This is a genomic window from Streptomyces cynarae (assembly GCF_025642135.1).
GTDB classification, from domain to species: domain Bacteria; phylum Actinomycetota; class Actinomycetes; order Streptomycetales; family Streptomycetaceae; genus Streptomyces; species Streptomyces cynarae.
This window is the reverse complement of record NZ_CP106793.1, coordinates 4172524-4286052: the sequence shown is the minus strand read 5'-3', so window position 1 is coordinate 4286052 and position 113529 is coordinate 4172524. Positions and strand designations below refer to the sequence as shown.

103 protein-coding genes, 3 rRNA genes and 3 pseudogenes (2 of these 109 cut by a window edge) are annotated in these 113529 nt (G+C 70.2%); 58 read left to right on the top strand and 51 right to left on the bottom strand.

The genetic code is table 11. The features are described 5' to 3' along the window. Both lhgO and N8I84_RS19620 read right to left on the bottom strand, forming a co-directional pair. On the bottom strand, positions 1-288 hold the 5' end (the start) of the coding sequence (lhgO, locus tag N8I84_RS19625; protein ID WP_390898923.1) for an L-2-hydroxyglutarate oxidase. Its footprint begins 951 nt before the window's first position; 288 of the gene's 1239 nt are visible here — the first part of the coding sequence; the start codon lies at positions 286-288; the stop codon falls past the left edge of the window. Positions 289-340: 52 nt separating this feature from the next. Further along, entirely contained in the window at positions 341-1768 is a 1428-nt protein-coding gene (locus tag N8I84_RS19620; RefSeq protein WP_263230743.1) for an MFS transporter, read from the bottom strand. A 681-nt stretch (positions 1769-2449) separates the two neighbouring features. Between N8I84_RS19620 and N8I84_RS19615 the strand changes: the two are divergent. Both N8I84_RS19615 and N8I84_RS19610 read left to right on the top strand, forming a co-directional pair. Next, positions 2450-4533 (top strand): annotated as a pseudogene (locus N8I84_RS19615) (asparagine synthase-related protein). A gap of 112 nt (positions 4534-4645) precedes the next feature. Further along, the gene (locus N8I84_RS19610) at positions 4646-8044 is read left to right on the top strand and encodes an AfsR/SARP family transcriptional regulator (protein ID WP_263230742.1); all 3399 of its coding nucleotides are present in this window, start codon (positions 4646-4648) and stop codon (positions 8042-8044) included. Positions 8045-8195: 151 nt separating this feature from the next. Here the strand turns inward: N8I84_RS19610 and N8I84_RS19605 are convergent, their stop codons facing one another. Continuing rightward, entirely contained in the window at positions 8196-8963 is a 768-nt protein-coding gene (locus tag N8I84_RS19605; protein ID WP_263230741.1) for a TetR/AcrR family transcriptional regulator, read from the bottom strand. 382 nt (positions 8964-9345) lie between these two features. Between N8I84_RS19605 and N8I84_RS19600 the strand changes: the two genes are divergently transcribed. Together N8I84_RS19600 and N8I84_RS19595 are read left to right on the top strand one after the other, a co-directional pair. After that, complete coding sequence (locus N8I84_RS19600) at positions 9346-10743, top strand: NAD(P)/FAD-dependent oxidoreductase (RefSeq protein WP_390898922.1); 1398 nt, start codon at positions 9346-9348, stop codon at positions 10741-10743. Between the two features lie 207 nt (positions 10744-10950). Then, positions 10951-12600 (top strand): ATP-binding SpoIIE family protein phosphatase, encoded by a 1650-nt coding sequence (locus N8I84_RS19595; protein ID WP_263230740.1) that lies wholly within the window; start codon positions 10951-10953, stop codon positions 12598-12600. Between the two features lie 18 nt (positions 12601-12618). On the opposite strand, the gene N8I84_RS19590 is transcribed toward N8I84_RS19595, so the two are convergent. Continuing rightward, a complete protein-coding gene (locus N8I84_RS19590; RefSeq protein ID WP_263234818.1) occupies positions 12619-13893 on the bottom strand; it encodes an MFS transporter in 1275 nt (424 codons plus the stop codon). Positions 13894-14053: 160 nt separating this feature from the next. Between N8I84_RS19590 and N8I84_RS19585 the strand changes: the two genes are divergently transcribed. The 5 genes from N8I84_RS19585 (at position 14054) to N8I84_RS19565 (ending at position 21098) form a co-directional block, all read left to right on the top strand. Further along, the gene (locus N8I84_RS19585) at positions 14054-14602 is read left to right on the top strand and encodes a MarR family winged helix-turn-helix transcriptional regulator (RefSeq protein ID WP_263230739.1); all 549 of its coding nucleotides are present in this window, start codon (positions 14054-14056) and stop codon (positions 14600-14602) included. 665 nt (positions 14603-15267) lie between these two features. After that, a 16S ribosomal RNA gene (locus N8I84_RS19580) occupies positions 15268-16793 on the top strand. 305 nt (positions 16794-17098) lie between these two features. Beyond that, positions 17099-20222, top strand: a 23S ribosomal RNA gene (locus N8I84_RS19575). A gap of 88 nt (positions 20223-20310) precedes the next feature. Next, positions 20311-20427, top strand: a 5S ribosomal RNA gene (rrf, locus tag N8I84_RS19570). The 16S, 23S and 5S rRNA genes sit together here, the layout of an rRNA operon. 101 nt (positions 20428-20528) lie before the next feature. Beyond that, positions 20529-21098, top strand: a complete 570-nt coding sequence (locus N8I84_RS19565; protein ID WP_263230738.1) for a GNAT family N-acetyltransferase — start codon at positions 20529-20531, stop codon at positions 21096-21098. Positions 21099-21118: 20 nt separating this feature from the next. On the opposite strand, the gene N8I84_RS19560 is transcribed toward N8I84_RS19565, so the two are convergent. The 7 genes from N8I84_RS19560 to N8I84_RS19530 form a co-directional block, all read right to left on the bottom strand. Continuing rightward, positions 21119-22786, bottom strand: a complete 1668-nt coding sequence (locus N8I84_RS19560) for a type IV secretory system conjugative DNA transfer family protein (RefSeq protein ID WP_263230737.1) — start codon at positions 22784-22786, stop codon at positions 21119-21121. 33 nt (positions 22787-22819) lie between these two features. Further along, on the bottom strand, positions 22820-24244 hold the full coding sequence (locus N8I84_RS19555; RefSeq protein WP_263230736.1) for an ATP-binding protein: 1425 nt from the start codon (positions 24242-24244) through the stop codon (positions 22820-22822). Positions 24245-24251: 7 nt separating this feature from the next. Next, the gene (locus N8I84_RS19550; protein WP_263230735.1) at positions 24252-25811 is read right to left on the bottom strand and encodes an SCO6880 family protein; all 1560 of its coding nucleotides are present in this window, start codon (positions 25809-25811) and stop codon (positions 24252-24254) included. Next, positions 25808-27130 (bottom strand): hypothetical protein, encoded by a 1323-nt coding sequence (locus tag N8I84_RS19545; protein WP_263230734.1) that lies wholly within the window; start codon positions 27128-27130, stop codon positions 25808-25810. The genes N8I84_RS19550 and N8I84_RS19545 overlap by 4 nt, the downstream gene beginning before the upstream one ends. After that, positions 27120-27956, bottom strand: a complete 837-nt coding sequence (locus N8I84_RS19540; RefSeq protein WP_263230733.1) for a hypothetical protein — start codon at positions 27954-27956, stop codon at positions 27120-27122. Before N8I84_RS19540 ends, N8I84_RS19545 begins: the two co-directional genes overlap by 11 nt. 219 nt (positions 27957-28175) lie before the next feature. After that, the gene (locus N8I84_RS19535; protein ID WP_043441655.1) at positions 28176-28484 is read right to left on the bottom strand and encodes a hypothetical protein; all 309 of its coding nucleotides are present in this window, start codon (positions 28482-28484) and stop codon (positions 28176-28178) included. Between the two features lie 566 nt (positions 28485-29050). After that, positions 29051-30406, bottom strand: a complete 1356-nt coding sequence (locus N8I84_RS19530; RefSeq protein WP_263230732.1) for a S53 family peptidase — start codon at positions 30404-30406, stop codon at positions 29051-29053. Positions 30407-30861: 455 nt separating this feature from the next. On the opposite strand from N8I84_RS19530, the gene N8I84_RS19525 reads away from it, so the two are divergent. The 3 genes from N8I84_RS19525 (at position 30862) to N8I84_RS19515 (ending at position 34363) form a co-directional block, all read left to right on the top strand. Beyond that, positions 30862-31617 carry a trypsin-like serine peptidase gene (locus N8I84_RS19525; RefSeq protein ID WP_263230731.1) on the top strand — a complete coding sequence of 252 codons (756 nt, stop codon included), beginning with the start codon at positions 30862-30864 and terminating at the stop codon, positions 31615-31617. Positions 31618-32372: 755 nt separating this feature from the next. Beyond that, positions 32373-33380, top strand: a complete 1008-nt coding sequence (locus tag N8I84_RS19520; protein WP_263230730.1) for a C40 family peptidase — start codon at positions 32373-32375, stop codon at positions 33378-33380. A gap of 281 nt (positions 33381-33661) precedes the next feature. Further along, the gene (locus tag N8I84_RS19515) at positions 33662-34363 is read left to right on the top strand and encodes a phosphatase PAP2 family protein (RefSeq protein WP_263230729.1); all 702 of its coding nucleotides are present in this window, start codon (positions 33662-33664) and stop codon (positions 34361-34363) included. 23 nt (positions 34364-34386) lie between these two features. On the opposite strand, the gene N8I84_RS19510 is transcribed toward N8I84_RS19515, so the two are convergent. Together N8I84_RS19510 and N8I84_RS19505 are read right to left on the bottom strand one after the other, a co-directional pair. Beyond that, positions 34387-35919, bottom strand: a complete 1533-nt coding sequence (locus tag N8I84_RS19510; RefSeq protein ID WP_263230728.1) for an FAD-binding oxidoreductase — start codon at positions 35917-35919, stop codon at positions 34387-34389. Between the two features lie 140 nt (positions 35920-36059). Continuing rightward, positions 36060-36221: a hypothetical protein gene (locus N8I84_RS19505; protein ID WP_263235062.1), complete on the bottom strand. Its 162-nt coding sequence runs from the start codon at positions 36219-36221 to the stop codon at positions 36060-36062. 120 nt (positions 36222-36341) lie between these two features. Between N8I84_RS19505 and N8I84_RS19500 the strand changes: the two genes are divergently transcribed. Both N8I84_RS19500 and N8I84_RS19495 read left to right on the top strand, forming a co-directional pair. After that, positions 36342-37184 (top strand): hypothetical protein, encoded by an 843-nt coding sequence (locus N8I84_RS19500; RefSeq protein WP_263230727.1) that lies wholly within the window; start codon positions 36342-36344, stop codon positions 37182-37184. Between the two features lie 156 nt (positions 37185-37340). After that, positions 37341-37517, top strand: a complete 177-nt coding sequence (locus N8I84_RS19495; protein WP_263230726.1) for a hypothetical protein — start codon at positions 37341-37343, stop codon at positions 37515-37517. Between the two features lie 10 nt (positions 37518-37527). On the opposite strand, the gene N8I84_RS19490 is transcribed toward N8I84_RS19495, so the two are convergent. Further along, positions 37528-37884: a metal-sensitive transcriptional regulator gene (locus N8I84_RS19490; protein ID WP_263230725.1), complete on the bottom strand. Its 357-nt coding sequence runs from the start codon at positions 37882-37884 to the stop codon at positions 37528-37530. A gap of 223 nt (positions 37885-38107) precedes the next feature. On the opposite strand from N8I84_RS19490, the gene N8I84_RS19485 reads away from it, so the two are divergent. From N8I84_RS19485 to N8I84_RS19475, 3 genes are all read left to right on the top strand, one after another. Continuing rightward, complete coding sequence (locus N8I84_RS19485; RefSeq protein WP_055490603.1) at positions 38108-38728, top strand: DUF47 domain-containing protein; 621 nt, start codon at positions 38108-38110, stop codon at positions 38726-38728. A 7-nt stretch (positions 38729-38735) separates the two neighbouring features. After that, on the top strand, positions 38736-39734 hold the full coding sequence (locus tag N8I84_RS19480) for an inorganic phosphate transporter (protein ID WP_263230724.1): 999 nt from the start codon (positions 38736-38738) through the stop codon (positions 39732-39734). A 76-nt stretch (positions 39735-39810) separates the two neighbouring features. Continuing rightward, positions 39811-40011 carry a DUF5988 family protein gene (locus N8I84_RS19475; RefSeq protein WP_200421057.1) on the top strand — a complete coding sequence of 67 codons (201 nt, stop codon included), beginning with the start codon at positions 39811-39813 and terminating at the stop codon, positions 40009-40011. Between the two features lie 111 nt (positions 40012-40122). On the opposite strand, the gene pstB is transcribed toward N8I84_RS19475, so the two are convergent. The 8 genes from pstB to mshD form a co-directional block, all read right to left on the bottom strand. Beyond that, positions 40123-40899 (bottom strand): phosphate ABC transporter ATP-binding protein PstB, encoded by a 777-nt coding sequence (pstB, locus tag N8I84_RS19470; RefSeq protein ID WP_200421056.1) that lies wholly within the window; start codon positions 40897-40899, stop codon positions 40123-40125. A 107-nt stretch (positions 40900-41006) separates the two neighbouring features. Further along, positions 41007-42059 carry a phosphate ABC transporter permease PstA gene (gene pstA, locus N8I84_RS19465; RefSeq protein ID WP_263230723.1) on the bottom strand — a complete coding sequence of 351 codons (1053 nt, stop codon included), beginning with the start codon at positions 42057-42059 and terminating at the stop codon, positions 41007-41009. Continuing rightward, positions 42056-43063 (bottom strand): phosphate ABC transporter permease subunit PstC, encoded by a 1008-nt coding sequence (pstC, locus tag N8I84_RS19460; protein ID WP_263230722.1) that lies wholly within the window; start codon positions 43061-43063, stop codon positions 42056-42058. Before pstC ends, pstA begins: the two co-directional genes overlap by 4 nt. Positions 43064-43164: 101 nt before the next feature. Continuing rightward, positions 43165-44307 (bottom strand): phosphate ABC transporter substrate-binding protein PstS, encoded by a 1143-nt coding sequence (pstS, locus tag N8I84_RS19455; RefSeq protein WP_263230721.1) that lies wholly within the window; start codon positions 44305-44307, stop codon positions 43165-43167. A gap of 295 nt (positions 44308-44602) precedes the next feature. Continuing rightward, positions 44603-45040 (bottom strand): NUDIX hydrolase, encoded by a 438-nt coding sequence (locus N8I84_RS19450; protein WP_263230720.1) that lies wholly within the window; start codon positions 45038-45040, stop codon positions 44603-44605. Between the two features lie 68 nt (positions 45041-45108). Further along, a complete protein-coding gene (locus tag N8I84_RS19445) occupies positions 45109-46212 on the bottom strand; it encodes a CHAD domain-containing protein (RefSeq protein ID WP_263230719.1) in 1104 nt (367 codons plus the stop codon). Continuing rightward, positions 46193-48598 carry an RNA degradosome polyphosphate kinase gene (locus N8I84_RS19440; RefSeq protein ID WP_390898921.1) on the bottom strand — a complete coding sequence of 802 codons (2406 nt, stop codon included), beginning with the start codon at positions 48596-48598 and terminating at the stop codon, positions 46193-46195. Before N8I84_RS19440 ends, N8I84_RS19445 begins: the two co-directional genes overlap by 20 nt. A gap of 567 nt (positions 48599-49165) precedes the next feature. Next, positions 49166-50092, bottom strand: coding sequence for a mycothiol synthase (gene mshD, locus N8I84_RS19435; protein WP_263230717.1), 927 nt, complete (start codon positions 50090-50092; stop codon positions 49166-49168). 148 nt (positions 50093-50240) lie between these two features. On the opposite strand from mshD, the gene N8I84_RS19430 reads away from it, so the two are divergent. Beyond that, positions 50241-52031, top strand: a complete 1791-nt coding sequence (locus tag N8I84_RS19430; RefSeq protein ID WP_263230716.1) for a bifunctional metallophosphatase/5'-nucleotidase — start codon at positions 50241-50243, stop codon at positions 52029-52031. Positions 52032-52103: 72 nt separating this feature from the next. Here N8I84_RS19430 and N8I84_RS19425 read toward each other — a convergent pair. The 7 genes and pseudogenes from N8I84_RS19425 to N8I84_RS19395 form a co-directional block, all read right to left on the bottom strand. Then, positions 52104-53183: pseudogene (locus N8I84_RS19425) on the bottom strand (pectinesterase family protein); the annotation flags it as partial. A gap of 134 nt (positions 53184-53317) precedes the next feature. Continuing rightward, a complete protein-coding gene (locus tag N8I84_RS19420) occupies positions 53318-54778 on the bottom strand; it encodes a sensor histidine kinase (protein ID WP_263230715.1) in 1461 nt (486 codons plus the stop codon). Beyond that, the gene (locus tag N8I84_RS19415; protein WP_263230714.1) at positions 54775-55509 is read right to left on the bottom strand and encodes a response regulator transcription factor; all 735 of its coding nucleotides are present in this window, start codon (positions 55507-55509) and stop codon (positions 54775-54777) included. Before N8I84_RS19415 ends, N8I84_RS19420 begins: the two co-directional genes overlap by 4 nt. Positions 55510-55670: 161 nt before the next feature. Further along, the gene (locus tag N8I84_RS19410; protein WP_263230713.1) at positions 55671-55946 is read right to left on the bottom strand and encodes a hypothetical protein; all 276 of its coding nucleotides are present in this window, start codon (positions 55944-55946) and stop codon (positions 55671-55673) included. A 37-nt stretch (positions 55947-55983) separates the two neighbouring features. After that, entirely contained in the window at positions 55984-57084 is a 1101-nt protein-coding gene (locus N8I84_RS19405; RefSeq protein ID WP_263230712.1) for a S1C family serine protease, read from the bottom strand. A 155-nt stretch (positions 57085-57239) separates the two neighbouring features. Then, complete coding sequence (locus N8I84_RS19400) at positions 57240-58262, bottom strand: LacI family DNA-binding transcriptional regulator (RefSeq protein WP_263230711.1); 1023 nt, start codon at positions 58260-58262, stop codon at positions 57240-57242. A gap of 106 nt (positions 58263-58368) precedes the next feature. Continuing rightward, on the bottom strand, positions 58369-59148 hold the full coding sequence (locus N8I84_RS19395; protein WP_263230710.1) for a winged helix-turn-helix transcriptional regulator: 780 nt from the start codon (positions 59146-59148) through the stop codon (positions 58369-58371). A gap of 171 nt (positions 59149-59319) precedes the next feature. On the opposite strand from N8I84_RS19395, the gene N8I84_RS19390 reads away from it, so the two are divergent. The 8 genes and pseudogenes from N8I84_RS19390 (at position 59320) to N8I84_RS19360 (ending at position 64471) form a co-directional block, all read left to right on the top strand. Further along, entirely contained in the window at positions 59320-60174 is an 855-nt protein-coding gene (locus tag N8I84_RS19390; RefSeq protein ID WP_263230709.1) for an alpha/beta hydrolase, read from the top strand. A 38-nt stretch (positions 60175-60212) separates the two neighbouring features. Continuing rightward, positions 60213-60467 (top strand): MoaD/ThiS family protein, encoded by a 255-nt coding sequence (locus tag N8I84_RS19385; RefSeq protein ID WP_200421040.1) that lies wholly within the window; start codon positions 60213-60215, stop codon positions 60465-60467. Positions 60468-60470: 3 nt separating this feature from the next. Further along, positions 60471-61552 (top strand): annotated as a pseudogene (locus N8I84_RS19380) (hypothetical protein). A gap of 139 nt (positions 61553-61691) precedes the next feature. After that, the gene (locus N8I84_RS19375; RefSeq protein WP_263230708.1) at positions 61692-62435 is read left to right on the top strand and encodes an LmeA family phospholipid-binding protein; all 744 of its coding nucleotides are present in this window, start codon (positions 61692-61694) and stop codon (positions 62433-62435) included. Positions 62436-62735: 300 nt separating this feature from the next. After that, positions 62736-62816 carry a putative leader peptide gene (locus tag N8I84_RS43165; protein ID WP_355139345.1) on the top strand — a complete coding sequence of 27 codons (81 nt, stop codon included), beginning with the start codon at positions 62736-62738 and terminating at the stop codon, positions 62814-62816. Positions 62817-62959: 143 nt separating this feature from the next. Further along, a complete protein-coding gene (locus N8I84_RS19370) occupies positions 62960-63805 on the top strand; it encodes a sulfurtransferase (RefSeq protein WP_263230707.1) in 846 nt (281 codons plus the stop codon). A 31-nt stretch (positions 63806-63836) separates the two neighbouring features. Then, positions 63837-64124, top strand: coding sequence for a DUF1416 domain-containing protein (locus N8I84_RS19365; protein WP_103844331.1), 288 nt, complete (start codon positions 63837-63839; stop codon positions 64122-64124). A gap of 89 nt (positions 64125-64213) precedes the next feature. Then, positions 64214-64471, top strand: a complete 258-nt coding sequence (locus tag N8I84_RS19360; protein ID WP_103844332.1) for a DUF3099 domain-containing protein — start codon at positions 64214-64216, stop codon at positions 64469-64471. A gap of 27 nt (positions 64472-64498) precedes the next feature. Here N8I84_RS19360 and N8I84_RS19355 read toward each other — a convergent pair whose 3' ends face one another. From N8I84_RS19355 to N8I84_RS19345, 3 genes are all read right to left on the bottom strand, one after another. Continuing rightward, entirely contained in the window at positions 64499-66190 is a 1692-nt protein-coding gene (locus tag N8I84_RS19355; RefSeq protein ID WP_263230706.1) for a SpoIIE family protein phosphatase, read from the bottom strand. 67 nt (positions 66191-66257) lie between these two features. Continuing rightward, entirely contained in the window at positions 66258-66620 is a 363-nt protein-coding gene (locus tag N8I84_RS19350) for a DsrE family protein (RefSeq protein WP_263230705.1), read from the bottom strand. Between the two features lie 42 nt (positions 66621-66662). Then, a complete protein-coding gene (locus N8I84_RS19345) occupies positions 66663-67031 on the bottom strand; it encodes a hypothetical protein (RefSeq protein WP_263230704.1) in 369 nt (122 codons plus the stop codon). A gap of 178 nt (positions 67032-67209) precedes the next feature. On the opposite strand from N8I84_RS19345, the gene N8I84_RS19340 reads away from it, so the two are divergent. From N8I84_RS19340 to N8I84_RS19315, 6 genes are all read left to right on the top strand, one after another. Beyond that, positions 67210-68052, top strand: coding sequence for a helix-turn-helix domain-containing protein (locus N8I84_RS19340; protein WP_263234817.1), 843 nt, complete (start codon positions 67210-67212; stop codon positions 68050-68052). Further along, the gene (locus N8I84_RS19335) at positions 68034-68237 is read left to right on the top strand and encodes a DUF397 domain-containing protein (RefSeq protein ID WP_263230703.1); all 204 of its coding nucleotides are present in this window, start codon (positions 68034-68036) and stop codon (positions 68235-68237) included. Before N8I84_RS19340 ends, N8I84_RS19335 begins: the two co-directional genes overlap by 19 nt. 89 nt (positions 68238-68326) lie before the next feature. After that, positions 68327-69091, top strand: a complete 765-nt coding sequence (locus tag N8I84_RS19330) for a hypothetical protein (protein WP_313884268.1) — start codon at positions 68327-68329, stop codon at positions 69089-69091. Beyond that, complete coding sequence (locus tag N8I84_RS19325) at positions 69088-69891, top strand: hypothetical protein (protein WP_263230702.1); 804 nt, start codon at positions 69088-69090, stop codon at positions 69889-69891. Before N8I84_RS19330 ends, N8I84_RS19325 begins: the two co-directional genes overlap by 4 nt. Further along, the gene (locus N8I84_RS19320; protein ID WP_263230701.1) at positions 69888-70739 is read left to right on the top strand and encodes a hypothetical protein; all 852 of its coding nucleotides are present in this window, start codon (positions 69888-69890) and stop codon (positions 70737-70739) included. The genes N8I84_RS19325 and N8I84_RS19320 overlap by 4 nt, the downstream gene beginning before the upstream one ends. 219 nt (positions 70740-70958) lie before the next feature. Next, complete coding sequence (locus N8I84_RS19315; RefSeq protein ID WP_263230700.1) at positions 70959-71534, top strand: FABP family protein; 576 nt, start codon at positions 70959-70961, stop codon at positions 71532-71534. A 6-nt stretch (positions 71535-71540) separates the two neighbouring features. Here the strand turns inward: N8I84_RS19315 and N8I84_RS19310 are convergent, their stop codons facing one another. Further along, complete coding sequence (locus N8I84_RS19310) at positions 71541-71804, bottom strand: hypothetical protein (RefSeq protein WP_263230699.1); 264 nt, start codon at positions 71802-71804, stop codon at positions 71541-71543. Further along, a complete protein-coding gene (locus N8I84_RS19305) occupies positions 71801-72151 on the bottom strand; it encodes a DUF6247 family protein (protein ID WP_313884267.1) in 351 nt (116 codons plus the stop codon). The genes N8I84_RS19310 and N8I84_RS19305 overlap by 4 nt, the downstream gene beginning before the upstream one ends. Positions 72152-72395: 244 nt before the next feature. Between N8I84_RS19305 and N8I84_RS19300 the strand changes: the two genes are divergently transcribed. Both N8I84_RS19300 and ygfZ read left to right on the top strand, forming a co-directional pair. Next, complete coding sequence (locus tag N8I84_RS19300; protein WP_200421030.1) at positions 72396-72833, top strand: Fur family transcriptional regulator; 438 nt, start codon at positions 72396-72398, stop codon at positions 72831-72833. Between the two features lie 10 nt (positions 72834-72843). Then, on the top strand, positions 72844-73809 hold the full coding sequence (ygfZ, locus tag N8I84_RS19295; protein ID WP_263230698.1) for a CAF17-like 4Fe-4S cluster assembly/insertion protein YgfZ: 966 nt from the start codon (positions 72844-72846) through the stop codon (positions 73807-73809). A gap of 20 nt (positions 73810-73829) precedes the next feature. Here ygfZ and dtd read toward each other — a convergent pair whose 3' ends face one another. After that, on the bottom strand, positions 73830-74255 hold the full coding sequence (gene dtd, locus N8I84_RS19290) for a D-aminoacyl-tRNA deacylase (protein WP_263230697.1): 426 nt from the start codon (positions 74253-74255) through the stop codon (positions 73830-73832). 192 nt (positions 74256-74447) lie between these two features. On the opposite strand from dtd, the gene N8I84_RS19285 reads away from it, so the two are divergent. The 4 genes from N8I84_RS19285 (at position 74448) to N8I84_RS19270 (ending at position 79212) form a co-directional block, all read left to right on the top strand. Then, positions 74448-75068, top strand: coding sequence for an RsiG family protein (locus N8I84_RS19285; protein ID WP_263230696.1), 621 nt, complete (start codon positions 74448-74450; stop codon positions 75066-75068). 108 nt (positions 75069-75176) lie between these two features. After that, the gene (locus tag N8I84_RS19280; RefSeq protein ID WP_263230695.1) at positions 75177-76157 is read left to right on the top strand and encodes an asparaginase; all 981 of its coding nucleotides are present in this window, start codon (positions 75177-75179) and stop codon (positions 76155-76157) included. Between the two features lie 610 nt (positions 76158-76767). After that, positions 76768-78024: a GNAT family N-acetyltransferase gene (locus N8I84_RS19275; protein ID WP_263230694.1), complete on the top strand. Its 1257-nt coding sequence runs from the start codon at positions 76768-76770 to the stop codon at positions 78022-78024. 270 nt (positions 78025-78294) lie between these two features. Further along, positions 78295-79212, top strand: a complete 918-nt coding sequence (locus N8I84_RS19270; protein ID WP_263234814.1) for a GntR family transcriptional regulator — start codon at positions 78295-78297, stop codon at positions 79210-79212. A gap of 5 nt (positions 79213-79217) precedes the next feature. Here N8I84_RS19270 and N8I84_RS19265 read toward each other — a convergent pair whose 3' ends face one another. Continuing rightward, on the bottom strand, positions 79218-79406 hold the full coding sequence (locus tag N8I84_RS19265) for a hypothetical protein (RefSeq protein WP_103844350.1): 189 nt from the start codon (positions 79404-79406) through the stop codon (positions 79218-79220). 226 nt (positions 79407-79632) lie between these two features. Here N8I84_RS19265 and N8I84_RS19260 point away from each other — a divergent pair, with 226 nt between their 5' ends. Together N8I84_RS19260 and N8I84_RS19255 are read left to right on the top strand one after the other, a co-directional pair. After that, positions 79633-80514, top strand: coding sequence for a GntR family transcriptional regulator (locus N8I84_RS19260; protein ID WP_200421024.1), 882 nt, complete (start codon positions 79633-79635; stop codon positions 80512-80514). Then, on the top strand, positions 80463-81251 hold the full coding sequence (locus N8I84_RS19255; protein ID WP_390898920.1) for an HAD family hydrolase: 789 nt from the start codon (positions 80463-80465) through the stop codon (positions 81249-81251). The genes N8I84_RS19260 and N8I84_RS19255 overlap by 52 nt, the downstream gene beginning before the upstream one ends. On the opposite strand, the gene N8I84_RS19250 is transcribed toward N8I84_RS19255, so the two are convergent. Continuing rightward, on the bottom strand, positions 81242-81424 hold the full coding sequence (locus N8I84_RS19250; protein WP_200421022.1) for a hypothetical protein: 183 nt from the start codon (positions 81422-81424) through the stop codon (positions 81242-81244). The genes N8I84_RS19255 and N8I84_RS19250 overlap by 10 nt on opposite strands. 196 nt (positions 81425-81620) lie before the next feature. On the opposite strand from N8I84_RS19250, the gene N8I84_RS19245 reads away from it, so the two are divergent. Then, entirely contained in the window at positions 81621-82514 is an 894-nt protein-coding gene (locus N8I84_RS19245) for a GntR family transcriptional regulator (protein ID WP_263230692.1), read from the top strand. Between the two features lie 306 nt (positions 82515-82820). Beyond that, positions 82821-84917: a phosphotransferase family protein gene (locus N8I84_RS19240; protein WP_263234813.1), complete on the top strand. Its 2097-nt coding sequence runs from the start codon at positions 82821-82823 to the stop codon at positions 84915-84917. 329 nt (positions 84918-85246) lie between these two features. Here the strand turns inward: N8I84_RS19240 and N8I84_RS19235 are convergent, their stop codons facing one another. Next, on the bottom strand, positions 85247-86086 hold the full coding sequence (locus N8I84_RS19235; protein ID WP_263230691.1) for a nitroreductase/quinone reductase family protein: 840 nt from the start codon (positions 86084-86086) through the stop codon (positions 85247-85249). 387 nt (positions 86087-86473) lie between these two features. Between N8I84_RS19235 and N8I84_RS19230 the strand changes: the two genes are divergently transcribed. The 3 genes from N8I84_RS19230 to N8I84_RS19220 all read left to right on the top strand — a co-directional run bounded on the left by N8I84_RS19230 (position 86474) and on the right by N8I84_RS19220 (position 88269). Next, the gene (locus tag N8I84_RS19230) at positions 86474-86998 is read left to right on the top strand and encodes a helix-turn-helix domain-containing protein (RefSeq protein WP_263230690.1); all 525 of its coding nucleotides are present in this window, start codon (positions 86474-86476) and stop codon (positions 86996-86998) included. Between the two features lie 117 nt (positions 86999-87115). Then, on the top strand, positions 87116-87769 hold the full coding sequence (locus N8I84_RS19225; protein WP_263230689.1) for a hypothetical protein: 654 nt from the start codon (positions 87116-87118) through the stop codon (positions 87767-87769). Between the two features lie 158 nt (positions 87770-87927). Continuing rightward, a complete protein-coding gene (locus N8I84_RS19220; protein WP_200421102.1) occupies positions 87928-88269 on the top strand; it encodes a DUF2516 family protein in 342 nt (113 codons plus the stop codon). A gap of 138 nt (positions 88270-88407) precedes the next feature. Here the strand turns inward: N8I84_RS19220 and N8I84_RS19215 are convergent, their stop codons facing one another. The 3 genes from N8I84_RS19215 to N8I84_RS19205 all read right to left on the bottom strand — a co-directional run bounded on the left by N8I84_RS19215 (position 88408) and on the right by N8I84_RS19205 (position 92206). Further along, a complete protein-coding gene (locus N8I84_RS19215) occupies positions 88408-89748 on the bottom strand; it encodes a PP2C family protein-serine/threonine phosphatase (protein WP_263230688.1) in 1341 nt (446 codons plus the stop codon). Positions 89749-90036: 288 nt separating this feature from the next. Then, positions 90037-91158: a C40 family peptidase gene (locus N8I84_RS19210; protein WP_263230687.1), complete on the bottom strand. Its 1122-nt coding sequence runs from the start codon at positions 91156-91158 to the stop codon at positions 90037-90039. A 229-nt stretch (positions 91159-91387) separates the two neighbouring features. Beyond that, positions 91388-92206: a class I SAM-dependent methyltransferase gene (locus N8I84_RS19205; protein WP_263230686.1), complete on the bottom strand. Its 819-nt coding sequence runs from the start codon at positions 92204-92206 to the stop codon at positions 91388-91390. Positions 92207-92392: 186 nt separating this feature from the next. On the opposite strand from N8I84_RS19205, the gene N8I84_RS19200 reads away from it, so the two are divergent. Both N8I84_RS19200 and N8I84_RS19195 read left to right on the top strand, forming a co-directional pair. After that, a complete protein-coding gene (locus N8I84_RS19200) occupies positions 92393-93766 on the top strand; it encodes a S53 family peptidase (RefSeq protein WP_263230685.1) in 1374 nt (457 codons plus the stop codon). A gap of 345 nt (positions 93767-94111) precedes the next feature. Beyond that, a complete protein-coding gene (locus tag N8I84_RS19195) occupies positions 94112-94342 on the top strand; it encodes a hypothetical protein (protein WP_263230684.1) in 231 nt (76 codons plus the stop codon). A gap of 138 nt (positions 94343-94480) precedes the next feature. On the opposite strand, the gene N8I84_RS19190 is transcribed toward N8I84_RS19195, so the two are convergent. Both N8I84_RS19190 and sigJ read right to left on the bottom strand, forming a co-directional pair. Further along, on the bottom strand, positions 94481-95197 hold the full coding sequence (locus N8I84_RS19190) for an ASCH domain-containing protein (protein WP_263230683.1): 717 nt from the start codon (positions 95195-95197) through the stop codon (positions 94481-94483). A gap of 104 nt (positions 95198-95301) precedes the next feature. Further along, positions 95302-96183, bottom strand: a complete 882-nt coding sequence (gene sigJ / locus N8I84_RS19185) for an RNA polymerase sigma factor SigJ (protein ID WP_263234812.1) — start codon at positions 96181-96183, stop codon at positions 95302-95304. A 198-nt stretch (positions 96184-96381) separates the two neighbouring features. On the opposite strand from sigJ, the gene N8I84_RS19180 reads away from it, so the two are divergent. Both N8I84_RS19180 and N8I84_RS19175 read left to right on the top strand, forming a co-directional pair. After that, positions 96382-96837, top strand: a complete 456-nt coding sequence (locus tag N8I84_RS19180) for a nuclear transport factor 2 family protein (RefSeq protein WP_263230682.1) — start codon at positions 96382-96384, stop codon at positions 96835-96837. Between the two features lie 63 nt (positions 96838-96900). Further along, the gene (locus tag N8I84_RS19175) at positions 96901-97476 is read left to right on the top strand and encodes an NADPH-dependent FMN reductase (RefSeq protein WP_263230681.1); all 576 of its coding nucleotides are present in this window, start codon (positions 96901-96903) and stop codon (positions 97474-97476) included. A 143-nt stretch (positions 97477-97619) separates the two neighbouring features. Here N8I84_RS19175 and N8I84_RS19170 read toward each other — a convergent pair whose 3' ends face one another. Continuing rightward, positions 97620-98381 (bottom strand): phosphoglyceromutase, encoded by a 762-nt coding sequence (locus tag N8I84_RS19170; protein WP_263230680.1) that lies wholly within the window; start codon positions 98379-98381, stop codon positions 97620-97622. A gap of 196 nt (positions 98382-98577) precedes the next feature. On the opposite strand from N8I84_RS19170, the gene N8I84_RS19165 reads away from it, so the two are divergent. After that, positions 98578-99834: an MDR family MFS transporter gene (locus tag N8I84_RS19165; protein WP_263230679.1), complete on the top strand. Its 1257-nt coding sequence runs from the start codon at positions 98578-98580 to the stop codon at positions 99832-99834. A gap of 122 nt (positions 99835-99956) precedes the next feature. Here N8I84_RS19165 and N8I84_RS19160 read toward each other — a convergent pair whose 3' ends face one another. The 6 genes from N8I84_RS19160 to phoU all read right to left on the bottom strand — a co-directional run bounded on the left by N8I84_RS19160 (position 99957) and on the right by phoU (position 105271). Then, the gene (locus tag N8I84_RS19160; RefSeq protein WP_263230678.1) at positions 99957-101624 is read right to left on the bottom strand and encodes a glycoside hydrolase family 55 protein; all 1668 of its coding nucleotides are present in this window, start codon (positions 101622-101624) and stop codon (positions 99957-99959) included. A gap of 142 nt (positions 101625-101766) precedes the next feature. Beyond that, positions 101767-102267, bottom strand: a complete 501-nt coding sequence (locus N8I84_RS19155; RefSeq protein ID WP_200421000.1) for a type III secretion system chaperone family protein — start codon at positions 102265-102267, stop codon at positions 101767-101769. Between the two features lie 22 nt (positions 102268-102289). Next, entirely contained in the window at positions 102290-103630 is a 1341-nt protein-coding gene (gene mshA / locus N8I84_RS19150) for a D-inositol-3-phosphate glycosyltransferase (RefSeq protein WP_263230677.1), read from the bottom strand. Between the two features lie 206 nt (positions 103631-103836). Continuing rightward, positions 103837-104085: an SCO4226 family nickel-binding protein gene (locus N8I84_RS19145; RefSeq protein ID WP_263230676.1), complete on the bottom strand. Its 249-nt coding sequence runs from the start codon at positions 104083-104085 to the stop codon at positions 103837-103839. A 211-nt stretch (positions 104086-104296) separates the two neighbouring features. After that, the gene (locus tag N8I84_RS19140; RefSeq protein WP_263230675.1) at positions 104297-104449 is read right to left on the bottom strand and encodes a hypothetical protein; all 153 of its coding nucleotides are present in this window, start codon (positions 104447-104449) and stop codon (positions 104297-104299) included. A 132-nt stretch (positions 104450-104581) separates the two neighbouring features. Continuing rightward, positions 104582-105271 (bottom strand): phosphate signaling complex protein PhoU, encoded by a 690-nt coding sequence (phoU, locus tag N8I84_RS19135; RefSeq protein WP_263230674.1) that lies wholly within the window; start codon positions 105269-105271, stop codon positions 104582-104584. Between the two features lie 272 nt (positions 105272-105543). On the opposite strand from phoU, the gene N8I84_RS19130 reads away from it, so the two are divergent. Continuing rightward, positions 105544-106866, top strand: a complete 1323-nt coding sequence (locus N8I84_RS19130; protein ID WP_263230673.1) for a sensor histidine kinase — start codon at positions 105544-105546, stop codon at positions 106864-106866. After that, a complete protein-coding gene (locus N8I84_RS19125) occupies positions 106863-107543 on the top strand; it encodes a response regulator transcription factor (protein WP_015659563.1) in 681 nt (226 codons plus the stop codon). Before N8I84_RS19130 ends, N8I84_RS19125 begins: the two co-directional genes overlap by 4 nt. Positions 107544-107812: 269 nt before the next feature. Here the strand turns inward: N8I84_RS19125 and N8I84_RS19120 are convergent, their stop codons facing one another. Then, positions 107813-108478: a copper chaperone PCu(A)C gene (locus tag N8I84_RS19120; RefSeq protein ID WP_263230672.1), complete on the bottom strand. Its 666-nt coding sequence runs from the start codon at positions 108476-108478 to the stop codon at positions 107813-107815. A gap of 678 nt (positions 108479-109156) precedes the next feature. Here N8I84_RS19120 and N8I84_RS19115 point away from each other — a divergent pair. The 6 genes from N8I84_RS19115 to rlmB all read left to right on the top strand — a co-directional run. Further along, positions 109157-109639: a CarD family transcriptional regulator gene (locus N8I84_RS19115; RefSeq protein ID WP_003953493.1), complete on the top strand. Its 483-nt coding sequence runs from the start codon at positions 109157-109159 to the stop codon at positions 109637-109639. Positions 109640-109998: 359 nt separating this feature from the next. Beyond that, positions 109999-110760, top strand: a complete 762-nt coding sequence (gene ispD / locus N8I84_RS19110) for a 2-C-methyl-D-erythritol 4-phosphate cytidylyltransferase (RefSeq protein WP_263230671.1) — start codon at positions 109999-110001, stop codon at positions 110758-110760. After that, complete coding sequence (gene ispF / locus N8I84_RS19105; protein WP_263230670.1) at positions 110750-111268, top strand: 2-C-methyl-D-erythritol 2,4-cyclodiphosphate synthase; 519 nt, start codon at positions 110750-110752, stop codon at positions 111266-111268. Before ispD ends, ispF begins: the two co-directional genes overlap by 11 nt. Positions 111269-111471: 203 nt before the next feature. Then, the gene (locus N8I84_RS19100) at positions 111472-111879 is read left to right on the top strand and encodes a PPOX class F420-dependent oxidoreductase (RefSeq protein ID WP_263230669.1); all 408 of its coding nucleotides are present in this window, start codon (positions 111472-111474) and stop codon (positions 111877-111879) included. Positions 111880-111973: 94 nt separating this feature from the next. Next, positions 111974-113374 (top strand): cysteine--tRNA ligase, encoded by a 1401-nt coding sequence (gene cysS / locus N8I84_RS19095; RefSeq protein WP_263230668.1) that lies wholly within the window; start codon positions 111974-111976, stop codon positions 113372-113374. Between the two features lie 114 nt (positions 113375-113488). Beyond that, positions 113489-113529: the 5' portion of a 23S rRNA (guanosine(2251)-2'-O)-methyltransferase RlmB gene (rlmB, locus tag N8I84_RS19090; RefSeq protein WP_263230667.1), read on the top strand. Its footprint extends 898 nt past the window's final position; only the first 41 of its 939 coding nucleotides appear in the window; it begins with the start codon at positions 113489-113491; the stop codon falls past the right edge of the window.

The window sequence follows — 113529 nt, the reverse complement described above, 5'->3', positions numbered from 1 at the left end:
GTACTCCGCGCAGAACTTGACCATCTCGGCGGCGCCCCCGACCGCGTACCGCGCCTTCAGGGAGCCGGGTCGGTAGTAGATCCCGCTGTGGATGACCCCGCTGTTGCGCCCCGTCTGGTGGCGGGCCGGGCCGGCCTCCTTCTCCAGGACGGTCACCCGCGTGCCCGGCGCGGCACGCGTGATCGCATACGCCGTCGACAGGCCGACTATTCCGCCACCGATCACCAGCACGTCGCAGTCGTAGGCGATCTCCCGCACCTGCTCCACCTCCCGGTTTCGATAGTGCACTGCGCCACTGACAATGCCTTCAAACCCCGGGCGGCGCCCTGCGGCCGCGCTGTCAGACCGGAGCCATCAAAAGCGGCCGCGCCCGCTCCCGCAGCTCCGCCACGCGCGGTTCGTCGCCGTACGGCTCCAGCCGGTGCAGCAGGTCCCGTACGTACTCGGTCGTGCGCGCCGACGATATGCGCCCGGCGATCTCCACCGCTCGCACGCCCTGCTCGCAGGCCGCGTCCAGGTTGCCCGACTCCAGCTCGGCGACCGCGGACACCACCAGGCGCAGGCCGTGCGAGCGCACGTACTCCTCGCCTGGCCGCGACAGCGCCTGTTCGGTGAAGCGGCGGACCTGGCGTGGGGCCTTGAGGTCGCGGTAGCACTCGGCGGCGTCGGCGGCGAAGCGGTCGTAGGAGTAGAAGCCGAGCCAGGTCGGGTCGTTGTCGCCGTCGCGGGCCCGCTCCAGCCAGCCCTCGGCGGCCTTCAGGGCCGTGCCGGCCGCCTGGGCGTCACCCGCGCGCGCGCGCGCGCGTGCGTGCTCGACCAGGCGGAAGAAGCTCATGGTGCGGGCGGTGGCCAGGCCGCGGTTGCGCTCCAGGGCGGCCTGGGCGAGGTCGACGCCCTCGTCGCCGAAGCCGCGGTAGGTCGCCTGCAGCGACATGGAGGCCAGGACGTAGCCCCCGAGGGGCACGTCGGCCGCCGCGCGCGCGAGGCGCAGTGCCTGGATGTAGTAGCGCTGGGCGGCCTCCTGCTGACCGGTGTCGAAGGCCATCCAGCCCGCCAGCCGGGTGAGTTCGGCGGCCGCGCCGAACAGCGCCCTGCCGACCTCGTCGGAGTACGACCCGAGCAGCAGCGGCGCCGCCTCCACCCTCAGGCACTCCGGCACCATCGACGACCGCCAGTCGCCGCCCCCGTACTTGGAGTCCCAGCGCCTCGCGTCCTCCGCGGCCTCGCGGAGCTTCCGGACATCGCTGTGGCCGACCTTGATCGGCGCCCCGGACCCCTCGCCCGGGACGGGGTCGCGGGCCACCGAGCTGTCGGCTGGTGTTATCAGCCAGCGGGAGGCAGGGGTCGCGTAAGCGCTCACTGCGAACGATCCGGCCAGCGACTGCCAGATGCCGCCGCTGCCGGCCCGGCGCCCGGCGAGGTCGAGACGGTAGAGCTCCGTCGCCGATCTCACCGCCTGTCCTACGTCCCGGGGGAAGGCGAGGCCCACTTCCGGTGCGGGATCCGCGTCCGCCAGACCGATCTCGTGGAGCGGTACGGGGCGGCCGAGCTTCTGGCCGATGGCCGCGGCGATCAGGTGCGGCGCGGCGCCCTGCGGCACCATGCCCTTCGACACCCAGCGCGCCACCGAGGTCTTGTCGTAGCGAAGTGTCAACCCGCGCTGGGCGCCAAGATCGTTGACGCGCCGGGCGAGTCCTGCGTTGCTGATTCCCGCGAGGGCGAGAACGGCGCCGAGCTTTTCGTTCGGCCCGCGTTGCTCCCTGGACATGCGCCACCCCTCGACACAGACGGCTGCCGCGGCGGTGGCATAACCGCGCGGCATTCGTAAACCCAGCGTAGTTCGCCGCATCCCATGCGTTAAGGGGCGTAAATCCGGTTGGCGGGATTGTGGTCCGTACTTATGTACGGAGTGTCGCCATGTGCTCCCGCTGTGTGGCCGTGCGCCCGTCCGTGCGCTCTTCTCCGGCCACCTCGGGGGCGGTTCCATGGGCCGTGCGTGGGTCGGCCCGCTGTACTGGATCCAGTGGGCTGGGGGACACCGCCGCCTTCATCCCCGCGGGCGGCGGACCGGTCCGGGGGGCGAACTCCGTCTCCCGGACCGTGCGTTGCCCAGGCCTGTACGGAGCGTGCCCAAGCCTGGCCGCCCGCCGCCGATTTGGCCGAAAACCGATGGTGGATTTCGACCGCTGCCAAGGCCCCGACCACGACTCTTGAGGGCGCGAACGGCGATTTCGGGGAGCATAACGGGGGCGCATTCACGTCGCTGTTTCCTTCCCCGTGTCTCCGACGGCCGTGGGACGCACGGAAGTTCACCGGCTCGAGGATCGCTCCCCACGGGCGCGTTACGGGGCGCACGAGCTGTGGCTTGCACCCTCCGGGGCCCGTTCTTCGTGGCAGCATGGAGCCGTTCGTACGGTGCACTGGTTGTCCACAGCCTGTGGAGGCGTCGATGCGGTGGTTGGTGGGATGGAGCAGCACCGCCGCGGGAGCCGTCGGGCCCGGCTCGGCCGGCGCCACCGGTTTCGACGGCGAGACCGTGCACCCGGTCGGCTCCCAACTCCTGTGGGGCGACCCCGATCCGCTGTGGGCGGTCGGCGACTGGCGTCCCGACGAGGTGCGCGTCGTGAAGGCCGACGCGCGGACCCGGATCGCGGTCCTGGGCACCTGCGGCGCATCCGACGAGCAGCTGCGCGTCGCCCTGTTCGCCGCCCGGGGCGGGGCACTGCGCCATCTGACGGCCTGGTCCGGCAGCTACACGGCCGTCGTCCAGGTCGGCCGCAGGATCACTGTGTGCGGCGACCTCGCGGGCGCCCGGCCGGTTTTCTACACCCCGTGGGCCGGCGGCACGGCCTACGCGACCGCCGCGCTCCCGCTCGCCGACCTCATCGAGGCCAACCTGGACTTCGGGCACCTGGCGGCCCTGCTCGCCGCCCCCGACGTACCGGCAGCGCTGCACCACTCCACCCCGTACGACGGCGTACGACGCATCCCGCCGGGGCACGCGCTGATCCTGCGCGCGGGGGCCCGGGAGATCGCCGGGTACGAACCGGTCGCCTCCTCGCGGTCGCGGCGCCCCCGGCGGACCCCGCCGACGCGGTGGACGCGGTGCGCGACGCCCTGATCGACGCCGTACGAGCGCGTCTGTCGGCACCCCGGCACGTCCCGAGCGCCGACCTCGACCCCGGGCCGGTGCCCGGCATGGGACCCGCGGAACGCCGTGCCGCGCGCGGAATGCCCGTACCCGGCATCGGAGCCGACCTCTCCGGCGGCCCCGCATCCGGCACCCTGGCCCTCCTCGCGGCCGGGCTGCCGGGCATGCCCGGCACGATCCTCGGCCACGGCACCGGCGCCGGCGAACGCCTGCTCGCCGTCACCTTCAACGACCTCGCCGTCAGGGGCCGCGAGGCCGAACTGGAGCGGGCCGGCACGCTCGCGGCCAACCCCCGGCTGCACCACGTGGTGGTCACCGGCGGAGAGGAAGTGCTCCCTTATGCCGACCTGGAGGGCCCACTGACGGACGAACCGGGACCCTCCCTGGTGACCGCGGCCCGGCACCGCGCCCGTCTCGCGTCGGGCAGCGCGGACCACTTCACCGGCTACGGCGCCCGGCAGGTCCTGGACGCGCACCCGGCCCGACTCGCCGACCTGCTGATGGACCGCAAGCGCCGCCACCTGGTGCGACCCATGGCCGCGCTCGCGAAGGCGGACGGCTCGGTGATGGTCCCCGCGCGCGTGTACAGCGCGGCCCGCAAGCTGTCCCGCACGCCGTACCGGACCGGCGTCGACGCACTCGCCGACCGGCTGATGCGGCGGCGGTTCGAGGAGCCCGGGGGCGCCGTGGGCGCGTCGCTCGCCGCGCTCACCTGGGCGAGACCCGGGCCGGCGGCCCGCTGGCTGACCGGTGAGGCGCTGGCTGAAGTATCGGTTCGCCTCCAGGGGGCCGCGGGCCGGCCGGACGTCGGCCCCGGGCAGCGTCCGGGCGACCACCGCGCGCGTGCCGCACTGGCGAGGCACGCCACCGACCTCCGCGTCCTGGAACAGGCCGCGGAGATCCGCTCCCAGCGGCTGCACGCCCCGTTCCTGGACAACCAGGTCGTCCGCGCCTGCCGCGCGCTTCCCGAGACCCTGCGGGTGCAGCCGGGGGCACGGGCGGCGATCCTGCGCACGGTCTTGGAGGGCGCGGGCGTCGGCAGCCTGCCGCCCGGCTGGGGCGCCCCCTCCCACGGCTCCTCGGCAGCCGCGACCCGCGCGGGCCTCAGGCTCGCCGCGAACTCCCTCGTCGACCTCTTCGCCGCCCCCCTGCTGGCGGAGGCGGGCCTGGTGGAGGCCAGAGTGGTCCGCAAGGCGGTACGCGCGGCGGCCGACGGCGCCCCGCTCCCCCTGGACGGCCTGGCAGACCTGGTCTCCCTGGAACTCTGGCTCCGCCGCCTCCTGTCCCGCCGAGGCACCTGCTGGACGGGAACCCCGGCAAGGGCACGCGCGGTGCCGGCGGGGATCTCGGCCCGGGGAAGGGCGTTGGGGGCGGGGGCGTAGGTGCACGGCGCGCCTGCGGGCACGCGACGGCGGGCACCCGATCACGGCATCCGCAGCCCAGGGACACCGCAAACCCCGTGCCCCACCTCCCACCCCCCGCGACAATGACCCGGTGCGGTACAAAATCCTGGGCACGGCCCAAGCAGAGGACGACCAAGGAACCCCCGTCCCCCTCGGCGGCCCCCGCCTCCGCGCCCTCCTCACCGCCCTGGCCCTCCGCCCGGGCCGCACCACCACCCCTCAGACCCTCATCGACGAGATCTGGCCGGACGACCCCCCGCTCGACGCCCCCGCCGCGCTCCAGGCCCTCGTCGCCCGCCTGCGGCGCACCCTCGGCCGGACCGCCGTCGCCTCCGCCCCCGGTGGCTACCGTCTCGACGCCGGCCGCGACTCCGTCGACCTCTTCGTCTTCGAGGATCTCGTCCAGCGCGGCACCTCCGCCCTCGCCGACGGCGACCCGCACACCGCCGCCCGCGATCTGCGCACGGCGCTCGCCCTGTGGCACGGCCCCGCCCTCGCCGACCTGCCCGACCGCACCGCCGCCGCCCGCCCCGAGGCCCTGCGCCTGACGGCGACCCGCGCCCGCATCGAGGCCGACGTGCGCCTGGGCCGCACCTCGGCCGTCGTACCGGAGCTGACGGAGCTGACGACGGCGCACCCGTACGACGAACCCCTCCACGCCCTCCTCATCCGCGCGCTGCGCGCCACGGGCCGCGGCGCCGACGCCCTCGCGGCGTACGAACGCGCCCGCCGGGCCCTGGCGGACGGCCTGGGCACCGACCCCGGCCCCGAACTCCAGTCCCTGCACGCCGAGCTGCTGTCCCCGCAGATCTCCCCGCAGGCATCCGCTCAGACCTCCGCGCCGCCCGCCCCCCGGACCCTCGGGCCGAGCTCCCCGCAGCCCCCCGCCCCGCTCAAGCCACCGACGGCCCCACGCACCGGCAACCTCCGCCCCCGCCTGAACTCCTTCGTCGGCCGGGAACTCGAACTCGAGGCGATCCGTTCGGACTTGCACAGGGCCCGCCTTGTCACCCTCACCGGGCCGGGCGGCTCCGGGAAGACCCGTCTCGCCGAGGAAGCCGCCGCCGGGCTGCCGCAGGCGTGGCTGGCCGAGCTGGCCCCGCTGGACCGGCCGGAAGCGGTCCCCGCCGCGGTGGTGAGCGCCCTCGGGCTGCGCGAGACGGTGCTGATCACCAACGAGCTGGTGATGCCGCAGGACGATCCGGTCGCCCTGCTGATCGAGTACTGCGCCCCGCGAAGCGAACTCCTGATCTTCGACAATTGCGAACATGTGATCGGCGCGGCGGCCGAGCTGGCCGAGACGCTGCTCACGCACTGCCCGGGCCTCACGATCCTCGCCACCAGCCGTGAACCCCTGGGTGTACCCGGGGAGTCGGTCCGTCCGGTGGAGCCCCTGCCGCCCGATCCCGCGCACCGCCTCTTCCTCGAGCGTGCGGCGGCCGTGCGCCCCGACCCGCACGCCGTTCACGACCCGGAGGCCGTCGACGAGATCTGCCGCCGTCTCGACGGCCTGCCCCTGGCCATCGAGCTGGCCGCCGCCCGCCTGCGGCTGCTGACCTCCCGGCAGATCGCCGACCGTCTCGACGACCGCTTCCGCCTCCTCACCTCCGGGAGCCGCACGGTGCTGCCCCGCCAGCAGACCCTGCGCGCGGTCGTCGACTGGTCCTGGGACCTGCTCGACGAGCGGGAGCGCACGGTGCTGTGCGAGGTCTCCGTCTTCGCCGGCGGCTGGGACCTAGCCGCCGCCGAGGCGGTGTGCACCGGCCCGGTCGCCGACCTGATCGGGGCGCTCGTCGACAAGTCCCTGGTCGTCGCGGGCCCGGGCGACGGGGACGGCGGTACGGGCATGCGCTACCGCATGCTGGAGACGATCCACGAGTACGCCACCGAGCGCGCCGCCGAGGCCCCCGAGCTCCGCGCCGCCGCCGAGCGCCGGCACCGGGCGTGGGTGCGGGCACTCGTCGAGGAGGCCGAACCGAAGCTGCGCTCCGCGGGGCAGCTGCCGTGGATCCGCCGCCTGGAGACGGAACTCGACAACATCCGGGCCGCGCTGTACCGGGCGATCGCCGCCGGTGACGAGGAGGAGGCCGGCGCCATCGTGCTGGCCACGGGCTGGTTCTGGTGGCTGCGCAACTTCCGGCGGGAGGGCACCGAATGGACGGAGCGGGTGCTGCGCCTCGGAGCGGCTCTGGATGCCGGCGTCACGGCGGGCTCCCGGTCGTGGTCGGCGTCGGCGGCAGCGGCGACCAGGCGTCCCTCCACCGACGTCCTCGAGGAACTCGCCGCGATCGACCACGTCGACGCCTTCCTCGCCCGGCCGGCCGCCGAGGAGCGGCACCCCCTGCACTCGCTGCGGATGAGTCTGCGGATGCTGCACCTGTTCTTCGTCGCGGAATCACGGCCGTCGGAGTCGATGCGGGACGAACGGACCCGGCGGTACACCGCCCGGGTCCGGGCGGCCTTCGAGCGGGGCGGCCCGGACGCGGCCCGGTTTCCCGGCATGCTCTGGGCGCTGACCGTGTTCCACATGGGCGAGCCGTACGACGTCCGGCACGCCATGGACGCCATCCTCGCCAACTGCCGCCGCTACGGCGGTGACTGGGAGATCGGCGTGGCCCTCATGTTCCGCGCGCACATGCTCGTCGACTCCCCGGGCGGACTGCACCACGTGGACGGCGACCTGACCGAGCTGCGCACGCTCAGCCGTCGCGTCGGCGACCGCTGGATGCGCGCCCAGGTGTCCAGCGCGGTCGGGGAGGCGGCGATGGGGCGCGGCTCCTTCGAGGAGGCGAAGGGCGAGTACGAGGAGGCACTGCGGCTCGCCCACGAGGTGGGGGCGTACGCGGAGTCCCCGTTCCTGCTCGCCCGGCTCGGCGAGATCGCCTACCGGGAGGGCAAGCGGGCGGACGCGCAGGCGGCGCTGGACGAGGCGAGCGACGCCGCCGACCGGTACGGGGTGCACGACGCCCGCGGGTACGTGAGCCTGCTGCGCGCGCAGATGGCGCTGGACGACGGGGAGACCCTCCGGGCGCGCGCCTTGTGCGAGAACGCGCGGGTGGAGACCGTCCGGAACACGCCGCCGCCGCAGTTCATCGCCGCGCTGAACGGCATCGACGCGCTCGTCACCATCGCCGAGTCCGGGCCCTGCCACGGGCTGCCCAAGCTCGCCGATGCGCTGCGCCATGCGGTGGAGAACAGGTGCGCGGAGTCGGTGACGGCGGGGCTCGTGGACATCGCGGCGAACGCCCTGGCTGCCCTGGGCGAGCACGCCCGCGCGGTCCGGCTGCTCGCGGCGGCCGACCGGTGGCGCCTGCCGAACGCCGTACGACCCGAGCCGGATCGCGTCGAGGCGGAGCGGACCGAGGCGGCGGCGCTGAAGGCGCTCGGGCGGGCCCGGTTCGACGTGGAGCGGGCGAGGGGCACGGAGTTCACCCCGGACGACGTGCTGGGAGAGCTGGCGGGGGCGTCCGCGGACCACCCTGCCCGGTGAGCCGGCGGACCACCCCCGGTGAGTCGGGAGGTCGGAGGCCGCGTCGGCGGGTGAACCGCACCTCCGCGCGGTCCGCGAGCGCCGCCGGGTCCCTCGGGCCCGGCGGCGCGCCGCGGCGGTCCTCCCTGGGCGGCGCGGCGGCCGGCCCGGCTCACACCGGACGGGACCGCAGGCCCTCCAGGAGGATGTCCAGCAGCCGCGCCGAGGCCGCCGCCTGGTGGGCGGCGTCCGGCAGTGAGGGTGCCGCCGTGGCGATCACCAGCAGCACGTCCGACACGGTGACGTCCGGCCGCAGTTCACCCGCCGCCCGTGCCCGCTCCACGAGCTGCCCGACGACCTCCAGCAGCGTCGCCGCTCCGGCGTCGTCGGGCTCCGGCGCGGACCGCTGCTCCACGAGCCGCAGCTCGGTGGACGACTCCGACCGCTGCTGCGGCACCCGGGCCCCGTCCACCGACCCCGCGTCGGACCCCTCCGTGCCCTCCTCGGCGACCCCCACCCGCAGCACGTGCGGCGGCAGCAGCCGTCCCGCGCCCGACGCCACCGATGTGCGCAGGAAGCGCGAGAGCGCCGACCACGGTTCGTCCTCCTGACCGAGCGCAGCCCTGGCCTGCTCGGTCAGCCGGGAGGTCTCCTCCTCGGCTATCCGCCGCACCAGGACGTCCTTGCTCGGGAAGCGCCGGTACACGGTGCCGACGCCGACCCGCGCGCGTCGCGCCACGTCCTCCATCGGCGCGCCGTACCCCAGCTCGCCGAAGACCTCGCGTGCCGCGCGCAGTACGTGCTCCAGATTGCGCTGTGCGTCCACACGCAGCGGCGTCGTCCGCGCACCCTCCCCGCGTCCGTTCTCCGCCGCCGCGCTCACCGTGCCCGCCGCCGCTACGGCGGACGCGGACGACCAATGAGAGTCCTGAATGTGCATAAGTGTTCCCCCGGTCCTGACGTCTCCCCCCGGAGACTCTCCCCGCTGCTGAAAACCGGAGCGTACGGAACAGGCGTCGTACGTGACCGGGCCCGCCCGTCGCGGACCCCCGAGCGCATCCCCCTACACCCCGTCAAGGCACGAACATAGTTGAGCGGGAGTCAATTCAGAAGGGGCGCGTTCCGGGCGGGTCGCCCCCCGATCGGAGTACCGGCCGGATTCGCCCCTTTCGTACCCCCCGTAGTAACCGCTCACACCCACGCTGACCTGCAGAGATTCCTCGCACGCCGGTGATTCGGCCAACCCTGCCCCAGGCGTCCGTCCCGTCACACAATTTGCCGGGCCTGTGGACAAATTCGGGCGCCGGGTGCCTCATGGGAAGGTGACGGCTGCATTCCACCGGGCGACACCCCCCGAACCCCCGAAGTGTGTGCGCATCCTCATCGTCGGCGGCGGCTACGTCGGCCTGTACACGGCGCTGCGCCTGCAACGGAAGCTGAAGGCGGAACTCCGCCGCGGCGAGGCGGAGATCGTGGTGGTCTCGCCCGACCCCTACATGACCTATCAGCCGTTCCTGCCGGAGGCGGCTGCCGGCGCCATCTCGCCGCGCCACGTGGTCGTCCCGCTGCGCCTCGTCCTGCCGGACTGCCACGTCCTCATCGGCGAGGCCACGGCCGTCGACCACGCCAAGCGGATCGCCACCGTCTCCACGCTCTCCAGCGAGGAGACCGGACAGACGGAACAGATCGCGTACGACGAACTCGTCCTCGCACCCGGTTCCATCTCGCGCACCCTCCCCATCCCCGGTCTCGCCGACCACGGCATCGGCTTCAAGACCGTCGAGGAGGCCATCGGCCTGCGCAACCACGTCATCGAACAGATGGACATCGCCTCCTCCACCCGCGACCCCGCGATCCGCGACGCGGCCCTCACCTTCGTCTTCGTGGGCGGCGGCTTCGCCGGCGTGGAGGCGCTCGGCGAGCTGGAGGACATGGCCCGCTACGCCGCCCGCTACTACCACAACGTCAAGCCCGAGGACATGCGGTGGATCCTCGTGGAGGCCTCCGACCGCATCCTCCCCGAGGTCGGCGAGGAGATGGGCCGCTACACCGTCACCGAGCTGCGCCGCCGCAACATCGACGTGCGCCTCGAGACCCGCCTGGAGTCCTGCGCCGACCGGGTCGCCGTCCTCTCCGACGGCTCCCGCTTCCCGACCCGTACGGTCGTGTGGACCGCCGGTGTGAAACCGCACCCGATCCTCGCCGCGACCGACCTGCCGCTGAACGAGCGCGGGCGCCTGAAGTGCACGCCGCAGCTGACCGTGGACGGCGTCACGCACGCGTGGGGCGCGGGAGACGCGGCCGCCGTCCCCGACGTCACCGCCGAGGAGCCCGGCAGGGAGACGGCACCCAACGCCCAGCACGCGCTGCGCCAGGCCAGGGTGCTCGGCGACAACATCGTGCACGCGCTGCGCGACGAACCCCTGGAGACGTACGCGCACAAGTACGTCGGTTCGGTGGCGTCCCTGGGGCTGCACAAGGGGGTCGCCCACGTCTACGGGCGCAAGCTCAAGGGCTGGCCCGCGTGGTTCATGCACCGCACGTACCACCTCAGCAGGGTGCCCACCTTCAACCGCAAGGCGCGCGTACTGGCCGAATGGACGCTGGCAGGCCTCTTCAAGAGGGAGATCGTGTCGCTCGGTTCACTCGAACATCCCCGTGCGGAGTTCGAACTGGCCGCCGGTGGAAAGCATTCTTCAGACCCGAAGGGGTCGAACTGAGCGGACCCAGGAACTCCGCCGGAAACACCGACGTCTGACGGATGTCGGTCCGGTCGGCCAGACTGGTCCACGACCTGGGCGGGCCGACCCTCGCCCTGACGCACCCATCAGGCTTTCCCCACAGCGCCGTACCCCCGGGGACTGGCCCCCGGACCCCCGCCCGGATCCGGAGCCGGCCGGAGACGACAACGACGAGGCAAGGAATCGGTGAACTTCACGCGCTGGAGCGCCCGGCTCCCCGGAACGCAGCGCCGCGCCGCAGCGCGGACCGACCATGCGGTCTCACCGGACCGGCGGGACGGCTCCGTGCCCGTGGCCCGTGCCGAGCGGCTCACCGACGACACGCCGAGCGTGCCCGCCCTCGACGAACTGCCGGCGCGGGAGGTCCTCGACCGCATCCCCGCCCTCGTCGCCCTGGTGCACGGCCCCGACCACCGCGTCGCCTACGTGAACGACGCCTACACGGCGGCCTTCGGCGCCCGCCCGGTCGGCGAACCCGCGCGCGCGGCACTGCCCGAGCTGGAGGCACTGGGCCTCCTCCCGCTCCTCGACCAGGTGCTGCGCAGCTCCAAGCCGCGCACGGTCAAGTCCCGCAAGGCGCCCGGCGGCCGTTCGTACACCTTCACCTGCACACCGGTGGACGCGCCCGACGACAAGTCCCGGGGCGTGCTCGTCTTCGCGGCCGACGTCACCGACCACGCCGACGCCGCCGAACGGCTGCGCGCCAGCGAGCGCGAGCAGCGCAGGACCGCGGTGACCCTCCAGCGCTCCCTGCTGCCCCAGGAACTCGAACAACCCGACGATCTGCGCATCGCCGCCACCTACCAGCCCGGCGGCACCGAGGCCGCGGTCGGCGGCGACTGGTACGACGTGATCACCCTCGGCGGCGGCCGCACCGCGCTGGTGATCGGTGACGTCATGGGCAGGGGCGTCCGCGCGGCGGCGGTGATGGGCCAGCTGCGCACCGCGGTGCGGGCGTACGCCCGCCTGGACCTGCCCCCGCACGAGGTCCTCCAGCTCCTGGACGGCCTCGCCACGGAGATCGACGCCAACCAGATCGCGACCTGCGTCTACGCCGTCCACGACCCGAACGAGGGCCGGCTGGTGTACGCCTCGGCCGGCCACCTCCCGATCCTGGTCCGCGACGAGAGCGGCAACGTCCTGCGCGCGGACGAACCCACCGGCCCACCCCTCGGCACCGGCGGCTGGATGCACTCCTCCGGCTCGGTACCGCTGACACCGGGATCCACGGCCGTCCTCTACACCGACGGCCTGGTGGAACGCCGCGACGCCGACCTGGACGAAGGCATCGCGGCTCTCGCGGGTGCGCTCGCCGGCGCCACGGGCACACCCCAGGTGATCTGCGACCGCCTGCTCCGTTCGGCGGGCGTCACGGCGGGCCACGACGACGACGTGGCGGTCCTGGTCCTCCAGCACCCGGCCCGGACGGGACCGGACGGCGAGCTGTTCCGCAACGCCGCACTGGAGTTGCTGGGCGGGGTGGAGGCGGCGCCACGCGCGCGTGCGTTCGCCTCCGGTGTGCTGACGAGCTGGCGGTTCCCGGCGGACCTGCACGATCACGGGGTCCTGGCGGCGAGCGAACTGGTCGCCAACTCGCTGCAGCACGGCACACCGCCCATGCGGCTGCGCCTGCGCCGCACGGACCGCCGTCTGATCATCGAGGTCACGGACGGCGACGACCACCTCCCGAGGCGCCGCCGCGCGGAACCCGCGGACGAAGCGGGCCGGGGCATCGCCATCGTGGCGGCGATCGCGTCGAGCTGGGGGTCACGGAGGACGCCCGGGGGCGGTAAGGCGGTGTGGTGCGAGTTCGCCCTGCCGAAGGCCGACGGTTGAGTTCCCGGGGCGGGGTGCTCAGGTGCGCGCCGATGCCGGCTCCGCCGACGTACCCCCCTGGGCCACCACCCGGCTCCTGCCCAGCGACGGCCGGTTCTGCGCCGGCGTCAGCAGCCGCCCGAGCCGCACCGCCAGCACCGTGATGCCCAGCGAGCACAGCAGGAAGGTCACGACGTAGGGCCCCGGCAGGGCCGCCGCGAGGGGACCACCCACCGCGGGCCCCACCGCCAGCGCCAACTGCTTCACCAGGGCGAACACCGAGTTGTACTGCCCCGCCATCCCCGTCGGCGCCAAGTCCGCCACCAGCGGCGCGACCGTCGGCGACAGCATCGCCTCACCCAGTCCGAACAGCGCGTACGTCGACACGAACGCGGCCGTCGCCATCTCCCGGCTGCCGTGACCCAGGCCTGCGTATCCCGCGACAGCCCACGCCACGGCCCAGATCAGCCCCACCGCCGCGATGACCCGCGTCCGCCTGCGCCGCTCCACGAACTTCAGCACCGCGAACTGCGCCACCACGATCGTCGCCGTGTTCGCCGCCAGCGCCGTACCCAGGGCGGACGTCGAGATCCCGGCCGCCTCCACGCCGTACGCGCTCAGCCCCGACTCGAACTGTCCGTAGCACGCGAAGAACAGCACGAAGCCCAGCACACAGAGCTGCACCATGGCACGGTTCCCCAGCAGCTGCCTCCAGCTCGCCCCGCCGCCCCGCGGCGCCGTCTCCTCGATCCTCGGCGCCCGCGGTATCCGCACCGTCGCCATGACCACGACCAGCAGGAGGAACATCGCCGCCTCGATCGCGAACAACAGCGTGAAGGAAGCCGCCCGCGACACGTCGACGAGGTGCCCGCCGATCAGCCCACCGACCCCGAGCCCCAGGTTCTGCAGGAAGAACTGCACCGCGAAGGCGCGCGACCGCGTCTCCGCGACCGAGCAGTCCACGATCATCGTGGCCAGCGCCGGCTGCATCACCGCCTGCCCGGCCCCGAGCAGCGCCGCCGACAGCAGCACGCTCACCGCGCCGGCCGCGACACCCAGGCTCAGCGAGCCCGCCGCGGCCATGACGAGGGCGGCGAGCAGCACCGGAAGCGGGCCGCGCCGGACGATGGCCCGCCCGGCGAACGGCAGCACGACCAGCGCGGCCACAGCGAAGACGGCGAGTACGAGACCCGCCGTCACAGCACCGAGATCCCGCACCTGCGCCACATAGACGTACAGATAGGGGACGGTGAAGCCGAGGCCGAACGCGCTGAGTGCGTTACCCACGTGGATCCGGCGCATCGCTGCGCCCATCGCCCTGGTCACTTTCACCTTCCTTGAGAAGCGGGCCGCCGAGAGCCGAGGTCTTACCTCTGAAGCGGTTAACCCTGAAGACTTCGAAGCTAAATTTCGAGGCTGAACAGTACACCTTGAAGGAGTTCAACGCCAAGCGGCCGCGTGTCATACTGCGGCCATGGGTGACACCCCCGGCGTGAGCGAGCCGACCCTCGACGAACAGATCGCCGCCTACCAGCGCGAGTTCCAGGACCTGGACCCGCAGGTGGAGAAGATCGTCTCGGCGCTGTCCCGGCTCAACCGCCGGATGAACGTCGCCTACGGCCGCCAGACCGCCGGGCTCGGTATCAGCAACACCGACTGGGAAGTCCTCAAGGCCCTCGTCCTCTCCGGCGCCCCCTACCGCATGGGCCCCAGCGACCTGGCCAAGCGGCTCGGTCTGACGCCGGCCGCGATGACCCACCGCATCGACCGCATGGTCGGCGAAGGGCTGGTCACCCGGGAGCGCGACGAGGCCAACCGCGTCCGCGTCATCGTCGAGCTGACCGACGAAGGTCGTGAGAAGTGGCTGGAGGCGATGCGCCTTGCCTCCGGATTCGAGGAGGACCTCCTCCAGGACCTCTCGCCCGAGGAACGCACGGTGCTGGGCGACGTGCTGACGCGCCTGCTGCGCCGCGTGGAGGATGCGCAGCCGGACGCCGGCGGTCGCCTCAGCGACCTGGACTGACGCCGCCCGCAGGTTTGACGCGGTGCCAGGTTGGGGAGGCTTGACAGTCCACCCCCCGATCCGTAAAGTTCTTCGGGTTGCCACGGGGCCGTAACGGTTCTGCGGCAGCACCTCCCGCCGCATCAGCGGCAACAAACCACTCAGCACGATCTCCCAACCGGGTCGATTTCGGCGTGCCCGAAATTGGATTTGATTGGGTACGGCGACCCCGATCCGCTCGATTGGGAATCGCCGGAGAGATCCGCTAGAGTCGGAGACGTCGGAACGGCCCAAAAGCCGCGAGGACAAGCCCGGTTGACTGGGCGTCGGACCCCGAAGGGAACTGAGGGATCTGATAGAGTCGACAAAGCCGGAAGGCCGAAAGGCCGGAAAGCACCGAGGAAATCGGATCGGAAAGATCTGATAGAGTCGGAAACACCGAAGGGAAGCGCCCGGAGGAAAGCCGAGAGAGCAAGTCTCTCCGGTGAGTACAAAGGAAGCGTCCGTTCCTTGAGAACTCAACAGCGTGCCAAAAGTCAACGCCAGATATGTTGATACCCCGTCTACCGGATCCTTCCGGTGACGAGGTTCCTTTGAAATAACACAGCGAGGACGCTGTGAACCGAGGGGATTATTCCTCCTCTTAGTTCCGCTCTCGTGGTGTTCATCCCGATCACGGGAAAACATTCACGGAGAGTTTGATCCTGGCTCAGGACGAACGCTGGCGGCGTGCTTAACACATGCAAGTCGAACGATGAAGCCCTTCGGGGTGGATTAGTGGCGAACGGGTGAGTAACACGTGGGCAATCTGCCCTGCACTCTGGGACAAGCCCTGGAAACGGGGTCTAATACCGGATACGACACGCTCAGGCATCTGATGCGTGTGGAAAGCTCCGGCGGTGCAGGATGAGCCCGCGGCCTATCAGCTTGTTGGTGAGGTAACGGCTCACCAAGGCGACGACGGGTAGCCGGCCTGAGAGGGCGACCGGCCACACTGGGACTGAGACACGGCCCAGACTCCTACGGGAGGCAGCAGTGGGGAATATTGCACAATGGGCGAAAGCCTGATGCAGCGACGCCGCGTGAGGGATGACGGCCTTCGGGTTGTAAACCTCTTTCAGCAGGGAAGAAGCGCAAGTGACGGTACCTGCAGAAGAAGCGCCGGCTAACTACGTGCCAGCAGCCGCGGTAATACGTAGGGCGCAAGCGTTGTCCGGAATTATTGGGCGTAAAGAGCTCGTAGGCGGCTTGTCACGTCGGGTGTGAAAGCCCGGGGCTTAACCCCGGGTCTGCATTCGATACGGGCTAGCTAGAGTTCGGTAGGGGAGATCGGAATTCCTGGTGTAGCGGTGAAATGCGCAGATATCAGGAGGAACACCGGTGGCGAAGGCGGATCTCTGGGCCGATACTGACGCTGAGGAGCGAAAGCGTGGGGAGCGAACAGGATTAGATACCCTGGTAGTCCACGCCGTAAACGGTGGGCACTAGGTGTGGGCGACATTCCACGTCGTCCGTGCCGCAGCTAACGCATTAAGTGCCCCGCCTGGGGAGTACGGCCGCAAGGCTAAAACTCAAAGGAATTGACGGGGGCCCGCACAAGCGGCGGAGCATGTGGCTTAATTCGACGCAACGCGAAGAACCTTACCAAGGCTTGACATACACCGGAAAGCATTAGAGATAGTGCCCCCCTTGTGGTCGGTGTACAGGTGGTGCATGGCTGTCGTCAGCTCGTGTCGTGAGATGTTGGGTTAAGTCCCGCAACGAGCGCAACCCTTGTCCCGTGTTGCCAGCAGGCCCTTGTGGTGCTGGGGACTCACGGGAGACCGCCGGGGTCAACTCGGAGGAAGGTGGGGACGACGTCAAGTCATCATGCCCCTTATGTCTTGGGCTGCACACGTGCTACAATGGCCGGTACAAAGAGCTGCGATACCGTGAGGTGGAGCGAATCTCAAAAAGCCGGTCTCAGTTCGGATTGGGGTCTGCAACTCGACCCCATGAAGTCGGAGTCGCTAGTAATCGCAGATCAGCAGTGCTGCGGTGAATACGTTCCCGGGCCTTGTACACACCGCCCGTCACGTCACGAAAGTCGGTAACACCCGAAGCCGGTGGCCCAACCCCTTGTGGGAGGGAGCTGTCGAAGGTGGGACTGGCGATTGGGACGAAGTCGTAACAAGGTAGCCGTACCGGAAGGTGCGGCTGGATCACCTCCTTTCTAAGGAGCACTTCTCACCAGCTTCGGCTGGTCAGAGGCCAGTACATCGGCGAACGTCTGATGCTGGTTGCTCATGGGTGGAACGTTGACTACTCGGCCTGTTCGGGGTCACTGGACTGTTAGTACTGCTTCGGCGTGGAACACAGCATCGGTGGACTGGACTGGTCGGGCACGCTGTTGGGTGTCTGAGGGTGCGGCCGTTTGGTCGTCCTTCGATGCCGGCCCCAGTGAACTTGCTGTTTTTCGGCAGGGTGATGGGTGGTTGGTCGTTGTTTGAGAACTGCACAGTGGACGCGAGCATCTGTGGCCAAGTTTTTAAGGGCGCACGGTGGATGCCTTGGCACCAGGAACCGATGAAGGACGTGGGAGGCCGCGATAGTCCCCGGGGAGTCGTCAACCAGGCTTTGATCCGGGGGTTTCCGAATGGGGAAACCCGGCAGTCGTCATGGGCTGTCACCCACTGCTGAACACATAGGCAGTGTGGAGGGAACGCGGGGAAGTGAAACATCTCAGTACCCGCAGGAAGAGAAAACAACCGTGATTCCGGGAGTAGTGGCGAGCGAAACTGGATGAGGCTAAACCTCAAGCGTGTGAGACCCGGCAGGGGTTGCGTTTGGGGGGTTGTGGGATCTCTCTTCTACGGTCTGCCGGCCGTAGGGCGAGTCAGAAACCGTTGATGTAGACGAAGGACATGCGAAAGGTCCGGCGTAGAGGGTAAGACCCCCGTAGTCGAAATGTCAGCGGCTTGCTTGAGAGACACCCAAGTAGCACGGGGCCCGAGAAATCCCGTGTGAATCTGGCGGGACCACCCGCTAAGCCTAAATATTCCCTGGTGACCGATAGCGGATAGTACCGTGAGGGAATGGTGAAAAGTACCCCGGGAGGGGAGTGAAATAGTACCTGAAACCGTGTGCCTACAAGCCGTGGGAGCGTCGGACATCAGCTTGCTGGTGTCTCGTGACTGCGTGCCTTTTGAAGAATGAGCCTGCGAGTTTGCGGTGTGTTGCGAGGTTAACCCGTGTGGGGTAGCCGTAGCGAAAGCGAGTCCGAATAGGGCGTTGGAGTAGCACGCTCAAGACCCGAAGCGGAGTGATCTAGCCATGGGCAGGTTGAAGCGGAGGTAAGACTTCGTGGAGGACCGAACCCACCAGGGTTGAAAACCTGGGGGATGACCTGTGGTTAGGGGTGAAAGGCCAATCAAACTCCGTGATAGCTGGTTCTCCCCGAAATGCATTTAGGTGCAGCGTCGTGTGTTTCTTGCCGGAGGTAGAGCACTGGATAGGCGATGGGCCCTACCGGGTTACTGACCTTAGCCAAACTCCGAATGCCGGTAAGTGAGAGCGCGGCAGTGAGACTGTGGGGGATAAGCTCCATGGTCGAGAGGGAAACAGCCCAGAGCATCGACTAAGGCCCCTAAGCGTACGCTAAGTGGGAAAGGATGTGGAGTCGCACAGACAACCAGGAGGTTGGCTTAGAAGCAGCCACCCTTGAAAGAGTGCGTAATAGCTCACTGGTCTAGTGATTCCGCGCCGACAATGTAGCGGGGCTCAAGCGTACCGCCGAAGTCGTGTCATTGCAGCATGTACTCCCAACGGAGGCTGTGATGGGTAGGGGAGCGTCGTCTGCCGGGTGAAGCAGCGCCGGAAGGTAGTTGTGGACGGTTGACGAGTGAGAATGCAGGCATGAGTAGCGATTCACACGTGAGAAACGTGTGCGCCGATTGACTAAGGGTTCCTGGGTCAAGCTGATCTGCCCAGGGTAAGTCGGGACCTAAGGCGAGGCCGACAGGCGTAGTCGATGGATAACCGGTTGATATTCCGGTACCCGCTGTGAAGCGTCAAACATCGAATCCAGTGATGCTAAGCCCGTGAAGCCGCCTGCCACCGTCTTTGACGTTGGTGGGAGTGGTGGAGCCGGTGACCCGAGCTGGTAGTAGGTGAGTGATGGGGTGACGCAGGAAGGTAGTCCATCCCGGGCGGTGGTTGTCCCGGGGTAAGGGTGTAGGCCGGTGTGTAGGCAAATCCGCACACCTTGTGGCTGAGACCTGATGCCGAGCCGATTGTGGTGAAGTGGATGATCCTATGCTGTCGAGAAAAGCCTCTAGCGAGTTTCATGGCGGCCCGTACCCTAAACCGACTCAGGTGGTCAGGTAGAGAATACCGAGGCGTTCGGGTGAACTATGGTTAAGGAATTCGGCAAAATGCCCCCGTAACTTCGGGAGAAGGGGGGCCACGTCTGGTGAGGGAACTTGCTTCCTGAGCTGGGGGTGGCCGCAGAGACCAGCGAGAAGCGACTGTTTACTAAAAACACAGGTCCGTGCGAAGCCGTAAGGCGATGTATACGGACTGACGCCTGCCCGGTGCTGGAACGTTAAGGGGACCGGTTAGCTCACTTTCGGGTGGGCGAAGCTGAGAACTTAAGCGCCAGTAAACGGCGGTGGTAACTATAACCATCCTAAGGTAGCGAAATTCCTTGTCGGGTAAGTTCCGACCTGCACGAATGGCGTAACGACTTCTCGACTGTCTCAACCATAGGCCCGGTGAAATTGCACTACGAGTAAAGATGCTCGTTTCGCGCAGCAGGACGGAAAGACCCCGGGACCTTTACTACAGTTTGATATTGGTGTTCGGTTCGGCTTGTGTAGGATAGCTGGGAGACTGTGAAGCCTGGACGCCAGTTCGGGTGGAGTCGTCGTTGAAATACCAGTCTGGTCGTGCTGGATGTCTAACCCGGGTCCGTGATCCGGATCGGGGACAGTGTCTGATGGGTAGTTTAACTGGGGCGGTTGCCTCCTAAAGGGTAACGGAGGCGCCCAAAGGTTCCCTCAGCCTGGTTGGCAATCAGGTGTTGAGTGTAAGTGCACAAGGGAGCTTGACTGTGAGACCGACGGGTCGAGCAGGGACGAAAGTCGGGACTAGTGATCCGGCGGTGGCTTGTGGAAGCGCCGTCGCTCAACGGATAAAAGGTACCCCGGGGATAACAGGCTGATCTTCCCCAAGAGTCCATATCGACGGGATGGTTTGGCACCTCGATGTCGGCTCGTCGCATCCTGGGGCTGGAGTCGGTCCCAAGGGTTGGGCTGTTCGCCCATTAAAGCGGTACGCGAGCTGGGTTTAGAACGTCGTGAGACAGTTCGGTCCCTATCCGCTGTGCGCGTAGGAGTCTTGAGAAGGGCTGTCCCTAGTACGAGAGGACCGGGACGGACGAACCTCTGGTGTGCCAGTTGTTCTGCCAAGGGCATGGCTGGTTGGCTACGTTCGGGAGGGATAACCGCTGAAAGCATCTAAGCGGGAAGCCTGCTTCGAGATGAGGACTCCCACCCACTTGATGGGGTAAGGCTCCCAGTAGACGACTGGGTTGATAGGCCAGGTCTGGAAGCCCGGTAACGGGTGGAGGTGACTGGTACTAATAGGCCGAGGGCTTGTCCTCAGTTGCTCGCGTCCACTGTGTTGGTTCTGAAACCACGAACAACCCCGCCGTGATTGTCACGGCGGCCGGGTTGTCAGTTTCATAGTGTTTCGGTGGTCATAGCGTGAGGGAAACGCCCGGTTACATTCCGAACCCGGAAGCTAAGCCTTACAGCGCCGATGGTACTGCAGGGGGGACCCTGTGGGAGAGTAGGACACCGCCGAACAATTCTTGAGAAAGAGCCCCAACTCCCGGGTGAGCCCGGTGAGTTGGGGCTTTTTCGCGTCCCGTGACGGGGCCGGCGACGGGTGACGTACGGTTGCCTCCATGAGCAGTCCCGAGATCGCTGAGACATATGTCGTTCGTGGAATACGTGCCGAGGAGTGGCCTGCTGTGAAGGCACTGCGGCTCCTCGCGCTCCAGGACCCCGTGGCACACCTCGCCTTCCTGGAAACGTACGACGAGGCCCTGGCCAAGCCAGACTCCTTCTGGCAGGAGCGAGCAGCCGGCGCTGCCGAGGGGGCGTCCGGCGTCCACCAGATCGTCGCGCAGGGCCCGGACGGCGAGTGGGTCGGCACCGTCACCGTGCTGCTGGAGGAGGCCGGCACCAAGGACTGGGCCGGGTTTCCGGTCGACCGGCGGCAGGGGCATGTCGTCGGCGTGTACGTGCGGCCCGAGCACCGCGGGTGCGGGCTGACCGAGGTGTTGTTCGACGAGGCCCTGGAGTGGGCCTGGAGCCGTGGCGTTGAGCGTGTGCGGCTGATCGTGCACGAGGACAACGGTCGCGCCCAGGCGTTCTATCGGAAGGCGGGGTTCACGCCGACCGGGGTCACCGTGCCGGTGTCCGCGGTCGGTGGCGAGGAGCAGGAACTGGAAATGGCGATCGAGCGGCCGTAGGCGGGGCCGGCCGGGGACGGCTACACGGGCAGTTCGTACTGGGGCCAGCGGCTGCGGGCCTGTTCCCTGGAGCGGAGGAGGGCGAGGGTCGGCAGGCCCTGGTCCGCTCCCGCCGTCAGGAGATCCGGGAGCCGGGGCAGTGGTGCCACCGCTGCCACGTCGTCCAGGACCAGGGTGAGTGGTGGGTCGAGGCGACCGGAGGATGACCGTTCGGCCATGCGGCGGCCGCGCTCGACCACGCTGGAGGCGAGGGCCGTCAGCAGCGGCATCGCGCCGGGGTGCTGGCGGGGATCCTCGATGGATTCACCGACCACATAAAGTGTGCCCCCTTCGTTGACGAAGGAATCCAAGGCGAGGCTGTCATTTCGGTTGGGTGTGCATGCCTCGCGGATATTGACCGTGAAGAGAGAGGACAGTGCGCGGGCAGTCAGTTCCTGCGCCATGTCCCTGCGTTCGGGGTGCGAGGTGAGCGCGGCCTCCAGTTCGCCGGCCGCGCCGGACGACGCCTTGGGGTTCGTCCGCAGGGCGCGTACGGCCTCCTGCACCTGTGTGCCCTGGGCCCAGCGGTGGATGTGCCGGATGGTGCGGCCCTCTATGGCGGCGGCGTGCAGATAGCTCCGCAGGAGCGTTTCCGCCACATCGGCCACCGCCTGGTCGATGCGGGCCGTGGGGCGGACGGGGGCGAGCAGCGCCACAGCGCGTGCGGCGGCGGTCGCCTTGTCCTCGCAGCCGGCGGACGGCGACCAGTGCAGCCGTGCCGGGGTGTCGCACAGGTGGGAGGGGTCGTAGAGGAGGACGGGCCCCAGTTTGGCGCGGGCGTCCTTGGTCTCGGACCACAGGGCGGGGCTGGAGGTGATGACGAGCGCCGGTCCCTCCGCGTCGCGCACGGCCTGGGCGGCGACGGGATGACGGACGTCGGGGCCGCCGAGGACGACGGAGGGCGCCCTCCGGCTGTCAGGGACGGGAGCAGGGGTGCCGGGGGCCGCGAGCGCGGGGGTCACGGGCAGGGCCTGTTCGACACCTGTCGTGGAGGGAGCCGGGCCGGTGGCCGGCGTCGGCGGTCTAGTACCGAGGTGCTCGGATAGGGGTGCGGCGGCCGGGGCCGCGGCGGGGTAGGGGGCCGACGAGTCCGGGGCAGCGGCGGTGAGCGAACCGGCCGCCAGATCGGGCACCGCCCCCTGCGGTCTCCAGGCCGTCTCTCCGCGCGGTCCCACGGCGACGTCCCCGTGCGGTCGTACGGCGACGTCCACGCGTGGTCCTACTGCCACGTCCCCGTGCCGCCCGCCGGCCGCCGCCTCCGCCTTCCTCCGGACCCGTACGGCTCTCCACCGTGCCACCGTGCCGATCGCGAAGACCGTCAGCACGAACAGCACCATCAGTTCGCCTATGAACAGGCCCCAGAACAGCCCGTATCCGGAGAGCTGGTCCGGTGGTGTGTCCGGCCACGCGCCCGTGATGTCGTGGGGTTCGGTGATCAGGTGGCGCATGGCCACCGGGGTGCTGCTGATCCGTACGCCGTGCGGCCACGCGCCCCGGGCGAACCAGCCCGCGAGGCCCGTGGCCGACCACACCATCAGCGTCACGCCGAGCAGGAAGGCGAGCAGGCCCACCAACAGCCCGTCGGGCACACCGCCCTGGCCGTCCTGCCGCCGCGCCTGCCGCTCCTGCCGCTCCGTGCCTGGTCTCATCGGGACTCCAAGAACCCCATGTCGTCCATGTCCCTACGCCACCGTGGTCTCGGACGAGCCGTCCAGATCGCTCAGTCGTTGTTCGACGAATGCCGCCGCGCGTTCCTCCGCCTCGAGCTCCGCGGCGCGCAGCGCGTCGTCCCGCAGACGGTCGCTCGACGACTCCGTCATCGCGCGGTCGGTGAAGACCAGCGGCCGTTCCATCTCCGTGACGAGGTGTTTGACGACCTGTACGTTGCCGTTGACGTCCCACACCGCGATACCAGGGGTGAGCGTCGGGATGATCTCCACCGCCCAGCGCGGCAGGCCGAGGACCCGGCCCGTCGCTCGTGCCTCGTCGGCCTTCTGGGCGTAGATGGTCCTGGTCGACGCCATTTTCAGGATCGCCGCCGCTTCCTTGGCCGCCGCTCCGTCCACCACGTCGCTCAGGTGGTGGACCACGGCCACGAAGGACAGGCCGAGGCGCCGGCCGAACTTCAGCAGTCGCTGGAACAGCTGGGCGACGAACGGGCTGTTGATGATGTGCCAGGCCTCCTCGACCAGGAAGATGCGCTTCTTCCGGTCGGGGCGGATCCAGGTGTGCTCCAGCCACACACCGACGATCGCCATCAGGATCGGCATGGCGATGGAGTTGCGGTCGATGTGGGACAGGTCGAACACGATGAGCGGGGCGTCGAGGTCGATGCCGACCGTGGTCGGGCCGTCGAACATGCCGCGGAGGTCGCCGTCGACCAGGCGGTCCAGGACGAGGGCCACATCCAGCCCCCAGGCCCGTACGTCGTCCAGGGCGACGTTCATCGCCTCCGCCGACTCGGGCTCGGGGTGCCGTAGCTGCTCGACGATGTCGGTGAGCACGGGCTGGCGTTCGACGATCGTCTCGTTGACGTACGCGTGCGCGACCTTCAGGGCGAAGCCGGACCGTTCGTCCAGGCCGTGGCCCATGGCGACCTCGATGATCGTGCGGAGCAGGGCCAGCTGTCCGGTCGTGGTGATCGCGGGGTCGAGCGGGTTGAGCCGGATGCCGTGGTCGAGGGCGGCCATCGGGTCGAGCCGGATGGGTGTTATCCCCAGCTCCTCGGCGATGAGGTTCCACTCGCCGACGCCGTCCTCGCCCTGCGCGTCCAGGACCACGACCTGCCGGTCGCGGAACCTGAGCTGGCGCAGGACGTACGTCTTCTCCAGCGCCGACTTGCCGTTGCCGGACTCGCCGAGGACGAGCCAGTGCGGAGCCGGGAGCTGCTGGCCGTACAGCTGGAAGGGGTCGTAGATGTATCCCTTCCCGGAGTAGACCTCGCGGCCGATGATGACGCCGGAGTCGCCGAGGCCGGGTGCGGCCGTCGGCAGGTAGACGGCCTGGGCCTGGCCCGTGGAGGTGCGGACGGGCAGCCGGGTCGTCTCGACCTTGCCGAAGAGGAAGGACGTGAAGGCGTCGGTCAGGACGGACAGCGGATCCCGCATCAGGGCCTTACCTCCGAATGCCGGTGGCGAAGGGGAGCGTGTTCACGAAGGCCCGGTGGTGCTCGCGGTCGCACCACTCCAGCTTCAGATACGACTTGCCTGCCGAGGCACGGATGGTCCGCTTGTCGCGGGCCAGGGCTTCCGGGGAACGGGATGAGACGGTGATGTACCCGACCAGGTTGACGCCCGCGGCGCCGCTCGCGAGGTCCTCGCCGCGCTGGTCGAGGCGGGAGTGGGCGGCGATGTCGCGGGGGTCGACGGTGCGGTTCATCTTGGCGGCGCGGCTCGCCTCCGCCTCGTCGTTGGTCTTCTCGGTGAGCATGCGCTCGATGGCGATCTCGGTGGGTTCGAGGTCCATCGTGACGGCGACGGTGCGGATGACGTCCGGGGTGTGGACGAGGAGGGGCGCGAGGAAGTTCACGCCGACCGGGGTCATCGGCCACTCCTTGACCCAGGCGGTGGCATGGCACCAGGGCGCGCGGGTGGAGGACTCGCGGGTCTTGGCCTGGAGGTAGGTGGGCTCCGTGGCGTCGAGCTCGGCGGGCCAGGCGTTGCGCTTGGTCATCGCCTGGATGTGGTCGATGGGGTGGTCCGGGTCGTACATGGAGTGGATGAGGGAGGCGAGCCGTCCCTGTCCCAGCGGCTGCCGGACACGGATGTCGGCCTCCTGGAGCCGGGAGCAGATGTCGGTCAGCTCGCGGGCCATCACCACCGCGAGCCCGGCGTCACGGTCGACCTTCTTGCCGCTCTGCGGCCTGGCGGCGCGCGCCATGGCCTGCGCCTCGGCGGCCAGCTCACGGGTGTAGTGCATGCAGGCGACGAGGTAGGCGCGGTGCTGCTCGCTGCTGGTGGACACCATGGACAGCAGTTGGTCGTAGGACTGCCGCAGCCAGGTCGGCGAGCGCTCGTCGCCGCGCTGGGAGACGTCCTTGGCGTGCGCGTCCGGGTCGGCGGGCAGGGTGCGGGCCAGCATCTGGAGGCGGGTGACGAAGCCGTCGCCGTTCGCGACGTGCTTCAGCAGGGTGCCGAAGCGGTCGACGAGGGCCTCCTGGTCCTCGCTGTCGCGCAGGCCGACGCCGGGGCCCTCGATCTCGATCGCGGCGGTGACCGTCCTGCGGTCGGCGTGCAGGAGGACGGCGATCTCGTCGGGTCCGAAGGGGGCGGCGAGCCAGGAGATGCGGCCGATGCCCGGGGGCGGCCCGATCTCGACCTCGCGCCCGTCGAGCCCGGTGCCGGCCTCCATGGCCGTGGACCGGTACGTCGCGCCCTGGCGCAGGGTGCGCTTGTAACTGCGGTTGATCTCGAACCACTTGTAGAACGTGCGGTGCTTGTACGGCACGTACACGGCGGCCAGCGCGAGCAGCGGGAAGCCCATCAGCAGCACGATGCGCAGGGACAGGACGGGGACGAGGAGCCCGCACATCATGCCGAGGAACGCGCCCGCGATGATCAGCGCGATCTCACCGGTCTCGCGGTTGCGGCCGATGATCGCGTTCGGCCGGGCGCGGCCGATCAGATATGTACGGCGGGGCGTGACCGGATGGGACACGTGGGACTCGGTCGTCAACGCCCTTCACCTCCCGTGCGGTTGGTACTGCTGTTGCGGGTGCTGCCGGCGTGCGGTGACTGGGCGGGGCTGGTCCGTGGCGGGGGCGCGGAGGGGACGGCTCCGCCGCCTGGGGTGCGGGTGCTGTGCGCGGCCACACCGCCGGAGGCCGGGTTGGCGGGGCGGGGCGGCTGGGTCGCGCCCGCGGACGCGCCGCCGTTGCTGTCGGCACGGGTGCTGTGGGTCTTGATGCCCTGGGCGACGAGGGTCGCCGGGGAGCTGATGACGGCGGCGGCCTTGCGCTCGGCGCCCTGCATGATGCGGTTGTTGCGGGAGTTGGCGATCTCGTCGCCGAAACCGGGCACGAACCGGTAGATCATGGCGCTCGAGAAGATGGCGAGCAGGATGATGGCGAGACCGGAGACCACGGCGGCGAGCGAGTCCGGGCCGCCCTCGCCGGCGAGGGCGCCGGCGAGGCCGAGCACGATGACGATGACCGGCTTGACCAGGATGACCGCGATCATGATGCCCGCCCAGCGGCGGACGTGGCCCCAGAGGTTCTTGTCGACGAGTCCGGAGTAGACGACGACGCCGAGCAGGGCGCCGACGTAGAGGAGGACGGCCCGCAGGAACAGCTCGAGGTAGAGGACGCCGGCGGCGAGGATCGACACCAGCGAGACGATGATCAGCATGATCGGGCCGCCGCCGATGTCGGTGCCCTTGCTGAGCGCGCCGGAGAAGGTGCCGAAGAACGTGGTCGTCTGGTCGCCGGTGGCCTTGGCCAGGACGTCACTGACGGCGTCGGTCGCCGAGACGACGGTGTACAGGATCAGCGGGGTGAAGGCGGAGGCCAGCACCGTGAGCCAGAGGAAGCCGACGGCTTCGCTGATGGCGGTGCCCAGGGGCACACCGCGCACGGCCCGCTTGGCCACGGCCAGCAGCCACAGGACGAGGGTGAGGATGGCGGAGGCCGCGAAGACGATGGCGTACTGCTGGAGGAACTTCTGATTCGTGAAGTCGACGCTCGCGGTCTCCTTCACGGCCTCACTGAGCTTGTCGATGGTCCAGGAGGCGGCTTTGGCACAGCCCTTTGCGAGGGAGGAGAGGGGGTCGAGGGGGTTGCTGTCCGGGACGATGGATGGACCGCCCCCGGAGTTCGAGCCGTTGTCTTGCTCGCAGCGGCTCCTGGCGGGTCCGACGATGAGGTCGCACGTGTTCTGCGATGGGGACGGAGAAGGGGAGGGCGCTGCAGCGGCTCGGGAGGCCAACAGGACGGCAGAGGTCTGCAGGGCTGTGAGCGCTGCAGTGATCTTGAGGGTGCGGCGCGGGCTACCGGGCATAGGTGAAGCCTCCGAACTCCTCGACGGCCTTCGAGATCTCCTCGGACGTTGAGACCTTGTTGTCGCCGTTGACCGGCGCAGGCCCTTCCTTCTGGGAGAAGCTGTCGACCTTCCAGTCGCCGCCGGACCAGCGCATCTGGAGCGTCATGGTGAAGTAGTCGTTGCTGACCGGGTTGGTCGAGGTGTCGCCCGTCGTGCCGAAGACGCCCGTGCACCAGACCTCGACGGTCGCGGCGGTGTCCGAGTACTGCGTGGTCTTGGTGCCGATGGGCATGGTGCGCGAGACGTACGTGTGGCCCCCGATGGGGTTGCCGTTCTCATCCAGGCCGAGCTTGTTCAGGAAATCCTTGCTGTACACCTTGGTGAATTTGGCCTCGAGCGTGGAAACCTGGCTGGGGACGAACACCTGTTGCAGGATCTGGCTGCGCCGCGCCGGCTTGAGGATGTCGGCAGAAACCAGCGCCACCGCATAGTTGGCCGCAGCCGACTCCGCCCCCTGCTGATCACGCGCGAAGCCCGAAGGGATCCCCCCGGTCTTCGACTGCACCGGTCGTGCCCCCGAAGCCGCCGTAGGGGCCGCGCCCGCTTTGGTCTCGTTGCCGTCCGCAGATGTCGAACCCCCGTCCCCGCGGTTCGCGAAGGCGATCGCTGCGATCAGGAGGACGACCACGCCGACCACCGTGACCAGGCTCCGGGACGAGGACCGGCCCCGCCGGGCACCCCCGTACACGTCACCGCTCCGGCCGCCCGGCAGCCGGGTGCGGGTCTGCCCGACTCCGCCGTACTCCGTGTCGCCCCCGCCGGAGGCACCGTCACCGAGACTCACGCCGCGCACGCCCCCTTCAGCTGTTGGCCGCTTCGAACCGCGTAGTACGACGGTAGTCGTGCTGGTTGCCGCGCGGGCGCGGTGTGGTGACTCGACATCAGGGAAACGCAACCTCAGCCGGTGGGCGCGACGACGGACGAATGGGTCGGAGGGGCTACCGGGCGCGCCCGGCCGGGGACTGACGGTGCGCCAGCTGGGCCCGGCGGTCCGGGGCCGGGCCTAGACGGCCATGCCGTACACGATCGTGAACAGCGTGCCCAGGGAGCCGATGATGAAGACCCCGGTCAGACCCGCGATGATGAGGCCCTTGCCCTGCTCGGCGCTGAACGTGTCGCGCAGGGCCGTCGCGCCGATGCGCTGTTTGGCCGCGCCCCAGATCGCGATCGCCAGGCAGAGCAGGATGGCGACGGCCATCACCACCTCGACCATCACGCGAGCCTCGTTGCCCAGGCTGCCGAACGGTCCCCAGTCTGGGGCGATACCGCCGATGATCGTGTTGATGTCGCCTTTTGCGGCCGCGAGATGCATGTAAGTCACCGCCCCTGTTGGGTTGTTCCGTACCCCCTGCCACCGTCGCAGGGGTCAGGGCCATTCTCGCCGACAATGCCGCTGTCGTATGTCGACTTGGCGTCATTGATTGGCGGGTTTCGTACGTGTCCCTTGCGTCCGGCCCGCGTGGGACCCTCGCGAGCGGCGTGGACCGGTGGGTGAAGGGGCGTATGGTCACTGTGTGTATCACGGCAGGTCACGCCGGGCAATGAAGTCGCTGCGGAACCTGGTGTGTGGTTCCGTCGTTAACTTCTTCTGCGCCCTGAGGCCTGGTTGGCCCCCTGGCGGCAGCCGACCGGCCGGCCCGTGGCGTACGGGCGTCACCCGTACGAGCGGAAGGCTATCCCTGAACGGGGGGCGCGCACGCGTCGGGTGGTGGCATGTCAGATCGCACGGATGTGCGCCGAAGCACGGGGCGTACGGGGAGCCGGGAGCACGCACGGCGACGGGCCGCGGCCGGTTGCCGCGGCCCGTCTCCCGGAGGGTGCCGTCGGTAAGTCCCCACTTACTCGCTGACGGCGTCCGTCATGTGCGGGGGAAGGGGATCAGCGGGTGAAGGCGTCGATCCCCTCCGGGGTGCCCCAGCCGGTCGGGCCGTCGTAGCCGGACCGGGCCGTGCAGAAGTAGCTGGTGGAGCAGGAGCCGTTGCTGCCGCTGGTGACGTCGTTGAGGGCGGACGTGCCGGCCGCGGCGTACGGGTAGGCGGCCGGGTAGTCGGTGCTGCCCGGGGTGCCGGCCAGGGCGTAGACACCAGCGATGATGGGCGCCGAGGCGCTGGTGCCGCCGTAGGTCACCCAGCCGGTGCCGTCGCCGTAGGTGTCGTAGACCGAGACGCCGGTGGCGGGGTCGGCGACGGCCGAGACGTCGGCGACCATGCGCTTGGAGCAGCCGGAGTCGGTCTGCCAGGACGGCTTGGCGTCGTACGCGGAGCAGCCCGAGCCGGTGCCCTCGGTGCTGCTCGTGTTCCACACGCTCTCGCTCCAGCCGCGGCTGTTGGAGGCGGTGGAGAGCCGGGTGCCGCCGACGGCGGTGACGTACTTGGAGGCGGCCGGGTACTCGGCGCCGTACCCCTCGTCGCCCGCGCTCACGGTGATCGCGACGCCCGGGTGCTTGAAGTACGAGGAGTCGTACGTCGAGTCGGAGGAGGACTCGGAGCCGCCGTAGCTGTTGGAGACGAACTCGGCGCCGAGCTTGACGGCCTCGTTGACGGCGGTGCCCAGGTCGCTCATCGAGGCGGACTTGGCCTCGACGAGCAGGATGCTGCAGTTCGGGCAGACGGCGGAGGCCATGTCGAGGTCGAGGGATATCTCACCGGCCCAGCCGCTGTCGGCGGAGGGGAGGGAGGTGGTGGAGCCGGTCTGGCTGACCTTGGTGAAGCAGCCGTTGTCGGAGGTGCAGTCCGGGAGGCCGTAGTAGGAGCGGTACTGGGCGAGGTCGGACTCGGCGTTCGGGTCGTCGTACGCGTCGACGATCGCGATGGTCTCGCCGGAGCCGTTGCCGGCGGCGGCGTCGGTCAGGCCGTAGGCCGACTGGAGGTCGCCGGGGCCGTAGCCGGTGGGGGAGTCGGAGGCGGCCTTCGGGGAGACGGCCCGGGGCGTGATGCCCTCCTGCTCGGCCTGCTGCCGCTGGAAGGCCGTGATGCCGCCGGTGACGCGCAGGGCGTTGCAGGCCATCTCGCCCTTCTTCTTGGGCAGGGCGCAGGAGCGGGTCCAGGTCACCTTGGATGAGGCGGACGTGGCGGAGGAGGATTTCGCGGACGAGGTCGTCGCCGAGGCGGCAGCGTCCGCTTGGGCCGCGGTGCCGAGGCCGGCGAACACGAGGGCGGCGGTGGCGACGGCGGCCGAGCCCACGCGGCGCCACCTGCCGGGCCTGGCCGACCTGTTGGGGGGTGTCGTACGCAACGTGCGTTCTCCTGAGTCGGATTGACAGGGAAGTGCGTGCGGGTGCGTCGCCGGTTCGGTGTCCCCGGCGACGAGGCGGCGGCCCGGGACGACCCTGACTTGTTGAGTACGCGACAAACAAGAGGCTCCGGAATTCCTGACTCCCGCATTGCCGAACCGAGGTGCCCGCCTTACTGGTCGATGGCCGGGGGATGGCAGGGGCGTGGCGCCGGCTTGACGGGGTTCACAGGGAGGGTGCTGAGGGTGCCGTGCGGGACGGTCTACGCGCATCCGCCTGCAGGGCGGGGCAGGAGGCTTGTTTCGAACTGGAGTTCATCGCACGTGCGTGCAGCGACGGGAAGGGGGAGTTGGTTTGGGCCGAATGCCCCCGTTGAGCTGCGGGAATGCGACCTCATAGAGGAATTTCAGGGTACTCACAGAGTTTTTCTCACCTTTCTGGGCCACAGTAAGAGGTGATGAACCGCATCAGACGCCCCCCTGGCAACCGTCGGCACGCGTTCTTCGTCGCCGTCGTGCTGCTGGCTGCCACGTCCTCCTCCGTGGCGGCGGCCGCCGGCGGTCCCGGACCGCTGGGCGTGACCATGCAGGCGCCGGCCACTCGGGCCAGCTCCCGCATCGGAGCGCTGTTCGGCGAGTCCGGCGGGCTGGAGGGGGGTCACTTCTGCACCGCCTCCGTCGTGCACAGCAAGCAGGGCAACCTGATCGTGACCGCCGCGCACTGCGCGGGCAGCGGCACCCTCTGGTTCGCCCCGGGCTACCGGGACGGCAAGGCGCCCTACGGTGTGTGGAAGGTGACCAGGACCTTCGTCGGTGACCGCTGGAGCGGTGGGCAGGACGAGGACAGCGACGTGGCGTTCGCCACCGTGGAGTCCATCGGCGGCGTCGAGGTCGAGAGCATCGTTGGGGGCAACAAGTTCGTCACCGGGCACGAGACCGGCGCCACCGCCGTCACCGTCACTGGCTACCCCGACTCCCAGGAATCCCCGATCACCTGCACCAACAGGCCGACCGCCCACAGCCGCACCCAGCAGCGCATCGACTGCCCGAGCTTCACCAGCGGCACGAGCGGCAGCCCCTGGGTCAACGGCTACGGCGAGGTCGTGGGCATCCTCGGCGGACACGAACAGGGCGGTTCCACCCCGGACGTGTCCTACAGCGTCGTGCTCGGCCGCGAGGCCGCGGATCTGTACCGGGCCGCGTCGACCGGGTAGCACGGTCCGCGCCGACGGGTAGCGCTACCGCCGCGCCCGGCGCGTCACACCATCGCCGCGTCCGGCGGGTAGCACGACTACCGCGCCCGGCGCGTAACACCACCGCCGTGCCTGGCGGGCAATACCGCCGCCGCGTGTGGCGGGGAGGACCACTGCCGCGTCCGGCGCGTAACACCACCGCCGTGCCTGGCGGGCAATACCGCCGCCGCGTGTGGCGGGGAGGACCACTGCCGCGCCCGGCGCGTAACACCACCGCCGTGCCTGGCGGGCAATACCGCCGCCGCGTCCGGCGGGGAGGACCACTGCCGCGTCCGGCGGGGAGGACCACCGCCGCGCCTGGCGCGTAGGACTACTGCCGCCGCCTGGCGAGCAGGGCCAGCACCGCGCCCGGCGGGTAGCACCGCTACCGCGGCCGGCGCGTAACACCACCGCCGCGCCTGGCGCGTAGGACTGCTGCCGCCACCTTTCGGGCAACACCACCGTTGCGTCCGGTGCGTAGGACTACTGCCGCCACCTGGCAGGCAACACCACCGCCGCGTCCGGTGCGTAGGACTACTGCCGCCACTCGGCCGGCAGGACCACCGCCGCACCCGGCGGTAGGGCCACCGCCGTCATCCGGCGGTCAAAATCCCCGGCCCCTTCCCCGGTGGCCGATCCTCTGCGGTCCACGTCGTGCGGCCAGGGCTTTTCAGGGTCGTCGGACAGCTCTCGCCCCTACACTGACCCTCGGCGTACTCCCGGGCGGCGAGGGGCGGTTGACGGTGCGTAAGGCGTGGATCTGGGCGACCGTAGCCGTCGGTGCCGCGCTGAGCTTCGTGATGCTGCTCGTCGTCGGGGTCTACACGGTCGCCGGGAACCTCGCGAGCGGCATCGGCGGGGGATCCGTCGCCCTCGCCAAGAACGCCGTCCCCGCCGCGTACTCCGCCATCGTGCAGAAGTGGGGCAACCTGTGCAGCGCCATCAACCCCGCGCTGCTGGCCGCCCAGCTCTACCAGGAGAGCGGCTTCAACCCGAACGCCAAGAGCCCCGCGAAGGCCGAGGGCATAGCGCAGTTCATCCCCGGCACCTGGGCCATCCACGGCATCGACGGCAACGGCGACGGCAAGGCCGACGTGTGGGATCCGCGCGACGCGATCCCGTCGGCCGCCTCCTACGACTGCAAGCTCGCCTCCTACGTCAAGGACGAGCCCGGCAACCCGACGGAGAACATGCTCGCCGCGTACAACGCGGGGGCGTACGCGGTCATCCGGTACGGAGGCGTGCCGCCGTACAAGGAGACCCAGAACTACGTCAGGACCATCACCACCCTGGCAAAGAGCTTCGCCGCGCCCGTCCAGCGGCTCGACCCCTCCAAGCAGGCGGCCGGCGCGATCAACTACGCGCAGCAGAAGCTCGGCACCCCCTATCTGTGGGGCGGCGACGGCACTCCGGAGGAGGGCGGACGCTTCGACTGCTCCGGCCTGACCAAGGCCGCGTACGCGAGCGTCGGCATCACGCTGCCGCGCGTCGCCAACGACCAGTACAACGCCGGACCGCACCCCAGCCGCAACGAGCTGCTCCCCGGCGACCTGGTGTTCTTCTCGCACGACCCGACCGATTCCCGCGCCATCCACCACGTCGGGATCTACGTCGGCGGCGGCTACATGATCGATGCGCCGAGAACCGGTGCCGTGATCCGTTTCGACCCGATCGACAACTCCGACTACTTCGGGGCGACGCGTGTCACCGCGGATGGCGCGAAAGCGCTGCCCACGACGGTGTGAATCGGGATGTGAACGGCGCATGGGCGGCTACGGACTGGCTGGAACCTTCCCTCACGCCCACCCCCTTGAGCTGCGAAGACGTGTCTCTCTTCGATAACGTCTGCGTGATCATTCGGTGGAATGCGGAACGTGGGGAACAGGACTGTGCGTTCCTTCTCCCGTAGGGCGTTGACGTACGGCAGCCGGCTCGGCGTGGAGCGGATCTACGACCACGGGGGTGGTGCAGCGGCGCGCGCACGGCGTGTCCGCGGACGGGACGGACGACGAAGGGGCCGCGCACGATGGCTGGACTGGCCGAGTCAGGGTCGAACCCCGACGTCGATCTGCTCTACGACATCAATGGCCTGGCCAAGGAAGCGCCGCACTGGTTCGACCGGGTCATGGGGTTCGTCGGCGAGTGGGGTCTGCTGCTCGCCATGGTGCTGCTCGCCCTGTGGTGCTGGACGAGTGTGCGGCGCAGGGGCGGTGAGGACGCGGCGTCCTCCGTGGCGGCGATCGTCTGGGCGCCCCTGGCCGCCGGTATCGCCGTGCTGGTGAACGTGCCGATCCGGGGCTTCGTGGAGCGCCCCCGGCCGTTCGTCGACCACCAGGGGCTCGACGTCCTCGTCAGCGGCAAGACCGACTACTCCTTCGTCAGCGACCACGCCACGCTCACCATGGCCATGGCCGTCGGACTCTTCGTCGCGAACCGGAAGTTCGGGCTGCTCGGTCTCGGCCTGGCGCTCCTCGAGGGCTTCTGCCGGGTCTACATGGGTGTGCACTACCCGACGGACGTCATCGGCGGCTTCGCCCTCGGCACGGCCGTCGCCCTGCTGCTCTCCCCGCTCGCCACGGCGATGCTCACCCCGGTCATGAAGGCCGTCGAACGCTCACCCCGCGCCGGCCGACTGATCCGGGCCCGCGGTGGGCGTGCCGCGGAGACCGTGATCTCCGGGGCGCGGCGCGAGCCGTCCTGCCCTCAGGACAGGGACCTGGCGGCGTAGGGCTCCCACATGCCCGGGCGCGGTCACAGCGACTGCGGGAATGTGAAGAAGCCGTCCGGGTCGTACCGGTGCTTCAGCTGGGCGAGGCGCGTGGCCGCGTCCCCGTAGTACGCCTTCCGCCAGTTCGACAGGGTCGGGTCCGTGTAGTTCTGGTACGCCGCCCCGGACGCGTAGCCGCGCATCGACGTGTGCGCGGAATTCAGCCAGGACTGCGCGGTCGCGCCGGAGGTGCCGGCCCGCCAGCTCGCGATGTACTGCGCCAGCATCCGCGAACGGCGGTGCACGAACGCCGTCGCCGTCGGCGCCACCCGGTTGACCGCGCCGCCGAGCGCGATGAACGCGACGCTGCCCGCGCCGCCCCGCACCTGTGCGATCTGCCGCAGGAGCGTCTGTATGCCGGCCGCCGGGATCGAGCGGTCGAAGAAGTCGGAGCGGGCCGCGTACGTCTCCCGGCCGAGGGCGCCCTGCGGGCTGCGACCCGGTGTGGAGCCCGGCAGGTGGCACTGGGCGGCTGTGGGGAAGGAGGAGCAGCCCGCGTACGCCTCCATCGCGCCCCGGTAGGAGTGCCGCCGGAGCGAGACGCTGCGTGCCGGGGCGCCGACCTTGGCGGCCAGGCGGTCGACGGCGTTCTGGAGTTCGCCGTAGGTGCCGAGCGAGAAGGCGGCGACGGAGACGGTGGGGGTGCCGCCGTTCTCGAGGTGGCAGGAGGACCAGATCTCGTCGGGCTGGCCGGGGCCCCACTCCTGCCAGGCCCTGAGCACGGCGGCGGCCTTGGACCACGGCCAGGTCAGGTAAGCCGAGACGGCCTGCGGCGCCGGGTGGGTCCTGAAGCGGAGTTCGGTGACGACGCCGAAGTTGCCGTTGCCCGCGCCGCGCAGGGCCCAGAACAGGTCCTTGTTCTCGGTGGCGTTCGCGACGACCTGCTTGCCGTCCGCCGTGACCAGGGTCGCCTGGGTGAGGCTGTCGCAGGTCAGTCCGTACGCCCGGGAGACCACTCCGTGGCCGCCGCCGAGGGTGAGGCCGGAGACGCCGACCGTGGGGCACGATCCGGCGGGTATCGTCACGCCCTTCGCGGTGAGCGCGCGGTAGACGTCGATCAGCTTGGAACCCGCGCCGATGACCGCCTCGCTGCCGCTCGCCCGTATCGTGTTCAGCTTGCCCACGTCGATGATCAGCCGTCCGTCGCCCGAGGACCAGCCGGCGTAGGAGTGCCCGCCGTTGCGTATGGCGACCTTGACGCGGTGCACGCGCGCGTACTCCAGCGCGGTGCGGATGTCGTCGGTGTGCGCCACGTACGCCACGGCCGCCGGCTTCAGTCCGTCGAAGCGGGTGTTGTACAGCTGCCGGGCAGTGGGCCAGGCGCGGTCGCCGGGGCGCACCAGGGTGCCGTCCAGATCCCTGGCCAGGGCCGTCCAGTTGGCGGGGGCCTGTGCGCCGGCGCTGTCCGTCCGCAGGGACGTGCCAGTGCCGGCTGAAGCACCGCCGCTGCACGCGGTGGTGGTGACCGTCGCCGCGAGCGCGGCGGTGGCCCCGCCGATGAACGTACGCCGTTGCATGTGCGCCTCCCTTGGGTTCCGCAGAACGAGACGGGGGCTCGTCGCGGAGGGTTGCGCAGGTGAGTGCCACAGAATCGCTACAGGGCGAGGACGGTGTGGACGCGTCTGTCCGAAGGGGCAACCGGAGTTCGGGGACACCTCTATCCGGCCCCGTGCACCTCCGCGTCCGACCTTGCCAGGCTGCGGGCTCTGCGGGCCGGCCCCCGCCAGCCGCAACTGCACCGGGCCACACAGAAACGGCCCTGTTCGACCGTTGTCGTGCGGTGCTCCTCGGGGCCGGTGGCGATGTCCTGCTGCTCCACTCCCACAAGGTTACCCAGGGCAAGTGAATTGCCGAAGGCACGCGTGACGGGTCCTCCTACCCGTCGTTAACCGGAACGACAGGAGGGCACCGGGACGGACCGGCTGGGGGTAGGCAGGCGATGGTGGTGCGGCAGCGCGGTCGGGTCGGTGCGGCGGTCGTCGCGACGGTGGGGCTCCTGGTCTGCTCGCCCTCGCTCACCGGCTGTGCCGGCGACGGGGCCGCCGCCGAGGACGCGCGCTCGGGTACGGGCGCCGTCCAGGCGCTGCACCAGGCGGCCGCCGCCCTGGTGCGCGCCGGCAGTTCCAAGGCGCGTACGTCGATGGAGATGGCGACCGGCGGCACCCGGGTCACCATCCGCGGCGAGGGGGTCTACGACTACCGGGGCCGGCTCGGGCGGCTGACGGTGACGCTCCCTCAGGACCCGGCGGGCGCCGACGAGCACCGCCCCATCACCGAACTGCTCGCGCCGGGCGCCCTCTTCATGAAGAACCGGGGTGCCGGGGTGCCCGCCGACAAGTGGGTGCGGGTCGACACGGCCACGCTCTCCGACGGCAACCTGGTCACCGGCGGCGCCACCGACCCGTACACGGCCGCGGAGCTGCTGCGCGGGGTGCGGAAGGCGACGTACGTCGGCAGGACCCGGATCGGCGGGACCCCGGTGCGGCACTACCGCGGGGTCGCCGACATCGGGCTCGCGGCGCGCGACGCGTCCGCCGGGAGCAGGAAGGCGCTCCAGGCGGCGGCGAAAGGGTTCGCCACAGCCGAAGTCCCGTTCGACGCCTACCTCGACGACGAGGGGCGCATCCGTGAGGTCCGCCACCGGTTCAGCTTCGTGGGCGGGCGGCAGAAGACGCCGGTGGCGGTGGCCTCGACCACGGTGCTGTACGACTTCGGGGCCCCGGCCGACGTACGGCTGCCGGCGTCCGGGGACATCTTCGCCGGGAAGATCGCCGAGCAGTGAGGTGCGGGCGCGGGGCCGGTCGTGGTGCGGGCGAGCGGCCGGAAGTGGCGCGGTTGAGGGGGCCGGAAATGGTCCGTCCGTGCCATGCGCCGCCCGGGGGCCGCTCCCTACGCTAGGAAGCCGGCCCCGGGAAGTCGGTGACGGCAGAAAGAGGTGATGCACGTGGCTCCGGTCGGCGGTACGGCAGTACAGGACCACGTGGCCCTCGCCGAGATCGAACTGTGCGGTGACCTGATCATCGCGGCCTCGGCCGCGGACGAGGACAGGCTGAGTCTGGAAAGCATCGACGAGGTGCTGAGGGTGGCCGAGGAACGGGACGCCTCCGGCGAGTGAGCCGCCGTCGTCAGGTACGCAGCAGGCGGCCGATCGCCTTCGTCGCCTCCTCCACCTTCGCGTCGATCTCCGCGCCGCCCTTGAGTGCGGCGTCCGCGACACAGTGGCGCAGATGCTCCTCCAGCAGCTGGAGTGCGAAGGACTGCAGGGCCTTGGTGGAGGCCGAGACCTGCGTGAGTATGTCGATGCAGTACACGTCCTCGTCGACCATGCGCTGCAGGCCGCGGATCTGGCCTTCGATGCGGCGCAGGCGCTTGAGGTGCTCGCCCTTCTGCTTGTGGTAGCCGTGGATGCCGCGGTCGTGATCGGTCACCACGGCGTCGGTGCCCCCCGAGGGCGCTGTCGCGCCGGCCTCGGTCGTCGTCATCGCGTCCTCCTCGTGCCCCGCTGCGGAGAGATACCCCCCACGGGTATATGGTAACGAACTTTGCTGGGTATACGGCCCTTGGTCACTGCCCGGCCACCTCCGCAGTGCCCCCGTGAGGACCACACTGTCCGATGGGTGACACTGGAGGACGGCCCCTTAGCCGTGGCCGGAAGATGCCCTTAGCATCAGCCTGACCGAAACCGAAGCACCCCGAGGACCCCACGTGCGCTTTCGTCTGACCCCCAGGGAGACGAGCTTCTACGACATGTTCGCCGCATCCGCGGACAACATCGTCACCGGCTCGAAACTCCTGATGGAACTGCTCGGGGCGGACGCCTCCGCCCGGGCCGAGATCGCAGAGCGTATGCGGGCCGCGGAACACGCCGGTGACGACGCCACGCACGCGATCTTCCACCAGCTGAACTCCTCGTTCATCACGCCGTTCGACCGTGAGGACATCTACTCCCTCGCCTCGTCCCTCGACGACATCATGGACTTCATGGAGGAGGCCGTCGACCTGGTCGTCCTCTACAACGTCGAGGAACTGCCGAAGGGCGTCGAGCAGCAGATCGAGGTGCTGGCGCGGGCTGCGGAGCTGACGGCCGAGGCGATGCCGAACCTCCGCACGATGGAGAACCTCACGGAGTACTGGATCGAGGTCAACCGGCTGGAGAACCAGGCGGACCAGATCCACCGCAAGCTGCTGGCCCACCTGTTCAACGGCAAGTACGACGCGATAGAGGTCCTGAAACTCAAGCAGATCGTGGACGTGCTGGAGGAGGCCGCGGACGCTTTCGAGCACGTGGCCAACACCGTGGAGACCATCGCGGTCAAGGAGTCCTGAGGCGTCCATGGACACCTTCGCTCTCATCCTGACCATCCTGGTCGCACTCCTCTTCGCATACACCAACGGCTTCCACGACTCCGCGAACGCCATCGCGACATCGGTGTCGACGCGGGCGCTGACCCCGCGGGCGGCGCTGGCGATGGCGGCGGTGATGAACCTCGCCGGCGCCTTCCTCGGCAGCGGCGTGGCGAAGACGGTCAGTGAGGGGCTGATCCAGACGCCCCAGGGCGGCAAGGGGATGGGGATCCTCTTCGCGGCACTGCTCGGCGCCATCGTCTGGAACCTGATCACCTGGTACTACGGCCTGCCGTCGTCCTCGTCGCACGCGTTGTTCGGCGGACTGGTGGGCGCGGCCCTCGCAGGCGGTACGGCGGTGCACTGGTCCGGCGTCGTGGACAAGATCATCACCCCCATGTTCCTGTCGCCGGTGGTGGGCCTGGTCGTCGGCTACCTGGTGATGACGGCCATCATGTGGATCTTCCGCCGGTCCAACCCGCACAAGGCGAAGCGCGGCTTCCGGATAGCGCAGACGGTGTCGGCCGCGGGCATGGCGCTCGGCCACGGTCTGCAGGACGCGCAGAAGACGATGGGCGTCGTGGTGATGGCCCTGGTCATCGCGGACGTCGAGAAGTACGGGGACCCGATCCCGGTGTGGGTGAAGCTCGTCTCCGCGGCGATGCTGTCGCTGGGCACGTACGCGGGCGGCTGGCGCATCATGCGCACGCTGGGCCGCAAGATCATCGAACTGGACCCGCCGCAGGGGTTCGCGGCGGAGACCACGGGGGCGTCGATCATGTTCGCGACGGCGTTCCTGTTCAAGGCGCCGATCTCCACGACGCATGTGATCACCTCGGCGATCATGGGCGTGGGCGCGACCAAGCGGGTGAACGCGGTGCGCTGGGGCGTGGCGAAGAACATCGTCCTGGGCTGGTTCATCACGATGCCGGCGGCGGCGCTGGTCGCGGCCACGGCGTTCGGGCTGATCGACCTGGCGTTCCTGTAGGGACGCGGACTCCGGTGGCACCGTGCCGGCCCGTGGCTCGAGATGCGGGTGTCGGCAGGGTGGCAAAACTGGAGTTATGGGTAGCAAGGCACTTCTTGAAGGTGGACCCGAGGAACTGGCCGGGAAGGTCGTGCCGGTTGTTCCTCCCGGCCAGGAGCTCAAGATTCCGCACCGTGGTGGGTACGAGCACTACAAGGTCACCACGCGTCATCAGGATGTCGAGGCGCAGAACGTCACCGTCTACCGGTGGTGGGAGCGTACGGAAGTGGCCGAGTAGCGGCCCGGGACACGAGCGGGCCCGCCCCCGGGAGCCAGGGGCGGGCCCTCTTCGGCCTCGCGGTGGCACCGCCATGCAGCACCGCGAGGAGTCTTCGGACGGACCGCCGGATCAGCCGAAGCGACCCGAGATGTAGTCCTCGGTCGCCTGGACCGACGGGTTGGAGAAGATCCGCTCGGTGTCGTCGATCTCGATCAGCTTGCCCGGCTGGCCCACGGCCGCCAGGTTGAAGAACGCCGTGCGGTCCGAGACACGGGCCGCCTGCTGCATGTTGTGCGTCACGATGACGATCGTGAAGCGCTCCTTCAGCTCGCCGATCAGGTCCTCGATGGCGAGGGTGGAGATCGGGTCGAGGGCGGAGCAGGGCTCGTCCATCAGGAGCACCTTCGGCTCCACCGCGATCGCCCGCGCGATGCACAGACGCTGCTGCTGACCACCGGACAGGCCGGAGCCCGGCTTGTTCAGGCGGTCCTTCACCTCGTTCCAGAGGTTGGCGCCCTTGAGCGACTTCTCGACGATGTCCGCCAGCTCGCTCTTCTTGTAGTTGCCGTTCAGCCGCAGACCGGCCGCCACGTTGTCGAAGATCGACATCGTGGGGAAGGGGTTGGGGCGCTGGAAGACCATGCCCACCTCACGGCGGACGGAGACCGGGTCGATCCCGGAGCCGTACAGGTCCTCGTCGTCGAGCAGCACCTTGCCCTCGACGCGCCCGCCCGGCGTCACCTCGTGCATACGGTTGAGGGTGCGCAGGAACGTCGACTTGCCGCAGCCGGAGGGGCCGATGAACGCCGTCACCGACCGCGGCTCGATCGACATCGAGATGTCCTCGATCGCCTTGTGGGAGCCGTAGTAGGCGGTGAGCCCGCTTACGTCGATTCGCTTGGCCATGACTACTTCACTTCCAGAAAGTCTTGATCGGTCGCTGTATCGCCCCGCCCGGGCGGAGCCGGAAATGGTCGCCTCAGCGACCGGCCACGCGGCGGAGCCGCACATTGTCAGCGCGGGGCCTTCCAGCGGGCGATGCCGCGGGCCAGCAGGTTGAGGATCATCACGAAGGCGATCAGCGTCAGCGACGCCGCCCAGGCCCGGTCGTACGCCGCGTTGGCGCCGGCACTGTTCGCGTACTGCTGGTAGATGTACAGCGGCAGCGACTGCTGGGCACCCTCGAAGGGGTTGGCGTTGATGAAGCGGTTGCCGAACACCAGCAGCAGGACCGGCGCGGTCTCACCGGCGATACGGGCGATCGACAGCATGATGCCGGTGGTGATGCCGCCGATGGAGGTGGGCAGGACCACCTTCAGGATGGTGCGCCACTTCGGGACGCCGAGCGCGAGGGACGCCTCGCGCAGCTCGTTCGGGACGAGCTTGAGCATCTCCTCCGTGGAGCGGACCACGACCGGCATCATCAGGATGGCCAGGGCGAGCGAACCGGCGAATCCGAAGGGCTCCATCTTGAAGATCAGCATCAGGCTGAGGATGAACAGACCCGCGACGATCGACGGGATACCGGTCATCACGTCGACGAAGAAGGTGACGGCCTGGGCGAGCCTGCCGCGCCCGTACTCCACCAGGTAGATGGCGGTGAGCACGCCGATCGGCGCACCGATGACGGTGGCGAGGCCGACCTGCTCGAGGCTGCCGAGGATGGCGTGGTAGATGCCACCGCCGGGCTGGGAGTCGGGGACGACGCCCATCGAGTGGGTCAGGAAGTAGACGTCGAGGACCTTCACACCGCGCGAGACGGTCGTCCACACCAGGGAGACCAGCGGAATCACGGCGAGCAGGAAGGCCACCCACACCAGGGAGGTCGCGATCCGGTCCTTGGCCTGACGGCGGCCCTCGACGCGCGCGGCGATGGCGTAGGTGCCGAGCAGGAAGAGGATCGCGGCGATCAGGCCCCACTGGACGTGGCTCGTCAGACCGGCGGCGGCGCCGATGCCGCACGCCACGGCGATCGAACCGGCGGCGATGGCCCACGGGGACCACTTGGGCAGGCGGGCGCCGCGCAGGGTGCTGGGGCGCTTGTCGGCGACAAGTGCGTTGCTCATGCGTTGGCCCCCGAGTACTCCTTGCGGCGGGCGATGATCACGCGGGCCGCGCCGTTGACCAGCAGGGTGATGACGAACAGGACCAGACCGGAGGCGATCAGCGCGTCACGGCCGTACTCCGTCGCCTCGTTGAACTTGCTGGCGATGTTCTGGGCGAAGGTGCCGCCGCCCGGGTTGAGCAGGCTGCCGTGGATGAGGAAGTCCGGGGAGAGCACGGTGGCGACGGCCATCGTCTCGCCGAGCGCGCGGCCGAGGCCGAGCATCGAGGCGGAGATGACGCCGGAGCGGCCGAAGGGCAGCACCGCCATGCGGATGACCTCCCAGCGCGTGGCGCCGAGGGCGAGAGCCGCCTCCTCGTGCATGCGCGGGACCTGGCGGAAGACCTCACGGCTCACGTTGGTGACGATCGGCAGGATCATGATCGCGAGCAGGATGCCCACGGTGAGCAGCGAGCGCGGCGGGCCGCCGTCCCAGGACAGGATGCCGGTCCAGCCGAGGTAGTCGTTCAGCCAGCTGAAGAGGCCGGTCAGGTGCGGTACGAGGATCAGGGCGCCCCACAGGCCGTAGACGATGGACGGCACGGCGGCGAGCAGGTCGATCACGTACGCGATGGGACCGGAGAGCCGGCGCGGGGCGTAGTGCGTGAGGAAGAGCGCGATGGCGACCGCGATCGGGACCGCGATGACCATGGCGATGATCGAGGAGACCACCGTGCCGAACGCCAGGACGGCGATGCCGAAGACCGGCGGAATCGCTCCGGTGTTCCACTCGAAGGTGGTCAGGAAGTTGCCGTGGTCCTTGCTGATGGCCAGGTAGGCCCGGTAGGCGAGGAAGACCGCGATCGCGGCCATGATCACCAGCAGCAGGATGCCCGACCCACGGGACAGACCGAGGAAGATCCGGTCTCCGGGCCGGGTGGCGCCGCGGGCCGCACGCTTCTGTTCGGCCACGGACGGCTGTGGGGCGGGGGGAGGGGCTTGTGTGTTTTTTGTTGATATGTCCATCGGGATCTCCGGTCTGCGGAGCCGCGCTCGTGGCTCGGCTCCAGGCGGCGGTGCACCGGACGGTGCGGCCCGGCCCCGCGGGACCGGGCCGCACACTCAGGTCAGCTCAGGCCCTCGATGGTGGTGCGGACCTTGGAGATGATCGCGTCGGGGATCGGCGCGTAGCTGTTCTGGGTCAGGATCGACTGGCCGTCCGTGCTGGCGATGTAGCCCAGGAAGGCCTTGGTGGCGGGCAGGGTGTCCGCCTTGTTGCCCTTGTCGCAGACGATCTCGTAGGTGACCAGGACCATCGGGTAGGCGCCGTCGGCCTTGGTGGTGTAGTTGAGCTTCAGCGCCAGGTCCTTGCCGGTGCCGACGACCTTGGCGTCCGCGATGGCCTTGCTGGCGGCGTCGGTGGAGGGCTTGACCGGGGAGGAGGCGCCCGTGTCGATGGCGGCCGTGGTCATGTCCTTGGCGTAGGACAGCTCGAAGTAGCCGATGGCGCCGGCGGTCTGCTTCACCTGCTGGGCCACACCCGCGGACTGCGGAGCGGACTGGCCGCCCGGGGCCTGCCAGGCCTTGCCGCCGGAGTACTTGCCCCAGACGGAGGGGGCCGCGGCCTTCAGGTACTTGGTGAAGTTGTCCGTGGTGCCGGACTCGTCCGAACGGTGGAAGGCCGAGATCTTGGTGGACGGCAGCTTGGCGTTCGGATTCAGCTTCTTGATCGCCGGGTCGTCCCAGGTCTTGATGTCGCTGTTGAAGATCTTGGCCAGCGTGGTGGCGTCCAGGACCAGGTTGTCCACGCCCGGCAGGTTGTAGCCGACGGCGATCGGGCCGCCGACCATCGGCAGGTCGATGCCCTGGCCGCCACCGGTGCAGACCTTCTTGGAGGCCTCGACGTCTTCGGGCTTCAGCGCGGAGTCGGAACCGGCGAAGGCGAGCTGGCCCTGGGTGAACGCGGTGACACCGGCACCGGAGCCGCTGCCCTTGTAGTTGATCTGCACACCCTGGCAGGCCTGGCTGAACGCGGCCGTCCAGGCGTCGATCGCGTTCTTCTGCGCGGAGGAGCCGTCGGCGAGCAGCTGACCCTTGGCGTTGTCGCACTTGATCGAGCTGGTGTTGGCCACACCCGCGGAGGCGCTGCTGCCGCCGCCGCTGCTCTTGGAGCCGGTGTCGTCGGAGCCGCACGCCGTGAGGGCCAGGGCGCCGGAGACGGCGAGAGCACCGAGGGTGAGGGCCCGCCGGTTCATGCGCTGAAGCTTCACTTTCGGGAGTTCCTTCCAGGAGCCGCCGTCCTGATTCGGCGGCGTGCGAGGGGTGGGTGATGTGGGCGCGCAAGCGAGGCGCGCCCGCCACCTGGTAAGGCCGAAATTAGGCAGATCAGGTGAAGGCGCCTATGGCCGAAAGTGAACTGGGGGTGAACCCCTGCGGACGGTGTGGTTAGGTCACGGAACGCTTACGTCGAGGACACGGGGCGATCCCGGATTCTCCTCGCGACCTTCTTCACTCCACCCAACCGCCCGGATCGGCTCATGTCGGGCGCCCGCCTGCCCGCATGTGTCATTCCGTGACGGGTGTCCGAGCGGTCGGCTGTTCCAGTACCCGCAGCAGCGTGTCGACGAGTTCCTTGTCGCGGGGGTGGGTCAGGCGGTGGCGGGCCGCGGCCGGGGGGAGCCACAGGACGCGGTCGACCTCGCGGCTGGGGGCGAAGGAGCCGCCCGTCGCCTCGGCCGCCCAGTAGTGGACCTGCTTGGGGCGTCCGCCCGCCAGATAGTGCGCGGTGGGCAGGGCCGCGCCGGGCGCGGCGGTGTAGCCCGTCTCCTCCGCCACCTCCCGCAGCGCTCCCGTGAGCGGGTCCTCGCCGCGCTTCAGCTTGCCCTTGGGGTGGGACCAGTCGTCGTACTTCGGCCGGTGCACCAGACAGATCTCCAGGGCGCCGTCGACGGGCGAGCGGCGCCACAGGACACAGCCCGCCGCACGGATGGTCTGCTCGGTCATCGGGTGCTCCGGCTCCTCTCTGACGCACACGGTGCACGCCCCTGTGAGCCCTGCCGTCCCTGCGCCGTCTACGGAGTACCGACCGCCTGTTTCTGCCACGACTGCTGGAAGGCGAAGCGGGCCGCCTCCACCTCGTGGCGCTGGTCGGCGTGCAGCACGCCCAGGGCGTACGCCGTCGCCGGTGCGATGCGCGGGGTGCGGGCGGCCGCGGCTGCCGCGGCCGCCGCCTCCGAGGCGTCCCGGTGCCGGTCGAGGGCCTGCCCGGCCGCCGGCAGCCGCACGTCGACCGCCGCGTTCTCGCCGTACCGCCCGTACAGCACTTCACGCGCGTAGCGGTGCAGCCGCAGCAGCAGCCGGACCTGGTGCCAGGGGCCGTCCTGCGGGTGAGGGGCCGGTTCCGGGGACAGGCCGTGGACGAGGGCCTCCGCGTTGTACGGGTGGCCCGCGGTGACCAGCGGCAGCGCGGCCACCGCGTCGGCCAGCCGCTCCTCGGCCGCCGCGGCCGGCGCGCGCAGGTCGGCGGTCGCCGCGGCCGGGGTGAGCGGGACCTCGCTGGCGAGGACGGCGACGCTGTCCGCCACCGCGTGGAAGCGGCTGGAACCGAGCGCCTGCAGGGCCGCCGAGTGGGCGCGGGTGCGGGCCAGGGTGAGCTGGCGCTCCAGCAGGGCGCCCGCCTTCGCGGCGCCCACGGTCAGGTTGCCGCGCTCCGGAACGCCGGCCCGGCCGCGCGGACCGGCGCCCTCCGCCGCGCCGGTCGTCTGCGCGGGGAAGGCCGAGGAGCCCGACAGCCGGTGCAGGGCGATCAGCAGGCGGTCGAGCCGGGCCGCGTACGCGTGCTCGCGGGCCAGCGTCCCCGACACCCAGGCCAGCTCCGGCCGCATCGCCTCGGACCACTCGGCGTCGAGGAGGGCGCGGAACGTGTGCAACGTGCCGCTGATCCGACGGGCCGAGCGGCGCAGCGCGAGCACGGCATCGCCGGAGTCCTCCGTACCGCCCTCCTCCCCCGTTCTCGACTTCGCCCGAGCGGGGGGACCCCCGTCACCGGCCTCCCGGTGCCGGCGCAGCGAGCGGAGGAACTCCGTGGCCTGGTCCCGCAGGTACTCCGCGAGGGCGTCCCCGGACACAAAGCCGGCCGTGGGGTCGGTGGGGGGATCAAGGTGTTGCTGTGCCACGCCGGCGCCTCCGGGCGTCTATGAGCATCTCCTGGATGTTCGGCAGGGGCTGGCCGTCGGCGTCGAAGGCGTGCCTGATCCACTCGCCGTCCGGGCCCAGGTGCCAGGACGAGGTGGTGTCGGACATACCGGTCTCCAGGAGCCGGTTGAGAGCGGCCCGGTGCGCCGGGTCGGTGACCCTGACGAGTGCTTCGATACGGCGGTCGAGGTTGCGGTGCATCATGTCGGCGCTGCCGATCCACACCTCCGGCTCGCCGCCGTTGCCGAAGGCGAAGACGCGGGAGTGCTCCAGGAAGCGGCCGAGGATGGACCGTACGCGGATGTTCTCCGAGAGTCCGGTCACGCCCGGGCGCAGCGCGCAGATGCCGCGCACCCACACGTCGACGGGGACGCCCGCCTGGGAGGCCCGGTAGAGGGAGTCGATGACCGCCTCGTCCACCATCGAGTTGACCTTGATGCGGACGGACGCGGGCCGGCCCGCCCGGTGGTGCTGGATCTCCTTGTTGACCCGCGAGACCAGACCGTCGCGCAGGGACTTGGGCGCGACCAGCAGGCGGCGGTAGATCTCCCGGCGGGAGTAACCAGACAGCCGGTTGAACAGGTCGGACAGGTCCGCGCCGACCTGCGGGTCGGCGGTCAGCAGCCCCAGGTCCTCGTACAGACGTGCGGTCTTCGGGTGGTAGTTGCCCGTACCGACGTGGCTGTAGCGGCGGAGCGTTTCGCCTTCCTGCCGCACCACGAGCGACAACTTGCAGTGGGTCTTCAGCCCGACGAGACCGTAGACGACGTGGCAGCCCGCCTCCTCCAGCTTGCGGGCCCACTTGATGTTGGCCTGCTCGTCGAAGCGGGCCTTGATCTCGACCAGCACGAGGACCTGTTTGCCGGACTCGGCGGCGTCGATCAGCGCGTCGACGATCGGAGAGGTCTCCGAGGTGCGGTACAGCGTCTGCTTGATCGCGAGGACGTCCGGGTCGGCGGCGGCCTGCTCCAGGAACGCCTGCACGGACGTGGAGAAGCTGTCGTACGGGTGGTGCAGCAGGACGTCCCGCTCGCGCAGCGCGGCGAAGATGTCCGGCGCGGACGCCGACTCGACCTCGGCGAGGTCACGGTGGGTGCCGGCGACGAACTTCGGGTACTTCAGCTCGGGCCGGTCGAGGTTGGCGAGGCCGAAGAGGCCGGTGAGGTCCAGCGGGCCGGCCAGCGGGTAGACCTCGGCCTCGGAGATCTTCAGCTCGCGCACCAGCAGGTCGAGGACGTAGCGGTCGATGGACTCCTCGACCTCCAGGCGCACCGGCGGGCCGAACCGGCGCCGCATGAGCTCCTTCTCCAGGGCCTGGAGCAGGTTCTCGGCGTCGTCCTCCTCGACCTCGAGGTCCTCGTTCCGGGTTATCCGGAAGGTGTGGTGCTCCAGCACCTCCATGCCCGGGAACAGCTCCTCCAGATGCGCGGCGATGACGTCCTCGATGGGGACGTAGCGCTGCGGGGACGCCTCCAGGAAGCGCGAGAGCAGCGGCGGCACCTTGACACGGGCGAAGTGGCGGTGGCCGGAGACCGGGTTGCGCACGACGACCGCGAGGTTCAGGGACAGGCCCGAGATGTACGGGAAGGGGTGCGCGGGGTCCACGGCGAGCGGGGTCAGCACCGGGAAGATCTGGTGCCGGAACAGGGTGAACAGCCGCGCCTGCTCCTTGTCCGTCAGCTCGCTCCAGCGGACGATGTGGATGCCCTCCTCCGCGAGGGCCGGGGCGACGTCCTCCTGGAAGGTGGCGGCGTGCCGGGCCATCAGCTCGCGGGAGCGGGCCCAGATCATCTCCAGCACCTCGCGGGGCTGGAGGCCCGACGCGGACCGGGTGGCGACTCCCGTGGCGATACGACGTTTCAGGCCCGCGACCCGGACCATGAAGAACTCGTCCAGGTTGCTGGCGAAGATCGCGAGGAACTTCGCGCGCTCGAGGAGCGGCGTGTTCGGGTCCTCGGCGAGCTCGAGGACACGCTCGTTGAACTGGAGCCAGCTGCGCTCGCGGTCCAGGAAGCGGCCCTGGGGCAGCTGGGCGCCCTCGGCCTCCTCGTAGGCGTCGAGGTCGGCGTCGAGGTCGGGATCGAGTCCGGAGACCGCCGCGGCCACGGTGTGCGGGCGGTGCGCGGCGATGGAACCCACGGAGGGCTGCTGGTTCTGCATGTTCGCGCGACCCGAGGGCTCTCCCTCGCGGGGGGTGGCGGGGGACGGGTGGACCGGCGCCTGGGCGTTCTGCTGGCTCATAAACCCATTCTTCCGCGCCGAACGGGTGACGGGCGCGTCGGAAAGACCGGGCGGCAGCGAGCGCGCACGGTCCGCACCGGCCCGGTTCTCCGGGGGCGGCGAGGGCTCTGGCACGGCGGCGTTCATTGACCGAGCGTCGCAAGCCCGTCTGAATCAATGGTTACGGCGACATGACGTGCGGGATAGCGGGGGGCGGCCCGGGAACATCGCCCCCGCCGCCCCTACCCGTCCCACCCCCGGGGGCTCCGCCCCTTCAACCCCGCCAGGGCCTCCGCCCCGGATCCCGACGGGGACTGCGTCCCGTGCACCCTTAGCGGGGCTCCGCCCCTGCACCCTGCTGGGGCTCCGCCCCTGGACCGCGCTCGGGGCTCGGCCCCGGATCCCGACGGGGACTGCGTCTCGTGCACCCTTAGCGGGGCTCCGCCCCTGCACCCTGCTGGGGCTCCGCCCCAGACCCCATCCGGGGGCCAGCCCCCCGGACCCCTGCTCCTCGAACGGCGGAGGGGCTGAATTTCCGCCGGGTCGGCATCACTCAGCCCGTCTGGGGGTCCCCCCTGCTCGAAGAGCTCGGGGGAGTTCGAGGACGAGGCCGTCAAGGCCGACAGGGGGGGCTGGGGGCGCAGCCCCCAGGGTCGGGAAGGGTAGGGGCGGCGGGGGCGAAAACCCCCTGCCCCCGGGCCGGAGGCCGGTGGCTCAGGTTTCCGTGCGGTACATCAGGTCCGTCTCGTACGTCGTGAAGCCCAGCCGCTCGTACACCGACAGCGCCGCCTTGTTGTCCGCGTCGACGTACAGCATCGCCGCCGGCAGGCCCCGGGCCGCCAGGTGGCGCAGGCCGATCGTGGTGAGGGCGCGGCCCAGGCCGGTGCCCTGGGTGCCGGGGCGGACGCCCAGGACGTACACCTCGCCGAGCCGCTCCTGCGCATGGATCTTGGTCCAGTGGAAGCCGATCAGTTCGCCCTCCCGTTCCGCCAGGAAGAAGCCCTCCGGGTCGAACCACGGCTCCGCCTTGCGGTCGTCGAGGTCCCGCTGGGTGAGGGAGCCCTGTTCGGGGTGGTGGGCGAACGCCTCCGCGTTGACGGCGAGCCAGGCCGCGTCGTCCTGCCCGGGCACGAACGTGCGCACCGTGACGCCCTCCGGCAACGTCGGCTCCGGCGGGTCGAAGTCCGTCAACGAGCGGCGCAGCTGGCGCAGTTCGCGGAACAGGGTCAGTCCCAGCACCTGTGCCAGGTGCCGCGCCGCGGAGTGGCCGCCGTGTGCCCACACCCGCAGCCGCTTGCCGGAGGCCGCGAGGAGGGCGGAGCCCAGCGCCCGGCCGTGCCCGTGGCCGCGGTGCGCCGGGTGCACGACCAGCTCGGCGGCCGGCGCCTCCACCGGGTCGGTGTCCTCCAGCTGGGCGTACCCGACGAGCGTGCCGTCGACCGTCAGCAGAAGATGGGAGACGCCGTCCCGCTCGCCGCCGCGCAACTGCAGCCGCCCCTGTTCGGACACGGCCTGCTGCCCGTCGACCCGGGCGGCGTAGGCGAGGAGTGCCAGCACGGCGTCGGCCTGTTCGGGCGAGAGCGCGGTGACGGTCTCCAGGGAGCGGGTCGGGGCCGGGCGGGCGGTGTCGTCGCTGGTCATGGGTACGAGGGTACGGGGCGGAGGGAGGAAAGGGGAGGTAAAAGGCAACCCGCTCGTAACCCCGAACCCCCTTTTGCGCTACGCGCGTTGACCCTAAGCTGCGCGAATCACCGTCTTGGCGCGTTCTTTACACACCACAGGGGGGCACATGCCGCCGAACGTCCGGCACAGACGTCTTCACCGCATCCTCGCCGCCGCCGCGGGCCTGGCCACGGCCGGCACCCTTCTCGCCGCGCTCCCGGCCGGCGCCCACGGCAGCAGGCCCGGTCCGCAACACCCCGGTCGCTTCCAGGACGTACAGCTGCTGTCCTTCAACGACCTGCACGGCAACCTGGAGCCGCCGGCCGGCTCCTCCGGACGGGTCACCGAGCGCCAGGAGGACGGCACCACCAAGACCGTCGACGCGGGCGGCGTCGAGTACCTCGCCACGCACCTGCGCCAGGCCCGCACCGGCCACCCGTACTCCATCACCGCCGCCGCCGGCGACATGGTCGGCGCCTCGCCGCTGATCTCCGGCCTCTTCCACGACGAGCCCACCATCCACGCGCTCAACAAGCTCGACCTGGACGTCACCAGCGTCGGAAACCACGAGTTCGACGAGGGCGCGCGGGAACTGGCGCGGCTGCAGAACGGCGGCTGCCACCCGACGGACGGCTGCTACGACGACGGCGAGACGTTCCAGGGCGCGAACTTCCCTTACCTCGCGGCGAACGTGACGGACGAGAAGACCGGCAAGCCGATCCTCAAGCCCTACTGGGTTTGGAAGAAGAACGGCGTCAAGGTCGGCTTCATCGGCGTCACCCTCGAGGGCACCCCGAACATCGTCTCCGCGGAGGGTGTGAAGGGCCTGAAGTTCGGCGACGAGGTCGAGACGATCAACAAGTACGCCAAGGTGCTCCAGCGGCAGGGCGTGCAGTCGATCGTCGCCCTGATCCACGAGGGCGGGGTGCCCGCGTCGAGCGCGTACAACTACGACTGCGACAGCCCGGGCGCGGGCGACGGCATCTCCGGCCCGATCGTCGACATCGCCAAGCACGTCACCCCGGCCGTGGACGCGCTGGTCACCGGGCACACCCACCAGGCGTACGTGTGCACGATCGACGACCCGGCGGGCCGGCCCCGCATGGTGACGTCGGCGGCCTCGTTCGGCCGGCTGTACACGGACACGACGCTGACGTACGACCGCGCGACCGGCGACATCGTCCGTACGGCCGTCACCTCCGCGAACCACGTGGTCACCCGGACCGTCGCCAAGGCGCCCGACATGACCGACCTGATCACCAAGTGGAAGACCCGCTCCGCGCCCGTCGCCTCCCGGCCCATCGGCTACATCGCGGGCGAGATCGGCAACACCGGCACCGAGTCCCCGCTCGGCGACCTGATCGCGGACGCGCAGCTCGCCCACGCCCGGTCCCTCGACCCGGAGGCGGACCTCGCGCTGATGAACCCCGGCGGCATTCGCGCCCCGCTCACCTACGCGGCGAGCGGAGGCGAGGGCGACGGCGTGGTGACGTACGGGGAGGCGTACACGGTGCAGCCGTTCGCCAACACCGTCAACCTGGTGAACCTGACCGGGGCGCAGTTGATCACCGCGCTGCAGCAGCAGGTCAGCGGCGCGAACGAGGCGTCACCGAAGATCCTGCAGGTGTCGAAGGGGCTCACCTACACGCTGGACCTGACCAAGGCCGGCGCCGCGCGCGTGGTCGTGGACTCCGTCCGGCTGAACGGCGCGGCGATCGACCCCGCCGCCACCTACCGCGTCGCGACGAACTCCTTCCTCGCGGGCGGCGGCGACGGCTTCGCCGAGCTGGGCAAGGGCACGAACGTGCTCGTGGGCGGGGACGACCTGGCGGCCTTCGAGACGTACCTGACGGCGAACTCGTCGGCCGCGTCGCCGTATCCGGTGCCCGCGGCGGACCGCATCGCGGTGCTCGAGTAACGCTCGACCGAACGAGGCGGGGCTCCGGACCACTGTCCGGAGCCCCGCCTCGGCCCTTTCCCGGGCGACGGGTCAGGCCCACGGGGTCCAGCCGCCGAGCCAGTCCGCGACCTCATGGTTCGCCGCCTGGGCGTCGGTCAGTTGGGGGCGGTCGGAGCTTGCGGTACCCGCGCCCGGCCCCTTGTTCCTGTACTCGGCGAAGCGGTCGTCCTTCCAGGAGAAGCCGCTCATGTCGGTCCACGGGGCGGTCTTGATCGCCGCGCTGAGTGTGGTGTTGCGGATCGTCGCCTGCGGGTCGAGGGTCGCGTCGCCGCCGGCGTGCCAGGGGCGGCCGAGGTAGAAGCTGCGGTCGGACACGTCACCGCCCACCGTGGAGCCGGCGATCAAAATGCCCTTGCGGTTGGCGACCGTGCTGGGCGCGGTGACGAAGCCGGCCGAGGTGCCGTTCCGGCACTTCTTCAGGGTGATGACGGACTTGTCGATCACCGCGGTGGCGCGGCCGAAGATGTCGGCGTTGCCGACGACGTAGGAATCGGTCATGTAGACCCGGCCCAGCTTGTCCTTCGCGGCGGTGTCGAGCAGCAGGGTGTCCTGGTCGCCGCTGACGATGACGCCGTCCAGGAGGACCTTGTCGGCGGAGGTGCGCAGGGCGACCGCCTGCTGGGCGATGTTCTGGTGGGCGGCCTCGTCGAAGTCGTTGGAGACGGTCAGATTGCGGGCCTGGAAGTCGTCTGCGTCGACGGCGACGGTCGCGCTGCCGCCGGTGCCGTAGGTGCCGGAGCCGTCGGGCTTCTGTGTGCCGACCGCGTTGTTGTAGACGATCACGGTGTCCCTGCGGCTGGCACCGGTGCCCTGGATGGTGACGTGCGGTTTGTCGGCGGGCACCTTGACCGTCTCGCGGTACGTGCCCGGCTCGATCTGGATGACGACCCGGGAGGTGTTGCCCGCGGGCACGGCGTCGACGGCCTTCTGCACGCTGGTGTACTGACCGCTGCCGTCCTTGGCGACGGTGAGGGTGGTGGCCGCGGCGGCGGTTGTGGTCGTCGTCCCGATCGAACTGCGCGGTCCCGCCCCGGACTTGACGAGCGAGGGCACGTCGGCGGCCTTGTCGAGTGTGTAGCCGTAGTAGTTCTTCGGATCCCAGGCCGCGCCGCGTGTCCATACGAGGCATCCGTTCCGTATGAGGGGGCAGCACCGGCGCCGTGCGGGACACGGGCCAACCGGTAGTGGCCGCCGGTGCCGGAAGCGTTGCCGCGGTCTCGTTGCGGACGAATGGCGGGGCGCTGCTACGCGACGGCCGGTTGTTCCTCCGGCGGCGGGGTGGGCGCACCCGGCAGCCGTACCGTCGCCACCGTGCCGCCGCCCTCCGCAGGGGTCAGGGCCACCTCGCCGCCCGCCTGTTCCACCGTGCGGGCCACGATCGACAGGCCGAGGCCAGAGCCGGGCAGGGCGCGGGCGCTCGGGGAGCGCCAGAAGCGGTCGAAGACGTGCGGGAGCTCGTCGGCCGCGATCCCCGGGCCGTGGTCGCGCACGGTCAGGACGCCATCGGCGAGCTGGACCTCGATCGAGCCGCTCTCCGGGCTGAACTTCACCGCGTTGTCCAGGATGTTGACCACCGCCCGCTCCAGCGCGGACGGCTCCGCGCGGACGTACCACGGCTGGAGGTCCGCCGTGATCGTCAGCTCCGGGCCGCGCAGCCGGGCGCGGCGCAGCGCCGACTCCACGACGTCCTGCCACGCCACCACCTGCACCTTGCCGGCGTGCTGGCCGCTCGTGGGGCGCGACAGTTCCTGGAGGTCACCGATGAGCGAGGCCAACTCCGTCATCTGCGCCTTCACCGAGGCCAGCAGCGCCTTGCGGTCCTCCGGGGGCAGCGGGCGGCCCGTCTCCTCGCTGCGGGTGAGGAGTTCGATGTTGGTGCGCAGCGACGTGAGAGGGGTGCGCAGTTCGTGACCCGCGTCCGCGATCAGCTGCTGCTGCAGCTCCCGGGAGCTGGCCAGGGCCGACGTCATCGAGTTGAAGGAACGGGACAGGCGGGCGATCTCGTCCTCGCTCTCCTCGTCCACCGGGATGCGGGTGGTGAGGTCCTCGGTGCGGGCGATGTGCTCGACGGCCTCGGTGAGCTTGTCGACGGGACGCAGGCCCGCCCGGGCCACGGTGAGACCGGCGGCCCCGGCCCCCACGACACCGATGCCGGACACCAACAGGAGGACCAGGGCCAGGTCGCTGAGGGTCTTCTGGGTGTCCCTGAGGGGGACCGCCACGAGCAGGGCGCTGTCGGAGAACAGCTGCACGCCGCCCGGGCCCTCGCTCACCAGCGGTGCCGCGATCACCCGTACCGCGTTGCCCCTGCTGTCGGTGCCGTTGTGGATGATCCTCTTGTCCAGGGTCGGGTTCCTGGCGATCTGGAGGTCGGTGCGGGTGACGTGGAGGAGGCCCGCGGACTGCGGGTAGACGCAGGACGTGCCGTCCGTCTTGATCACCTGCATGTAGTAGGTGTCGGGCTGCGGACCGCGGTCGTCCTGGGGGGTGGGCGAGGTGGTGCAGTTGCTCAGGATGTTCGTCAGGCCCACCATCTTGACCGGGCCGCTGGCGGACGTCAGCTGGTTGTCGACCTGTTGGTACAGCTTGCCCTGCACGATGAACCAGCAGGTGACCGACACCGCCGCCACTCCGAACGCCACCGCGGCCGCCACCAGCAGGGCCAGCCGTGAGCGCAGCGGGAGGGATCGGAACCGTTTGATCACTCGGCGCCGCCCTGCCGCAGGACGTAGCCCACGCCACGCACGGTGTGCACCAGGCGCGGCTCGCCGCCCGCCTCCGTCTTGCGGCGCAGGTACATGACGTACACGTCGAGCGAGTTCGACGACGGCTCGAAGTCGAAGCCCCAGACCGCCTTCAGGATCTGCTCGCGGGTCAGCACCTGGCGCGGGTGCGCCATGAACATCTCCAGGAGCGTGAACTCGGTGCGGGTCAGCTCCACCGGGCGCCCGCCGCGCGTGACCTCGCGGGTGGCGAGGTCCATGCGCAGGTCGGCGAAGGTGAGGACGTCGTTCTCCTCGGCCGCGCCCGCCACGGCCGAGGCATAGTGGCTGCGGCGCAGCAGGGCGCGGATACGGGCGAACAGCTCGTCCAGCTCGAACGGCTTGACCAGGTAGTCGTCGGCCCCGGCGTCCAGGCCGGTGACACGGTCGCCGACCGTGTCGCGGGCCGTCAGCATCAGGATGGGAGTGGTGTCGCCCGCGCCCCGGATCCGGCGGGCGGCGGTGAGGCCGTCCATGCGCGGCATCTGGATGTCGAGGACCAGCAGGTCCGGCTTGTACGCGGTCGCCTTCTCCAGCGCGTCCGCACCGTCCACGGCCACCTCGGTGGCATAGCCCTCGAAGGCGAGGCTGCGCTGGAGTGCTTCACGCACGGCCGGCTCGTCGTCGACGATCAGGATGCGCTGGGGGTCACGGTCGCCTTCGGCGGGGCTCATGGATGTGGAGTTCCTCAAGGTGCGACGGACGGGCGATACGGATTCAGCCTCGCACGATTCGGGTCGGGGACGGAAAGGGCGGGGCGGGCCGGAGTCGCCCTGTGCCCGGGGGTGCGGTGCCGGGGGGAGGTTGCGCAGCCCGGCGCCGACCCGCAGCGGGGTCAGCCCATCACCGCGGTCAGCCGGCTCAGCGGAACCTTGCGGCGGTGCGGCCGCGCGGCCGTCATCCGCAGCCCCATCAGCTGCGGCACCGCCACCTGCGGGACCGCCACCTCGGGGGCGCGCTCGACCCGCGGCCGGGTCCGGGGCCGGGGCTGAGGCCGGGTGCGCACCCGGCGCCGCATCGGGGCGTGGAGCTCGTTCGCCACGGCCAGGGCCAGCAGGACTCCGCCGGGCCGGGTGGCACCGGTGACCTCGTGCACAGCCATCGTGATCATGTCGTACTCCTTACCACTCGCCCGGCGGGGCGCCCGCTCAGCTCTGGGAGCCGGAGCGCAGCGTCGCCAGGTCGGACTTCACGGTGTTGATCGGGATGGCGAAGCCCAGGCCGACGCTTCCGGCACTCGACGAGGTCGAGTCGGAACTGGCCGAGTACATCGCCGAGTTGATGCCGATGACGTTGCCGTTCATGTCGATGAGGGCGCCACCGGAGTTGCCCGGGTTGAGGGAGGCGTCCGTCTGGATCGCCTTGTACGTCGTCGTGGACGAGCCCGTGTCGCCGTTGAACTGCCGGCCGCCGAACGCGAACGGCCACCGGCCGCTGCCGCCCTGCTGCTGGTTCTCGTCGGTCGGCACGGTGACGTCACGGTTGAGTGCGGAGATGATGCCGCTGGTGACCGTGTCGCTCAGGCCCTCGGGAGAGCCGATGGCGACGACCTGGTCGCCGACCTGGAGGCCGTCGGAGTTGCCGAGCGTGGCGGCCTTCAGCCCGGAGGCGCCCTGCAGCTTGAGCAGCGCCAGGTCCTTCTTGCTGTCGGTGCCCACGACCTGCGCGGTGTACGACTTGCCGTCGCTCGTCGTCACCTTGATCGAGGAGGCACCGGAGATGACGTGGTTGTTGGTGACGATCTGGCCGTCGCTGGTGATGATCACGCCGGAACCGGTCGACTCACCCGCGTTCGAGGTGGCGTTGATCTCCACGATGCTCGGGTTGACCGCGGCGACCACTCCGGCGACCGTGCCCCTCGCGCTGGACGGCACCACGTTGGTGCTGGTCGAGCTGGAGGAGACCGCGGTGTCCTTGCCGGTCAGCTCCTGGATCCCGTACGCGGTGCCGCCGCCTATCGCCGCGGCGACGATCGCCACGGCGGCCAGGAGCGCGAGCGGGCCCTTGGTGCGCCGATTCGGCCCGGGCTGGGCCGGGACGACCGGGACGGCCGTGCCGTCGCCGCCGCCGTATCCGTCATGACCGCCGCCGGCTGCGACCGCCGGCTGCGCCGGCTCGTACGCCGGAGGGGGCGGCCACTCCGGGTTCACGGGGGAGGAGGTGTGCTGCTGCTGCTCGGGGTACGCGGACTGGGGTCCGTGACCCTGGGGGTACTCGTACTCGCCGCTGCGGCGGAAGCTCTCGGTCATGAAAAAGAGAGTGTCCCCTGATCATGAGAGCTACCTGAGTCCCCGCTGAGAAGCCCGACAGAACCGTGTATGCCCGATATAAGGCCGCCTCGGGTGCCGTGATGAAGACCCGTTCCCCACGGTTCAGAGGAGTTTCACCGTGACCGCGAGGGCACCTACTCGCACCCGCAGGAGCGGCGCACGACCAACCGGGAGGGGAACAGCTTCAACCGCTCCCGCCGCGACCCCGCCACCCGAAGCCCGTCGTCGAGCACCAGATCGACGGCCGCGCGGGCCATGCCCGAACGGTCCGAGGCGACCGTGGTGAGCGGCGGGTCCGTCAACGCCGCCTCCTTCACGTCGTCGAACCCGGCCACCGCCAGTTCCCCGGGCACGTCGATCCGCAGCTCGCGGGCCGCCCGGAGCACGCCGATCGCCTGGTCGTCGGTGGAGCAGAAGATCGCCGGAGGGCGGTGCGGCCCGGACAGCAGCTCCAGGGCGACGTTGTACGCGTCGTACCGGTTGTACGGCGCCTCGAACAGGCGGCCCTCCGTCGGGATGCCGGCCTCCTGCATCGCGCGCCGCCAGCCCTCGACGTGGTCGGAGACGGGGTCGCCGACCGCAGGCGTCTCGGCCGTACCGCCCATACAGGCGACGTACTCGTACCCGTGTTCGAGGAGGTGTCGCACGGCGAGCTGGGCGCCGCCCAGGTCGTCCGTGACGACGGCGACGTCGTCGATCGCCTCGGGCCGCTCGTGCAGCAGGACGACCCGGGCGTCCCAGGCGTCGATCTCCGCGGCGGCGTGGTCGTTGAGCGCGTGGCTGACCAGGATCAGCCCGGAGACGCGCATGCCGAGGAAGGCCCGCAGATAGTGGACCTCGCGCTCGGCCACGTAGTCGGTGTTGCCGACGAGCACCATCTTTCCGCGCTCGGCGGCGGCCTGCTCGACCGCGTGCGTCATCTCCCCGAAGAAGGGCTGGCGCGCGTCCGGCACGATCATGCCTATGAGGTCCGTGCGCCGCGACGCCATGGCCTGGGCGACCCGGTCGGGCCGGTATCCCAGTTCCTTGATCGCGGCGAGGACGCGCTCGCGCGTGGCCGGGGCGACCGGCCGGGGTCCGTTGTTGATGACATAGCTGACGACGGCGGTGGATGTCCCCGCCAGCCGCGCCACATCGTCCCGAGTCACCTTGGCCACGCGCGGAGTCTACGCGGATGGACCGCCTCTGGGCAGGGCTTTCGGCGTTCTATGCCCCACCTGTGACCTATGCCGTGACCTGCGTCTCCTCCGCGGTGACGTCCGCCTATGCCTCGGCCGTGATCTCGGCCCCGGACACCGGCGCCGACTCGTCCGCGTCGTCCGCCTTCGGCCGGGCCGCCTTGGCCTTCGCCTCGTCGGCGGCGCGCTCCACCTTCTCGGGGGTGACGAAGCGGTAGCCCACGTTGCGGACGGTGCCGATCAGCGACTCGTGCTCGGGCCCCAGTTTGGCGCGCAGCCGTCGTACGTGGACGTCGACCGTGCGCGTGCCGCCGAAGTAGTCGTAGCCCCAGACCTCCTGCAGCAGCTGGGCGCGGGTGAAGACCCGGCCGGGGTGCTGCGCGAGGTACTTCAGGAGCTCGAACTCCTTGAAGGTGAGGTCCAGGATGCGGCCCTTGAGCTTGGCGGAGTAGGTCGCCTCGTCCACGGACAGGTCCCCGTTGCGGATCTCCATCGGGGAGTCGTCGTTGACGATCTGCTGACGGCCCATGGCCAGGCGGAGGCGGGCCTCCACCTCGGCGGGGCCGGCGGTGTCGAGGAGCACGTCGTCGATGCCCCAGTCGGCGGTGACGGCCGCGAGACCGCCCTCGGTGACGACCAGGAGAAGCGGACAGCCGGGCCCGGTGGAGCGCAGGAGCTGGCACAGGCTGCGCACCTGCGGCAGGTCCCGTCGCCCGTCGACGAGGATGACGTCGGCACCCGGGGTGTCGACGAGGGCGGGGCCTTCCGCCGGAGCCACTCGCACGTTGTGCAGGAGCAGGCCGAGAGCGGGAAGCACCTCCGTCGACGGCTGAAGGGCGTTGGTCAGGAGCAGCAGAGAACTCATATGTCTTGTTCCTCCTCGGTCCCTGCGAGGACGTTTGGCGGGGCGGCACTGCTCTGCGCATCCCGGGGCCCGTACACCTGCGGTTTCCCGCGTCGTATACAACGCTTCCGAAAGCACAAAAGGACCCGGGGGCTACGCTGCCCGAGTCCTCTGCCCAGCAGAATAGCCCACATGAGCTCTGGTACGTCAGGTGGAACGGCACGATCCACGGTTCGTCCGCACTCCGAGACGGCTCGTCGCGGGCCCGTGCGGACGTTTCTCCGCACGCTCGACGGGGTGACGATCGACGCCGCATACGATCCGGGATCCGTTGTATACGACACCGGCCGTCCATCTCCCGGCCACCTGAGTGATCTCGCGATCGTCGTGGCCCACGGCTTCACGGGTGATCTGGAGCGGCCCCATGTGCGCCGGGTGGCGGGCGTCCTCAGGCAGTACGGCGCGGTGGTGACGTTCTCCTTCCGGGGCCACGGGGCGTCCGGCGGCCGCTCCACGGTCGGCGACCGCGAGGTGCACGATCTGGCGGCCGCCGTGCGGTGGGCGCGGGAGCTGGGGCACACGCGCGTGGCCACCGTCGGCTTCTCGATGGGCGGCTCGGTGGTGCTGCGGCACGCGGCGGCGCACGAGGAGGGCGCGGACACGGACGCGGTGGTGTCCGTGAGTGCGCCCGCCCGCTGGTACTACCGGGGCACGGCCCCCATGCGGCGGCTGCACTGGCTGGTGACCCGCCCCGAGGGACGCCTGCTGGGCCGCTACGGCCTGCGCACCCGCATCCACCACCGCGACTGGGACCCGGTACCGGCCTCCCCGGTCGAATCAGTCCCCCTGATCGCGCCGACCCCGCTGCTGATCGTGCACGGCGACCAGGACGGCTACTTCCCCGTCGACCACCCCCGCATGCTGGCCGAGGCCGCCCCTGACCACGCCGAACTGTGGCTGGAGCCCGGCATGGGCCACGCCGAGCACGCCAGCGGCGACGCCCTCCTGGCCCGCATCGGGGAGTGGGTGGCCGTCCGGGCGGGCTAGCCTGAGCGGTGTTCACCACGACCGAGTCGAGGAAGCAGATGGCAAAGGGCACGGTGCGCTACTGGGCCGCCGCGAAGGCGGCCGCGGGGGTCGCCGAGGAGCCGTACGACGCGACGACGCTCGCGGAGGCGCTCGACGCGGCGCGCGAGAGGCACCCCGGCGAACTCGTCCGCGTCCTGAAGCGCTGCTCCTTCCTGGTCGACGGTGACCCCGTCGGGACCCGTGAGCACGAGACGGTACGGCTGGCCGAGGGCGGCACGGTCGAGGTGCTCCCGCCGTTCGCAGGAGGATGAGCGATGAGCAACCAGCCGTACGAGGGCTACGAGGGACACGCGGCCCCCGGCTACGGGGGCTATGACGCCCACCAGGCCCCGCAGTCCCGACAGCCCCACGAGGGGTACCCGCAACAGGGTTGGTACGACCCGAACGGCGCGGCCCACCCGCAGCAGCATCAGCAATGGCAGCAGCAGCCCTACGGGGCCGCGCAGCCGTTGCCGCCGGAGGCGCACGCGCAGGCGTACGAGCCGCACGGTTACGCGGCGCCCGGCGTCGCCGTCACCGCGACGACGACCGCCACCACCGAGCCCGGGCCCCCGCCGTCGACCCGGCCACCCTGCCCGCCAACCAGCGGGCCCGGCTCGAGGGCCGTTCGCCGGTCATCGAGCCCGGGTTGCAGCCCGCGGCGCTCACCGCGGTGCTGGGGGCGCTGCTCGCCGGGGCCGCGGCCGTGGGGACGTACGCACTGGTCGTACCGCTCGTGATCCTTCAGGCAGTGACGGCGGCCGGATGGTTCCGGCTGAACGGCATGTGGCCGGCCCGGCAGGGCATCGCGCTGGCGTTCCTGGGCGCGGTCACCGCGGACGTGGCGCTGCTGGTGGCGGGCCGGGAACAGGCGCCGGCGGCGATCCTGGGCACGCTCGGCGTCTGGGTCCTGCTGTCCCTGGTCCTCCAGCTCAGGTCGCACGCCGACCCGGACACACGGATGTACGGCCTGATGGCGACGGTCGCCTCGGCCGCGCTGTCGATCGTCGCGGCCGGGCACCTGGCTGCCGTACCCGACGCGGTCACGGTGGGCGCGATCGCGGTCGCCGTGGCGGTCCTGGCCCGCGCGCTGCCGCTGCCGACGGCGGCGTCGGTGGTGGTGGCCCTGCTGGCGGCGTCGGGCGCGGGCATCGCGATGGGCGGCGCGACGGGTTTCGGCACCTCGGGTGCGTCGGGCGCGTTCCTCGGACTGGGCGCGGGTGTCTGTGCGCTGATCGGCCACCGGGTGGCGAGCTACGACTACCCCTCCCGCTTCGTCCACTTCACGGCGGGCGTCGCGCTGCCGCTGACGGCGGCGGCGCCGGTGATCTACGTACTGGGCCGGGCGCTGGGCTGAGCAAGGCGGCTCCGCCCCTCCGTGTCACAGGTGATCGACAATTCCCCGTTTCCCCTTCCCCCGGCGGGTACTGTCACGCAGGACGGCCTCCGGGCCGTCGGGACCGCTGTGACGACCGCCGACGTGGGGACGACCGAGCATGCGCGCACTGCGAATACTGCTGATCCTCGTGGTGATCCTGGGCGGCCTCTTCGTGATCGCGGACCGCGTTGCGGTTCACTTCGCGCAGAACGAGGCGGCCGACAAGCTCAAGACCACCGAGAACCTGGCCACCACCCCGGACGTGTCCATCAAGGGCTTCCCCTTCCTCACCCAGGTCCTCTCCGGCGAGCTGGACGACGTCGAGGTCGGCATCAAGGACTACGACGCGACCACCGGCAACGGCTCCGAGAAGATCCGTATCGACGACCTGAACGCGTCGATGAAGGGTGTGACGTTCTCCGGCAGCTTCAGCTCGGCCACCGCGGCCGACGCCACCGGGACCGCGCTCATCACGTACGACGAGCTGCTGAAGACCGCCAAGGCACAGCCCACCGATGTCGCTCCCGGTGTCACCGCCAGGGTGATCGGCCTGTCCGACGGCGGGAACGGGAAGATCAAGGTCGCCGTCAAGGTCGAGGCGCCCGCTCTCGGCATCAAGCTGCCGAACCCGGTCTACGTGCTCAGCTCGGTCACCGCCCAGGGCAACACCGTCAGGGTCCACGCCGACAACCTGCCCGAGCTCGCCGGCATGGAGGTCGCCGGCTCCCGGATCCGTACCATCACCGACTTCCAGCAGCGCATCGACCAGCTCCCCGGTGGCATCAAGCTCGACAAGGTCCAGGCCGCGAAGGACGGTGTGGAGATCACGGTGAAGGGTTCGGACGTCCGGCTCGCCGGGTAGGACGACCGGCGACCGCGACGACCGGCAACCGGCGACCGGCGACCGGCGACCGGCAGCGACGGCAGGCCCCGAAGGCGGGCGCAGGCCGGGCTCGGACCGGGCGCGGGCCGGGCGCTCAGACCGATTGTCCGATGGGCGAGACGCCCCCGTCCGTAGCGTAGATGGGGTGCGGGACGCGCGCGCCCGGGAGCCGTACGGCGACCGCCCGTCGGCGCATCCCATCCCACATCGCGGACGATCGCATCTCACCATTCGACACCCCGGTGACACGCGCCGCGCCCGGTCCCTACGATCGACCCCATGCAGCGACAGGCGGATCTCACGAAGCGGCGGGCAGTAGACCTGTGCCGCGTCGCCGCCATGCTCTGTCGCACTTCCTGAGCGGGAGGGTTCCACTCCCGTATCCCGGCCCCGGTTCCTGACACAGGGCCACTCGTGCGCCGCGTACGCCACCGCGACACCGCGTACCCGCACCCCTTCTGACTCGCAACGCCCCGCCGCAACTGCCCCGGAGGAGAAGAAGCATGAGCCGCAGCGACGTCCTGGTAGACGCCGACTGGGTCGAGCAGCACCTGGACGACCCCAAGGTCGTCGTCGTCGAGGTCGACGAGGACACCACGGCGTACGAGAAGAACCACATCAAGAACGCTGTCCGCATCGACTGGAAGCAGGACCTCCAGGACCCGGTCCGCCGCGACTTCGTCAACCAGGAGCAGTTCGAGACGCTCCTGTCGGAGAAGGGCATCGCCAACGACGACACGGTCGTCCTCTACGGCGGCAACAACAACTGGTTCGCGGCCTACGCCTACTGGTACTTCAAGCTCTACGGCCACGAGGACGTCCGTCTCCTCGACGGCGGCCGCAAGAAGTGGGAGCTGGACGCCCGCGAGCTGGTCGACGGCACCGAGGTGCCCGAGCGCGCGAAGACCGAGTACACGGCCAAGCCGCAGGACGCCTCGATCCGTGCCTTCCGCGACGAGGTCGTCGACGCGATCGGCACCAAGAACCTGGTCGACGTCCGCTCGCCCGACGAGTTCTCCGGCAAGCTGCTCGCCCCGGCTCACCTGCCGCAGGAGCAGTCGCAGCGCCCCGGCCACGTCCCGAGCGCCAAGAACATCCCTTGGTCGAAGTCGGCCAACGACGACGGCACCTTCAAGTCCGACGAGGAGCTGAAGGAGCTGTACCAGTCCGAGGGCGTGGACCTGGCCAAGGACACCATCGCCTACTGCCGCATCGGTGAGCGCTCCGCGCACACCTGGTTCGTGCTGCACGAGCTGCTCGGCCAGGAGAACGTCAAGAACTACGACGGTTCCTGGACGGAGTACGGCTCCCTGGTGGGCGTGCCGATCGAGCTCGGCGCCGGTAAGTAAGACCGACCTCTCAGAAAAGACGGAGAAGCACATGTGTGGAGCGAAGGCCGGCGGCCCCGACGCCTCGACGATCAAGCCCGGTGAGACCACCATCCAGGGCCAGGTGACCCGCAACGGCGAGCCCGTGACCGGGTACGTGCGCCTCCTGGACTCGACCGGCGAGTTCACCGCCGAGGTCCCCACCTCGGCGACCGGACAGTTCCGCTTCTACGCGGCCGAGGGCACCTGGACCGTACGCGCCCTGGTGCCGGGCGGCACCGCGGACCGTACCGTCGTCGCCCAGAAGGGCGGCCTCGCGGAGGTCGCGATCGCGGTCTGAGCAGCACCGCGCATGGCTGAAGGGCCGCACCCACGGGTTGGACACCTCGGGTGCGGTCCTTCCGCATGTCCGCGGGGCATAGTGAAGGTATGTACGCACGACGACGCCACGTGTACTTCGCCATGATGGGCACCTGTCTGGCGCTGTTCGTCCTGGCCTGGGGAGTCGTGCGCATCTGGTCGGTTCCGGCGGCGGTGGGCATGTGCGTGGTCGCGATGGTGATCCCGCCCCTGGCCGCGATGGTCGCGAACCGCCGGGGCCCCGAGGACCGCTGGTGGGACGACCCGTCCGGGGACCCGCAGTCCGACGAGTGGTGGGACGAGCTGGACGGCAAGAAGCGGCGGTGACCGCGGGCCTGGTTCCGGCCGGACGGGTCAGGCGGGGATGCGTACGGCCAGGACGGCCACGTCGTCGTCGTTGTGCGGCGCGCGGGCCCGCTCCAGCAGGAGGTCGGTGAAGGGGTCCAGGGCGCGGTGGGCCAGGGACGCGGCGGTGCGGCGCAGCCGCTCCAGGCCCTCGTCGATGGAGTGACCAGGGGATTCGATCAGCCCGTCGGTGTACAGAACGAGGGTGGACCCGGGCGGTAGCAGAGCCGTCGCGTCCTCGCGCTCCTGCTCGGGCTCGAGGCCCAGGAGGACGCCGTGCCCGTCGGTGAGATAGGTGGCCACACCTTCGTGGCTGACCAGCAGGGGCGGCGGATGCCCGGCGTTGGTCCAGGACAGTTCGCAGTGTCCGTCGTAGGCCACGGTCATCCGGGCGAACACCATGGTGGCCATGGAGACCTCGGCGATGGACAGGGACGCCCGGTCCAGCCACTCGACGATCCTGCTCGGTGGCTTCTCCTGCGACCAGGCGTAGGCGCGGAGCATGTTGCGCAACTGTGCCATGCCCGCCGCGGCGTCCAGGTCGTGCCCGACGACGTCGCCGACGACCACGGCCATGGCGCCGTCCGTCAGGGTGAAGGCGTCGTACCAGTCGCCGCCGACCTGTGAGGCGTCCGGCGCGGGCAGGTAGCGGGCGGTCATCGCGTATCCCTGCACGCGGGGCAGCTGGGGCAGCAGATGGCGCTGCATGGTCTCGGCGACCTTGCGCTGCCGCTGGTAGAGACGCGCGTTGTCCAGGGCCAGCCCGGCACGCCGGGTGATGTCCTCGAGCAGCGCGATGTCCGCCGCGGTGAACCGCTCGGGTCGTTCGGAGCGGCCCAGGGTCAGGGCTCCCAGCACCTCCCGCACGGTGCGGATGGGAGCGATGGCGGCCGAGTGCATGCCGGTCGCCTCGAACAGGCGGCGCTGCTCGACCGCGATGCCCGAGTCCGGCGGGCCCTGGTAGGTCTCCGGCCCGGCCAGCGTGGACGCCACGCCGCGCAGGGCCCGGGAAAGAGGCATCGGGGAATCCTCGGGCACCGGCGGCATCGCTCCCTCGAGGTCCTCCCGGTGCACCAGGACCCCGTTCTCCGTGTGCACGACGGCGAAGCGCCGCACCTCGTCGCGCACGGTGATCAGGTCGACGACGGCCCAGTCCGCGAGGCGGGGCACGACCAGGTTCACCAGCCGGTCCATCGCCTCGTCGACGTCCAGGGTGGAGCTCAGCGTCGTGGTGGTCTCGGCCAGCAGCGCCAGCCGCTCCAGCTCCGAGAGCGACGCGCCGACCCGCTCCTGCGGTTCACCGGGCGTCTGCTCCTGGGCGAACGGGTGGAAGAGGACGAGGGTGGCGTTGAGCCGCCGGTCACCCGTGCGGAAGGGCGTGGCCAGCCACGCGATCTGCAGCAGGGAGCCGTCGCCGCGTTCCATCCACTCCTCGCCCCCCTGCGCCGGGCGTCCGGTCAACGCGGCCTCCCGCATCCGGCACTGGGCCCTCGGCACGGTCTCCCCGTGGCGGGTGCGGTGCAGCACGTCGTGTGCGTCCTGCCCGAGCAGCTCGGCGACAGGCCGGACAAGGAGCTGCTCGGCCCGGGTGTTGACATGGAGGATGCAGCCGCGCTCGTCGTTCAGGTACGCCCCGATGCCCAGGGCCTCCAGGGCCCTGGCGACCTCGTCGGGTATGCCCGTCGCCTGGGGGTCCGTCATGGTCGACCTCCACTCCCACTTCGTCGGAGTTCCCCGTAGGGCGGAGGTGACGCTCGGCGCGGCCGGGTCAGTACACGAGCGCCTGGGTGTCCTCCGCCAGTGCCTCCTGGACGAAGACCTGCGCCCCCGCGATCCGTACGCCCTCGATGACGTCCTTCTCCGTGATCTCGCGGCGGGCCGCGCACTGCGTGCACAGGGTGATCCGGCCGGCTGCCATGATCGACTCGATCAGGTCGGGCAGCGGCGCGGCGTGCGGCAGCTCGAACTCGGCGGCGCGGCCCGGCAGCGCGAACCACGACGACTCACCGGTCAGCCAGAGCGAGACGTCCACGCCGCTGGCGACGGCGACCGCCGCCACCGTGAACGCCTGAGAGCAGCGCTCGGGCGCATCGGCCCCCGCCGTCACCTTGATCACGAGCTTCTTGGCCATGTCCGCAGCCTAGTCCTGCCGGGGCGAAGGCGGTGGGCCCGGTCAGGCGCGGTGCTCCTGGTTGTGGTGGCGGCGCAGCAGGACGTTCGCGTCCGTCTCGGTGCTGCCGTCGTACTCCGCCCGCGCGGTCTCCCGCCGTGCGGCCAGCTCCTCGCACGTCGCACAGCCCCGGACGGGCAGGGGAGGGCGGCTGGTGTCGTCGGCGGCCCGGGCGCGCTCGTTCGCCGCCCTGACCCCGGCGCTGAGCCGCTCCCGCTGGGTGGCGGGACGGAGGGCGGCTGGATCGGCCTGCCACTCCCGGCCGCCGCCGACCGGGCGCAGCATGGCGTACGGCCCTGATCTGTCCTGGTACTCGCCGACCTTGCGGGTGGCCGGGTCGTAGACGAGCGCTCCGCGTTCCAGGGCCGTCATCGGTTCCGTTCCTTTCCACAACGCCTGCGCGCAGCGCGACGCTTGGACTACGCTGCGTGTTCGGGACGTTACGAGCATGGCCCCTGAGCAGGGCCGCAACGCCGTGGACGAGGTCTGCTTCTCCGCCTCCAGGCGCTCTTTCCACACCTTCCACGGCCGTATTGCACGGAGGAGCGCAATGCCGCCGAGACGGGTGATCACGGGACGGAGCCAGGAGCCGCGCAGGCGGTTCGCGGAGGAGTTGCGCCTGCTGCGGACCGAGCGGGGCGTGAGCCTGCGGGAGCTGGCGAAGGTGGTCGGCTGGGACCCCTCCCAGTTCGGAAAGATGGAGAGCGGCCAGACGCTGGGCGGCCCGGAGGTCGTCCAGGCGCTGGACCAGTACTACGGGACGCCGGGACTGCTGCTGGCCCTGTGGGAGTTGGCGGTGGGGGATCCGTCGCAGTTCAAGGAGCAGTACCGGCGGTACATGATGTTGGAGGCGGAGGCGGTCAGCCTGTGGCACTTCGGAGTGAGCATCCTGCCGGGCTTGCTCCAGACCGACGGGTACGCGCGTGAGGTCCTGGCACTGGGCGGTGCCAAGGGCGAGGAGCTGAATCAGCAGGTCGAAGCCCGCACTGGGCGACGAAAGCTACTAGAGGGGGAGGAGGCGCCGCCGTTCCGCGCCCTTCTCGCGGAGGCAGTGCTGCGTACGCCGCTGCGTGACGACGAGGCGTGGCGACACCAGCTCGAGTATCTGCTGGAGGCGTCGGAGCGCCCGAACATCACGATCCAGGTGCTGCCGCAAAGCTCCGGGCTGTACGGGCTGGTGAGCAGCGCGGTGATGTTCTTGCGGTTGCTGGACGGGAAGACGGTGGCGTACACGGAGAACGCGTACCGCGGTGAACTGATCGAAGAAAACAGCTCAGTTGAGCTCCTGCAACGTGCGTACGATTCGATGCGTGACATGGCTCTGAACCCGGCCGAGTCGCGCAAGTTCGTCCTGCGGATGTTGGAGGAAGTGCCGTGCGAGCGATCGATCTGACTAACGCGAGCTGGCGCAAGAGCAGCTACAGCAATCCGGACGGCGGCGAGTGCGTCGAGATCGCCCCCGACCTCCCCTCCGTCGTCCCCGTCCGCGACAGCAAGGACCCCGCCCGCGGAACCCTCCTCTTCGAGACCGCGGCCTGGGCCCGCTTCATCGACGAGGTCAAGCGCACCGAATCGTGATCAACTCCATGAGCAACCCTGCCCGTTGCCCATGAGTCTCCTGTGCGCACGGATGCCGATCCGTGTGTCGCTTTCCATGAGGGGACGTCTTGGAGTTGTCGGAAGTCGCGGGTGCGCCCGAATCGGTCCCTGATCCGGGTCCGCCCGCCGTACGCCGCAGCGGGCGTACGACCCTGCTGATCGCCGCGGCCGCCGTGCTCGGCGTCGTCGCGGGCACCTGCACCGGTTACGTGATCCAGGCCGGCCGCCGACCCACCCCGCTGCCGCCCCTGTCTCAGCCCGTACTCGCCCAGGCCAAGGGCAAGGGCCCCGAGCCGCTGTCCGCCGCGCAGGACCGCCGGGTCCGGACCGACGGCGACCTGCGGGCGTTTCTGCTCAAGCGGCCGAGCGGCGCACAGGACCCCCTGTTCGAGCCGGGTCACGACGGTTGGATGAGCCTCGCGGAGTACGCGGAGACCTTTAAAAAGCCGGCCAACGAGTTCAAGTACGAGATCGGCGCCGAGTTCCGCCGGGCCGCAGTCACCGCCTGGCGACTGGACGACACGTACAGCGTCGAGATCCGTCTTGTGCAGTACCGCCAGGAGGAACGGCTCGCCGCGGCCGACTCTGCCGAGAACGGTCGCTACTGGGCGGAGCGCGAGGCCGGATCGCGCAGTTGGGCCATCCCTGGTACGGGGGACGGCAGGGCGTACGTCCACACCAGGCCCGATACCGAGTCCGGCGTATCGGTGTACTCCGCAGAGGCGCACGCCCGGCGCGGAGACATCGCCATGGAGATCTGGATCTACGACACGAAGCCCATCTCCAAGGAGAAGGTCATGGACCTGGCGAAGCGGCAGGTGGGGCGGCTGTGAATGACAACAGCGAGAGCAGCCAGTCCGGCGCGGCAGCGATCGCCGCACCGCCCGACGGGCTTCCGGCGCGGGGCCCCGTACGCCGTGGCCGCGTCGCCGCTGTCACCGGAGCCGTCCTGCTGGCTGCGGCCCTGGTCGTCGGCGTCGGGTACACCGCTGTGACCGTCAGCGACGCCGACCGGGACGCGGGCGCGCCCACCTGGAAGTTCCCGGCGCAGCAGAAGGACTCGGAGGCGAAACCGGCGTCCGCGTCCGGGCTCGCCGGCATGCTCGTGCCGTACGGCACCGACGACTTGGTCCGCGGTCCCGACATCGACCAGTACGGTGCCGACGCACATCTGAGCGGAGCCGAGGCCGCCGCCTTGCGCAAGCAGTCTCTGAGCGCTCTGCCGCGCTCGCAGCGGCTGCGACTGGAGAAGCAGATCGACAGTCAGCACACCACGGGCATGGCCCTGCGCAGCTATCTCAGCACGGACAAGGCGTTCACCATGGACGTCGTCCTGACGCAGCTGGAGAGCCGCGCGGCGGTACGCGACATCTCGACGTTCCAGAACGAGTTCCTGAGCGCCCTGAGCGTCTTCCGGAAGGGCCCGGCGATCCGGGGCCACAAGAACGCGCACTGCTTCCTGTCGCCGACCGAGGCGGGCGAGAAGCTCGACATGATGTTCTGCTCCGCGTACCAGGGCGACGTGCTCGTCACGGCGACGGCGTACGGGGCCGGACCGATGGACACCGAAGGGGCTGCGGTGCTGCTGCGCACTCAGCTCGACCGCATCGCGGACCCGGGGAAGGCGGTATGACCGAACAGACGGAGCGGACCGAGGTGCAGCACGTGGTGGTGCCGTCGGAGCCTGGAACGCCGCCCCTCGCACCGCCCCCGGTGAAGAAGGATCGCCGCGCCCTGCGCGCCCTCCTGCGCTGGACGGCCGCCGTAGCCGTCTTCGCGGTGGCCGGGGGTGCGACGGCGTACGGCATCACGCGGCCGGAGCGCACCGACCTCCCCTGGCTGGCCACAGCCTCCGACGGGCGCTGGGAGTACCCGCGGCTGGTGAAGCCGCCGCTGCCGTCCGGCAGTCCGGGGCCGTTCGCCGAGCGGAACAGCACCGGGAGTCACTACGCCGACCTGCGGGCCCTCCTTCTACCCGCCCCCGAGGGCGCTAGGGCCGACGCGACGTTGCGCGGCACGGACGGCTGGCTGCCGGCGCGGACCTTCCTCGCGGAGTTCACCGACCAGGATGACCGCAAGGAGCTCGGGCAGCTGCTGACGGACAACGGCCTGCGACATGTCGCCGCCCGCGGCTGGAACACCCCCGACGGCACGCACACGCGGATCTACCTGCTGCAGTTCGACACCGCGGCCGTCGCGGACGAGTTCCTGTCCAGCAAACTGATCGACTACAGCGCCCCGCGGTACGCCGTGCGCGGTGCCGCGGAGGTGGCCAGGGACGACTACCCGGGCGCCGCCCAGGTCGAGGACGTGAAGCACCAGGTGTTCGCGGAGACCAAGCCCTACGGCGCCGAACAGGTCCGCGAGGCGTATCTGTCCGCCGGCGACACTTTGGCGCTGATCGTGCAGTCCAGGAAGGGCGGCGCGAAGGCCGTGCCCTTCCAGCAGACGATCGTCCTGCAGAGCGAGCTGCTCGGCTAGCCGACCTCGGGGAGAGGAGCCGGGTCCCGGCCGACTACAGTGGGACCCGGCTCTTGTGTACCCACCCTCGCTCAGCAAGGAGCACTCCCGTGGAGATCTTCTTCGAAACCCTGCTGGTCCTGGTCTGCGTCGGCGTGCTCGCCTTCGCCGGGCTGACCGTGAAGAAGCTCTTCGAGGGCCAGCGCTGACCCCTACGCCATCCACGACGAAAAGCTGCTCATGATCGAGATCCCGTCCGACCTCCACAAGGACCTCGTCCCGCTCGCCTTCCTGCTCGGCAACTGGGCCGGCGCCGGTGTGCACGACTTCCCCGGCTCCGAGAAGTGCAACTTCGGGCAGGAGGTCTCCTTCACCCACGACGGCCGGAACTTCCTGGAGTACCACTCGCACACCTGGGTGCTGGACGGCGACGGGAACAAGGTCAGGCCGCTGGAGTCGGAGTCCGGCTACTGGCGGATCGACGCGGACCGCAAGGTCGAGGTGACCATGGTCCGCAACGACGGCGTCGTCGAGGTCTGGTACGGCGAGCTGGCGCACCAGAAGCCGCAGATCGACCTGGCGACGGACGCGGTGGCCCGTACCGAGGCGTCGGGTCCGTACACGGGCGGCAAGCGCCTGTACGGCTACGTCAACAGCGACCTGATGTGGGTCGGCGAGAAGCAGACGCCGGACGTCGAGCTGCGCCCGTACATGTCGGCCCACCTGAAGAAGGTCGTCACCCCGGAGGACGTCGAGCGCTGGGCGAAGGCCCTCCCGGACGACCTCCCGGACGACGGCATCGCCTTCTTCAAGTAGCTCGGCTCACCCGTTCCAGACGACGTTGCAGACGTAGACGCACTCGTGCCGGGGTACGGCGAGGAACTGGATGAAGCCGCGTCCGCCGAAGATGGGGAAGTTCCGCAGCCCGCCGGGCTTCCCCTCCGGGCGGCTGCCCGCCGTCTCGGCGTCACGTCCGAGGGCGGCGAGTTCGGTGGCGATGCGCTCCACCTCCGCCACCACGCCCACGGGGAGGCCGGCGGTCAGGTACTCCTCGCTCGGGTTGTAGTCCCACTTCCAGTCGCTCACAGACCGGCCTCCGCCTCCGCCTCGACGTGGATCCTCCGGATCTCGGCGATGGCGTCCGCCGGGTCCTCCGTGCCCGCGCTGACTACTTCTTCCAGGTGGCGCAGGCGCGTGGCGCGGGAGGGACGACGCTGAATCGCGACGAACACGCCCCAGGTGTGGACGAAGGTGCGCAGAGGCGCGAGAGACTGCGTCTGCTGAGCGTTGGTCGTCGCCTCGACGAGATCCTGCACGAAGGCCGGCACACGGCTCGGCGTCAGCCTCTCGACCGCAGTACGCAGTCCCTCAGGGGTGAGGGCAGGCATGGGGATGAGCGGCTCGGGGCTCTGCTCTGGGCGCTGTGCGGTCACGGGAGCTTCCTCCGGGTTCGAAGGCCGGTGCTGGTGCCGACGGTACCGCCTGCACGCCCCATGATGCGGATGGTGCGGACCTCTGGCTCGGCTGCTGACGTGTGGCGGCAGCGCTGATGGTGCGCCGGACCCCGGCTTACACCGTCCACCGGGGCATGGGGCTCGGCACAGTGCGCCGCCGACTCCTCCGCGATGCCATGCCGACGGCCGACCGTGATGCGTGCCCCAGCCCTAGACTGGGCATGTGGTGAGCACCGACTGGAAGAGCGATCTGCGGCAGCGCGGCTACCGGCTGACCCCGCAGCGGCAACTCGTGCTCGAAGCCGTGGACACACTGGAGCACGCGACCCCCGACGACATCCTCAGCGAGGTGAGGAAGACGGCGTCGGGGGTCAACATTTCCACCGTGTACCGGACCCTGGAGCTCCTGGAGGAACTCGGGCTGGTCAGCCACGCCCACCTCGGGCACGGCGCGCCGACGTACCACCTGGCGGACCGGCACCACCACATCCACCTGGTCTGCCGGGACTGTCAGAACGTGATCGAGGCGGACGTCGCGGTGGCGGCCGAGTTCACCGCCAAGCTGCGCGAGACGTTCGGCTTCGACACCGACATGAAGCACTTCGCGATCTTCGGCCGGTGCAGGGACTGTTCGCTCAAGAGTTCAACTACCCCGTCGTAGGCTTGAGACCATGAAGAGTCCCCTGCTGTCCCTGCCCGGCGCCGTCCCTGCCGAGGGCGTGGACGAAGGCGTCGCCGCCCACTACGGCGACCTGTTCCGCGAGCAGCGCGCCCTTGCCGACGGCTCCGGATTCGTGGACCTCTCGCATCGCGGTGTCGTCACCGTCAGCGGCGAGGACCGGCTGAGCTGGCTGCACCTGCTGCTCACCCAGCACGTCAGCGAACTGCCCCCGCACCGGGCCACCGAGGCGCTGATCCTGTCGGCGCACGGCCACATCGAGCACGCCCTGTACCTGGTCGACGACGGCGAGACGGTCTGGGCGCATGTCGAGCCCGGCACCCAGGGCGCGCTGATCGCGTACCTGGAGTCGATGAAGTTCTTCTACCGCGTCGAAGTCGCCGACCGCACGGACGACTTCGCGGTGGTGCACCTGCCGGCCGGTTCGATCGCCGAGGCGCCCGAGGGAGTGCTGGTCCGCGAGACGCCGTACGGCCGTGACCTGTTCCTCCCGCGCACGGACCTGGAGTCGTACGCGGAGAAGAACGGCCCCGCGGCCGGCATCCTCGCCTACGAGGCGCTCCGCGTGGAGCAGCACCGCCCGCGCCTGGGCTTCGAGACCGACCACCGCACCATCCCGCACGAGCTGGGCTGGATCGGCACCGCCGTCCACCTCCAGAAGGGCTGCTACCGCGGCCAGGAGACGGTCGCCCGCGTCCAGAACCTGGGCAAGCCGCCCCGCCGCCTGGTCTTCCTCCACCTCGACGGCAGCGAGGTCCATCTGCCCCCGCACGGCACGGAGCTCCGCCTCGCGGACGACGGCCCGGACGGCCGCAAGATCGGCTTCGTGACGACGTCGGTACGCCACCACGAACTGGGCCCGGTCGCGCTGGCCCTGGTCAAACGGAACGTCCCGCTGGACGCCCGCCTGATGGCGGACGAGACGGCAGCGGCCCAGGAGGTCGTGGTCGAGCCGTAGAACGGCGCAGCGGGACCGGCTCAGATCTCGAGCAGCACCGTGAACGGGCCGTCATTCGTCAAAGACACCCGCATCGCCGCTCCGAACCGCCCCGTCGCCACCGTCGCCCCCAGCGCCCGCAGCTGCGCGACCACCTCGTCGACAAGGGGCTCGGCGACATCGCCGGGGGCGGCCGCGTTCCAGGTCGGGCGGCGCCCCTTGCGGGCGTCGCCGTACAGCGTGAACTGGCTGATCACCAACAGCGGCGCGTCGATGTCGGAGCAGGACTTCTCGTCGTGCAGCATGCGGATCGACCACAGCTTGCGGGCGAGCTGGGCCGCCTTCTCCTTGGTGTCGTCGTGCGTCACCCCGACGAGCACGCACAGCCCCTCGCCGCTGATCTCGCCGACCGTTTCACCGTCCACGACGACGCTCGCGCCGTCGACCCTCTGCACCACCGCACGCATGAAGACCATGATGCCGTGCGGCTCGGCGGCCCCGGGATACGGCCAACTGGTCGTTCCGCCTTGACCCTCAACACCCCCATCTGGGCTGTCCATGGTCACTTGGCCACATTACGGCTACTTGCAGTGGCACGATGCGTGTGTTAGCGGCGCATCCGTGGGGGGTGCCGCGCCGGTCGAGGGGACGGTAGGTACATGAGCACACCGAGTACCGGGCAGCAGCCCGCCCGTACGGCAACCATGGCGGAGTGCCGGGCGCCCGTGCAGCGCACGGACAGCCCCCCGCTGCCCGCGGATCCTCCCCCGAGCTCTCCGAGCAGGGTGCACCCGCAGGAGCACAGTCTGTCCGGCCTGGGACTGCCGGAGCTGCGCGCGCTGCGCCGGGACGCCCAGCGGGACGAGGCGGACCTCAGTTACGTACGGCGGCTGTTGCAGGGCCGCATCGACATCCTGCGTGCGGAGCTGGCCCGCCGCGGGGGCGGCGCGGCGCCCGACGGGGTCATGGAACGGCTCCCGGAGATCCTCAGGGACCCCCCAGCCCGCCAACGGTCCTCGGCCCGGCATGTGACTCTCGGCACACCGCACGGCGAGGAGTACCGGCGGCTGGCGGCCGAGATGCTCGCCGAGGTGGAGCTGTCGGACCTCCAGGCGCGTACGGACGAGGAGTTGGGCGCGGGGATGGGGCGGCTCGTGCGCTACGAGCAGCAGGTCTCCCGGCGGCGGCAGGATCTGCAGCGCACGGCGGACGACTGCAGTGCCGAGATCGCCCGCAGGTACCGTGAAGGGGAAGCGCAAGTAGACGACCTGCTCACGTGACGCCAGGGCCCCGGTGACCCGGGGCCCATGAGCGTGCCCGCCGCCCGGGAGGGAACCCGGTCCCGGGCCGTGCCGGCCAGGTCCCCGTCCCGAAGGGCAACCTCACCCATGTCGACTTCCGCCCAGCCCGCCATATCCGCACAGTCCTCCGCGCCCCCGGTGCTCGCCGAGGTGGTGCGGTCCGGGTTCGTCGAGGGGCGGCACCGGGGGAGTCTGGTCGTGCTCGCCGAGGACGGTTCCGTGGAGTTCGCGCTCGGCGACGTGACGGCGCCCGTCTTCCCGCGCTCGTCGAACAAGCCGATGCAGGCGGCCGGTGTGCTGCGCGCCGGCCTGGACCTGACGGGGGAGCGGCTCGCGCTCGCCGCGGCGAGCCACTCGGGCGAGACGTTCCACCTGGACCTGGTGCGGGAGATGCTGGCGGAGCACGGGCTGGCCCCCGAGCGCCTGCAGTGCCCGCCGGACCTGCCGCTGGACCCGCAGGAGGCGGAGGCGTACCTGGCCTCGGGCGCCGTACGCGAGCGGATCACCATGAACTGCTCCGGCAAGCACACGGCGATGCTGGCGGCGTGCGCGCTGCGGGACTGGCCGTTGGAGACGTACCTCGACCCCGAGCACCCTCTTCAGCGGCTGATCCACTCCGTGGTGGAGGAGGCCGCCGGGGAGCCGGTGGCGGCGGTGGGCACGGACGGCTGCGGGGCGCCGCTGACGGCGATCAGCCTGACCGGCCTGGCCCGCGCCTACCGCTCCTTCGTCCTGGCGGCCCCGGGCACGGCGGAACGCCGCGTGGCGGACGCGATGCGGACACACCCGGAGTACGTGGCGGGCACGCGCCGCCCCGACACCTGGCTGATGCGCGAGATACCGGGCGCCCTGTCGAAGATGGGCGCGGAGGCGGTCCAGGCGGTCGCCCTCCCGGACGGCCGTGCCCTGGCCTTCAAGATCGACGACGGCGCGACCCGGACCCTGGGCCCGATCCTGGCCAGGGCACTGACCCTGATGGGGGTGGAGACCCCGGTGCTCCAGCGGATCGGCAGGGCACCGCTGCTGGGCGGAGGCCGTGAGGTGGGGGAGATACGGGCGGTGTTCTAGCAGAGTGCTTCGTGCTCTGCGGGGAGGGCGACGAGCGTGGTCGGGAGCGATGAGCGGGATCGAGGGGCGACGAGCGTGGTCCGGATGTGACCAGCGTGGTCGGGAGCGATAAGTGGGGTTCGGGGGGAGGAGCGTGGTCCGGATGTGACGAGCGTGGTCGGGAGCGATGAGTGGGGTTCGGGGGGAGGAGCGTGGTCCGGATGTGACCAGCGTGGTCGGGAGCGATGAGTGGGGTTCGGGGGAGGAGCGTGGTCCGGATGTGACCAGCGTGGTCGGGAGCGATGAGTGGGGTCCGGTGGGGACGAGCGTGGTCCGTCTGTGACCAGTGGGGTCGGAGCGATCAGCGGGATCCGGTTGGGACCTAGCGTGGGCCGCCTGTGACCAGCTGGATCGGAGCGATCAGCGAGATCCGGGATGTGATGAGTGGTCCTGGTGTGACCAGTGGGATCCGGAGCGATGAGCAGGATCCGGGGCTGACGAGCGTGGTCCGGGGGTGACGAGCGGGATTCGGAGCGACATGAGCCGGGTCCGGGGGCGACGAGCGTGGTCCGGCGGCGGGCAGTCGTAAATCCACGCGACACCCCCACCCCCGCCCTCCTACCGTGACCCCATGAGCCGCCATCCTCAGGACCTCGACGTACGCCCCATCACCGACTCCGAGATCCCCGACTGGATCCGTGCCCTGCACACCGGGTTCCTCCGTTCCCCCCACGTCTCCGACCAGGAGCTCGCCGTCCGTGGCGGCAACATCACCCCCGCCCGCACCCTCGCGGCCTTCGACGACGCCCGCTGTGTCGCCACCTTCCGCTCCTTCCCGCAGGAGCTGACCGCCGTCGGCGGCGCACTGGTGGCCGCCGACGCCATCACCAACGTCTCCGTCACCGCCACCCACCGCCGCCGCGGCCTCCTGACGCGCATGATGGCCCTCGACCTCGCCGCGGCGAAGGAACGCGGCGACGTCGTCGCCACCCTCACCGCCGCCGAATACCCCATCTACGGCCGTTACGGCTTCGGCCCGGCCGCCCACACCGCCGAGTGGACCATCGACGTCCCCCGCACCGGCCTCGAGCGCCACCGCCCGGTCCTCGACGACGGTCGTATAGATCTCGTGGACGCGGACGAGGTCCGCAAACTCGGCCCCGAGCTGCACGAGCGCTTCCGTCGCGCCGTGCCCGGCGCGATCTCCCGCGGCGACCGCTGGTGGCAGCTCAACACGGGCGCCCTGCGCTTCGACGACGACGAGTGGACGGAACCCTTCTACGCCGTCCACCGCTCCGCCTCCGGGGAGATCGACGGTCTCGCCGCCTATGTGAGCGACGACCACTGGGGCGACGGCAAGCGGCCGCTGCAGACCGCGACCGTGAAGAGCCTGATCACGACCAGCCCCAGCGCCGAACGCGTCCTGTGGCACTACCTGTGCTCGCTCGACTGGGTCACCACCGTGAAGTCCGGCAACCGCGCCCCGGACGACCTGCTGCCCCACCTCCTCCCCGACCCGCGCGCGGCCCGCCTCACCACGTACGCGGACACGCTGTGGGTACGGATCCTGGACGTCGTACGCGCCCTGGAGGTACGCACCTACGCGACGTCCGGCACGCTCGTCCTGGAGGTGGTCGACGAGGCCGGACTCGCCGGCGGCCGCTACCGGCTTCAGGCCGGGCCGGACGGCGCCGAGTGCGTGCGCACCGACCAGGAGCCCGAGCTGACCCTGCCGGTGGGCGAGTTGGCGACCCTGTGGCTGGGGGACGAGTCCGCGGTGCGGCTCGCGGCGCTCGGGCGGGTACGGGAACAGCAAAAGGGCGCCGCCTCCGTCGCCGACGCCCTGCTGCGTACGTCCAGGCGACCGTGGTGCCCGGACATCTTCTGAGCCTCACGGGGCTCTCGGGTGGTGCTCCTTCCGTGCGGGTGGTGACTGCTGTGCTTGTTCATCCGTAGCGATTCAGTTGTGGTTGTGGTGCACGCCGGGCTCCCGGCTCCCCTCCGGAAGGGAGCCCGGTCACTCGTACGACCATGTCGGTCAGGAGCACTCAAGCTCGTTCAACTTTGCCGGAGTTGGTGACCAACTCCACCTGACTTATCTCCGCTTGGAGTCGTCTCATAACCACCTTCTTCTGAACTGACGGAAGATGGCGTGAAGTTGTACGGTTCGATCGTGGAGCCGGAACACGCTGCCGCGAGCGGGCGGAAGAAGTCACAACGGCCACAGAGATCGCACCACGAGGTGGCCGACGAGCTGCGCAGCCGGATCAGGTCGGGGGTGCTGCGACCGGGCCAGCGCATGCCCACGCAGGCCAAGCTGGCGGACGAGTTCGGCGTGGAGCGGGGAGCCGTGCGCCAGGCGCTGCGCATCCTGCAGTCCGAGCAACTGCTCACCAACGTCTCCAAGGGCAGCCCGGCGACCGTGGCGCACCCCGCGGGGAGGGCGTCGGCCGGGCCCCAGGCCCCGCCGCAGCCCACGATGGTGGCGCTGGCCCCGCGGATATCCGCCGCCTTCGCGGCGCCGCACGTGGAGATCGACGCCCTGTGCCTGACGGCGGTGTCGCTGACGCCCGCGATGAGCGCGCCGTTGCGCGAGATTCACGCGGGGCGCATGGAACCGGCCAAGGTCGACGTACGCGTACTGCTGCCCAGCGGCCGTATCGACCTGGCGTTCCCCACACCGGTGGAGGGCACGGACGGCGTCCGCCTGCACCGCCGCTGGCTGGCCCAGCGCAATGCCCAGGGCCGGGTCCTCAGACACAACCTGCTGGCGCTGCGCAGCACCCACGGCATCGACGCGCACGTCTCCTTCCGCGCCCTGCCCTTCACGCCGCCGGTCAAGCTGTACCTGATCAACGGCGCCGAGGCGCTCTTCGCGTACTACACGCTGACCCGGCGCGAGGCGGAGATCGACCAGGAGCACCTTCAGCTGTACGACGCCGAGGGGACCCGGTCGATGCTGTTCCCGTTCGCGCAGGGGGCCGGGCTGCGGGACACGACGTTCGTGGAGCAGTCGCACCTGTGGTTCAACGCCCTGTGGGAGACCATCAGCTCTGAGCTGGATCTGGGCGTCTGACCTGGTCAGAGTGCTGGCTGGGCGACCAGCAGGGCGAGGACGACGGCCCCTATGGAGCTGCAGGCGGGGCTGTTGGCCTTGATCCCGATCGTGAGCAGCGTCAGCCCGATGATGCCGATCGTCCCGTACTTCCACTGGACGAACTGGTCGAATCCGACGACGAAGAGGGCGGAGAGAAGGGCGAGTGCGGGCATGGCGGGACCTCTTTCCAGGGGCGGACCTCGGGGGACCGGGTGGCGGGACAGAGGGGATTGAGCGGTCTGCATCTGGGGACTACCTGCGGATAATGTGCGAGAGGAGGGACACCCTCCGCCAACTCTTCCGAGTTGGCAACCAACTACACTGAAGTTATCCCCAGTTGGTTGGTACCTATAAACAACATTCAAACAACTCCCGGTAGATGGACGGGGGTTGTAGCGTTTGGTCGTGACCCAGGAGAACGTCGCAGTGAACGGCAGCAGAAGGTCCTCGCCCCAGGAGATCGCCGACACGTTGCGGACCCGGATCCGCGCCGGCGAGCTGAAGCCGGGCGAGCGTCTGCCGACCCAGGCCGAACTGGCCGAGGAGTTCGGTGTGGAGCGGGGCACGGTCCGCCAGGCGCTGCGCGTCCTCCAGGACGACGGCCTGCTCAGCAGCGTCAGCCGGGGCAGCCCGCCCCGTATCGCCGAGCCCCCGCCGGTCAGCGACGAACCGCAGCCGACGATGGTGGCGCTGGCGCCGAGGCTCGCGGAGGCGTTCGCCGCGCCCAACGTGCGGATCGACGCTGCCTGCCTGACCGCCGAGACCCTGATGCTGGCGCTGGGCGAACCGCTCCGGCTGATCCACGAGGGCCGCATCCGTCCGCAGTCGATCGACGTGCGGATCCTGCTGCCCTCCCGGAAGATCAACCTGGCGTTCCCGATCTCCGTCGACAGCCCCGGTGACAACGAGGACCCGGTCCACCAGCGCTGGCTCGAACAGCGCAACGCCCAGGGCCATGTGCTGCGCCACAACCTCCAGGCCCTGCGCTCGTCACACGGCATCGACGTCCGTGTGACCTTCCGGGCCCTGCCCTTCACCCCGCCGGTGAAGCTCTACCTCCTCAACGGTGCCGAGGCCCTGATGGCGTACTACATGCTCACCAGGCGCGAGGAGGAGGTGAACAGCCAGACCCTCGAGATGTACGACACGCTCGGCGCCGCCTCCCTCCTCTTCTCCTTCGAACGCCGGGCGGGGCGACGGGACGACGCCTTTGTGGAAGAGTCCCAGAAGTGGTTCGACGCCCTCTGGGAAACCATCACCACGGACCTGACACTCTCCTAGTGACTTCTGATGCGAAGCAGACTGATGCGGTGACGGCAGAGACAGGAAAACTGCGCGAACTGATCACCGGCGCGCGCTTTGTGCTCTTCGACTTCGACGGCCCGATCTGCCGGCTCTTCGCTGGGCACGCCGCCGAGCATGTGGCAGGCCAACTCGTGGAGTGGCTCGAGAGCCGGGGGCTGCGGGGCCTGCTGACCGAGGAGGAACGGGTCCACCCGGATCCGCACTACGTCCTGGAGGCCATCCACCGGCGGCACCCGCAGAGCGACCTGGTGACCGAACTGGAGGAGAGGCTCACCCAGCAGGAGCTGAAGGCGGTCGCGTCGGCCATGCCGACCCCGTACGCCGACCCCCTGATCCGCACATGGACCACCGTGGGCGGCCAGCTCGCCATAGCGACCAACAACTCCGCGCGCGTGGCGGCCGGCTACCTGGCGACCCGAGGGCTGGTCTCCTGCTTCGCCCCTTACGTCTTCGGCCGCACGGCCGACCTCGATCTGCTCAAACCCCATCCGCACTGCCTGAACCAGGCCCTGAACGCGATGGGGGCGGACCGCTCCCTGTCTGTGATGATCGGCGACGCCCCTTCGGACTTCCTCGCCGCTCAGGACGCCGGGGTCGCGTTCCTCGGCTACGCGCGCAACGAGGACAAGGAGAAGCGCCTGAGGAGCGTGGGCGCCGACATCGTCGTCAACTCGCTCGAACCGCTGCTGTCGATCCTGCGCGGTCAGGCCTGAGCCATCAGGACGGCGAACACCACCGCGGCTCCCAGCGCGAGGTGCGGCCGGCCCGCTCGGACACCCATGAAGACGAGCGACACGAGGACGGCTCCCAGTAGTCCGTACTCCGACTGGGCCAGCATCGACAGGACGAACTCGGCTGCGGTGGCGAGCGCCTCCGACTGGATCATTTCCCCCACCCGGCCCTTCCGTTTCCGGTGAAGCCCCCATGGAGCTTCCGTGAACCGATCAACTTCCAGTCCAATTGGACTGGTTGCTCTGAATTGGAAGTGCCCTGCCTGCTTGATCCCTTAACCAGTAGGGCAGTTGGACTGCTGGCTGCCCGAAAAGTGTTTGGCTGTCGGGCAGAGAAGGTACGGTCGGTGTGTGGACGCAGAACGGGTCGGCGACGGTGGCGGCACGGAGTTCGACCGTGTCGCGGCAGCCCTGCGCGTCCGCATAGCCGACGGGACGTACCCGGTGAACGGCACGCTGCCTCCTCAACGGGCCCTGGCCGAGGAGTTCGGCGTGTCCCGCGACACCGTGCAGCGGGTGATCAGGGAGCTCACCAGCGAAGGCTGGATCGAGTCCCGGCGCGGCAGCGGGTCGCGGGTGATCCGGAGTCAGCGCATCGAATCCTCGACGCCCCGGGGCGTGCATCGGCGCGGCGCCGTGACCGTGGGGTCGTTCATCGAGCAGGCATTCGATCTTCAGGAGGTCGCGCTCGACGTCTACACCCTGACCGCGGAATCGCTCGGGATGCATCTGCAGATGCTCCAGGCCGAATGGGTCCGAGTGCGCAGGGCCGAGTCCCGCCCCTCGCCGCCCCGCGTGAGCGTACGGCTTCTACTGCCGTCGGAGGATCTGGAGCTTCCGTATCCCCGGGCCATGAACCCGGGCGAGGCCGGGACGGTCAGGGAGCGCCACCTCGGGATCGCCCGGGACGCCATGGCCTCGCTGCCGCGGGTGCTCGCGAGCCTCCAGGCGTCCAAGCTCGTCGAGTCCTTCGACCTGCAGGTCCGCCACGTGGCACTGCCGCCGGCCTTCAAGGTCTACCTCTTCAACGAGTCCGAGGCGTTGTTCGGCCCCTACGTGGTGGACGAGCGTCCCATCGTCCTGGACAGCGGCCGGGAGATCGAGGCGCTCGACGTGATCGGGCTCGGTGCCACCCTCACGCACCACATCAGGGACGGCGACCCGAACTCGCCCGGCTCCACCTTCGTCGACAGCATGCAGTCGTGGTTCAACTCCGTGTGGGACCTGCTCGCCGAGGCCGCCTGACACGGAGCCGGCATCCGTGGTATTTCCGACGGCGTGCTGCTTCTGAGTGCCGCATGCGCTCAAATGCGTACCGAATGCTGGAGTCAAACGTTCCGCTGCGTCGAGATGCCCTACCGTGTGCCCACCTTGTTCGCGGCGCATGACCATCGCACGCGCCGCACAGCCATTCAGGAGTCATCGTTGGGCGGTCCGCCATTGCCTAGCAACCGCGCTCTGGAGCCTGCGGCGGACGACGACTTCGAGAGGTTCCTGCGTTACGCCAGGGCGCTGGGCTCCTTCGAACGGGGGCATCACAACGTCAACTACATGGTGCGGCCGCTCACCGAGCAGGACTCCCGGCTTGTGGCCGGCAAGGACGGCGAACGTGTCACGGTGCGGCAGCGGATCCCCTCGGCGCTGTCCGTGGTCATCAGGACATGGCACGACGAGGCGGAGATCCTCAACACGATCAGCGGTGTTCTCCCGTACGTCCCCCGCTGTCTGGCCAAGTGCGGCGACATCACCGTCCTGAGCTATGTGGAGGGGGTGCCGCTGTCCAGCATCTGCCCCAAGGGACAGCCGGTGGACTCGGTACTGATCGCCGACCTCGCGGGTCTCCTGGCGGACATGACGCAGGTGGCCAGGCAGCACCTCCCCCCGCTCCCGGTGTCCTGGCCCCGTTCGAGCCGGGACAGCGGTGCCTTTCTGCGGGCGCTGGCGTTCGCGGCGGAGGAGCAGATCAGGCGTCCGAACTGGGCCGAGTTCGGAGGGCTGTTCGCGATGCTGGGCATCCCCGAGGACGCGATGGTGCGCTTCGCGGAGCGGGTCCCGGCCCTTGTCCGCCGCCCCTTCAGCCTGCTCCACACGGATATGCACCGGGACAACGTGATCGTGTCCTACCGCGGCAAACCGCCCCTGATCTGTGTCGACTGGGAACTGGCCGGATTCGGTGACCCGCTGCACGACCTCGCCACCCACCTGGTGCGGATGCAGTACCCCGACTACCAGTGGCCCGAGGTCGTGGAGGCGTGGCACCAGGCCATGCGCAGACGGCGCCCCAAGGCCGTCAACGGCCTCGACCGGGATCTGAAGCACTACGTCGCCTTCGAACGGGCCCAGTCCGTCTATCCCGACGTGATGCGCGCGGCCACATCGCTCGGCGACTCCTTCGACCAGCGTGACCTCGATGCCGCGACGCAGGAGGTGCACCGGGCGCTGCTGGCGGCCGAAGAACCGTTGCGGCTGGGCCATGTGTTGGATGAGAGCGAGATCGAGCGCATCCTCTTCCGCTGGCGAGAGTCCCACGGGGGCAAGGCCCGTGAGCGCTCCGCCATGGAGATCGTCTGGCAGCGGGACGAGCGGGTGCCTCTGCTCCCGGGGTTCCCGGCGGCGGCGGTGAGCAAGGCGCTGTTCGAGGAGGGTGCCGCTTCGGCGGACCGGGTGTTCAAGGGGGCGGCACACCTCAACACGGCGGTTCGGGTGCCGGGAGTGCCGTGTCCCGTCATGGTCCGCCGGAAGGTCGGCGCGGGGAACCCCCGGGAGCGCAGGTTCCTCAACGAGCACGCCGTTCTGAGGGCGATCGAGCGGTCGAAGGCCGGTGTACGGGCTCCCAAGGTGCTGGCCCTGGGCACCAGCGGGCTGAACGAGCCGTTCACCATTCACTCTTACGAGGGACCGGATGACGTCCGCCCGCCCGACCACCCCGTGGACGGGCTCCGGCCGTACGAGGCGGACGACCTGGTGGACCAGCTGAACGCGCTGACCTGCGTCGACTGCACCGACTTCGGTCGCGCCGTGTTCCGGCAGGACTTCTACAAGGGCCTGTGCGACGAACTGGTCCGCCTGGTGGGCGAACTGCCCAAGGAGACGGCGGATCTGGCACGCGAACTGGGACTGCCCAGCAGTCACCGGCTGGGCGAGATCCTCGACCGCCACACCCTGGTCCCGCGCCGGCCCGTCCTCCTGCACGGCGATCTCAACCCGTGGAACCTGGTGCGCCGGCCGACCGGCGGGCTGACGCTCATCGACTGGGAGATGGCGATGGTCGGGGACGCCCTGTACGACCTGGTACGCCACATGCACCTCACGCCCACGCGTCCCGAGATCCGGGAGCGGCTGTTCGCACGCTGGTCCGAACGGCTGCCGGAGGACTGCACCAAGGGCTGGCAGGACGACTGGCGGGTCTACCGGTGGATGGAGGTCGTCCGCTCGGCGTACGTCGATCTCGACCGTCTCGTGACCGGCGACGGCCTGGACGCCCCCAACGTCCGCCGGGCGGTGGACACGTACGCGATGACCCTGTTCCAAGCCACGGCCGCGCTGGGGCTTCCCGCCAAACTGACGGCGAACCCTCATCTTGCCCGTGCACTCCCGCATGGTGACCACGGACGCGGGCGGACGGCCGGGCTCTGGGTGGACGTCTGACCTGACGCCGGGCGCTTCTGCACGGGGGAGGGGGCGAGGGATGCCGCCTGGAGCAGGACCACGTGGTTGCCGCCGCCCCCCCCCGCGATCGCAGAGGTGCAGCTCCGTGGCGTGTACCGCCTGTATGTGGTCGCTACTCGGGCGGTGTCCCGCCTGTGTGGTCGCCACCCGGGCGGTGCCCCGCCTGTATGTGGTCCCTACCTGGGCGGTGTCCCGTCTGCATGGGGTGCGCACACGCCCGTTCCCTGGTGAGCCTGGCTGCTCATATGACCGCTGTGACCCACCAGGGTGTCTCCGGATGTACGGAGGGGCGGCTCAGCCGCAGCTGATCAGCGCAGTACGGCTGCCAACTGTGCCTCCTCGTACGTCAGATGCGCCTCCAGCTCGTCGGTGAGGCGTTCCACCTCGGGCAGGGCACCGGCCCGGTCCACGTCGGGTGCCGACACGACCCGGCGCAGGTCGTCCAGGAGGGCGGCGATCCGCTCGTGTTCGCGGCGCAGCCGGTCGAAGGCCGGTGCCAGCTCGGGGTGGCGGCCTTCGAGGGACGGGAACAGGGTGACGTCCTCGCCGGCGTGGTGGTTGCCCAGCCCCTTGCAGAGGGTCAGGCAGTTGATCCGGAGCTGGGCGCCCAGGGCGGGGCCGCCTCCCGAGGCCGCGAACTCCTTCCTGATCAGGGCCAGCTCGCGGCGGAAGACGTCATGGACCGCCCTGATGGCCTCACCCGGAGAGGATGCCTCGATGCGCGGCGGGCCCGGCCTCGGATTCTCCCGGAGGGCGACGACCGGGATGACACGGTCCGTCTTCGCCTGGTACTCGGCCCAGCCGGGGTTCGACTCGACGGCGCGGGCGAACGCCTCGTCGCGCGCGGCGCGGTCCAGGACGACCGCGGTCGCCTCGTAGGTGAACACGCCCGTCTCCACGGTGACCTGGGGTTGCGCCACGAGGTTGTGGAACCAGTCGGGGTGCCGCGGCGCGCCCCCGGCCGAGGCGATCACGAGGACGCGCTCGCCGCCGTCGGGGTAGTAGCCGAGGGGGGTGGTGTGCGGGGTGCCGGTGCGGGCGCCGGTGGTGGTGAGGAGCAGTAACCGGGCGCTCTCGAAGGGGCCGCCCACGCGGCCCCGGTGGGCGCGGAACTCGTCGATGATCTGCTGGTTGAAGGGGTTGGGCATGCTCTGCTGTCGCTGCCTTCTTCTGTTCGGCGTGGTGGGATGGGATACGCGTCGGAACAGAAGGAGAACGGCGGGCCTCTCGCCCGCCCCCGCCTCACTCGGAGGCCGGGTGCCCCACTCGTGAACGGCCCAAGGCCGACCCGGCAGTCATGGGCCGCACGTTATCGGGGTACGCGACCCGGCGCCAACGGTTTATGACGTCACTCCGTCTCATGACGTCACCCGTCCGCGCACCGGCGCCTCCCACGGTCCCGGGCGCGGCGGGTGTGGGATGGACGGCGGTGGTGTGACACGCCGCACGGCGATGGCGATCCCCTTCCCGTGACGTGGCGCACTTTTGCAAGCGGGTGCTTGCAATTGTTAGCGCTCATGGGGCAAGGTAGAGGCATGGCATCGCTGAACGTCGGCAACCTCGGTGAGTACCTGCGTGAGCAGCGCCGCAACGCGCAGCTGTCGCTCAGGCAGCTCGCCGACGCCGCCGGCGTGTCCAATCCGTACCTGAGCCAGATCGAGCGCGGGCTGCGCAAGCCGAGCGCGGAGGTGCTCCAGCAGGTCGCCAAGGCGCTGCGGATCTCCGCCGAGACGCTGTACGTGCGCGCCGGCATCCTCGACGCCGAGCGGGACCGGGACGAGGTGGAGACGCGTGCCGTCATCCTCGCCGATCCCACGCTGACCGAGCGGCAGAAGCAGGTGCTGCTGCAGATCTACGAGTCGTTCCGCAAGGAGAACGGCTTCGAGGTCACCCGGGCGGGCGCGGCCGACGAGGATGGTCAGGCGGTTCATGAGGCTCGGACTCGGGAGGCTCAGCAGTCTCAGGAGGCGCACGGCATGAACGACGCCCAGGACACCGCCGACGCCGGCCCCCGCACGGCCGACGGCAGCGATGCCGGTCCGCGGCAGGCAGCCGGCTGACCCGGACACCGGGACCACCGGGACCACGCCACGGACAGCGACCGGACCACCGGGACGGCTCGATGTCCCGCGGACCGCCCAAAACCCTCAACGAAGCCGAAACGGGAGGACCATCCCATGGCCATCACCGACGACCTGCGCAAGACCCTCAGCGACCCCACCCCGCTCTACTTCGCCGCCGGCACCGCCGACCTGGCCCTGAAGCAGGCCAAGAAGGTGCCCGCGCTGGTCGAGCAGCTGCGGGCCGAGGCCCCGGCCCGCATCGAGGCCGTCCGCAACACCGACCCGAAGGCGGTCCAGGAGAAGGCCGCGGCCCGCGCCAAGGAGGCCGGCGCCCGCGTCAAGGAGACGCAGTCGACCATCCAGGCCAAGGTGGGCGAGTTCATCGGCAGCCTCGACTCGGACCTCAAGAAGTTCGGCAGCAGCCTGGACGCCGACCTGAAGAAGCTCGGCGAGACCGCCCAGGACCTCGCGCTGCGGGGTGTGGGCGTCGCCGCCGAGTACGCGGTCAAGGCTCGGGAGACCTACGAGAAGGTCGCCGAGCACGGCGAGCAGGCCGTGAAGACCTGGCGCGGCGAGGCCGCCGAGGGCATCGAGGACCTGGCCGTCGCCGTCGAGGGCAAGCCCGAGCCGGTCGAGGTCAAGGCCGAGCCGAAGCCGGCCGAGGCCCCCACGGCCGAGTTCGCCGAGGACAAGAAGCCGGTGGCGAAGAAGACGGCCCCGGCGGCCCGCAAGCCGGTGGCGAAGAAGACCACGCCTCCGGCCAAATGAGGAACGCGTGGCCCCGGCGGGGCCACGCGACGGATGACGGACGATGACGGACGACGGGCCGGGCACTTCGGAGGTGCCCGGCCCGTTGTACGGGTACGCGGTGGCCGCAGGCGGGTACGGTTGGCCGTAGAGACGACTCGACTCGGGTGGTGGGCATTGTGCTGATGACGGCATTCGGCGGCCTGATGTGGCTGCTCTTCACCGCCATGCTGGTGCTCGCCGTGGTGGCGCTGGCCATGGCCGTGCTGTACCGGGAGGACGCGTACCGCGCCGCCGACAAGCAGAACAAGGGCTTCTGGCTGATCATCCTCGGCATCGCGGTCGCGGTGAACCTGTTCGTGCCGATGCTCTTCCTGCAGCTCGCCGGCCTCGTCGCCACGATCGTGTTCTTCGTGGACGTCCGCCCCGCCCTCAAGCAGGTCTCGGGCGGCGGCTGGGGCCGTCGCCGCCGGGGGAGCAGCAGCGACGGTCCGTACGGACCGTACAACGGCGGGCGTTAGAGGGCGGGCGGCCCCTGGGCGGCTGGGGCTGCGGTAGACGGCGGGCGGCCCGTGTATGGGCTGTGTTGCGCCGGGCGTTTCGTGCGCGGCGGGCAGCGGTAGGCGGCGGTCCGCCATGGTCCGACCTGCCGTCGTGGCTTACGGCGCCCGGTCGAGCAGGACCACCGCCACGTCGTCCGCCAGCTCTCCACCGTTGAGGTCGCGGACCTCGTTGACCGTCGCGCGCAGCAGTTCCTCGCCCGTCAGGCCCTCGCTCAGCCGACGGCGGACCAGTTCCACCATGCCGTCCTGCCCCAGGCGCTCCCCGCCCTGCCCGACCCGGCCCTCGATCAGCCCGTCGGTGTAGAGCATCAGGCTCCAGACCGGTCCCAGCTCCACCTGCATCCGCGGCCAGCGGGCGCCCGGCAGCAGGCCGAGCGCGGGGCCGTTGTTGTCGTACGGCAGCAGCTCGGCGATGGGGGTCCCCCCTTCTCGAGCGGAGCCGGGAGCTCGGGGGTCGGGGCGCGCGATCAACGGGGCCGGGTGGCCGGCCAGGCACAGCCCGGCGCGGCGGCCGTCCGGCGCGATGTCGACCGTGCACAGCGTGGCGAAGATCTCGTCGTTGTCCCGCTCGTGCTCCAGGACCTGCTGCAGCGTGGACAGCAGCTCGTCCCCGCACAGCCCCGCCAGCGTCAGCGCACGCCAGGCGATGCGCAGCTCCACGCCGAGCGCCGCCTCGTCCGGGCCGTGCCCGCAGACGTCTCCGATCATCGCGTGCACCGTGCCGTCCGGCGTGCGCACCGTGTCGTAGAAGTCACCGCCGAGCAGGGCACGCGAACGGCCGGGCCGGTAGCGGGCGGCGAAGCGCAGCGAGGACCCGTCGAGCAGCGGCGTGGGCAGCAGGCCGCGCTCCAGGCGGGCGTTCTCCTGCGCGCGCAGCTTGGACTCGGTCAGCCGCCGCTCGGCCGTGTCGGACCGCTTGCGTTCGACCGCGTACCGGATCGCACGGCTCAGCAGCCGCCCGTCCAGTTCCTCGCGGAACAGGTAGTCCTGGGCGCCCACGCGCACGGCCTCGGCACCCCGCTCCGCGTCACCGGACGCGGTGAGCGCGAGCACGGCATGGCGGGGCGCGAGCTGAAGCACGTGCCGCAGCACGGCCAGCTCGTCCTCCTCCTCGGCGGCCCGACCGGGCGCGGGCAGCGCGAGGTCCAGCAGGATGCAGTGGACGTCGTCGGTGAGCAGCCGCTCGGCCTCGGTGAGGTTGCGGGCGGTGCGCAGCCGTATGGGGCGGCCTGCCGAGTCGAGCATCTCGGGCACGATCGGCGAACCGGCCGGATCGTCCTCGATCACGAGCAGGGTGAGCGTGTCGTTCTGGGCCTTGGCACGGGCGGACGGCCCCTGAGCGGTCTGAGCGGTCTGATCGCCGGGCAGGGACGCGGCTCGAGCCTGACCACCCTCCACGGCCGGGATCGCTCGGGGCCGCGGCACGGGTACGGGCATCGTCTTGGGTTCCTTCCCTCCCCCCGAGGGCACGACGGGACGAGGGACTCGACCCACCGACGGGGACCATAGCGGTAGCCGAGGCCGCAATGGAATGCTCGGCAGGGCGGGGTGGTGCAACCGGCCATCGGCATATGCCGCATCCCCTACCGCAGTTGGACACGGAACCATCCCGGCGAGGATGACGAAAGTCACGTCCCGCGCAGGTTTCACCCAGAGGGAGGGTGGGCCGCGTCACGTGGGGAGGGTCACCTCACGACACGGCCCTGTCTCCGGTCGACGTCCGGTTCAGCCGGCGTCCGGGCGCACCACCCCCAGGATCGGCATGGATCCGGCCCCCGCGATCGTCACCGTCCGCCCCGGGCGCGGGGCGTGGACGATCGCGCCGTCGCCGATGTACATCGCCACATGGCTGGCGTCGGAGAAGTAGATGATCAGGTCTCCGGGGCGCATGTCCTTGATGTCCACGTGCTTGAGCTGCTTCCACTGCTCCTGCGAGGTGCGGGGGATGGGCGCGCCGGCCGCGGCCCAGGCCTGGGACGTCAGCCCCGAGCAGTCGTACGATTTCGGCCCTTCTGCCCCCCATACATAGGGTTTGCCGATCTGATCGGTCGCGAACCGTACGGCCTTTTGCCCCTCTTCGGATGCTCTGCCGCGAATCTCCTTCAGTATCCCGGAGTCCAGCCAGGCGGTCTGTGCCTGGTGGGCGGCCTGCTCCTCCAGCTTCTGCAGTCGCTCCCGCTCCTGCTCCTTCAGCCGGGACTGCAGCTCCTCGGCCGCGGCGATCTGCTTTTCGATCTCCTTCTTGGCCTCGGCCTTGGCCTTGCGGTTGGCGTCGAGCCTCTTCCACTCGTCGGCGGCGTCGCTCGCGTACTGCTTCAAGTCCTTCTGCGTACGCGTCAACTCGGCGATCAGTCCCGTGGTCGCGTGTTCGCCCTGGCGGACCGTGCCCGCGTCGTCCAGGAACTCCTGGGGATCACGGCTCAGCCAGAGCCGCATCTCGGGCGGAAGGCCGCCGCCGCGGTACTGGGCGCGGGCCGCTGCGCCGGCACGGTCCTTCAACTCGGCGAGTCTCTCCTGGCCCTTGACGATCTCCCGGGCCAGCCGGACGATCTGCGCCGACTGCTTCTCGGCCTTCTCCTCGGCCGCGTTGTAGGCGTCGGTGGCGACCGCCGCGTCGTGGTACAGCGCGTCCAGTTTTCTACGGACCGATTCGAGAACCTCGTCCGACGCCGACGCCGACGCCGACGCCGACGCCGTGGCCGCGGCCGCGGCCGAGCGGTCGGACGGAGTGGGTCTCGGGTCCGGCCGCTCCGGGCTCGCGTATGCCGCGCCCGGTGTGCCCAGCACGGTGACCGTGCAGACCAGAGCGATGGCCGCCGTGACGAGGGTCCGCTTCCCGGATCCCATACCTTTCCCCCAAAGCTGATTTACCGTCAGTAACCTACGAGACGTCTGGGGATCGTGCCACGCTCGGGCGCAAAGTCACAGAGACGGGACCTGGCCGCGCAAAAAACTCCCCCACCTGCCGCACCTCGTACGACGATCTCCCTCCCCTGTCACGGGCCCGCGTACGGCGATCTTCCCGCGAGTGTGACGAAGGACTCAGGAAGATCGTTCCTCGCAGGTCGGGCAGGGGTCATGTGCGGGGCGCCAAGGCCCCCCAGGCCACGGTGACTTCCCCCTGGCGCCAGCGCGCCGGGCCGTCGGTGACCGGCCAGTCCGCCGTCAGCCGGCGGACGCTGCGTATCCAGCGCTGGCGCGCGCCGTACGCGGCGTAGGGTGCGGCGGCGGCCCAGGCGCGGTCGAAGTCGCGCAGGAAGGCATGCACGGGCTCGCCGGGGACGTTGCGGTGGATGAGCGCCTTCGGCAGCCGCTCGGCCAGGTCGGACGGGCGGTCGAGGGAACCGAGCCGGGTGGCGAACGTCACGGTGCGTGGACCCTCGGGGCCCAGGGCGACCCACACGTGACGGCGGCCGATCTCGTCGCACGTGCCCTCGACGAGCAGCCCGCCGCGGGAGCCGGACGCCGGGTCGGCGGGGGCGAGCCGGGCGCACAGCCGCTCCCAGACGGCGACGACCTCGCCCTCCTCGTACTGCCGCAGGACATTCGCCGCCCGGATGAGCGAGGGCCGCCCCGGCACGGGCACCTCGAACCCGCCGTGCCGGAAGACCAGCCCCTCACGGGCGTACGGCTGCGCGGCCTCGACCCGGGCGGGCTCGATCTCCACCCCCACGACCCGGGTGCGGGGCGCGGCGGCACGCAGCCGTCGCAGCAACTCGACCGCGGTCCAGGGCGCGGCCCCGTACCCGAGGTCGACGGCCACGGGCTCCGCCGTACGACGAAGCTCGGCCCCATGGACCGCTGCGATCCAGCGATCCATCCGGCGCAGCCGATTCGGATTGGTCGTCCCGCGCGTCACCGTACCCACGGGGCGGGACGCGACGCGGGTTGACATGCCTACGAGAGTAAGGGGGCGGGACGGACCGCCGGACCGGCCTGTGGACAACTCCGACGCCGGGACTGCCCCCGAGCCGGTAAAGGATTCGGCATCTACAGTTCAACGATCTTGTCCTGTGCATGACTCAGTGGGTGGGATGTGCGGAGACCACTTCGTGCGACTCCGGACCACTCAGGGGGATTCATGCACATAGCCCGTACCGGGCGGGGTGTCGCGGCTTCCACGGCCGCCACCGCCGCCCTCGCCGTCGCCGCGCTGGCGACCGCTCCGCTGGCCGGCGTCACCACCGCCGCGCCCGCCGCCGTACCGCACACCAAGGCGGTTCCGGCCGTCGTCGGGCACACGCTCATCCATGGTGTGGCCAGCCCGCTCACCAGCGAGCAGTGCCAGGCCAAGTGGCACATCGCCTGCTACAACCCGCTCCAGTACCGCACCGCGTACAACCTCAACCCGCTGTACAAGAAGGGCGTCACGGGCAAGGGGCGCACCATCGTCATCGTCGACTCGTTCGGCTCCCCGACGGTCCAGCACGACCTCGACGTCTACAGCAAGCAGTTCGGCCTGCCCAGCACCAAGGTCAAGGTGGTCAAGTGGGGCAAGGTGCCCCCCTTCGACCCGAAGAACTCCGACATGACCGGCTGGGCCGGCGAGACCTCCCTGGACGTCGAGATGGCCCACGCCGTGGCGCCCGACGCCAAGATCGTCCTGGTGGAGACGGCGGTCTCCGAGACCGAAGGCACCACCGGTCTCCCGGAGATGATGAACGCCGAGAAGTACCTGATCGACCACGGGGTCGGCGACGTCATCAGCCAGAGCTTCGGCGCCACCGAGAACACGTTCCCCGGCTTCGACAAGGGCGACTTCTCCAGCATCAAGAACCTGCGCTACGCCTTCCAGGACGCGAACCGCAAGCACGTGACGGTCCTCGCCTCCTCCGGCGACGGCGGCGCCACGGACCTCATGGCGGACGGCAAGACCTACTACAAGAAGCCCGTCAACTCCTGGCCGTCCTCGGACCCGCTGGTCACCTCCATCGGCGGCACCCAGCTCCACCTGAACGACAAGGGGCAGCGCGTCAAGCCGGACAGCGTCTACAACGACTACGGCGCGGGCGGCGGCGGCCAGTCGCACGTCTTCCCCCGCCCGGCCTTCCAGAGCGGCGTGAAGAACGTCGTCGGCACCCGCCGCGGCACCCCGGACGTGTCGATGGCGGCCGCGGTCAACGGCGGCGCCTGGGTCTACTCCAGCTTCGACCCGACCGCCACCGGCTGGGACGTCTCCGGCGGCACCAGCGAGGCCAGCCCGCTCTTCTCGGGCATCATCGCCCTCGCCGACCAGGCGGCCGGCCACCGGGTGGGCAACATCAACGGGGCGCTGTACAGCCTCCTCAAGCAGAAGAACTCCGGCATCGTCGACGTCAACGACGGCACGGACAACAGCTATGAGGGCGTCACCGGCTACAAGGCCGTCAACGGCTACGACATGGCCACCGGCGTGGGCACGGTGGACGCCCTCCGCTTCGTGCAGGCCCTCGCCCGGACGAGCCGCCGCGGCTGACGCCTCGGTGCTGCTAGGGGGGTTCGCCGCCGAGTCCCCGGGACGGCCCGAGTCATGCACTCGGGCCGTCCGCTGCCGCGGGACGTGCCTCAGGGGGGCGTCCCGTCAGCTCCGCATCAACTCGCGGTCGGCGGGCGGCCCGGGGGCGGGCCTGATGGTCCCGCCTGCGATAGTGGGCCCGTGCTTCTGGAGCCTGAGAAAACTCTGTTCGTCCGTGGTGCCACGCCCGTGCTCCTGTTGGCCGACGCGCCTGTTCACCATGTCCTTCCGGCACTGACCGTGCCGGACGGGGCAGTGCCCCTCTGTGAAGGCTGGAACATCCTCCCCAGGCTCACGCTGTGTGTCGTGGATGGACCGGGCGAGCACGGACTCGTCGTCCCTGCTCTTGCCGCCCCGGTGCTCGGCGGAGCGGAGGGGGACACTGCCCCCGGTGACATGGCCGACTGGTGCGCCGACGTCGAAGGGGCCGGCGGAGCAGTCGTCCTGTCCATGGACCGACTGCCCGAGGTGCTCGATTGGCCTTTCCTGCTGGGCTCGGGCACCTCACGCGGCGGCTTCGTACCGGCCCTGACCTGACCTGGTCCACCTCTCTACAGGGCTGTCCGCTGCCGAGCGACCTCGGACGGCCCAGAGACGGTCCGACTCGATCGCGAGCCCAGTCGAAAGCCATCGGCTCACCCTGCGGGATCACCCAAGGGTTCCCACACGCACGGGTCAGGCGTCGGCCAAGCGGAAGTGGACGATGGCGATGTCATCGGCGGAACCGATGTCGGGGTAGTGGTACCGCAGCCTGTCGTGGAGTTCCGCGAGATCGCGGAACCCGTCGGCGATGGCGTCCTGCTCGGTCAGTTCGCCGACCTTCTTCGACGTGATCTGCGTGACGACACCCTTCAGTACCACCTCCTCGTCCAGCTCGAAGACCATGTCGACCGGCCCCGTGGCAACCGGGTCCCGGCGTACGGTCGTCGTCTTCCGGCCCGTGCGGACGGCGTCGAGATAGTCCCGATGGAAGTGCAGGGACGGCCTGGCCGGCTCAGGACAGTCCGGTTCGGAGGGCACGGCCTGCTCCGCCCACACATAGCTGTGCGGCAGGAGGTCGGCGATGGAGATGCTGCGGACTCCATCGGGCGTCGGAACCAGGACGCGGATGCCTGGATGGTGGTCGAGGAGGACTTGTCGGTCACGACCGCACGGCGCGAGCACACCGCGGCCCCGGTCGCCGACCGCAACGATCGTCGTGAGGTCACGCGCCCCCGCCGCACGGGCATGCCCGAGCGCCACGAGCTCCGCACAGGGCCCGCCGGTGAAGTGGTAGAGGTTGATGCCACCGAACGTGCGTCCCCGGGCATCCCGGACAGCGGCGCCAACCGTGTGCACCTCCCCGTCGCCGTTGGCCTCCACAATGCGCCGGGCCAACTCGATCAGTTCCATGTCTTCTTGCGTCGGCAAGTGCGGGGTCCCGTTCACGCACAGCACACTACGACGGACGCGGAAGCGACCAGCACGGCCGAGCATGTCGCGCTCGACGACCCGGGTCAGCCCGTCGTCCAGGGGCGGAGCTTTGCGGGGTTGAGCACCGCCCAGATGTGGGTGATCCGATCGCCGGCGATGTCGAACGCGTATACCGCCACGGTGCGGCCGTCCTGCTGGGCGACCAGGCCGGGCCGGCCGTTGACCGTGCGTTCCACGATGGTCACCGTGCCGGGTGCCCTCGCGAAGAGGTCGGTCAGGTAGCGCGCGATCCGCTCGCCGCCTTCGATGGGGCGGAGTGAGGCTCTGGTGACGCCGCCGCCGTCGGCGACCACTGTGGCGTCGGGGTCGAGGAGGCCGATGAGGGCACTGATGTCCTTGGCCTGCCAAGCCTCTTTGAAGTCCCTGACGATGCCGGCCTGGTGGGCCGCCGAGGTCGCGGACGTCTGGGAGGCGCGGATGCGGCGGCGGGCGGAGGAGGCCAGCTGACGGCAGGCGGCGGGTGTGCGGCCGACGATCTCGGCGACTTCGGCGAAGGAGTAGCGGAAGACGTCGTGCAGGATGAACGCGACGCGTTCGGCCGGGGTCATCGATTCGAGCACGACGAGAAAGGCCATGTTGACCGACTCGTCGAGCGTCACCCTGTCGGCCGGGTCGGCCGTGGCGCCGCCTGCCGACGCGGTGGTCCATTGGGTGGGTTCGGGCAGCGGCTCGGGGATCCATTCACCCACGTAGCGCTCGCGCCGGGCCCGTGCCGAGCGAAGCAGGTCCAGGCAGATGCGGCTCGCGACCTTCGTCAGCCAGGCGCCGGGGGACTCGATGGCGTCCTGCTGTCGGCGGGACATGGCGTACCAGCGGGCGTAGGTCTCCTGGACGGCGTCCTCGGCCTCGGCCAGGGAGCCCAGCAGCCGGTAGGCGAGATTGATCAGCTGACGCCGCTCGCTCATGATCGCGCCCAGGCTCTGATCGTCTCCGGTGGTCACGGTCCTCCCCTTGCCTTGCGCCGATCGGATGCGCACTCACCGGATCGACGGGACAGCGCACCGGAATGTGAGGTCGGCGTCCCGCCTGACATCTGGGGGAGCTGCGCCGTCGTACTGCTGACACCGGCACAGCAGCCCCGTGGCTGTGACAGGGAGGAAACGATGAGCGACTTTCAGGTGATCGCGGACCGGGTCGAGATCGAGGCGTTGCGCGGCGAGTTCACCGATGCGGTGATGATGCGCGACTACGACCGTGTCGCGTCGCTGTTCACACCGGACGGCGTGTGGCGGGTGCCCGACATCCCCGCCGAGATGACCGGCCAGGAGCAGATCCGCGCCTGGGGCCGACGGGTACCGGAGTTCGTGGACTTCCTGGTGCAGAACACCCATCCGGGCCTGATCCAGCTCGACGGCGACACCGCGTCCGGCCGTGCGTACATGTCGGAAGTCGGGCGCGGCCGCGACGGCCGGTCCGGGGTGAACTACGCCATCTACCACGACCGCTACCAACGCACCCCGGACGGATGGAAGTTCACCGAACGCGTCTACGAGATCCGGTACCTCGACGAAAGCCCCCTGACGGGCTCCGTGCCCCCGCGCGACGCGGACGCCCGCTGACAGATGCGCCGCGCCACAAAAAGTCGCACCAGCTGCACCAGAAACAGAACAGGAGAATCGGACGTGATCAGGATCGGCATCATCCTCGGCAGCACCCGCCCGGGCCGCAACGGCGAACAGGTCGCCACGTGGGTCCATGACACCGCATCGCGCCGCACCGACGCCGAGTTCGAGCTGATCGACCTGCGTGACCACCCGCTCCCCCACCTGGACGAGCCGCTCGGGGCCATGCACGGCCACTATCAGCACGCGCACACGCAGGCGTGGGCGGCCAGGATCGCCTCGTTCGACGGGTTCGTCCTGGTCACCCCCGAGTACAACAGCTCCACCTCCGGGGTGCTCAAGAACGCCCTCGACTACCTCTTTGCGGAATGGAACAACAAGGCGGTCGGGTTCGTCTCCTACGGCGTCGTCGGCGGCGCCCGGGCGGCCGAACAACTACGGCTGGTCTGCGGCGCCCTGGACATGGCCTGCGTGGGCCGGCAGGTCATGCTGTCACTGATGACCGAGTTCGAGAACTACACCACCCTCAAGCCGGCCGACCACAGCGCCGCCGCACTGGACGCTCTGCTGGACCAGGTCGTCGCCTGGAGCACCGCGCTCACGCCGCTGCGCGCCGCCTCCCGGGCCGCCGCCTGACCAACGCCCAGGATCTGCGGTGTACCCCGGGGGGCCCGCGCCCGTTTCAGGACCCGGGGGCATGAGGGTCCAGAGAGGGCCCAGGCCGTGAAAATGCCCCTGAGCCGCGACATCTGCGCAGCTCAGGGGCATGATCGCAATCCCTACTTCTTCTTGCCCTGGTTCTTGACCGCCTCGATCGCCGCCGCGGCCGCTTCCGGGTCGAGGTACGTGCCGCCGGGAGTGATCGGCTTGAAGTCGGCGTCCAGTTCGTAGGAGAGCGGGATGCCCGTCGGGATGTTCAGGCCGGCGATGTCGGCGTCCGAGATGCCGTCCAGGTGCTTGACCAGGGCGCGCAGGCTGTTGCCGTGGGCCGCGATCAGGACCGTGCGGCCGGCCAGGAGGTCGGGGACGATGCCGTCGTACCAGTACGGGAGCATGCGGAAGACGACGTCCTTGAGGCATTCCGTCCTCGGGCGCAGCTCCGGCGGGATCGTCGCGTAGCGCGCGTCGTCGGCCTGGGAGAACTCCGAGTCGTCCTCGATCGGGGGCGGCGGCACGTCGTAGGAGCGGCGCCAGAGCATGAACTGCTCCTCGCCGAACTCCTGAAGCGTCTGGGCCTTGTCCTTGCCCTGGAGGGCGCCGTAGTGGCGCTCGTTCAGGCGCCAGGAGCGGTGGACCGGGATCCAGTGGCGGTCGGCGGCCTCCAGTGCCAGCTGCGCGGTGCGGATCGCGCGCTTCTGGAGGGACGTGTGGACCACGTCGGGCAGCAGGCCGGCGTCCTTGAGCAGCTCACCGCCGCGGACCGCCTCCTTCTCGCCCTTCTCGTTCAGGTTGACGTCCACCCAGCCGGTGAACAGGTTCTTCGCGTTCCACTCGCTCTCGCCGTGGCGGAGGAGGATCAGCTTGTACGGTGCGTCGGCCATGCCTCAGAGCGTAATCCACGCATTCACCCCCTCGTACGGCCCGCTCGGCAGGCGGACAGTCGGTCGGCGGACGGTTCCCGCGCCGTACGACAGTTGACGGCATCTGTTAATTGAGTGGCCCCTCCCTGCCGCGCGTTTGTAAGTTGTGATCACCGTTCGAGCCGCTTACATGCGCCTACGCCCGTGGGGGACCCTCATGTCGATCGCCGCCGTCAGACGTGCCGCCCGCGAGACCGTCTCGGGGCTTCCCCGCGAGTTCTGGTGGCTGTGGACGAGCACGCTCGTCAACCGGCTGGGCGCCTTCGTCGCCACCTTCATGGCGCTGTACCTGACCCTGGACCGCGGGTACTCCGCCTCGTACGCCGGTCTCGTCGCCTCGCTGCACGGGCTCGGCGGTGTCGTCTCCTCGCTCGGCGGGGGCGTGATGGCCGACCGGCTGGGGCGGCGGCCCACCCTGCTGATCGCGCAGACGTCGACCGCCGGGTTCGTGGCGCTGCTCGGGTTCGTGCGGGACCCCGTCTCCATCGCCGCCGTCGCCTTCTTCGTCGGCATGGCGAGCAACGCCTCCCGGCCCGCCGTGCAGGCGATGATGGCCGACATCGTGCGCCCCGAGGACCGGGTGCGCGCCTTCTCCCTCAACTACTGGGCGATCAACCTGGGCTTCGCGGTGTCCTCCATGGCGGCGGGTTTCATCGCCGAGTTCAGCTATCTCGCCGGGTTCCTGATCGAGGCGGGGATGACGTTGGTCTGCGCGGTCGTCGTCTTCGCGAAGCTGCCCGAGTCGCGGCCCGCTCCCACCGCCAAGGACGCCGCGGGCGACGTCGGCCTCGGGACCGTCGTCCGGGACGGCCGCTTCATGAGCGTCGTCGGGCTGTCCTTCCTCGTCGCGCTCGTCTTCCAGCAGGGGTCCGTCGGTCTGCCGGTCGCCATGGGCGAGGCCGGGTTCTCGCCCGCGGACTACGGCATGGCGATCGCCGTCAACGGCGTGCTGATCGTCGCGCTGCAGATCCCGGTCACCCGCTTCATCGAGCACCGCGACCCGCGCCGGCTGCTGGTGGTCTCCTCCGTGCTCGCGGGGTACGGCTTCGGGCTGACCGCCTTCGCGGGCTCGGTCGGTGTCTTCGCGCTGACGGTGTGCGTGTGGACGCTGGCGGAGATCGTCAACGCGCCCACCCAGACCGGCCTCGTGGTACGCCTCTCCCCGGTGCACGGGCGCGGCCGCTACCAGGGCATGTACACCCTGTCCTGGTCGGTGGCCTCGCTCGTCGCGCCGCTGCTGTCCGGCTTCGTCATCGACCGGCTGGGCGCGGAGTGGCTGTGGGGCCTGTGCGCGGTGGTCGGTACGACGGCCGGGGTCGGCTACGCCGCGCTGATGCGCCGCCTCCCGGGGGAGGAGCCGGCGCGGGGGACGGAGAAGGAGACGGCGGGAGCGGCGGAGGTCGGCGCGGCCTGAGGCGGGCCGACCCGGTCACCACCCCCGCCGGCATCGTCCAGGGCCCAGCCCCCGCTGGGCCCCGCCCTGGTCACGGCCCGCCGGCTCCGCCTTGGTCACGGCACCCGCCGGCCCCACACCGGTCACAGCCCCCGCTGCGCCTCGTACAGGTTCCGCGGCCGTACGGCGTCCGTCGTGCCGTACAGCTCCAGGCGGGAGTGCAGGTCGCCCGTGAAGTCGGGCACGTCGATCTGGTCGAACTCCGTGACCTCGTCGATGCCGACTGTGGCGGAGTACGGCGCCAGGCCGTCGATCTTCATCAGGCCCGCACGGCCGTTCGTCACGCGGATGTTCCAGTGGGTGAAGCGGGCGCCGAAGAGGGGCCCGGCGATGGCGTCACCGCCGTGACGGCCGTTGTTGTTCACGGTGATGTCCGTACGGACGTTCGCGAACGGCAGTCCCCGGTGCGAGTCGAACGTGCCCATCTGCATCTCACCGCGCGACCAGACGTTGTACGAGGACAGGCCCTCCACGTTGATGCCGTGGAGCTGGGTGTCCGGCGGGGCCGGCACGGTCCGCTGCTCGATCGTGAAGTCCTCGATCAGGTTGTCGTGCGAGCCCTCGCGGCAGAAGTAGGGGTGGTGCGAGCCACGGCCCGCCACGCGCGTGCGGCGCAGTGTGCAGGAGGAGGCGGCGACCAGGCCGAAGCCGTTGTCCACGTGCCGCACGACGACGTCGTCCGCCCAGCAGTCGTACGCGCACTGGAACACGACCCCGTTGTAACCCTTGTCCAGCAGGTGCTGGGACTGCGGGGTCTCGATCGCCTGGAGGGTGAGGCCCTCGACGCCCGCGCCGCTCAGCTCCCGTACGTGCGTGGTCAGGCGCGGATCCCACTCCGGGCGCACGTCCAGCGGAAGAGGTCGCTCGAACGTGACCTTCCGGCCCGCCACGCGCGCGACGCGCACGGGCCACTCATAGGGGACGTAGGACGTCAGTTTCGTCTTGTCGTCCCAGGAGTACGCCTGTGGGCCGGGGCCGCCGCCCGACATGTGCTCCAGAAGGGTGTGGCCGGCGTCGTCCGCGAGGCGGAGCAGGACCAGTCGGCCCGGCCTCAGCCGGCGGGCGTCCGCGACCGTGACCGTCCAGGAGCCCTGCCTGGCCGGGGACACCGTGGTCAGCGTCTCCCACTCGTCGCGCTTGTTGCCGGTCCAGCCCTCGAACGGCCATGCCTGCGCCCGGATGGCCGCGACCAGGGAGTCCCAACGGGCCTTGGGCGCCAGCCAGATGAGGCCGCCCGCCCAGGACCAGGACGACTTGGTGCCGCCGTAGCGGGAGCCGTAGACGCCGATCAGCTCGGTCAGGTTCTTCGTCGCGTACAGCGTCGTACGGTCACTGCCCGCGCCCCGCAGCACGACGCCGTCGTACCCGATGTGGATCAGGCCGTCGAGGCGGAAGGTGCCGGGCGGGATGGTGACCGTGCCGCCGCCGGCCCTTCCGGCGTCGGCGATGGCACGGTTGATCGCGGGGGCGCAGTCGGTCGTGCCGTCCGCCACGGCTCCGTAGGCGGTCACGTCGGCCACCACGGGGCGGCGGGGGAAGCGCGCCGTTCCGCGCCGGTGACCGGCCCGGCCCACGTACGGGATCTGCGGATGGGTGAACGGCGCGCGGACGAACTCGTGCCACAGGACGGGCACCTGCCCCCTGGACGGTGTGGCGGCCGCCGTCGTCGTTCCGGTGGCGGCGGCGGCCGCCACGGCGATGGCGCCTGCGAGCAGGCTCCGTCTGCTGAGGTCCGCGTTCCCCTTGCCCATGCCCGAACCGCCTTCCAAGGATTCCCGGGACGAGCCCGAGAGATAAAGTCCATGGATGTGAACGATGTTCAGAACTGTGCTGGCGGTGAGCATGCCACGGGGTTCCACGGTGTGGAAGGGGTCGTGCGGCGATGAAGGGAGGTCAGTTCTCGGGTCGCTGGGTCAGATGACTGAACGCCTCCAGGTTGCGGGTGGACTCCCCGCGGGACACCCGCCAGGCGTACTCCTTGCGGATCGCGGACGCGAAACCCAGCTCCAGGAGGGTGTTGAAACTGCCGTCGGCCGCCTCCAGGACCGAGCCGAGCAGTCGGTCCACCTCGTCCGGGGTGACCGCGGCCAGCGGCAGCCGGCCGGTGAGGTAGATGTCGCCGAGCGGGTCGACGGCGTAACTCACCCCGTAGAGCTTGAGGTTGCGCTCCAGCAGCCAGCGGTGCACCGCGGGCTCGTTCTCGTCGGGGTGGCGGATCACGAAGGCGTTGAGGGACAGCGAGTGCCGGCCGACGATCAGTGAGACGGTCGTCGACAGCTTTCGCGTCCCGGGGAGCTTCACGACGAACGAGCCCGACTGCGGGCTCTCCCACTCCAGTTCGGCGTCCTTCAGGACCCCTTCGATGACCTGTGCGGCGCGCTGCTCATCGGACATGTCAGGCAGCGTACGCGAGGTGTCAGCCGTGGTGGGCGCGCGCCCGGCGGCGGTGGGCCTGCATGGCCTCCGTGTACACCCCGGCGGTCGCGGAGGCCGCCGCGTCCCAGCCGAACGACCCGGCGTGCCGGGCCGCGGCCTCGCCCATGCGGGCGCACAGCTGCGGGTCGTCGGCGAAATCGCGCAGCACGCGCGCGTACGCGGCGGGATCGTGGCCCTCGACCAGGAACCCGGTGTGCCCGTCCCGCACGGCGACGGGCAGCCCCCCGACCGCGGCCGCCAGGACCGGCGTGCCGACGGCCTGTGCCTCGATCGCGACGAGCCCGAAGGACTCGCTGTACGACGGCATCACCAGGACGGACGCCGCGCGGAACCAGTCGGCGAGCTCGTCCTGCCGCACCGGCGGCCGGAAGCGGACGACGTCGGATATGCCCAGCCGGGCGGCGAGCTTCTGCAACCCCTCCGGCTTGGCGAGCCCGCTGCCGCTGGGGCCTCCCACGACGGGCACGACGATGCGGGAGCGCAGCTCGGGGCGCTCGTCGAGGAGGACGGCGACGGCGCGCAGCAGCACGTCGGGCGCCTTGAGGGGCTGTATGCGTCCGGCGAAGAGCGGGATCAGCGCGTCCTGCGGCAGCCCGAGCCGGGCCCGGGCGGCGGCCCGGCCGTCGGCGGGCCGGAAGCGCTCCAGGTTCACCCCGGGATGGACGACGGCCACCTTGCCGGGGTCGGCGGCGTAGTGGCGTACGAGTTCGTCGGCCTCTTCGGAGGTGTTGGCGATGAGCCGGTCGGCGGCGGCCACGATCTGCATCTCACCGATGACCCGGGCGGCGGGCTCGGGGGTGTCGCCCTCGGCGAGGTTGGCGTTCTTGACCTTGGCCATGGTGTGCATGGCGTGCACCAGGGGGACGCCCCAGCGCTGGGCGGCCAGCCAGCCGACGTGGCCGGAGAGCCAGTAGTGGGAGTGCACGAGGTCGTAGTAGCCGGGGCGGTGACCGGCCCACGCCTGCATCACACCGTGCGTGAAAGCGCACAGCTGGGCCGGGAGGTCCTCCTTGGCCAGCCCCTCGTACGGTCCGGCGTCGACGTGCCGGACGAGCACGCCCGGGGTCAGCTGGACGGCCGGCGGCAGAGCGGCCGTGGTGGCCCGGGTGAACACCTCGACCTCGATGCCCAGGTCGGCGAGCCGCTGGGCCAGCTCCACGATGTAGACGTTCATGCCGCCGGCGTCACCCGTGCCGGGTTGGTGCAGCGGTGAGGTGTGCACGGAGAGCATGGCCACACGGCGGGGCCTGCGGTGCGGCAGCCGCAGCCGCGAGGTGGTCGCCGGGGAGCGACGCCCGAGCCTGGTGACGTACTGGCTCACGTGGCGTTCCTCCTTGCTGCGGGCATGCCTGTGCGGACGGCGCGGAACACCCTCCAAGGAGACGAACGCCGCGCGAGTGCGCACCATTTCCCGCGGAGGCGGTTTTACTCAATCATTGCCATGTGTCGGTCAACCGTTCGAGGCGCGGGGGCTCTGAGCCGGTGCCCGTCCGGTGGCCGCGTGAGGTCGACAGGGGGTCGGCGGCTTCAGGTCGACAGGGGGACAGGGTGGATCTCGTCCGCCTTGTGGCCTGCGCGTTCGTGGATGCGCTGGACCGCCTCGGCCGAAGGGGCCTCGGACAGGCAGTAGACCGTTCCGGACTCCGGGTCCGCCCATGCGTGCTGGAAGTGCACGCCCTCTTCCTCCTCGATGGCGAGGTCGGCCTGGTGTGCCGCACTCAGCTGATCGGCCGTGATGCCCCTCATACCGCGGTGGATGTCCATGAACTGGGCCATGGCTTGGTACCTCGTTCCTGGTCCGCCCCCGTCTTCCCTTCCCTTCCCTTCCTTTCTTTTCCTTCCTTCTCTTTCATGCTGCGCTCGTGGGCTTTCCCACGCATACGAGGGGCCCCGGCAGTGCGCCGGGACCCCTCGTCGTCGTAGGTCCGTGTTCCGTTGTCGTGCTGTCGTGCTGCCGTGCTGTCGTGCTGTCGTGCGCGATGTGCCGTCAGCCGCACTGGCAGGGCGCGCCCGACTGGCATCCGCATCCGCAGCCGGAGCCGCAGCCGCAGGCGCCGACCAGCGGCAGGCTTGCGATCTCGGCGGGCTGCTGGGTCTCGCGCTCCTGCGTGGGGTCGGACGTGCTCGGGGTCTCGGCCATGAGTCGCTCCTCGAAGGATGTCGAGACTGGTGCCTCCGCCCATTGCATGCCCGCTCGGCCGGGCGCATCAACGGCGCACGGGGGCTCGTACCCGCCCGGCCGGCCTTCTTCAGGCCCCTTGCGGGCTCCCCGTCACGCGCCCTCGACGCCCGTCACCGGCTGGACATCGGGCTGGAGGGCGTCCGCGTGCTCGCCGGTCACCAGGTACACCACCCGCTTGGCCACCGCGACAGCGTGGTCGGCGTAGCGCTCGTAGTAGCGGCCCAGCAGGGTCACGTCCACGGCGGTCTCGATGCCGTGCTTCCAGCGCTCGTCGATCAGGTGCTGGAAGAGGGTGCGGTGCAGCAGGTCCATCTCGTCGTCGTCCTGCTCGAGCTGCAGCGCCAGGTCGACGTCCTTGGTGACGATCACCTCGGCCGCCTTGGCCATCAGGCGCTGGGCGAGCTGGCCCATCTCCAGGATGGTGGCGTGCAGGTCGTGCGGCACGGCGCGCTCGGGGAAGCGCAGCCGGGCCAGCTTCGCGACGTGCTGGGCGAGGTCGCCCGAGCGCTCGAGGTCCGCGCTCATCCTGAGCGACGTCACCACGATGCGCAGATCCGTCGCCACCGGCTGCTGGCGGGCCAGGAGGGCTATCGCGCGCGCCTCCAGGTCGTGCTGGAGGTCGTCGACCTTCTGGTCGGCCTCGATCACGGCCTCCGCCAGCTTCAGGTCGGCGTCGAGGATGGCCGTCGTGGCACGCCCGATCGCCGACCCGACCAGCCGGGCCATCTCGACCAGGCTGTCACCGATCGAGTCAAGTTCCTCGTGGTACGCGTCCCGCATCTGGGTGTCCCTCTCTTACGTCTGCTCCGGGGGCCGGGGGGTCGGGCGCCGGGGCCCGTCGCCGTCATGACGAGAACACCGCCGCCATGACGAGAACACGGCGGACACGGCGCCCTACGCACCCCACGCTCCCACGTTCCGGCCCGTACGCGACTGTTTCCGCCATCCCGAATGAACCAATACTGGCTCCCAGGTGAACTCTGGGCGACGAGTGTTCGAGGTCGCACTCCGATGGCTGTGGGCAGGTGCGAGGAGCTGCCTAATCTGGACGCATGGACGTGAACGCGGCGGTCGCCGCAGCGGCAGCGATCGCCGGAGTGCTCACCGGTGTCATCGCCATGCTGGCGTTCCGCTGGAGCGAGCGCGACCAGAAGCGCCCCACCCGCACTTCCCTGCACACCGACCCCGTGCTGCCGCCGGGCGTGGACACGGTGCTGTCCGTCCTGCGCTCCTCGGCCGTCGTCCTCGACGAGGCCGACGCCGTCGTCAAGGCCAGCTCCGCAGCCTATGCGCTCGGGCTGGTGCGCGGCGGCAGGCTCGCCGTCGAGCCGATGCTCCACATGGCACGTGACACCCGGCGCGACGGCGAGATACGCCAGGTCGAGCTGGACCTGCCGCGGCGCGGCACCGGACGCGGGGAGGCGCTCGCCGTCTCCGCGCGCGTGGCGCCGCTCGGCTCCCGGCTTGTCCTGCTGCTCGTCGAGGACCTCACCGAGGCCCGCCGGATAGAGGCGGTGCGCCGCGACTTCGTGGCGAACGTCAGCCACGAACTGAAGACACCGGTGGGTGCCCTGTCGCTGCTCTCCGAGGCCGTGATGGACGCCTCCGACGACCCCGAGGCCGTGCAGCGCTTCGCGGGCCGGATGCAGGTCGAGGCCACCCGCCTGACCAACCTCGTGCAGGAGCTCATCGACCTCTCCCGGGTGCAGAACGACGACCCGCTGGAGGACGCCGAGCCCGTGCGCGTCGACGAACTGGTCGCCGAGGCCATCGACCGATGCCGGCACGCGGCCACCACCAAGCAGATCACCATGGCCTCGAATGTATGGGTGCCCGAAGGGCCCGATCAGGGTGGTGGTGGACGAGGGCTGGGAGGCCCCGCGGAACTGCACGTGTGGGGCAACCGCGGACAGCTCGCCGCCGCCCTCGGCAACCTCGTGGAGAACGCCGTCAACTACTCGCCCGCCCGCACCCGCGTAGGCATCGCCGCCCGCCGGGTGTCCGCGCACGGCGGCGACCTCATCGAGATCGCGGTCACCGACCAGGGCATCGGCATCTCCGACAAGGACAAGGAGCGCATCTTCGAGCGCTTCTACCGCGTCGACCCGGCCCGCTCCCGTGCCACGGGCGGCACCGGCCTCGGCCTTGCGATCGTCAAGCATGTGGCCGCCTCGCACGGCGGGGAGGTCACGGTGTGGAGCTCCGAGGGTCAGGGCTCCACCTTCACCCTGCGGCTGCCGGAGGCGGGTGCGGCCCGCGACCGTGCGACCGATCATCCGTCCGACCTCGATGACGAGGACGGCCCGCCCTACGGGACGACCCCCACCGTCTCATCCCCGTACGAACCGCTTCCCGCCCCGGAGGTCCTTCCGTGACCCGAGTGCTCGTCGTCGAGGACGAGGAGTCCTTCTCCGACGCCCTGTCGTACATGCTCCGCAAGGAGGGCTTCGAGGTCGCCGTCGCGACCACCGGGCCCGACGGACTCGACGAGTTCGAGCGCAACGGCGCCGACCTCGTCCTCCTCGACCTGATGCTGCCGGGTCTGCCCGGCACGGAGGTGTGCCGCCAACTGCGCGGTCGCTCCAACGTCCCCGTCATCATGGTGACCGCCAAGGACAGCGAGATCGACAAGGTCGTCGGGCTGGAGATAGGGGCCGACGACTACGTCACCAAGCCGTTCTCCTCGCGGGAGCTGGTCGCCCGGATCCGGGCCGTGCTGCGCCGGCGCGGCGAGCCGGAGGAGGTGACGCCGGCGGCGCTGGAGGCGGGTCCGGTGCGGATGGACGTCGACCGTCACGTGGTCACGGTCTCCGGGTCGAAGGTCGACCTGCCGCTGAAGGAGTTCGACCTGCTGGAGATGCTGCTGCGCAACGCGGGCCGCGTGCTGACCCGTATGCAGCTCATCGACCGGGTCTGGGGCGCGGACTACGTGGGCGACACCAAGACCCTCGACGTCCACGTCAAGCGCCTGCGGGCCAAGATCGAGCCGGACCCGGGTGCCCCGCGGTACCTGGTGACGGTCCGCGGCCTCGGCTACAAGTTCGAGCCGTAAGCCGTGAGCCGTAAGCCGTGAGCCGTGAGCCGTGAGCCATGTGCCGTGAGCCGTGAGCCGTTCAGTCGCGAGCCATAACGACGACGGCGGCGGCGTGCCGGCGCACGGATTGCCGACGAAGGGCGGGACTCCTGGCGGAGTGCCCGCCCTCCGTGCGTGTGGGTGCCTGCCGCGGTGTCGGCGGCCGTGCCCGCCCCGCGCGGGCCCGTACGACGAAGGGCGGCACCCCGCTGGGGGCGCCGCCCTTCGTCGTACGGGTCCGGCGTGCCTCAGTGGCTCGGGGACTTCGACGCGGTCGCCGACGGGGAGCGCTCGGCGCCCGCGGCCGGGGAACCCTGCACCGACGTCGACGGCTTGGGGGAGCCCGGCTTCGAGGTGGCCGGGGAGGCGGAGGCGGTGGCCGACGGCGACGGGATGTTGCTCGGGCCCCACTTGGTGAAGTAACTCTCGGCGGGAACCACGAACGCCCGCAGGCTCACGTCCCCGGCCTCGCTGAAGCTGAACGTGATCTTCTGCGCGTTGCCGTCCTGCACGGCCTCCCGGCTGCTCGGCAGCACCGCGGAGGCGTTGCCCTTGCCGCCGATCACGAGGGAGCCGCCGGCCGGGATGGTCAGCTTGCCCTTGCCCTTGCCCGAGGCGGGGCTGAGCTCTGCGGTCTTGCCGGTGTCGTCGACCGTGATGGAGTCCAGCGTCTGGTCCGTGCGGCCTGCGTTGAAGATCGTCGCGGAGATCACGGCGGGCCCGGTGGACTTCGGGTCCGGCTGGGTGATGACGAGCGCGTTCTGGATCTTGAGATTTCCGACGCTGGTCGCCGCGTTGTCCGGCTTGACCTGGAGCGTCTGGCTGTCGTTGCCGGCGCCGCAGGCGGCGAGCGAGGCGATCGAGAACGCGATGGCGGCGGCGGCGAGGGCGCCGCGTCGAAGGCTGCTGCTCACGGCGGCGGCAACTCCTTGTACGTGGGCGAAGCAGGGCGACCCCCTGATAAAGCCGCCCTAAGTATCTGTCAGCGGCCTTAGGTTACCGAGCCGCCCCCGGGCCACCGCACCCGACCCTCCCCAAGCCCGGCACTTCGCCTCGCGGGTCCGGCCCCGGCGGCAGCGCGCCCCACCGCTGCCAGGGAGGCGGCGCAGGACTCAGCTTGTTCCACAGCAGTCCCATCTGCCACTTTGACGACTCCTGACTCATCATTCACATAAGCGTCTCCTCACCCGCCCCGGGGATTTCCCGTAAGGAATGCGAGGCGGGTTGCGAGACAGGTGCCGAAAATCGATCACCGACGCAACAACCGCGCCTCGCCGGAGCCCTTGATCAATTCCGGATTCGACTCGTACCCGCCTCCGCGCACCGAACGGAGTAGCGGAAGTCGATCACTTGAGGGTGGACAAAAGCGGATGTTTCGGGCACGCTCGGAGCCCTGCGACGCGTGTAACGCCCGGGTTTCACCCCGCCCGCGCAGCCGCTCCGACCTGCGAATACCCTCTTCCGCTCACCCCTCGAAGCACGTTCCGGTCGCGCTTGTCAAGCCCCGAGATATGCCCTGACCTGCGAAAACGCCATTCAGATGACGCGGTTTCCGTGTTACCCTGGATAGCCACGGAAGGGGTACCTGTCACATGACGTTCAAGGTTGGCGACACCGTGGTCTATCCCCATCACGGGGCCGCGCTGATCGAGGCCATCGAAACTCGCCAGATCAAAGGCGTGGACAAGACCTACTTGGTGCTGAAGGTCGCCCAGGGCGACCTGACGGTGCGTGTGCCAGCGGACAATGCGGAGTTCGTCGGCGTGCGTGATGTGGTCGGTCAGGACGGGCTGGACCGGGTCTTCGAGGTGCTGCGCGCGCCGTACGCCGAGGAGCCCACGAACTGGTCTCGTCGTTACAAGGCAAACCTGGAGAAGCTCGCCTCCGGCGACGTCATCAAGGTCGCGGAAGTCGTGCGTGACCTGTGGCGCCGTGAGCGCGAGCGCGGACTCTCCGCCGGTGAGAAGCGGATGCTCGCCAAGGCCCGGCAGATCCTGGTGAGCGAGCTCGCCCTCGCGGAGAACACGAACGAGGACAAGGCCGAGGCTCTCCTCGACGAGGTCCTCGCGTCCTGACGCCCGTCCCGGCCCGCTCGCTCCCCGGCCAGGAGCGTGGCGGACCGACCGGCGCACAGCACACACGCGATGCCGCGGTGCCCGATGACACAGTAGATGTCGCCGGGCGCTGCGGCATGTTCGTACCCGTCACTGCCCGACGTACCCATGACGCCGCGGCCTGAACCTCAGGTGCAACAGCCGGAACGCGAAAGCCCCTGCCCGATCCCTGTGCCGACGGGGAAACCCCCGATACTTGGCGTGCCGGGCCCGGGCAGTCGGCTCGACCAGAAGTCACGGAAGGGTCCGGTCAAGGCGTCGCGCCCGGCACGGTGTGGCCATACCCATCCCGGCCGAGCACACAAACCTGACAGGAACCGATGTCTGACGTTTCGCGCCCTTCGACCATCGAGCCACCCGCCGTCCGCACCGCCGCGGTGATCCCGGCCGCCGGCCGGGGCGTACGCCTCGGCCCGGGCGCCCCCAAGGCGCTCCGCGCGCTCGGTGGCGTTCCCATGCTCATCCACGCCGTCCGGGCGATGGCGGCGTCCCGCGCGGTCTCCCTCGTCATCGTCGTGGCCCCGCCCGACGGGACCGCCGAGGTCAAGTCGCTGCTCGACGCGCACGCGCTGCCGGAGAGGACGGACTTCCTGGTCGTCCCCGGCGGCGAGACGCGCCAGGAGTCCGTGCGGCTCGGCCTCGACGCCCTGCCGCCCGAGTACGGGATCGTCCTGGTCCACGACGCGGCCCGCCCCCTGGTGCCGGTGGACACGGTGGACGCGGTGATCGAGGCGGTACGGGAGGGCGCGCCGGCCGTCGTTCCGGCGCTGCCGCTCGCCGACACGGTGAAGGAGGTCCAGCCGGCCGCCGCGCCCGGCGAGCCCGAACCGGTCGTCGCCACCCCCGACCGCGCCCGGCTGCGCGCGGTGCAGACCCCGCAGGGCTTCGACCGCGCGACGCTGATCCAGGCCCACGAGACGGTCACGGACAACGTCACGGACGACGCGAGCATGGTGGAGCAGCTCGGGCTGCCGGTCGTCGTGGTCCCCGGCCACGAGGAGGCCTTCAAGGTCACGCGGCCGCTGGACCTGGTGCTCGCCGAGGCGGTTCTGACCCGCAGGAGGCTCACCGATGGGTTCTGAAGCCTCCGATGTCCGGCTGCCGCCGGGTGGGCCGCTGCTGCCCCAGGTGGGCATCGGCACCGACATCCACGCCTTCGAGGAGGGTCGGGAGCTGTGGTGCGCGGGCCTGAAGTGGGACGGCGAGGGGCCCGGCCTCGCGGGTCACTCCGACGCGGACGTGGTCGCACACGCCGCGTGCAACGCGCTCTTCTCCGCCGCCGGCCTCGGCGACCTGGGGCAGCACTTCGGCACCGGGCGGCCCGAGTGGTCCGGGGCGTCCGGGGTGACGCTGCTCGCGGAGGCGGCACGGATCGTGCGCGAGGCGGGGTTCCGGATCGGGAACATCGCGGTCCAGGTCGTGGGGCCGCGCCCGAAGATCGGCAGACGCCGCGACGAGGCGCAGAAGGTCCTCTCGGAGGCGGCGGGCGCACCGGTCTCGGTCTCCGGCGCCACGACGGACGGCCTCGGCTTCCCCGGCCGGGACGAGGGCCTGATGGCGGTGGCGACGGCGCTCGTGGTGCGAGTGTGACGGGACTCTTGCCGGGCCTTTGCTGAGGGCGGCGTCCTCTGTGCGTCTGTGCTGAGGGCGGCGCTCTCGGTGCGCCTTTGCTGAGGGCGGCGCTCGTGGCGCACGTGTGATGCGGACGGCGCTCGTGGTGCGGGCGTGCCGAGAGCGTGCGAGGGTACCGGCAGAGTGACCAGCGACACACGACCCAGGTCCCGGAGGCACCCATGCCGACCGCCGTACTGTCCGACCGCCTCAAGAGCCTGCTCGACAGCCCCGTCTTCATCGTCGTCGGCACGCTCCAACCCGACGGCGGCCCGCAACTGTCCCCCGTGTGGGTCAAGCGGGACGGCGACGACATCCTCTTCTCCACGACCGTCGACCGCCGCAAGAAGCTGAACCTGGACCGCGACCCCAGGGTGAGCGTGGTGGTCCTGAACCCCGATGCGCCGTACGAGTACGCGGAGATCCGCGGCACCGCGGAGATGAGCACCGAGGGCGCCCGCGAACTGATCGACGAACTGTCGCTGAAGTACACGGGAAAGAAATACGCAGAGTTCAACCCGGCGTCGGCGCAGGACGCGGACCGGGTGGTGGTGCGGGTGGTGCCGCGGAAGGTGGCGGGGCGGCTCTGAGGCGAGGGACGCCTGCCGCATCCGCCGCATGATCGGGTGACGGTCTTGGCGGGCTGGGCGCCGGACACCGGTCCCGGCCCACTACTCTGGACTCGTGACTATTCGCCTGTACGACACCAGCGCCCGGCAGATCCGTGACTTCACCCCGCTCAAGCCGGGTTGTGTCTCGATCTACCTGTGTGGCGCCACCGTGCAGGCCGCGCCGCACATCGGGCACATCCGCTCGGGCCTCAACTTCGACATCATGCGCCGGTGGTTCGAGTACCGCGGGTACCAGGTGACCTTCGTCCGGAACGTCACCGACATCGACGACAAGATCATCGCGAAGTCCGCGGACCAGGGCCGCCCCTGGTGGGCCATCGGGTACGAGAACGAGCGCGCCTTCGACGACGGGTACACCGTGCTCGGCTGCCTCCCGCCGACGTACGAGCCGCGCGCCACCGGGCACATCACCGAGATGGTCGAGATGATGCGCGCTCTCATCGAGCGCGGGCACGGCTACGAGGCGGACGGCAACGTCTACTTCGACGTGCGGTCCTTCCCGGAGTACCTCCAGCTGTCCAACCAGGAGCTGGAGAACCTCCAGCAGCCCTCCGGTGTCGGGGAGACCGGCAAGCGGGACCCGCGCGACTTCGCCATGTGGAAGGCCGCCAAGCCCGGCGAGCCCACCTGGGAGACGCCCTGGGGACGCGGCCGCCCCGGGTGGCACCTGGAGTGCTCGGCCATGGCGCACAAGTACCTGGGTTCCGCCTTCGACATCCACGGCGGCGGCCTCGACCTCATCTTCCCGCACCACGAGAACGAGATCGCCCAGGCCAAGGCCTTCGGCGACGAGTTCGCCCGGTACTGGGTGCACAACGCCTGGGTCACCATGAGCGGCGAGAAGATGTCGAAGTCCCTCGGGAACTCGGTGCTCGTCTCCGAGATGGTCAAGCAGTGGCGGCCCATCGTGCTCCGGTACTACCTGGGCACGCCGCACTACCGCTCGATGATCGAGTACAGCGAGGAGTCCCTGCGCGAGGCCGAGTCCGCGTTCGCGCGCATCGAGGGCTTCGTGCAGCGCGTCGTCGAGAAGGCCGGAGGTGTCGTCGAGCCCGCCGCCGAGGTGCCGCCCGCCTTCGCCGAGGCCATGGACGACGACCTGGGTGTGCCGCAGGCGCTGGCCGTGGTGCACACCACCGTCCGGCAGGGCAACAGCGCGCTCGCGGCCGACGACAAGGAGGCCGCCGTGGCCCGGCTCGCCGAGGTGCGCGCCATGCTCGGCGTCCTCGGCCTCGACCCGCTCGACGCCCAGTGGGCCGGCGAGGGCGACCGCGGCGAGGACCTGCACGGTGTGGTCGACAGCCTCGTGGGCCTGGTGCTCCAGCAGCGGGAGGCGGCCCGCGCCCGCAAGGACTGGGCCACCGCGGACGCCATCCGCGACCAGCTCAACCAGTCCGGGCTCGTCATCGAGGACAGTCCGCAGGGCCCGCGCTGGACGCTCGGCCCGCGCTGATCCCACCGCCGATCCGATGATCGATTGTGCCGCCCGGCCCTCCGGGCGGCACACTGCATAGATGTAAGAGACGTACTGGACGTACGTACGAACGCTTCAACAGACAGGTAGGTCATGGCCGCGAACAACCGCCGCATGTCCGGCAAGAAGGGCGC

Bases quoted from the DNA above. Each gene is read 5' to 3' on its own strand.
- N8I84_RS19620 (WP_263230743.1), bottom strand. From the start codon at position 1,768: ATGTCCAGGGAGCAACGCGGGCCGAACGAAAAGCTCGGCGCCGTTCTC.
- N8I84_RS19605 (WP_263230741.1), bottom strand. From the start codon at position 8,963: ATGCACATTCAGGACTCTCATTGGTCGTCCGCGTCCGCCGTAGCGGCG.
- N8I84_RS19590 (WP_263234818.1), bottom strand. From the start codon at position 13,893: ATGGGCGCAGCGATGCGCCGGATCCACGTGGGTAACGCACTCAGCGCG.
- N8I84_RS19585 (WP_263230739.1), top strand. From the start codon at position 14,054: ATGGGTGACACCCCCGGCGTGAGCGAGCCGACCCTCGACGAACAGATC.
- N8I84_RS19565 (WP_263230738.1), top strand. From the start codon at position 20,529: ATGAGCAGTCCCGAGATCGCTGAGACATATGTCGTTCGTGGAATACGT.
- N8I84_RS19560 (WP_263230737.1), bottom strand. From the start codon at position 22,786: ATGAGACCAGGCACGGAGCGGCAGGAGCGGCAGGCGCGGCGGCAGGAC.
- N8I84_RS19555 (WP_263230736.1), bottom strand. From the start codon at position 24,244: ATGCGGGATCCGCTGTCCGTCCTGACCGACGCCTTCACGTCCTTCCTC.
- N8I84_RS19545 (WP_263230734.1), bottom strand. From the start codon at position 27,130: ATGCCCGGTAGCCCGCGCCGCACCCTCAAGATCACTGCAGCGCTCACA.
- N8I84_RS19535 (WP_043441655.1), bottom strand. From the start codon at position 28,484: ATGCATCTCGCGGCCGCAAAAGGCGACATCAACACGATCATCGGCGGT.
- N8I84_RS19525 (WP_263230731.1), top strand. From the start codon at position 30,862: ATGAACCGCATCAGACGCCCCCCTGGCAACCGTCGGCACGCGTTCTTC.
- N8I84_RS19515 (WP_263230729.1), top strand. From the start codon at position 33,662: ATGGCTGGACTGGCCGAGTCAGGGTCGAACCCCGACGTCGATCTGCTC.
- N8I84_RS19510 (WP_263230728.1), bottom strand. From the start codon at position 35,919: ATGCAACGGCGTACGTTCATCGGCGGGGCCACCGCCGCGCTCGCGGCG.
- N8I84_RS19500 (WP_263230727.1), top strand. From the start codon at position 36,342: ATGGTGGTGCGGCAGCGCGGTCGGGTCGGTGCGGCGGTCGTCGCGACG.
- N8I84_RS19495 (WP_263230726.1), top strand. From the start codon at position 37,341: ATGCACGTGGCTCCGGTCGGCGGTACGGCAGTACAGGACCACGTGGCC.
- N8I84_RS19490 (WP_263230725.1), bottom strand. From the start codon at position 37,884: ATGACGACGACCGAGGCCGGCGCGACAGCGCCCTCGGGGGGCACCGAC.
- N8I84_RS19480 (WP_263230724.1), top strand. From the start codon at position 38,736: ATGGACACCTTCGCTCTCATCCTGACCATCCTGGTCGCACTCCTCTTC.
- N8I84_RS19475 (WP_200421057.1), top strand. From the start codon at position 39,811: ATGGGTAGCAAGGCACTTCTTGAAGGTGGACCCGAGGAACTGGCCGGG.
- pstB (WP_200421056.1), bottom strand. From the start codon at position 40,899: ATGGCCAAGCGAATCGACGTAAGCGGGCTCACCGCCTACTACGGCTCC.
- pstA (WP_263230723.1), bottom strand. From the start codon at position 42,059: ATGAGCAACGCACTTGTCGCCGACAAGCGCCCCAGCACCCTGCGCGGC.
- pstC (WP_263230722.1), bottom strand. From the start codon at position 43,063: ATGGACATATCAACAAAAAACACACAAGCCCCTCCCCCCGCCCCACAG.
- N8I84_RS19450 (WP_263230720.1), bottom strand. From the start codon at position 45,040: ATGACCGAGCAGACCATCCGTGCGGCGGGCTGTGTCCTGTGGCGCCGC.
- N8I84_RS19440 (WP_390898921.1), bottom strand. From the start codon at position 48,598: ATGAACGCCGCCGTGCCAGAGCCCTCGCCGCCCCCGGAGAACCGGGCC.
- mshD (WP_263230717.1), bottom strand. From the start codon at position 50,092: ATGACCAGCGACGACACCGCCCGCCCGGCCCCGACCCGCTCCCTGGAG.
- N8I84_RS19430 (WP_263230716.1), top strand. From the start codon at position 50,241: ATGCCGCCGAACGTCCGGCACAGACGTCTTCACCGCATCCTCGCCGCC.
- N8I84_RS19415 (WP_263230714.1), bottom strand. From the start codon at position 55,509: ATGAGCCCCGCCGAAGGCGACCGTGACCCCCAGCGCATCCTGATCGTC.
- N8I84_RS19410 (WP_263230713.1), bottom strand. From the start codon at position 55,946: ATGATCACGATGGCTGTGCACGAGGTCACCGGTGCCACCCGGCCCGGC.
- N8I84_RS19405 (WP_263230712.1), bottom strand. From the start codon at position 57,084: ATGACCGAGAGCTTCCGCCGCAGCGGCGAGTACGAGTACCCCCAGGGT.
- N8I84_RS19395 (WP_263230710.1), bottom strand. From the start codon at position 59,148: ATGAGTTCTCTGCTGCTCCTGACCAACGCCCTTCAGCCGTCGACGGAG.
- N8I84_RS19390 (WP_263230709.1), top strand. From the start codon at position 59,320: ATGAGCTCTGGTACGTCAGGTGGAACGGCACGATCCACGGTTCGTCCG.
- N8I84_RS19385 (WP_200421040.1), top strand. From the start codon at position 60,213: ATGGCAAAGGGCACGGTGCGCTACTGGGCCGCCGCGAAGGCGGCCGCG.
- N8I84_RS19375 (WP_263230708.1), top strand. From the start codon at position 61,692: ATGCGCGCACTGCGAATACTGCTGATCCTCGTGGTGATCCTGGGCGGC.
- N8I84_RS43165 (WP_355139345.1), top strand. From the start codon at position 62,736: ATGCAGCGACAGGCGGATCTCACGAAGCGGCGGGCAGTAGACCTGTGC.
- N8I84_RS19370 (WP_263230707.1), top strand. From the start codon at position 62,960: ATGAGCCGCAGCGACGTCCTGGTAGACGCCGACTGGGTCGAGCAGCAC.
- N8I84_RS19365 (WP_103844331.1), top strand. From the start codon at position 63,837: ATGTGTGGAGCGAAGGCCGGCGGCCCCGACGCCTCGACGATCAAGCCC.
- N8I84_RS19360 (WP_103844332.1), top strand. From the start codon at position 64,214: ATGTACGCACGACGACGCCACGTGTACTTCGCCATGATGGGCACCTGT.
- N8I84_RS19355 (WP_263230706.1), bottom strand. From the start codon at position 66,190: ATGACGGACCCCCAGGCGACGGGCATACCCGACGAGGTCGCCAGGGCC.
- N8I84_RS19350 (WP_263230705.1), bottom strand. From the start codon at position 66,620: ATGGCCAAGAAGCTCGTGATCAAGGTGACGGCGGGGGCCGATGCGCCC.
- N8I84_RS19345 (WP_263230704.1), bottom strand. From the start codon at position 67,031: ATGACGGCCCTGGAACGCGGAGCGCTCGTCTACGACCCGGCCACCCGC.
- N8I84_RS19340 (WP_263234817.1), top strand. From the start codon at position 67,210: ATGCCGCCGAGACGGGTGATCACGGGACGGAGCCAGGAGCCGCGCAGG.
- N8I84_RS19320 (WP_263230701.1), top strand. From the start codon at position 69,888: ATGACCGAACAGACGGAGCGGACCGAGGTGCAGCACGTGGTGGTGCCG.
- N8I84_RS19315 (WP_263230700.1), top strand. From the start codon at position 70,959: ATGATCGAGATCCCGTCCGACCTCCACAAGGACCTCGTCCCGCTCGCC.
- ygfZ (WP_263230698.1), top strand. From the start codon at position 72,844: ATGAAGAGTCCCCTGCTGTCCCTGCCCGGCGCCGTCCCTGCCGAGGGC.
- dtd (WP_263230697.1), bottom strand. From the start codon at position 74,255: ATGCGTGCGGTGGTGCAGAGGGTCGACGGCGCGAGCGTCGTCGTGGAC.
- N8I84_RS19285 (WP_263230696.1), top strand. From the start codon at position 74,448: ATGAGCACACCGAGTACCGGGCAGCAGCCCGCCCGTACGGCAACCATG.
- N8I84_RS19280 (WP_263230695.1), top strand. From the start codon at position 75,177: ATGTCGACTTCCGCCCAGCCCGCCATATCCGCACAGTCCTCCGCGCCC.
- N8I84_RS19275 (WP_263230694.1), top strand. From the start codon at position 76,768: ATGAGCCGCCATCCTCAGGACCTCGACGTACGCCCCATCACCGACTCC.
- N8I84_RS19265 (WP_103844350.1), bottom strand. From the start codon at position 79,406: ATGCCCGCACTCGCCCTTCTCTCCGCCCTCTTCGTCGTCGGATTCGAC.
- N8I84_RS19250 (WP_200421022.1), bottom strand. From the start codon at position 81,424: ATGATCCAGTCGGAGGCGCTCGCCACCGCAGCCGAGTTCGTCCTGTCG.
- N8I84_RS19240 (WP_263234813.1), top strand. From the start codon at position 82,821: ATGGTGCGGCCGCTCACCGAGCAGGACTCCCGGCTTGTGGCCGGCAAG.
- N8I84_RS19235 (WP_263230691.1), bottom strand. From the start codon at position 86,086: ATGCCCAACCCCTTCAACCAGCAGATCATCGACGAGTTCCGCGCCCAC.
- N8I84_RS19230 (WP_263230690.1), top strand. From the start codon at position 86,474: ATGGCATCGCTGAACGTCGGCAACCTCGGTGAGTACCTGCGTGAGCAG.
- N8I84_RS19225 (WP_263230689.1), top strand. From the start codon at position 87,116: ATGGCCATCACCGACGACCTGCGCAAGACCCTCAGCGACCCCACCCCG.
- N8I84_RS19215 (WP_263230688.1), bottom strand. From the start codon at position 89,748: ATGCCCGTACCCGTGCCGCGGCCCCGAGCGATCCCGGCCGTGGAGGGT.
- N8I84_RS19210 (WP_263230687.1), bottom strand. From the start codon at position 91,158: ATGGGATCCGGGAAGCGGACCCTCGTCACGGCGGCCATCGCTCTGGTC.
- N8I84_RS19205 (WP_263230686.1), bottom strand. From the start codon at position 92,206: ATGTCAACCCGCGTCGCGTCCCGCCCCGTGGGTACGGTGACGCGCGGG.
- N8I84_RS19200 (WP_263230685.1), top strand. From the start codon at position 92,393: ATGCACATAGCCCGTACCGGGCGGGGTGTCGCGGCTTCCACGGCCGCC.
- N8I84_RS19190 (WP_263230683.1), bottom strand. From the start codon at position 95,197: ATGGAACTGATCGAGTTGGCCCGGCGCATTGTGGAGGCCAACGGCGAC.
- sigJ (WP_263234812.1), bottom strand. From the start codon at position 96,183: ATGAGCGAGCGGCGTCAGCTGATCAATCTCGCCTACCGGCTGCTGGGC.
- N8I84_RS19180 (WP_263230682.1), top strand. From the start codon at position 96,382: ATGAGCGACTTTCAGGTGATCGCGGACCGGGTCGAGATCGAGGCGTTG.
- N8I84_RS19170 (WP_263230680.1), bottom strand. From the start codon at position 98,381: ATGGCCGACGCACCGTACAAGCTGATCCTCCTCCGCCACGGCGAGAGC.
- N8I84_RS19165 (WP_263230679.1), top strand. From the start codon at position 98,578: ATGTCGATCGCCGCCGTCAGACGTGCCGCCCGCGAGACCGTCTCGGGG.
- N8I84_RS19160 (WP_263230678.1), bottom strand. From the start codon at position 101,624: ATGGGCAAGGGGAACGCGGACCTCAGCAGACGGAGCCTGCTCGCAGGC.
- N8I84_RS19155 (WP_200421000.1), bottom strand. From the start codon at position 102,267: ATGTCCGATGAGCAGCGCGCCGCACAGGTCATCGAAGGGGTCCTGAAG.
- N8I84_RS19145 (WP_263230676.1), bottom strand. From the start codon at position 104,085: ATGGCCCAGTTCATGGACATCCACCGCGGTATGAGGGGCATCACGGCC.
- N8I84_RS19140 (WP_263230675.1), bottom strand. From the start codon at position 104,449: ATGGCCGAGACCCCGAGCACGTCCGACCCCACGCAGGAGCGCGAGACC.
- phoU (WP_263230674.1), bottom strand. From the start codon at position 105,271: ATGCGGGACGCGTACCACGAGGAACTTGACTCGATCGGTGACAGCCTG.
- N8I84_RS19130 (WP_263230673.1), top strand. From the start codon at position 105,544: ATGGACGTGAACGCGGCGGTCGCCGCAGCGGCAGCGATCGCCGGAGTG.
- N8I84_RS19115 (WP_003953493.1), top strand. From the start codon at position 109,157: ATGACGTTCAAGGTTGGCGACACCGTGGTCTATCCCCATCACGGGGCC.
- ispD (WP_263230671.1), top strand. From the start codon at position 109,999: ATGTCTGACGTTTCGCGCCCTTCGACCATCGAGCCACCCGCCGTCCGC.
- ispF (WP_263230670.1), top strand. From the start codon at position 110,750: ATGGGTTCTGAAGCCTCCGATGTCCGGCTGCCGCCGGGTGGGCCGCTG.
- N8I84_RS19100 (WP_263230669.1), top strand. From the start codon at position 111,472: ATGCCGACCGCCGTACTGTCCGACCGCCTCAAGAGCCTGCTCGACAGC.